Origin of the sequence: Mesorhizobium sp. M4B.F.Ca.ET.203.01.1.1, assembly GCF_004791025.1 — a bacterium.
Classification (GTDB): domain Bacteria; phylum Pseudomonadota; class Alphaproteobacteria; order Rhizobiales; family Rhizobiaceae; genus Mesorhizobium; species Mesorhizobium abyssinicae.
In genome coordinates, this window is the sequence record NZ_SRUO01000004.1 from 326665 (window position 1) to 438119 (window position 111455).

107 protein-coding genes, 1 tRNA gene and 3 pseudogenes (2 of these 111 only partly in view) are annotated in these 111455 nt (G+C 64.8%); 54 read left to right on the plus strand and 57 right to left on the minus strand.

Features of this window, described 5'->3' with window-relative positions:
- The 8 genes from EN846_RS11470 to EN846_RS11510 all read left to right on the plus strand — a co-directional run.
- Window positions 1-233, plus strand: partial view of a small ribosomal subunit Rsm22 family protein gene (locus EN846_RS11470; protein WP_127310953.1) — the final stretch only. 736 nt of this gene lie to the left of the window's left edge; 233 of the gene's 969 nt are visible here — the last part of the coding sequence; the start codon falls outside the window, past its left edge; the stop codon is at window positions 231-233.
- 219 nt (window positions 234-452) lie between these two features.
- On the plus strand, window positions 453-1943 hold the full coding sequence (locus EN846_RS11475) for a replicative DNA helicase (protein ID WP_127285617.1): 1491 nt from the start codon (window positions 453-455) through the stop codon (window positions 1941-1943).
- A 230-nt stretch (window positions 1944-2173) separates the two neighbouring features.
- Window positions 2174-3592: a DNA repair protein RadA gene (radA, locus tag EN846_RS11485; RefSeq protein ID WP_127285618.1), complete on the plus strand. Its 1419-nt coding sequence runs from the start codon at window positions 2174-2176 to the stop codon at window positions 3590-3592.
- 59 nt (window positions 3593-3651) lie between these two features.
- Window positions 3652-4332 (plus strand): CvpA family protein, encoded by a 681-nt coding sequence (locus EN846_RS11490; RefSeq protein WP_127285619.1) that lies wholly within the window; start codon window positions 3652-3654, stop codon window positions 4330-4332.
- Window positions 4333-4465: 133 nt separating this feature from the next.
- Window positions 4466-5947: an amidophosphoribosyltransferase gene (gene purF, locus EN846_RS11495; protein WP_127287302.1), complete on the plus strand. Its 1482-nt coding sequence runs from the start codon at window positions 4466-4468 to the stop codon at window positions 5945-5947.
- Window positions 5948-5974: 27 nt separating this feature from the next.
- On the plus strand, window positions 5975-6730 hold the full coding sequence (locus EN846_RS11500; RefSeq protein WP_127310954.1) for an SDR family NAD(P)-dependent oxidoreductase: 756 nt from the start codon (window positions 5975-5977) through the stop codon (window positions 6728-6730).
- Between the two features lie 76 nt (window positions 6731-6806).
- Entirely contained in the window at window positions 6807-7439 is a 633-nt protein-coding gene (locus tag EN846_RS11505) for a hypothetical protein (protein WP_127392711.1), read from the plus strand.
- Between the two features lie 135 nt (window positions 7440-7574).
- The gene (locus EN846_RS11510; RefSeq protein WP_127286733.1) at window positions 7575-7796 is read left to right on the plus strand and encodes a hypothetical protein; all 222 of its coding nucleotides are present in this window, start codon (window positions 7575-7577) and stop codon (window positions 7794-7796) included.
- Between the two features lie 2 nt (window positions 7797-7798).
- On the opposite strand, the gene EN846_RS11515 is transcribed toward EN846_RS11510, so the two are convergent.
- Window positions 7799-8305, minus strand: a complete 507-nt coding sequence (locus EN846_RS11515; protein ID WP_127286734.1) for an OsmC family protein — start codon at window positions 8303-8305, stop codon at window positions 7799-7801.
- Between the two features lie 163 nt (window positions 8306-8468).
- Here EN846_RS11515 and EN846_RS11520 point away from each other — a divergent pair, with 163 nt between their 5' ends.
- On the plus strand, window positions 8469-9980 hold the full coding sequence (locus EN846_RS11520; RefSeq protein ID WP_127392712.1) for a peptidase S10: 1512 nt from the start codon (window positions 8469-8471) through the stop codon (window positions 9978-9980).
- A gap of 10 nt (window positions 9981-9990) precedes the next feature.
- Here EN846_RS11520 and EN846_RS11525 read toward each other — a convergent pair whose 3' ends face one another.
- Window positions 9991-10422, minus strand: a complete 432-nt coding sequence (locus EN846_RS11525) for a nuclear transport factor 2 family protein (protein ID WP_127286736.1) — start codon at window positions 10420-10422, stop codon at window positions 9991-9993.
- A 303-nt stretch (window positions 10423-10725) separates the two neighbouring features.
- On the opposite strand from EN846_RS11525, the gene EN846_RS11530 reads away from it, so the two are divergent.
- Both EN846_RS11530 and EN846_RS11535 read left to right on the plus strand, forming a co-directional pair.
- Window positions 10726-11613 (plus strand): DMT family transporter, encoded by an 888-nt coding sequence (locus EN846_RS11530; RefSeq protein ID WP_127286737.1) that lies wholly within the window; start codon window positions 10726-10728, stop codon window positions 11611-11613.
- Between the two features lie 48 nt (window positions 11614-11661).
- Window positions 11662-12576 (plus strand): DMT family transporter, encoded by a 915-nt coding sequence (locus EN846_RS11535; protein WP_245509040.1) that lies wholly within the window; start codon window positions 11662-11664, stop codon window positions 12574-12576.
- Between the two features lie 139 nt (window positions 12577-12715).
- Here the strand turns inward: EN846_RS11535 and EN846_RS11540 are convergent, their stop codons facing one another.
- Window positions 12716-13573, minus strand: coding sequence for a LysR substrate-binding domain-containing protein (locus EN846_RS11540; RefSeq protein WP_135858058.1), 858 nt, complete (start codon window positions 13571-13573; stop codon window positions 12716-12718).
- Between the two features lie 114 nt (window positions 13574-13687).
- On the opposite strand from EN846_RS11540, the gene EN846_RS11545 reads away from it, so the two are divergent.
- Entirely contained in the window at window positions 13688-14095 is a 408-nt protein-coding gene (locus tag EN846_RS11545; RefSeq protein WP_127310845.1) for a 4-oxalocrotonate tautomerase family protein, read from the plus strand.
- Between the two features lie 306 nt (window positions 14096-14401).
- The gene (locus EN846_RS11550) at window positions 14402-16624 is read left to right on the plus strand and encodes an AMP-binding protein (protein ID WP_127284287.1); all 2223 of its coding nucleotides are present in this window, start codon (window positions 14402-14404) and stop codon (window positions 16622-16624) included.
- A 106-nt stretch (window positions 16625-16730) separates the two neighbouring features.
- On the opposite strand, the gene EN846_RS11555 is transcribed toward EN846_RS11550, so the two are convergent.
- Together EN846_RS11555 and EN846_RS11560 are read right to left on the minus strand one after the other, a co-directional pair.
- Complete coding sequence (locus EN846_RS11555; protein ID WP_245478351.1) at window positions 16731-17477, minus strand: phosphatidylcholine/phosphatidylserine synthase; 747 nt, start codon at window positions 17475-17477, stop codon at window positions 16731-16733.
- A 75-nt stretch (window positions 17478-17552) separates the two neighbouring features.
- Window positions 17553-18251: a phosphatidylserine decarboxylase gene (locus EN846_RS11560; protein ID WP_127393236.1), complete on the minus strand. Its 699-nt coding sequence runs from the start codon at window positions 18249-18251 to the stop codon at window positions 17553-17555.
- 180 nt (window positions 18252-18431) lie between these two features.
- Between EN846_RS11560 and EN846_RS11565 the strand changes: the two genes are divergently transcribed.
- Window positions 18432-19325, plus strand: a complete 894-nt coding sequence (locus tag EN846_RS11565) for an SMP-30/gluconolactonase/LRE family protein (RefSeq protein WP_128346597.1) — start codon at window positions 18432-18434, stop codon at window positions 19323-19325.
- On the opposite strand, the gene EN846_RS11570 is transcribed toward EN846_RS11565, so the two are convergent.
- From EN846_RS11570 to EN846_RS11585, 4 genes are all read right to left on the minus strand, one after another.
- Window positions 19304-19645, minus strand: coding sequence for an antibiotic biosynthesis monooxygenase (locus EN846_RS11570; RefSeq protein WP_127393238.1), 342 nt, complete (start codon window positions 19643-19645; stop codon window positions 19304-19306). The genes EN846_RS11565 and EN846_RS11570 overlap by 22 nt on opposite strands.
- Before the next feature lie 205 nt (window positions 19646-19850).
- Window positions 19851-21731 (minus strand): ABC transporter ATP-binding protein/permease, encoded by a 1881-nt coding sequence (locus tag EN846_RS11575; protein WP_128346598.1) that lies wholly within the window; start codon window positions 21729-21731, stop codon window positions 19851-19853.
- Between the two features lie 18 nt (window positions 21732-21749).
- On the minus strand, window positions 21750-22097 hold the full coding sequence (locus EN846_RS11580) for a metalloregulator ArsR/SmtB family transcription factor (RefSeq protein ID WP_127394321.1): 348 nt from the start codon (window positions 22095-22097) through the stop codon (window positions 21750-21752).
- A 102-nt stretch (window positions 22098-22199) separates the two neighbouring features.
- Entirely contained in the window at window positions 22200-23753 is a 1554-nt protein-coding gene (locus tag EN846_RS11585; RefSeq protein WP_135898684.1) for a LysM peptidoglycan-binding domain-containing protein, read from the minus strand.
- A gap of 131 nt (window positions 23754-23884) precedes the next feature.
- On the opposite strand from EN846_RS11585, the gene EN846_RS11590 reads away from it, so the two are divergent.
- On the plus strand, window positions 23885-24496 hold the full coding sequence (locus tag EN846_RS11590; RefSeq protein WP_127284295.1) for a TIGR00730 family Rossman fold protein: 612 nt from the start codon (window positions 23885-23887) through the stop codon (window positions 24494-24496).
- A 38-nt stretch (window positions 24497-24534) separates the two neighbouring features.
- Here the strand turns inward: EN846_RS11590 and EN846_RS11595 are convergent, their stop codons facing one another.
- Window positions 24535-25422 carry a LysR substrate-binding domain-containing protein gene (locus tag EN846_RS11595; protein WP_135913838.1) on the minus strand — a complete coding sequence of 296 codons (888 nt, stop codon included), beginning with the start codon at window positions 25420-25422 and terminating at the stop codon, window positions 24535-24537.
- 117 nt (window positions 25423-25539) lie between these two features.
- Here EN846_RS11595 and EN846_RS11600 point away from each other — a divergent pair, with 117 nt between their 5' ends.
- The gene (locus tag EN846_RS11600; protein WP_127392886.1) at window positions 25540-25830 is read left to right on the plus strand and encodes a muconolactone Delta-isomerase family protein; all 291 of its coding nucleotides are present in this window, start codon (window positions 25540-25542) and stop codon (window positions 25828-25830) included.
- Between the two features lie 46 nt (window positions 25831-25876).
- Here the strand turns inward: EN846_RS11600 and EN846_RS11605 are convergent, their stop codons facing one another.
- From EN846_RS11605 to EN846_RS35080, 3 genes are all read right to left on the minus strand, one after another.
- Entirely contained in the window at window positions 25877-26728 is an 852-nt protein-coding gene (locus tag EN846_RS11605; RefSeq protein ID WP_135858066.1) for a hypothetical protein, read from the minus strand.
- An 83-nt stretch (window positions 26729-26811) separates the two neighbouring features.
- Window positions 26812-27186 (minus strand): hypothetical protein, encoded by a 375-nt coding sequence (locus EN846_RS11610; RefSeq protein WP_127392888.1) that lies wholly within the window; start codon window positions 27184-27186, stop codon window positions 26812-26814.
- Window positions 27187-27340: 154 nt separating this feature from the next.
- Window positions 27341-27517 (minus strand): hypothetical protein, encoded by a 177-nt coding sequence (locus tag EN846_RS35080; RefSeq protein ID WP_189521630.1) that lies wholly within the window; start codon window positions 27515-27517, stop codon window positions 27341-27343.
- Window positions 27518-27886: 369 nt separating this feature from the next.
- Here EN846_RS35080 and EN846_RS11615 point away from each other — a divergent pair, with 369 nt between their 5' ends.
- Window positions 27887-28885: a transporter gene (locus EN846_RS11615; RefSeq protein ID WP_127284300.1), complete on the plus strand. Its 999-nt coding sequence runs from the start codon at window positions 27887-27889 to the stop codon at window positions 28883-28885.
- Between the two features lie 7 nt (window positions 28886-28892).
- Here EN846_RS11615 and EN846_RS11620 read toward each other — a convergent pair whose 3' ends face one another.
- From EN846_RS11620 to cysS, 9 genes are all read right to left on the minus strand, one after another.
- Window positions 28893-29579: a glutathione S-transferase family protein gene (locus EN846_RS11620; RefSeq protein ID WP_127284301.1), complete on the minus strand. Its 687-nt coding sequence runs from the start codon at window positions 29577-29579 to the stop codon at window positions 28893-28895.
- 48 nt (window positions 29580-29627) lie between these two features.
- Window positions 29628-30557: an EamA family transporter RarD gene (rarD, locus tag EN846_RS11625; protein ID WP_127392889.1), complete on the minus strand. Its 930-nt coding sequence runs from the start codon at window positions 30555-30557 to the stop codon at window positions 29628-29630.
- Window positions 30558-30639: 82 nt separating this feature from the next.
- The gene (cimA, locus tag EN846_RS11630; RefSeq protein ID WP_128346128.1) at window positions 30640-32256 is read right to left on the minus strand and encodes a citramalate synthase; all 1617 of its coding nucleotides are present in this window, start codon (window positions 32254-32256) and stop codon (window positions 30640-30642) included.
- A 187-nt stretch (window positions 32257-32443) separates the two neighbouring features.
- Window positions 32444-33391: a prolyl aminopeptidase gene (pip, locus tag EN846_RS11640; RefSeq protein WP_245493297.1), complete on the minus strand. Its 948-nt coding sequence runs from the start codon at window positions 33389-33391 to the stop codon at window positions 32444-32446.
- 17 nt (window positions 33392-33408) lie between these two features.
- The gene (locus EN846_RS11645) at window positions 33409-33885 is read right to left on the minus strand and encodes a GFA family protein (protein WP_127393286.1); all 477 of its coding nucleotides are present in this window, start codon (window positions 33883-33885) and stop codon (window positions 33409-33411) included.
- Window positions 33882-34373 (minus strand): GFA family protein, encoded by a 492-nt coding sequence (locus EN846_RS11650; protein ID WP_127393285.1) that lies wholly within the window; start codon window positions 34371-34373, stop codon window positions 33882-33884. The genes EN846_RS11645 and EN846_RS11650 overlap by 4 nt, the downstream gene beginning before the upstream one ends.
- A 23-nt stretch (window positions 34374-34396) precedes the next feature.
- The gene (locus EN846_RS11655; RefSeq protein ID WP_126055690.1) at window positions 34397-34783 is read right to left on the minus strand and encodes a VOC family protein; all 387 of its coding nucleotides are present in this window, start codon (window positions 34781-34783) and stop codon (window positions 34397-34399) included.
- Entirely contained in the window at window positions 34780-35139 is a 360-nt protein-coding gene (locus EN846_RS11660; RefSeq protein WP_245478299.1) for an endonuclease domain-containing protein, read from the minus strand. Before EN846_RS11660 ends, EN846_RS11655 begins: the two co-directional genes overlap by 4 nt.
- Before the next feature lie 256 nt (window positions 35140-35395).
- Window positions 35396-36829 (minus strand): cysteine--tRNA ligase, encoded by a 1434-nt coding sequence (gene cysS, locus EN846_RS11670; RefSeq protein WP_127393284.1) that lies wholly within the window; start codon window positions 36827-36829, stop codon window positions 35396-35398.
- Between the two features lie 390 nt (window positions 36830-37219).
- Between cysS and EN846_RS11675 the strand changes: the two genes are divergently transcribed.
- Window positions 37220-37375, plus strand: coding sequence for a hypothetical protein (locus EN846_RS11675; RefSeq protein ID WP_127286319.1), 156 nt, complete (start codon window positions 37220-37222; stop codon window positions 37373-37375).
- 92 nt (window positions 37376-37467) lie between these two features.
- Here EN846_RS11675 and EN846_RS11680 read toward each other — a convergent pair whose 3' ends face one another.
- Window positions 37468-38244 carry an SOS response-associated peptidase gene (locus tag EN846_RS11680; RefSeq protein WP_127393283.1) on the minus strand — a complete coding sequence of 259 codons (777 nt, stop codon included), beginning with the start codon at window positions 38242-38244 and terminating at the stop codon, window positions 37468-37470.
- Window positions 38245-38360: 116 nt separating this feature from the next.
- Between EN846_RS11680 and EN846_RS11685 the strand changes: the two genes are divergently transcribed.
- From EN846_RS11685 to EN846_RS11700, 4 genes are all read left to right on the plus strand, one after another.
- A complete protein-coding gene (locus tag EN846_RS11685; RefSeq protein ID WP_128346129.1) occupies window positions 38361-38789 on the plus strand; it encodes an NUDIX hydrolase in 429 nt (142 codons plus the stop codon).
- Window positions 38790-38861: 72 nt separating this feature from the next.
- The gene (locus EN846_RS11690) at window positions 38862-39239 is read left to right on the plus strand and encodes a TIGR02301 family protein (RefSeq protein WP_127394383.1); all 378 of its coding nucleotides are present in this window, start codon (window positions 38862-38864) and stop codon (window positions 39237-39239) included.
- Between the two features lie 350 nt (window positions 39240-39589).
- Window positions 39590-39847 carry a hypothetical protein gene (locus EN846_RS11695; RefSeq protein WP_126059159.1) on the plus strand — a complete coding sequence of 86 codons (258 nt, stop codon included), beginning with the start codon at window positions 39590-39592 and terminating at the stop codon, window positions 39845-39847.
- Between the two features lie 103 nt (window positions 39848-39950).
- Window positions 39951-40748 (plus strand): hypothetical protein, encoded by a 798-nt coding sequence (locus tag EN846_RS11700; RefSeq protein WP_187331193.1) that lies wholly within the window; start codon window positions 39951-39953, stop codon window positions 40746-40748.
- Window positions 40749-40835: 87 nt separating this feature from the next.
- Here EN846_RS11700 and EN846_RS11705 read toward each other — a convergent pair whose 3' ends face one another.
- Both EN846_RS11705 and EN846_RS11710 read right to left on the minus strand, forming a co-directional pair.
- On the minus strand, window positions 40836-41201 hold the full coding sequence (locus EN846_RS11705) for a hypothetical protein (RefSeq protein ID WP_127394180.1): 366 nt from the start codon (window positions 41199-41201) through the stop codon (window positions 40836-40838).
- Between the two features lie 245 nt (window positions 41202-41446).
- Window positions 41447-42778 (minus strand): dihydroorotase, encoded by a 1332-nt coding sequence (locus EN846_RS11710; RefSeq protein ID WP_128346130.1) that lies wholly within the window; start codon window positions 42776-42778, stop codon window positions 41447-41449.
- A gap of 84 nt (window positions 42779-42862) precedes the next feature.
- Between EN846_RS11710 and EN846_RS11715 the strand changes: the two genes are divergently transcribed.
- From EN846_RS11715 to EN846_RS11740, 6 genes and pseudogenes are all read left to right on the plus strand, one after another.
- A complete protein-coding gene (locus EN846_RS11715) occupies window positions 42863-43723 on the plus strand; it encodes a folate-binding protein YgfZ (protein ID WP_128346131.1) in 861 nt (286 codons plus the stop codon).
- The gene (locus EN846_RS11720; RefSeq protein WP_127393137.1) at window positions 43723-44361 is read left to right on the plus strand and encodes an HD family hydrolase; all 639 of its coding nucleotides are present in this window, start codon (window positions 43723-43725) and stop codon (window positions 44359-44361) included. Before EN846_RS11715 ends, EN846_RS11720 begins: the two co-directional genes overlap by 1 nt.
- 125 nt (window positions 44362-44486) lie before the next feature.
- Complete coding sequence (locus EN846_RS11725) at window positions 44487-45317, plus strand: oxidoreductase (protein WP_127393138.1); 831 nt, start codon at window positions 44487-44489, stop codon at window positions 45315-45317.
- A 64-nt stretch (window positions 45318-45381) separates the two neighbouring features.
- Window positions 45382-46371 (plus strand): AraC family transcriptional regulator, encoded by a 990-nt coding sequence (locus EN846_RS11730; RefSeq protein ID WP_245493298.1) that lies wholly within the window; start codon window positions 45382-45384, stop codon window positions 46369-46371.
- A gap of 206 nt (window positions 46372-46577) precedes the next feature.
- A pseudogene (locus EN846_RS11735) lies at window positions 46578-47185 on the plus strand (methyltransferase domain-containing protein).
- A 152-nt stretch (window positions 47186-47337) separates the two neighbouring features.
- On the plus strand, window positions 47338-49476 hold the full coding sequence (locus tag EN846_RS11740; RefSeq protein ID WP_128346132.1) for an EAL domain-containing protein: 2139 nt from the start codon (window positions 47338-47340) through the stop codon (window positions 49474-49476).
- 10 nt (window positions 49477-49486) lie between these two features.
- Here the strand turns inward: EN846_RS11740 and EN846_RS11745 are convergent, their stop codons facing one another.
- A complete protein-coding gene (locus EN846_RS11745) occupies window positions 49487-50377 on the minus strand; it encodes a fatty acid desaturase family protein (RefSeq protein WP_127393637.1) in 891 nt (296 codons plus the stop codon).
- Window positions 50378-50487: 110 nt separating this feature from the next.
- Here EN846_RS11745 and EN846_RS11750 point away from each other — a divergent pair, with 110 nt between their 5' ends.
- Window positions 50488-51414 (plus strand): LysR substrate-binding domain-containing protein, encoded by a 927-nt coding sequence (locus EN846_RS11750; RefSeq protein WP_128346133.1) that lies wholly within the window; start codon window positions 50488-50490, stop codon window positions 51412-51414.
- Window positions 51415-51428: 14 nt separating this feature from the next.
- Here the strand turns inward: EN846_RS11750 and EN846_RS11755 are convergent, their stop codons facing one another.
- The 6 genes from EN846_RS11755 to EN846_RS11780 all read right to left on the minus strand — a co-directional run bounded on the left by EN846_RS11755 (window position 51429) and on the right by EN846_RS11780 (window position 58897).
- Window positions 51429-51701, minus strand: a complete 273-nt coding sequence (locus EN846_RS11755; RefSeq protein WP_127393634.1) for a DUF3303 family protein — start codon at window positions 51699-51701, stop codon at window positions 51429-51431.
- Between the two features lie 203 nt (window positions 51702-51904).
- A complete protein-coding gene (locus tag EN846_RS11760; protein ID WP_127393635.1) occupies window positions 51905-53368 on the minus strand; it encodes a RimK family protein in 1464 nt (487 codons plus the stop codon).
- A gap of 5 nt (window positions 53369-53373) precedes the next feature.
- Window positions 53374-54471: a peptidase C39 family protein gene (locus tag EN846_RS11765; RefSeq protein WP_127393636.1), complete on the minus strand. Its 1098-nt coding sequence runs from the start codon at window positions 54469-54471 to the stop codon at window positions 53374-53376.
- A 209-nt stretch (window positions 54472-54680) separates the two neighbouring features.
- Window positions 54681-55472: an anti-sigma factor gene (locus EN846_RS11770; protein ID WP_127284255.1), complete on the minus strand. Its 792-nt coding sequence runs from the start codon at window positions 55470-55472 to the stop codon at window positions 54681-54683.
- Window positions 55469-55987, minus strand: a complete 519-nt coding sequence (locus EN846_RS11775; protein ID WP_127393954.1) for an RNA polymerase sigma factor — start codon at window positions 55985-55987, stop codon at window positions 55469-55471. Before EN846_RS11775 ends, EN846_RS11770 begins: the two co-directional genes overlap by 4 nt.
- A gap of 141 nt (window positions 55988-56128) precedes the next feature.
- Window positions 56129-58897, minus strand: coding sequence for a DUF2339 domain-containing protein (locus tag EN846_RS11780; protein ID WP_128272625.1), 2769 nt, complete (start codon window positions 58895-58897; stop codon window positions 56129-56131).
- A gap of 254 nt (window positions 58898-59151) precedes the next feature.
- Between EN846_RS11780 and EN846_RS11785 the strand changes: the two genes are divergently transcribed.
- Window positions 59152-59616, plus strand: coding sequence for an NUDIX domain-containing protein (locus EN846_RS11785; RefSeq protein WP_127392463.1), 465 nt, complete (start codon window positions 59152-59154; stop codon window positions 59614-59616).
- Between the two features lie 9 nt (window positions 59617-59625).
- Here the strand turns inward: EN846_RS11785 and recO are convergent, their stop codons facing one another.
- Complete coding sequence (gene recO, locus EN846_RS11790) at window positions 59626-60375, minus strand: DNA repair protein RecO (protein WP_127392462.1); 750 nt, start codon at window positions 60373-60375, stop codon at window positions 59626-59628.
- Window positions 60376-60610: 235 nt separating this feature from the next.
- On the opposite strand from recO, the gene EN846_RS11795 reads away from it, so the two are divergent.
- The gene (locus EN846_RS11795) at window positions 60611-61411 is read left to right on the plus strand and encodes a type II CAAX endopeptidase family protein (RefSeq protein WP_127392461.1); all 801 of its coding nucleotides are present in this window, start codon (window positions 60611-60613) and stop codon (window positions 61409-61411) included.
- A gap of 56 nt (window positions 61412-61467) precedes the next feature.
- Here the strand turns inward: EN846_RS11795 and era are convergent, their stop codons facing one another.
- From era to rpoZ, 10 genes are all read right to left on the minus strand, one after another.
- The gene (era, locus tag EN846_RS11800) at window positions 61468-62394 is read right to left on the minus strand and encodes a GTPase Era (protein WP_127392460.1); all 927 of its coding nucleotides are present in this window, start codon (window positions 62392-62394) and stop codon (window positions 61468-61470) included.
- Window positions 62391-63116: a ribonuclease III gene (gene rnc, locus EN846_RS11805; RefSeq protein ID WP_127392459.1), complete on the minus strand. Its 726-nt coding sequence runs from the start codon at window positions 63114-63116 to the stop codon at window positions 62391-62393. Before rnc ends, era begins: the two co-directional genes overlap by 4 nt.
- Window positions 63117-63119: 3 nt before the next feature.
- Entirely contained in the window at window positions 63120-63869 is a 750-nt protein-coding gene (lepB, locus tag EN846_RS11810) for a signal peptidase I (protein ID WP_127286192.1), read from the minus strand.
- A 76-nt stretch (window positions 63870-63945) separates the two neighbouring features.
- The gene (acpS, locus tag EN846_RS11815; protein ID WP_127392458.1) at window positions 63946-64359 is read right to left on the minus strand and encodes a holo-ACP synthase; all 414 of its coding nucleotides are present in this window, start codon (window positions 64357-64359) and stop codon (window positions 63946-63948) included.
- Window positions 64356-64949: a DUF2062 domain-containing protein gene (locus EN846_RS11820; RefSeq protein WP_127286190.1), complete on the minus strand. Its 594-nt coding sequence runs from the start codon at window positions 64947-64949 to the stop codon at window positions 64356-64358. Before EN846_RS11820 ends, acpS begins: the two co-directional genes overlap by 4 nt.
- A gap of 568 nt (window positions 64950-65517) precedes the next feature.
- A complete protein-coding gene (locus EN846_RS11825; protein WP_127392457.1) occupies window positions 65518-66063 on the minus strand; it encodes a DUF417 family protein in 546 nt (181 codons plus the stop codon).
- Window positions 66064-66710: 647 nt separating this feature from the next.
- On the minus strand, window positions 66711-67091 hold the full coding sequence (locus tag EN846_RS11835) for a VOC family protein (protein ID WP_127392456.1): 381 nt from the start codon (window positions 67089-67091) through the stop codon (window positions 66711-66713).
- A gap of 78 nt (window positions 67092-67169) precedes the next feature.
- On the minus strand, window positions 67170-67748 hold the full coding sequence (gene pyrE, locus EN846_RS11840) for an orotate phosphoribosyltransferase (RefSeq protein ID WP_127286186.1): 579 nt from the start codon (window positions 67746-67748) through the stop codon (window positions 67170-67172).
- Window positions 67749-67780: 32 nt separating this feature from the next.
- Entirely contained in the window at window positions 67781-70009 is a 2229-nt protein-coding gene (locus tag EN846_RS11845; protein WP_127286185.1) for a bifunctional (p)ppGpp synthetase/guanosine-3',5'-bis(diphosphate) 3'-pyrophosphohydrolase, read from the minus strand.
- 128 nt (window positions 70010-70137) lie between these two features.
- Window positions 70138-70539 (minus strand): DNA-directed RNA polymerase subunit omega, encoded by a 402-nt coding sequence (gene rpoZ / locus EN846_RS11850; protein WP_127286184.1) that lies wholly within the window; start codon window positions 70537-70539, stop codon window positions 70138-70140.
- A 305-nt stretch (window positions 70540-70844) separates the two neighbouring features.
- Here rpoZ and EN846_RS11855 point away from each other — a divergent pair, with 305 nt between their 5' ends.
- Together EN846_RS11855 and EN846_RS11860 are read left to right on the plus strand one after the other, a co-directional pair.
- The gene (locus EN846_RS11855) at window positions 70845-71426 is read left to right on the plus strand and encodes an NYN domain-containing protein (protein WP_127286183.1); all 582 of its coding nucleotides are present in this window, start codon (window positions 70845-70847) and stop codon (window positions 71424-71426) included.
- Complete coding sequence (locus EN846_RS11860; protein WP_187331194.1) at window positions 71423-72094, plus strand: uracil-DNA glycosylase; 672 nt, start codon at window positions 71423-71425, stop codon at window positions 72092-72094. The genes EN846_RS11855 and EN846_RS11860 overlap by 4 nt, the downstream gene beginning before the upstream one ends.
- Here EN846_RS11860 and EN846_RS11865 read toward each other — a convergent pair.
- From EN846_RS11865 to dapA, 3 genes are all read right to left on the minus strand, one after another.
- Complete coding sequence (locus EN846_RS11865; RefSeq protein ID WP_127392507.1) at window positions 72063-72809, minus strand: GH25 family lysozyme; 747 nt, start codon at window positions 72807-72809, stop codon at window positions 72063-72065. The genes EN846_RS11860 and EN846_RS11865 overlap by 32 nt on opposite strands.
- 82 nt (window positions 72810-72891) lie before the next feature.
- Window positions 72892-73371 (minus strand): SsrA-binding protein SmpB, encoded by a 480-nt coding sequence (smpB, locus tag EN846_RS11870; protein ID WP_127283034.1) that lies wholly within the window; start codon window positions 73369-73371, stop codon window positions 72892-72894.
- Between the two features lie 150 nt (window positions 73372-73521).
- The gene (gene dapA / locus EN846_RS11875) at window positions 73522-74403 is read right to left on the minus strand and encodes a 4-hydroxy-tetrahydrodipicolinate synthase (protein WP_127283033.1); all 882 of its coding nucleotides are present in this window, start codon (window positions 74401-74403) and stop codon (window positions 73522-73524) included.
- A gap of 302 nt (window positions 74404-74705) precedes the next feature.
- Between dapA and EN846_RS11880 the strand changes: the two genes are divergently transcribed.
- Both EN846_RS11880 and EN846_RS11885 read left to right on the plus strand, forming a co-directional pair.
- Window positions 74706-76748: a lytic transglycosylase domain-containing protein gene (locus EN846_RS11880; protein ID WP_128346273.1), complete on the plus strand. Its 2043-nt coding sequence runs from the start codon at window positions 74706-74708 to the stop codon at window positions 76746-76748.
- Window positions 76749-76835: 87 nt separating this feature from the next.
- Entirely contained in the window at window positions 76836-77720 is an 885-nt protein-coding gene (locus EN846_RS11885; protein WP_127392508.1) for an alpha/beta hydrolase, read from the plus strand.
- 158 nt (window positions 77721-77878) lie between these two features.
- Here the strand turns inward: EN846_RS11885 and EN846_RS11890 are convergent, their stop codons facing one another.
- The 3 genes from EN846_RS11890 to EN846_RS11900 form a co-directional block, all read right to left on the minus strand.
- Window positions 77879-78952, minus strand: a complete 1074-nt coding sequence (locus tag EN846_RS11890) for a site-specific integrase (protein ID WP_127283030.1) — start codon at window positions 78950-78952, stop codon at window positions 77879-77881.
- Between the two features lie 241 nt (window positions 78953-79193).
- Window positions 79194-80327: a porin gene (locus EN846_RS11895; protein WP_127392509.1), complete on the minus strand. Its 1134-nt coding sequence runs from the start codon at window positions 80325-80327 to the stop codon at window positions 79194-79196.
- Between the two features lie 244 nt (window positions 80328-80571).
- Window positions 80572-80662 (minus strand) — tRNA-Ser (locus EN846_RS11900).
- A 453-nt stretch (window positions 80663-81115) separates the two neighbouring features.
- Between EN846_RS11900 and EN846_RS11905 the strand changes: the two genes are divergently transcribed.
- A complete protein-coding gene (locus EN846_RS11905) occupies window positions 81116-82288 on the plus strand; it encodes a porin (protein ID WP_127283028.1) in 1173 nt (390 codons plus the stop codon).
- A 665-nt stretch (window positions 82289-82953) separates the two neighbouring features.
- On the opposite strand, the gene EN846_RS11910 is transcribed toward EN846_RS11905, so the two are convergent.
- Window positions 82954-84633, minus strand: a complete 1680-nt coding sequence (locus EN846_RS11910; protein WP_127283027.1) for a sulfotransferase — start codon at window positions 84631-84633, stop codon at window positions 82954-82956.
- A 210-nt stretch (window positions 84634-84843) separates the two neighbouring features.
- Here EN846_RS11910 and EN846_RS11915 point away from each other — a divergent pair, with 210 nt between their 5' ends.
- From EN846_RS11915 to EN846_RS11935, 5 genes and pseudogenes are all read left to right on the plus strand, one after another.
- Window positions 84844-85956 (plus strand): pyridoxal phosphate-dependent aminotransferase, encoded by a 1113-nt coding sequence (locus tag EN846_RS11915; protein ID WP_127283026.1) that lies wholly within the window; start codon window positions 84844-84846, stop codon window positions 85954-85956.
- Window positions 85957-86052: 96 nt separating this feature from the next.
- Entirely contained in the window at window positions 86053-86337 is a 285-nt protein-coding gene (locus EN846_RS11920; protein WP_127283025.1) for an acylphosphatase, read from the plus strand.
- Between the two features lie 119 nt (window positions 86338-86456).
- Window positions 86457-86912: pseudogene (locus EN846_RS11925) on the plus strand (HlyD family efflux transporter periplasmic adaptor subunit); the annotation flags it as partial.
- A gap of 141 nt (window positions 86913-87053) precedes the next feature.
- Window positions 87054-87701, plus strand: coding sequence for a TetR/AcrR family transcriptional regulator (locus tag EN846_RS11930; RefSeq protein WP_135858073.1), 648 nt, complete (start codon window positions 87054-87056; stop codon window positions 87699-87701).
- Window positions 87702-87753: 52 nt separating this feature from the next.
- Window positions 87754-88917, plus strand: coding sequence for an isovaleryl-CoA dehydrogenase (locus EN846_RS11935; RefSeq protein ID WP_127394009.1), 1164 nt, complete (start codon window positions 87754-87756; stop codon window positions 88915-88917).
- 17 nt (window positions 88918-88934) lie between these two features.
- Here the strand turns inward: EN846_RS11935 and EN846_RS11940 are convergent, their stop codons facing one another.
- On the minus strand, window positions 88935-89327 hold the full coding sequence (locus EN846_RS11940; protein ID WP_127394008.1) for a hypothetical protein: 393 nt from the start codon (window positions 89325-89327) through the stop codon (window positions 88935-88937).
- 245 nt (window positions 89328-89572) lie between these two features.
- Between EN846_RS11940 and EN846_RS11945 the strand changes: the two genes are divergently transcribed.
- The 4 genes from EN846_RS11945 to EN846_RS11960 all read left to right on the plus strand — a co-directional run bounded on the left by EN846_RS11945 (window position 89573) and on the right by EN846_RS11960 (window position 94221).
- On the plus strand, window positions 89573-91180 hold the full coding sequence (locus EN846_RS11945) for a carboxyl transferase domain-containing protein (RefSeq protein ID WP_127394007.1): 1608 nt from the start codon (window positions 89573-89575) through the stop codon (window positions 91178-91180).
- Between the two features lies 1 nt (window position 91181).
- Window positions 91182-91712, plus strand: a complete 531-nt coding sequence (locus EN846_RS11950; protein WP_135858075.1) for an O-acetyl-ADP-ribose deacetylase — start codon at window positions 91182-91184, stop codon at window positions 91710-91712.
- Between the two features lie 120 nt (window positions 91713-91832).
- On the plus strand, window positions 91833-92210 hold the full coding sequence (locus EN846_RS11955) for a hypothetical protein (RefSeq protein WP_127394394.1): 378 nt from the start codon (window positions 91833-91835) through the stop codon (window positions 92208-92210).
- 49 nt (window positions 92211-92259) lie between these two features.
- Window positions 92260-94221: an acetyl/propionyl/methylcrotonyl-CoA carboxylase subunit alpha gene (locus EN846_RS11960; protein WP_128274579.1), complete on the plus strand. Its 1962-nt coding sequence runs from the start codon at window positions 92260-92262 to the stop codon at window positions 94219-94221.
- A gap of 61 nt (window positions 94222-94282) precedes the next feature.
- Here the strand turns inward: EN846_RS11960 and EN846_RS11965 are convergent, their stop codons facing one another.
- On the minus strand, window positions 94283-95404 hold the full coding sequence (locus EN846_RS11965) for an ABC transporter substrate-binding protein (protein WP_127309863.1): 1122 nt from the start codon (window positions 95402-95404) through the stop codon (window positions 94283-94285).
- A 367-nt stretch (window positions 95405-95771) separates the two neighbouring features.
- On the minus strand, window positions 95772-96038 hold the full coding sequence (locus tag EN846_RS11970; protein WP_127393724.1) for a sel1 repeat family protein: 267 nt from the start codon (window positions 96036-96038) through the stop codon (window positions 95772-95774).
- Window positions 96039-96472: 434 nt separating this feature from the next.
- Between EN846_RS11970 and EN846_RS11975 the strand changes: the two genes are divergently transcribed.
- From EN846_RS11975 to EN846_RS11990, 5 genes are all read left to right on the plus strand, one after another.
- A complete protein-coding gene (locus EN846_RS11975) occupies window positions 96473-96814 on the plus strand; it encodes a DUF2147 domain-containing protein (RefSeq protein WP_127393723.1) in 342 nt (113 codons plus the stop codon).
- 182 nt (window positions 96815-96996) lie between these two features.
- Window positions 96997-97149, plus strand: a complete 153-nt coding sequence (locus tag EN846_RS35085; RefSeq protein ID WP_187331195.1) for a hypothetical protein — start codon at window positions 96997-96999, stop codon at window positions 97147-97149.
- Window positions 97150-97181: 32 nt separating this feature from the next.
- Entirely contained in the window at window positions 97182-97379 is a 198-nt protein-coding gene (locus EN846_RS11980) for a hypothetical protein (RefSeq protein ID WP_127283014.1), read from the plus strand.
- Window positions 97380-97578: 199 nt separating this feature from the next.
- Window positions 97579-99039, plus strand: coding sequence for an AMP nucleosidase (locus EN846_RS11985; protein WP_245493415.1), 1461 nt, complete (start codon window positions 97579-97581; stop codon window positions 99037-99039).
- Between the two features lie 140 nt (window positions 99040-99179).
- Window positions 99180-100190 carry an endonuclease/exonuclease/phosphatase family protein gene (locus tag EN846_RS11990; protein ID WP_127393908.1) on the plus strand — a complete coding sequence of 337 codons (1011 nt, stop codon included), beginning with the start codon at window positions 99180-99182 and terminating at the stop codon, window positions 100188-100190.
- Window positions 100191-100208: 18 nt separating this feature from the next.
- On the opposite strand, the gene EN846_RS11995 is transcribed toward EN846_RS11990, so the two are convergent.
- A complete protein-coding gene (locus EN846_RS11995; RefSeq protein ID WP_127393907.1) occupies window positions 100209-100808 on the minus strand; it encodes a DUF922 domain-containing protein in 600 nt (199 codons plus the stop codon).
- Window positions 100809-101028: 220 nt separating this feature from the next.
- The gene (locus tag EN846_RS12000; protein WP_128346489.1) at window positions 101029-102708 is read right to left on the minus strand and encodes an electron transfer flavoprotein-ubiquinone oxidoreductase; all 1680 of its coding nucleotides are present in this window, start codon (window positions 102706-102708) and stop codon (window positions 101029-101031) included.
- A gap of 197 nt (window positions 102709-102905) precedes the next feature.
- Here EN846_RS12000 and EN846_RS12005 point away from each other — a divergent pair, with 197 nt between their 5' ends.
- The 3 genes from EN846_RS12005 to EN846_RS12015 all read left to right on the plus strand — a co-directional run bounded on the left by EN846_RS12005 (window position 102906) and on the right by EN846_RS12015 (window position 105421).
- Window positions 102906-103550 (plus strand): hypothetical protein, encoded by a 645-nt coding sequence (locus EN846_RS12005; protein WP_127392797.1) that lies wholly within the window; start codon window positions 102906-102908, stop codon window positions 103548-103550.
- A 46-nt stretch (window positions 103551-103596) separates the two neighbouring features.
- On the plus strand, window positions 103597-104514 hold the full coding sequence (locus EN846_RS12010; RefSeq protein WP_127392798.1) for a uracil-DNA glycosylase: 918 nt from the start codon (window positions 103597-103599) through the stop codon (window positions 104512-104514).
- Between the two features lie 94 nt (window positions 104515-104608).
- Window positions 104609-105421: a helix-turn-helix transcriptional regulator gene (locus EN846_RS12015; protein WP_127392799.1), complete on the plus strand. Its 813-nt coding sequence runs from the start codon at window positions 104609-104611 to the stop codon at window positions 105419-105421.
- Here EN846_RS12015 and EN846_RS12020 read toward each other — a convergent pair whose 3' ends face one another.
- Both EN846_RS12020 and EN846_RS12025 read right to left on the minus strand, forming a co-directional pair.
- The gene (locus EN846_RS12020) at window positions 105422-106390 is read right to left on the minus strand and encodes a DMT family transporter (protein ID WP_127392800.1); all 969 of its coding nucleotides are present in this window, start codon (window positions 106388-106390) and stop codon (window positions 105422-105424) included.
- Window positions 106387-108692 (minus strand): annotated as a pseudogene (locus tag EN846_RS12025) (xanthine dehydrogenase family protein molybdopterin-binding subunit). The gene EN846_RS12020 and the pseudogene EN846_RS12025 overlap by 4 nt, the downstream one beginning before the upstream one ends.
- A gap of 156 nt (window positions 108693-108848) precedes the next feature.
- Between EN846_RS12025 and pepN the strand changes: the two are divergent.
- Window positions 108849-111455: the 5' portion of an aminopeptidase N gene (pepN, locus tag EN846_RS12030; protein WP_128346632.1), read on the plus strand. It continues 39 nt past the right edge of the window; only the first 2607 of its 2646 coding nucleotides appear in the window; it begins with the start codon at window positions 108849-108851; the stop codon falls past the right edge of the window.

A 111455-nucleotide genomic window follows, 5' to 3' on the forward strand; every position in this document is an offset into this window, starting at 1 on the left:
ACGCCGACGTCCCCTGGGAGGACGAGAAATTCATCTACATCGCCGCCTCGCGGCAGCCGGCGCCGGCGCGCCCGGCGCGCGTGATCGCGCCGCCGAAAGCCGGCTCCGGCAAGGTGCTGCTCAAGCTTTGCGTGCCCGACGGCAGTGCCGGCGAGACACTGTTCAGCAAGCGCGACGGCGACGCGTTCAGGATCTCGCGACGGCTGGACTGGGGCGACACGCTGGATATTTGAATGACAATTTGTTCTTTATTTGTTCTACAGCTTCGCGTAGAATCGCGGCCTTGCCGAGTCAACCGGAATCGGGGCACGGGAATTCTGTCCTGTGGACGGTTTGCCGTTCCTGTGAACAGCGGGCATCAAGGCTGATTGGCCTTCGGGTGATGCAGAAAGGTCAGCACCGACTCATCTCGTTCTTGCTATCGAGAGGTCGGGATCGAAATCGGGGATATCATGGCTGAGGCAGCGCGCAAATTCGGCGTGGCGGAGCAACCGCTCTATCGCGAGGCACCGAACAATATCGAGGCCGAGCAGGCGCTGCTCGGCGCCATCCTCGTCAACAACGACGCCTTCTACCGGGTCTCCGACTTCCTCAAGCCGGCGCATTTCCACGAGCCGCTGCATCGCCGGATATTCGAGGTGGCGGCCGAGCTCATCCGCATGGGCAAGATCGCGACCCCGATCACGCTGAAGACCTTCCTGCCGGCGGACGAAAAGGTCGGCGACATGACGGTGGCGCAATATGTCGTGCGGCTCGCCGTCGAGGCCGTCACCGTCGTCAACGCCACCGACTATGGCCGCGCCATCTACGACCTCGCCACGCGCCGCGCGCTGATCACCGTCGGCGAGGACATGGTCAACATCGCCTATGACGCCCCGGTCGACATGTCGCCGTCCGACCAGATCGAGGACGCCGAGCGGCGCCTGTTCGAGCTGGCCGAGACCGGCCGCTACGACGGCGGCTTCGAGAGCTTCACCGACGCGGTCAAAACCGCCGTCGACATGGCCAACGCCGCCTATATGCGCGACGGCGGCCTGTCCGGCATCGCCACCGGCCTGCGCGACCTCGACCGCCGCATGGGCGGCCTGCAGCCTTCCGACCTGATCGTGCTTGCCGGCCGCCCAGGCATGGGCAAGACGTCGCTCGCCACCAACATCGCCTTCAACATCGCCGAGGCCTATGTGCCTGCGCAGCAGGCCGACGGCTCGTTCAAGGCCGCCAATGGCGGCGTCGTCGGCTTCTTCTCGCTCGAAATGTCGTCGGAGCAGCTCGCCACCCGCATCATCTCCGAGCAGACCGAGATCTCGTCGTCGAAGATCCGCCGCGGCGAGATCTCGGAGATGGATTTCGAAAAGCTGGTCGCCTGCTCGCAGACCATGCAGAAGATCCCGCTGTTCATCGACCAGACCGGCGGCATCTCGATCGCCCAGCTTTCCGCCCGCGCGCGCCGCCTGAAGCGCCAGCGCGGCCTCGACCTCATCGTCATCGACTATATCCAGCTGATGCAGGGCTCCAGCGCCAAGGCCTCGCAGAACCGTGTGCAGGAAATCACCGAGATCACCACCGGCCTCAAGGCGCTGGCCAAGGAGCTCGGCGTGCCGATCATCGCGCTGTCGCAGCTGTCGCGTCAGGTCGAAAGCCGCGACGACAAGCGTCCGCAGCTCTCGGACCTGCGCGAATCCGGCTCCATCGAGCAGGACGCCGACGTGGTGCTGTTCGTCTATCGCGAGGAGTACTACCTCAAGAACCGCGAGCCGAAGCTCGGCACCGACGAGTACATCAAGTGGGAAGCCGAGATGAACGAGATGCGCGGCAAGGCCGAGGTGATCGTGGCCAAGCAGCGCCACGGCCCGACCGGCTCGGTCAGCCTCGCCTTCCACGGCGAATTCACCCGCTTCTCCGACCTCGCGGAAGAGCATCATTTGCCGGACAGGTTTGAGTAGTTTTTTGACCCGCAGTCGCGCTCCGTCACACCCCCCTCTGGCCTGCCGGCCATCTCCCCCGCAAGGGGGGAGATCGACAGCTTTGGCGGCGGTCCCTGTCCTGCAACGTCGGCGATTGGCGAAAACGGTGGCGACATCCAATCTCCCCCCTTGCGGGGGAGATGTCCGGCAGGACAGAGGGGGGTGGGCGGGAACGCCAGCCTTCCGCCATCTGCGAACGGCGCAACTGCATGGCTAAATCGCGCGTCCAGTTCATCTGCCAGAATTGCGGATCGGTGCACCAGCGCTGGGCAGGCAAGTGCGATGCCTGCGGCGAGTGGAACACGCTGGTCGAGGAAGGCACCTCCGGCGGCATCGGCTCGGGACCGGCCAACACCCGCAACGCCCGCAAGGGGCGCGCCGTGGTGCTGACCAGCCTGTCGGGCGACATCGAGGACGCGCCGCGCATCGTCTCCGGCATCGGCGAGCTCGACCGCGCCACCGGCGGCGGCTTCGTGCGCGGCTCGGCGCTGCTGGTGGGCGGCGATCCCGGCATCGGCAAGTCGACGCTGCTGACGCAAGCCGCCGCCGCGCTTGCCTCGAGGGGACACCGCATCGTCTATGTCTCCGGCGAGGAAGCCGTTGCCCAGATCCGGCTGCGCGCCCAGCGCCTCGGCGTCGCCTCGACGCCGGTCGAGCTCGCCGCCGAGACCAATGTTGAGGACATCCTGGCAACCATCGCCGACGGCAAGCGGCCCGACCTCGTCATCCTCGATTCCATCCAGACGCTGTGGACCGACCTCGCCGATTCGGCGCCCGGCACCGTCACCCAGGTGCGCGCGGCAGCGCAGGCGATGATCCGCTACGCCAAATCCACCGGTGCTGCGATCGTGCTGGTCGGCCATGTCACCAAGGAAGGCCAGATCGCCGGCCCGCGCGTCGTCGAGCACATGGTCGACGGCGTGCTTTATTTCGAGGGCGAAGGCGGCCACCACTACCGCATCCTGCGCACGGTGAAGAACCGCTTCGGCCCGACCGACGAGATCGGCGTGTTCGAGATGTCGGACAAGGGCCTGCGCGAGGTCGCCAACCCGTCAGAACTCTTTCTCGGCGAGCGTCATGCGAAGTCGCCGGGTGCCGCCGTTTTCGCCGGCATGGAGGGCACGCGCCCGGTGCTGGTCGAAATCCAGGCGCTGGTGGCGCCGTCTTCGCTGGGCACGCCGCGCCGCGCCGTGGTCGGCTGGGACGGCGCGCGGCTGTCGATGGTGCTCGCCGTGCTCGAAGCCCATTGCGGCGTGCGCTTCGGCCAGCATGATGTCTATCTCAACGTCGCCGGCGGCTACCGGATCAGCGAGCCGGCTGCCGATCTGGCGGTCGCCGCCGCCCTGGTTTCCTCGCTCACCGGTCTTGCCCTTCCCGCCGATTGCGTCTATTTCGGCGAGATCAGCCTGTCGGGTGCGGTGAGGCCGGTTGCGCATGCGCAGCAGCGCCTCAAAGAGGCCGAAAAGCTGGGTTTCGGTAGTGCGGTCCTGCCCTTGGGCAGCGAGGAACTTGTCGGTGGCAATGGCGCTGGGGGGATCGGGGCCGGCGCTTTCCAGCCCACCGAGCTTGCCGACCTCGTGGCGCGTATAGCCGGCTCACGGCGCAACCGCGCCGAGGAGCAAGAATGACGCGGCTCGTCGAGCGGTAAAGACATCGAGCGCTGAAGACATGGAGTGGGGCGAAGGACATGCCGATTACGCTGCTTGACGGAATTCTCGTCGGCTTCACCCTGGTCTCGGCGATGCTTGCCATGGTGCGCGGCTTCTCGCGCGAGGTGCTGTCCATCGTCTCCTGGGTGGCGGCGGCCGCGGCGGCCTTCTTCTTCTACAAGCCGGTGCTGCCCTACGTTCAGCCCTATGTCGACAATGACAAGATCGCCATGGCGGCGGCCGCCGGCGTCGTCTTCGTCATCGCGCTGATCGTCGTTTCGGTCATCACCATGAAGCTCGCCGACTGGATCATCGATTCCCGTATCGGCGCCCTCGATCGCACACTCGGCTTCCTCTACGGCGCGGCGCGCGGCGTCCTGGTGGTCGCGGTGGCGCTCTTGTTCTTCAACTGGCTGGCCGGCGCCAAGGCGCCCGGCTGGGTCGCCAACGCCAAGTCGCGGCCGCTGCTGGAGACGATCGGCGCCAAGCTCGAAAGCCTGCTTCCCGAGAACACGGAAGACCTCGTCAACAAATACACGCACAAGGGTGCGCCCGCGACCGAGACGCCGGTGGCACCCGGCGCGACGACCGATCAGCCGGCGGCCGAACCGCCGGCAAACGGCGACGATGCCGATGCGCCGGCCGACGACAGCGAAGGCGAAGCGCCGGCCGACAACGCGCCGGCTCCGGCTCCCGCCAGCCCGGCGCCGGCAAACTGATCCCGGACAAACGGGCGCCCGCGGCAAGGCGGGCGCTTCCCCGGGATTGACGTTGGTGTGAACGCCGCAAGGCATGCGTTGCTTTCGACGAGCGATCGCCTTATATGGCGATTTTAGCGGAGCTTGAGCCCCCATGGCAGTTTCGAAGGCAGACGCAGGCGACGTGCTTTCCGCCGAGGCCGACGACCATTTCCACGACGAGTGCGGCGTGTTCGGCATTTTCGGCCGGCAGGATGCGGCGGCGATCGTCACACTCGGCTTGCACGCGCTGCAGCATCGCGGCCAGGAAGCCGCCGGCATCGTCTCTTATGACGGCAGTCAGTTCCATGTCGAGCGCCATGTCGGCCTGATCGGCGACACCTTCACCAAGCAGCGCGTCATCGACAGCCTGCAGGGCAATCGCGCCATCGGCCACACCCGCTACGCCACCACCGGCGGCGCCGGCCTGCGCAACATCCAGCCCTTCTTCGCCGAGCTCGCCGAGGGCGGCCTCGCCGTCGCCCACAACGGCAACCTCACCAATGCGCTGACCGTGCAGCGCGCGCTGCAGAAGCAGGGCTCGATCTTTTCCTCGACCTCCGACACCGAGACGCTGCTGCACCTGGTCGCCACCAGCAAGGAGCGTGACCTGAATTCGCGCTTCATCGACGCGGTGCGCCAGGTCGAAGGCGCCTTCTCGCTTGTCGCCATGACGGCCAAGAAAATGATCGGCTGCCGCGACCCGCTGGGCATCCGCCCGCTCGTGCTGGGCGACCTCGATGGCGCCTGGATCCTCGCCTCCGAGACCTGCGCGCTCGACATCATCGGCGCCCGCTTCGTGCGCGACCTGAAGCCCGGCGAGATGGTCGTCATCACCTCCAAGGGCATCGAGAGCCTGTTCCCGTTCGAACCGCAGAAGACCCGCTTCTGCATCTTCGAATATGTCTACTTCGCGCGGCCGGATTCCTCGGTCGAAGGCCGCAACGTCTATGAGGTGCGCAAGCGCATCGGCGCCGAACTGGCGCAGGAAAACCCGGTCGAGGCCGACATCGTGGTGCCCGTGCCGGATTCCGGCACGCCGGCCGCGATCGGTTTCTCCCAGGCCGCCGGCATCCCCTTCGAGCTTGGCATCATCCGCAACCACTATGTCGGCCGCACCTTCATCCAGCCCGGCGATTCGATCCGCCATATGGGCGTCAAGCTCAAGCACAACGCCAACCGCCGCATGATCGAGGGCAAGCGCGTGGTTCTGGTCGACGATTCGATAGTGCGCGGCACCACCAGCCAGAAGATCGTGCAGATGGTGCGCGACGCCGGCGCCAAGGAAGTGCATATGCGCATCGCCTCGCCGCCGACCAGCGCGTCGTGCTTCTATGGCGTCGACACGCCGGAGAAGTCGAAGCTGCTCGCCTCGCGCATGTCGGTCGAGGAGATGGCCGAATTCATCCGTGTCGATTCCCTCGGCTTCCTGTCGATCGACGGGCTCTACCGCGCCGTCGGCGAGGCCGGGCGCGACAACGACCAGCCGCAGTTCTGCGACGCCTGCTTCACCGGCCAGTACCCGACGCGCCTGCTCGACTTCGAAGGCCACGACAATGTGCGCACGCTGTCGCTGCTGGCGACAAGCGGAGCGTAGGCCGGACCACCTCACGGAAGCTCTCGCATGACCCTCGACCTCTCCGGCCGCCTGGCGGTCGTCACCGGCGCTTCGCGCGGCATCGGCTATTTCATGGCCAAGGAACTGGCTGCCGCCGGCGCGCATGTGATCGCGGTCGCACGCACAGTCGGCGGGCTCGAGGAGCTCGACGATGCGATCAAGGCCGAGCACGCCAGGACCGGCAAGGGCGAGGCCACGCTGGTGCCGCTCGACCTTGCCGACATGGCCGGCATCGACCGGCTGGGCGGCGCCATCCACGAGCGCTGGGGCAAGCTCGACATCCTCGTGGCGAACGCCGCCGTGCTCGGCGTCATCACGCCGATCGGCCATGTCGAAGCCAAGACCTTCGAGAAGGTGATGACCATCAACGTCACCTCGACCTGGCGGTTGATCCGTTCGGTCGATCCGCTGCTGCGTCTTTCCGACGCCGGCCGCGCCATCATCATGTCCTCCAACGCGGCACACTCGGCGCGCGCCTTCTGGGCGCCTTACGCTGCTTCAAAGGCGGCGGTCGAGACGATGATGCGCTCCTGGGCGCATGAGACGCAGGGCCTGCCGCTCAGGGTCAACGCGGCCGATCCCGGCGCCACCCGCACCGCCATGCGCGCGCAGGTCGCGCCGGGCGAGGATCCGGAGACCTTGCCGCATCCGTCCGAGATCGCCAGGCGCATCGTGCCGCTGGCCAGCCCGGAACTGAAGGAAACCGGCCTGATCTTCCAGGCCAAGCACAACCGCTTCGTCACCTACCGGCAACCGGAATAAACCGAGCTCGAGACGGATTAAATACGCCTGCGGCAACGTTCTTCGAATGTAGAACATTCGAAACCGGAGGACCGCCATGCGTAGACTTATTCTCGTTGCCGCCGCCGCACTTACCGCCGCTACCGCCGGCACGGCGCTGTCGCAAGACGCAAAGATGAGTTTCTTCGTCACCAGTGTCGGCTCCGGCAAGGGCGCCGATCTCGGTGGGCTGAAGGGCGCCGACGCGCACTGCGCGTCGCTGGCGGAGGCAGCCGGCGTCAAGGGCAAGACCTGGCATGCCTACCTGTCGACCGGCGCCGAGGATGCGCGCGACCGCATCGGCAAGGGTCCGTGGGTCAACGCCAAGGGCGTCAAGATCGCCGACGATGTCGCCTCGCTGCATGGCGATGCAAACGCCATCAGCAAGGAGACGGCGCTCAACGAGAAGGGCGAGGTGGTCAACGGCCGCGGCGACAAGCCGAACCGCCATGACGTGCTGACCGGCTCGAAACCCGACGGCACGAAGATCGCCGACCAGACCTGCGGCGACTGGACGATGAGCGGCGCGGAGGGGGTGGCCATGATGGGCCATCACGACCGCACCGGGCTCGACGATTCGGCAGCCGCCAAGTCATGGAATTCCTCGCATGCCTCGCGTGGCGGCTGCAGCCAGGAGGCGCTGAAGGGCACCGGCGGCGACGGCCTGTTCTATTGCTTCGCCGTCGAATGACCGCTGGAGAGCGGGGCTGACATCACGCGGCTGTGATGTCGCGCGCATGCACCGCAGGCCGGGCGAGCTTTCACCGCTCGCCCGGAGTTGCTAGGATCGGCCGACTCTCCCACACCAACATAGTGAGGAATTCCCATGGCTGCTCCCAGCGTAGCATTGGTCTGGTATCTGGTGATCGCCGGCCCACAGGGCGGCATGGTGGTGCTGCCCAGCACCTTCGACACCCGCGAACAGTGCACCAACGCCGTCACCGAATACCAGAAGCAGCCGACCCCTCAGGGATGGGCGGTGCAGTGCGTGCCGAGCGCCTCGCCGTTCACCGACGAAGGGGATGCCGAAGAGCCTTCGGCACAGTAGCTTCAGCGCCGTGCGCTGACCGTCAGTTGCGGCTTGTTGCTGATGGTCTGGAACACCACACAATAGCGTTCGGTGAGTTTGAGCAGCGAATCGATACGCTCCTGCGGCTCGTCGGTGTCGAGATCGAAACTGAGCCGGATTTCGCGGAAGCCGACCGGTGCGTCCCTGGCGACGCCCAGCGTGCCGCGAAAGTCGAGATCCCCCTCCGCCTGCACGGTGGCATTGCCAAGCTTGAACTCCAGCGCCGTCGCCACCGCCTTCAGGGTAACGCCGGCGCAAGCGACCAGCGCCTCCAGCAGCATGTCGCCGGAGCAGAGCTCGAGCCCGGAGCCGCCGGTCGCCGGATGAAGGCCGGCGATGGCCAGCGCCCTGCCCGTCTCGACCTTGCAGGCGATCGACTGGTCGTCGACCGAGCCCCTTGCCCTAAGCGTGATCAGCGCGCGCGAGGCATCCTCTCGATAGGCGTCCTTCAGCGGCGCCTGCATGGCCTTGAGTGCGGTCGCGTCCATTTGCGCTCCTTTCGATATTCTTTGGTGGTTGATAGCACATTATTCCAGCTTGGGTTCCTTTCCCCCGCCCTAGGCGAGGCGAGGAACCCAAGTGTCGAGACGCCCCCTTTGACTTCGACAGGCTCAGCCATACCTATGCGGAAGTCGTTCCCGCGGAGGCGTCATGCGGTTCAAGCTGAAACTCGTTCCCCTCGCCCTGCTGTTGCTTGCCGCGTTCGCGCCGGCTGGTCTCGCCGAAACGCCGGAACGGCCGGCGCCCGCGGGCGGCGTGCTGTCGCTCCTGCCACAGCCGCAGACGACGAACCACTCGATCACCATCGCCGGGCGCAAGCTGGACTATCAGGCTAAGGCCGCCACCCTGTCGCTGCTCTCCGGCAAGGGCGATGTCACAGCCGAGATCTTCTACGTCGCCTACACGCTGCGGCCATCGGAGGGCGAGGCGAAGGCTGCCCCTCGCCCCATCACCTTCGTGTTCAACGGCGGGCCGGGCGCGGCCTCCGCCTATCTGCATCTCGGCGCGCTCGGGCCGCGCGTCGTCATGACCGGTGCAGCTGGAGAATTCCTGCCCTCACCGCAAAAGCTCATCGACAATCCCGACAGCTGGCTCGACATGACCGACCTCGTCTTCGTCGATCCGGTCGGGACCGGCTACAGCCGCGAGGCGCCCGGCCAGGACACGCACGATTTCTGGGGCGTCAGCCAGGACGCCAGCTCGATCGGCGCCTTCATCCGGCTCTATCTCGCCCAGAACGGCCGCACCGGGTCGCCGCTTTTCCTTGCCGGGGAAAGCTATGGCGGGTTCCGTGCGGCGCTGCTTGCCCGCACGCTGCAGGAGGATGTCGGCATCAGCCCGAACGGCATCGTGCTGATCTCTCCGGCGCTGGAGTTCATGCTAGTGCAGCCGGACGAATTCGAGCCGCTGCACTGGGCGCTCGAACTGCCCTCGCTGGCGGCGGTGCGCCTCAGCAGCGAAGGCGTCAGCGGGGATGCGTTGCGGGAAAGGCTCGCCGAGGTCGAGCATTATGCCATGGGCGACTACCTCACCGCTTTGACCAGCGGGCTGGAACAAGGCGGAAAGCTGGCGAGCCAGCGCGTGGCTGATATCACCGGACTGCCGCTCGAGCTCGTCCAGCACAATTTCGCCCGCGTCCCGACCGGCCTGTTCGCGCGAGAATTCGCCCGCGCCAAAGGCAAGGTGCTGAGCCCGTATGACGGCATGATCGGCACGGCCGACATCGCGCCAGAGAGCGGACGCATCGCAGGACCCGATCCCGTGCTCGACCGCAGTGTGCCGGCGCTGACCTCGGCCTTCGTCGGCTATGTCCGCGACGAGCTCAATTTCCACGCCGACATCAGCTACCGGCTGCTCAATGGCGAGGTCACCCACAATTGGGACTACGGCACCTCGCGGCAAGGCTATGCCGGCGTGATGGATGATCTGCAGCGGGCGCGTTCACTCAACCCCGCGCTCGGCGTCGTCATCGTCAACGGCTACACCGACCTCGTCACGCCCTATCTCGCCTCGCGTTATCTGGTGAATCAGGTTCCGCCGCTTTCCGACGCAAAGCCTATCCGCCTCGATGTCGTCGAGGGCGGCCACATGATGTATTTCAGGGCGGACGGAAGGCGAGCGCTGAAGGAGGCGGCCGCGGAGCTTTATCAGGCAACGCAGTGAGGCCTGCGGCTCACGAACAGGTTTCGCTGCCGGCCGTTGACGGACGGCGCCCGGAAAGGGCTTCGACCGCGTCTTCGATGCCGACAGGCTGCCTCTCGACGTCCTCCAGATACAGTCGCCCGCTTACGATCCGATCGTCGACGATCTCGAACAGGGTGACCCCGCGCACCTCGAAGGGTTTTCCGTCGCGGCGAGTGCCGGACCAATGCCATTCGGTCCAGGTCGTGTCGCCGTCCCGGACCGAGCGCATGACCGTCGCATGGAAGTCAGGTATCCCTGCGAACATGGCCTCCCAGTTGGCGCGCATCTGGTCGCGGCCAACGAAGGCTCTGCCCGGGTGCGTCGGCTGTTCGCTTCGATAGTTCTCGTGGATGAGAGCGGCGACAGCGTCGAGCTGATGCGCGTTCATCGCCCTCACCAGTCGATCGATCACGTCAGTCATCGAAGCTTCCGGACCTATGCAGCGCACGCATTGGCGCGCCTCTCCATAGTCCACTGCCGGGGTCAGCCGCGCCGATCAATCCGCGAGTTGCAAAATTACCTGAACGGGCGATGACCGTCCAGCATTGCAAGACGTCGAACATCCGTGTGCCGCAAGCGTCAGGTGAATGCAGGCCGCCAGGCCTGTGCCCCAACGCAAGGCCGGAGCTGGCGTAGCGCCGTGCGGGCCATCGCCCGTATAGGCTGATCCTGTTGGGCCAAGGGGTTTGGCTCAATGCAAGCAACGTCCGCAAAGCGGTGCCGCATGGCCGATGTCGCCATTCTCGATAGCCGCGAAAGGGTGCTGGCCGGCATCCTCCTGACCGGCGGCGCCTATTTCCTGTTTTCGGCGCAGGACGCAGCGATCAAGCTGCTGGTCGTCGGCATCAGCGTCTGGCAGATCATGTTCTTCCGCTCGGTCACCATCCTTGCCGCCTGCGCGGCGATCGGCGGGCGGCGCCTGTTCACCGATACTGCGCGCTCGCCCATCGTGCGGCCGATGCTGGTGCGCAGCGCCTTCACGCTGGCGGCCTGGCTTTGCTACTACAATGCCGCCCGCACCCTGCAGCTCGCCGAGCTCACCACCATCTACTATGCCGCTCCGATCATCGTCACCGTGCTGTCGGTGTTCATGCTTGGCGAGAAGGTGCCGCTGCTGCGCTGGCTGGCGGTGCTGATCGGCTTTGCCGGCGTATTCGTCGCCTGCGATCCGACCCATCTCGGCATCTCGCTGCCGATGGTCCTGGTGCTGGCCGCGGCCCTGCTTTGGGGCATCGCCGTCGTGCTTTTGCGCAAGATAGCGATGCAGGAGCGCACGACGATCCAGCTCGTGCTCAACAATTTCTACTTCCTGCTCTTCTCCGTGGCGCCGGCGCTGATCTGGTGGCGGACGCCCGACGGCGGCCAGTTGCTGCTTCTGGCCAGCGTCGGTGCGCTCGGCGGCATGGCGCAGTATCTTCTGTTCGAAGGCATGAAAAGGGCGCCGGTGTCGATCGTGGCGCCGTTCGAGTACACGTCGCTGGTCTGGGCCTTCGCGCTCGGCTTCGCCATCTGGGGCGACGTGCCGCGCCGCGAGGTGTTCCTTGGGGCGGCGCTGATCGTCGCCGCCGGCCTGCTCGTCATCGGCAACGAGCATTTCCGCAAACGGCTCTAGCATGACAACTGACGGAACCATGCCGGTAGGGCGACGTAGACTGAGGACATGACCGATTCCCTCGAGATGACTGATACATTGGCCGATGGCGCGACGAGCGCCGCCGAGCGAACCTTGGGCATCGTCCTGGTGTCGGCTTCCGCCGTCGTGTTCGGCCTCACCGGCGTGCTGACAAAATCGATCCACGCCGATCCGCTGACGATCACCTGCTGGCGCGGTTTCGTCGGCTCGATCCTGATCACGCTTTATGTGCTGTGGCGGCGGCGCCGCTCCGGCGGGCGCGAAAGCCTGCGGCTCGGCTGGCGCGGCTGGCTGCTGGCGCTGGAAGGCGCAGCCGCCAGCATCGCCTTCATCGCGGCGTTCAAATTCACCTATGTCGCCAATGTCGCCGTCATCTACGCGACCTCGCCTTTCATCGCCGCATTGCTCGCCTTCCTGCTGGTGCGGGAAAAATTCCGGCTGCAGACGATGCTTGCCGCCGCCGTGTCGCTGTGCGGCGTCGGCATCATGGTGTGGTCGGGCTTCGGCACCGGCCATCTCTTCGGCGATGGGCTGGCGCTGCTGATGACAACCGGCAGCGCGCTCTACATGATCATGGTGCGCGCCTTCCGCGACACGCCTGTTGTGTGGGCTGGCGCGGTGTCGGCCTTCCTTCTGTTCGTCCTCGGCTGGTTCGTCACAGATCCGCTGGCGGTCTCGGCACGGGATGCGCTGCTGCTGGCCACGTTCGGCGGCTCCTTCGCGCTGGCGTCGATCCTGTGGACGGAAGGTTCGCGGCTGATCCCGGCGTCCGAATCAGGCCTGCTCGGCTCGGCCGAAGTGCCGTTCGCGATCGCGTTCGCTTTCCTGTTCCTCGGCGAGATCCCGCCGGCCGCCAGCATAATCGGTGGCGCGATCGTGCTTTGCGCGGTGTTTGCCCATGCCGGGCGCGACTGGCTGGCGGCAGGGCGCGCGGCCAACTGAAAAATATTTTTCGGGTCATGGAACCATCATCGGGCCCGCGCATTGTTGCTGTGGCGGATCACCCCCAAGTCCCCCCAAACCCCTCGATCCGCCCTCCTTAGAAGCCGACCGCAAGGTCGGCTTTTTCTTTGCGCGGCGATCAGGCTGCGGACGATGCCAGACCGGCGCTCAAAAGCGTCGCCAGATCGCGCGCCGGCCGCCCGGCGTTCTGACCCAGCCGGATGGCGAACTCGGCGGTCGGAACCGGCGGCAGCGCAAACTCGCGCGGGGCTTCGACGATGCCGGAATGGGCAAAGCGCGCCGTGCGCAAGGTCAGCGCGATGCCGGCATTGACCGCCGTGCGCACTCCGGCAAGGCTGGCGCTGCCGGCGGCGATGCGGTAGCGGCGGCCCGCCGCGTCGAGGGCGGCGAGCGCCGCTTCGCGAAAGCCGCACTGCGGGTCGAGCAGCGCCAGCGGCAAGACGTCTTCGCGCGCGGCGAGCCCCTTCTGCGAGCAGAGCCAGAGCATCGGCTCGCCGATCACGGCAACCTCGTCGGGGCCCGGTGACTGGCGCATGGTGATCGCCAGATCGAGATCGCCGGCCTGCAGCGCCTGTCCGAGCTCGATGGAGCGGCCGACGCGCAATTCGATCCGGACGCGCGGATGGCTGACGGCGAAGGCGCGCAGCAGTTCCGGCAGGCCGCGATCAGCGAAATCCTGCGTCGTGCCGACGGCGAGGCGGCCGTCGGCACGCGCGCCCTTCAGCGCCAGCAAGGCCTCGGTGTGGACGGCGAGGATGCGCCTGGCATGGCCGACCAGATCCTCGCCGGCCGGCGTCAAGCCGCGCCCCCTGCCCTGGGGAGCAAGCAGCGGTTCGCCGACGATCTCCTCCAACCGCTGCATCTGCGCCGTCACCGCCGGAGGCGAGCGGCCGACGGTGGAAGCCGCCTTCGCCAGCGAACCGCCATCGACGAAAGCAAGGAAGGTTTTGAGAAGGTCTGGGTCGAGCGTTTGCATAGTTCGATGATATCGAATCTTTTCTTCAAAACAATTCGATTTTTTTGATTCGAGGCTCGTGACATGGTTTCTTCCAAGGGCGAGGAAGCGCCGCTCACAACGAGGAGAAAGAAAATGCCGATCATCAATGTCAGCGTCACCGGCAAGCCCGACGCCGCACTCTCTGCCGCCATCGCCAGGGAGGTGACCGAGCTCACCGCGACACATCTGCGCAAGGATCCGACCATCACCGCGGTCGCGATCAGCTATTTCGATCCCCAGCACTGGTTCGCCGGCGGCAAGTCGCTCGCAGAGCACGGCACCAACACCTTCTGGCTCGACATCAAGGTGGTCGACGGCACCAACACCAAGCTGGAGCTCGAGGCCTATCTCAAGGCGATCTTCGCCGCCTTCGGCCGCCTGCTGGGTGGCGTCCACGAAGAAAGCTATGCCTTCGTGCACGAAGTGCCGGCAGCCGCCTATGGCTATGGCGGCAAGACGCAGGAGTTCCGCTTCATCAGCGGCAGGTTGAACGCGGCGTAAAGAGCGCTCCCCCTTCTCCCCCTTGCGGGAGAAGGTGGCTCGGCGCGTAGCGCCGAGACGGATGAGGGGTGTTGGAAGAAACTCGACCTCGAAAACTCCAATGTTTTTAGGCACCTACGTCTTCAAAACAGTGATCCGTCCAACACATCTCATCCGACCGACCTTCGCTCGGCCACCTTCTCCCACAAGGAGAGAAGGCCAGAGGGCACTCAGTCCACATTGACGTCGCCCCCACTTCCGCTACCCTCTGGCGCCGAAGCGGCCACTCAAGAGCCGCGACGTGGAGGACGTTGGGAGAGCGCGGCAATGATCCTGACCCTGGCGCTGCTTGCAGGCCTCGTCGCGGCCTGGCTTTTGATCGGCGTGCTGGAATCGGTGCGCCTCGGCCTGCGTTTCACGCAGGCGCTGCTCTATGTGCCGTTCAAGCTCGCCTACCGCATCGCCGACGAGCGCATCCGCATCGCCCGCAATGCCAAGGCGCCGATCATCTACGTGATTTCGCACCAGTCGCGCATCGAGCCGGCGCTGATGCTGTCGCTGCTGCCGGACGACACGCTGCACATCCTCGACGACGCTTCGGCGCGCTCACCCTGGCTGGAGCCATGGCGCGAGCTTGGCCGCACCATCGCCTTCAACGCCGAGCATGTCTTCGTCAGCCGCCGGCTGGTGCGGGTCCTGAAAGGCAAGGGCAAGCTCGCCGTCTACCTGCCCGATGCGGTCGAGCCTGATATCAAGTCGTTCCGCCTGTTTCGCGCCATTACCCGCATCGCCATGCAGGCCGACGCCAGCATCGTGCCGATCTTCGTCGCCCGCGCCCGCGACCTGCCGGCATCGCTGACCCCGGCCGACAGGGCGCCGCGCCACTGGTTTCCGCGCCTTTCGGTGAGCGTGCTGGAGCCGATGACGATTGCCGAGCTGGCGGCGCGCAATCCCGACCAGGCCTCCAACACCAACGCGCTGTTCGACCGCTTCGCGGAAGCCAGGCTCTTCGGCACCAATCTCGACCGCGGCCTGTTCCTCGCCATTCGCGACGCCGCAACCAGGGTCGGCGCCTCGCATCCGATCATCGAGGACGTCATCTCGGGCGCGCTGAGCTACCGCAAGATGTTCATCGGCGCGCGCGTCCTGGGGCGCCGCTTCGAAGCGGTGACGGCGCCGGGCGAGGCGGTCGGCCTGCTGCTGCCCAACGCCAATGGCGTGGTGCTGTCTTTCGTCGGCCTGATCTCGGCCGGCCGGGTGGCGGCGATGATCAACTACACGGCGGGACCGGCGAGCGTCACCGCCGCCGTGCGCACCGCCGTCATCAGAACGGTCGTGTCGTCCCGCGCCTTCATCGAGAAGGCCGGGCTCGCCGACATAGTCGAGGCGGTCGAGGCAGGCGGCGCCAGGATGCTGTGGCTCGAGGATGTGCGCCAGAGCATGACGATGCTGGACAAGCTCGCCGCCGCCCTCTTGTGGCGCTTTCCGCTGCGGCCACAGGATGCGGCGAAGCCGGCGGTGATCCTGTTCACCTCAGGCTCGGAGGGCACGCCCAAGGCGGTCGTCCTGTCGCACAAGAGCCTCTACGCCAACGCCATGCAGGCCGAGGCCCGCATCACCATCTCGCCCGCCGACATCCTGCTCAACGTGCTGCCGGTGTTCCACTCGTTCGGACTGACCGGCGGCACCATCCTGCCGCTGGTCACCGGCGTGAAGCTGTTCCTCTACCCGTCCCCTCTCCACTACAAGATCATCCCCGAGATCGCGCGCAAGGTCAGGCCGACCATCATGTTCGGCACCGACACCTTCCTCGCCAACTATGCGCGCACCGCCAAGGATGGCGATTTCTCCAGCCTGCGCTTCGTCGTCGCCGGCGCCGAGGCGGTGAAGCCGGAGACGCGCCGTGTCTACCGCGAGCGCTTCGACGCATCGATCATCGAGGGCTTCGGCCTGACCGAGGCCGCTCCGGTCGTCGCCGTCAACACCGCCATCCATGGCCGCGACGGCACGGTCGGGCGGGCCCTGCCAGCCATCCGCATGAAGCTCGAGCCGGTCGAAGGCATCGACGACGCCGGCCGGCTGTGGCTCGACGGGCCGAACATGATGATGGGCTACATGACCGCCGACCGGCCGGGCGAGTTGCAGCCGCTCGACGGCTGGCACGATACCGGCGACATCGTCTCGATCGACCGCGACGGCTTCATCACCATTCGCGGGCGCGCCAAGCGCTTCGCCAAGATCGCCGGCGAAATGGTGTCGCTGGGCGCCGTCGAGATGCTGGTGCAGTCGCTGTGGCCGGAAGAGCGCCACGCCGCCGTGGCGGTGCCGGACAAGAGACGCGGCGAGCGCATCGTGCTGGTGACCACGGCCGATGACGCCAGCGCGGAGGAACTGCGTGCCTTCGGCAAGAAGGCGGGCGCGGCCGAACTGATGGTGCCCAACGACATCGTCAAGGTGGAGGAGATCCCGGTGCTGGGCTCGGGCAAGACAGACTATGTCTCGACCCGCAGGCTGGCGATCGACCGGCTGGGGCTGAGCGCGGCGGCGTAGCGTGCTAGAGCGGTTCAGCGTTTCATGGAACCGCCGACCCGCTCTAACTATTTGTTTCTACGCGATTCCGGACGGAAAACCGTTACACACTTTTCCTGGAATTGCTCTAGCCGATGTCCGACGGCGGCACCTTCTCGCCTTCGCGCATGGCGCGCTTGGAATAGGCCCGCACGGAAAACGGCAGGAAGACGAGATAGCCGGCGACCGAGGCGGTCAGCGTGTACCAGGGATAGGTCATCAAAAGCAGGACGTAGAGCACGACGGCAAGGATCACCGGAAGCACCTTGTCGCCCGGCACCTTGATGCTCTTGCCAGAATGGACCGGCAGCCGGCTGACCAGCAGGAAGGCGACGAGTACGGTGAAGCCGGTGGCGACAAAGGCGGCGAGACGGGTCGGCTCGAGTCCCAGCCGCAGGAAATAGAGGTAGAGCGGCAGCATCACCAGCACCGCGCCCGCCGGCGCCGGCACGCCGACGAAATATTCGCTCTGCCACAGCGGCCGGTCGGCCTTCTCATCATCCAGCACATTGAAGCGGGCGAGCCGCAGGCCGCAGGCGATGGTGAACAGAAGTGCCGCGATCCAGCCGAACGAGCCGGCCTGGTCGAGCAGGAAGGCATAGAGCACCAGCGCCGGCGCCACGCCGAAATTGACGATGTCGGCCAGCGAATCCATCTGTGCGCCGAATTTCGAGGTCGCCTTCAGCATTCGCGCCAGGCGGCCGTCGATGCCGTCCAGGAAGGCGGCGAGCAGCACCATCACCACCGCCGGCTCGAAGCGGTCCTGGAAGCCGAAGCGAATGCCGGAGAGGCCGGCGCAGATGGCAAGCACGGTGACCAGGTTGGGCAGCACCATGCGCATCGGGATTTCACGGATGCGCGGACCGCCGCTGGCATGCGCCTCGAATTTCTTGAAGGGCGCGCCCACGGCTCAGGAAATCCTGACCAGCGGCGTCACCGCCGCGCCGCCGAATTCGGCAAGCACCGTCTCGCCGCCGACGGCCGTCTGGCCGACGGCGACGCGCGGCACGGCGTTCAGCGGCAGGAAGACGTCGACGCGCGAGCCGAAGCGGATCAGGCCGAAGCGCTCGCCGATGGCGATCGATCCGCCGGCCTCGGCCCAGCAGACGATGCGCCGCGCCACCAGGCCGGCGATCTGCACGGCGGCGACGGTGCCGTTGGGGCTATCGATGACCAGCCCGTTGCGCTCGTTCTCCGAGCTTGCCTTGTCGAGCTCGGCGTTGAGGAATTTTCCGGGCCGGTGCTCGATCCTGGCGATCCGGCCACGCACCGGGGCGCGGTTCACATGGCAGGAAAAGACGTTCATGAACACCGATATGCGGGTCATCTCGCCGGAGCCGAGACCCAGCTCGCGCGGCGGCACGGCGGGACCGACCGCCGAGATGACGCCATCGGCCGGGCTCACCACCAGCCGGTCGTCGACCGGGGTGACGCGCTCGGGATCGCGGTAGAAATAGATGCACCAGGCGGTGAGGATCAGCCCGGTCCAGAACAGGATCGAGGAGAAATAACCCAGAAAAAGCGTGCCCGCGGCAAAAGCGGCAATAAAGGGATAGCCCTCGCGATGGATCGGAACGAGCGTATTCTTGATCGTATCGACGATGCTCATGGGATGGGGGCAGTCCCTGTTTCAGGTCCGGCCTCAATAGCCGAAAGCCCCCCTGCCCGCAACGCAACAATGGGCGAGGCTGGGCGGGTCACCGGAGACATGCATTTTTTTGCCTATGCTGTCGGAACTCGACCATGCCACTCGTCCTTGGCTAGACAACTCGCCCAGGGAGCCCGCCAAATGCCATCGCCGAAATCGTCTGCAATTGATGCCAATCTCATCATCGAGGGTCTCGCCTTCGGCGAGTCGCCGCGCTGGCATGACGGACGGCTGTGGGTCTGCAACTGGGGCACGGGCGAGATCGTCGCGGTGGATGCGGACGGCAACAGCGAAATCATGCTCGCAATACCGGCCACCCTGCCCTATTCGATCGACTGGCTGCCGGATGGGCGATTGCTCGTCGTCTCCGGCCGGGAAGGCCTTCTGCTGCGGCAGGAGGCTGATGGAACGCTCGCCACCCATGCCGATCTCAGGCCGCTGTCGAAAAGCCCGTGGAACGAGATCGTCGTCGACGGGCGCGGCAACATCTACATCAATGGCGGCGGGCCGGCACCGGCGCCGGGCGAACATTTCGGGCCGGGGACGATCGTGCTGATCCGGCCGGACGGCACGATCCGCCAGGTGGCCGAAAACGTCGCCTTCGCCAACGGCATGGCGGTGACGCCGGACAACAGGACGCTGATCGTTGCGGAGTCGCACGCCAACCGGCTGACCGCCTTCGACATCGCCGAAGACGGCAGCCTTGCCCGCCGCCGCGTCTGGGCGGACCTCGGCGGCGACTATCCCGACGGCATATGCATCGATGCCGAGGGCTGCGTCTGGTACGCCGACGTGCCCAACCGACACTGCATCAGGGTGCGCGAAGGCGGCATGAAGCTCGACAGGGTCGAGGCCGATCGCGGCTGCTTTGCCTGCATGCTGGGCGGGCCTGACGGCAGGACGCTCTATATCGCCGCCGCCGAATGGCGCGGCTTCGAGCACATGATCAGCGATGCCCGTACCGGCCAGGTGCTGAGCGTCGAAGCGCCGGCACCTGGCGCGGGTTGGCCTGCCTACTGTTCCGGCAAACGCTGATAGTTGGCGATATCGGCCCTGACGCCGAGCCGGGCGATCGTCTCCTGCGGGCTGAACGCGATGCGCTCGTGCGCGGCCTTGACGATCGGCACCACCTTGTCGACCGCTGCCTGGCTTTCCCATTCGACGATGGTGACGAGGTTGAACTCGCCCGGCCCGGAGAACTGCTCGAGCAGGAAGTCCTGCACGAAGCCGCTCTGCTGGCGCAGCAGTTCGTGGGTCATCCGGACCTTGCCAATGATCTCCTCGCGAGCCGCCGCCGGAACGACAAACTTGTCGACCCGGAACACGCTGCCATTGCCTTGATTTCTCTCGCTCATTTCAATCTGTCTCCGTTCTGGAAAGGCTCGTTTCGCAGGGGCTCGGAGACGGTTTGCAAGCTCAAGGTAAGTTGAGGTCAAGGGGATTTTTTGCGCCGACTTCCCCTTCTCGGCTGCAGCGATTTCAACATATCGCCAAGCTGGAACACTCCTCATCCGTCGCCTTCGGCGACACCTTCTCCCGCAAGGGGAGAAGGAAGAGGCGCTAACTAACCTCCGACGTCCTTCTCCGCACGATGACACCCAGCTCGTCGCTCTCGCGGGCGACGCGCAGCCTCTCCTCGGCCTCGGTCGCCTCGCGCTGGCGGTCCCACATCGAGGCGTAGAGGCCATCCTTTCGCAGCAGCGCGGCATGGGTGCCGCGTTCGGCGATCTGGCCGTCCTTGAGCACGATGATCTCGTCGGCCGAGATCACCGTCGACAGGCGGTGGGCAATGACGATGGTGGTGCGGCCCTTGCTGACGAGGTCGAGGGCTGCCTGGATCTCCTGCTCGGTCTGGGTGTCCAGCGCCGAGGTCGCCTCGTCGAGCATCAGGATCGGCGGCGCCTTCAAAATCGTGCGGGCGATCGCCACGCGCTGCTTCTCGCCACCGGAGAGCTTCAGCCCGCGCTCGCCGACCATCGAGCGGTAGCCCTCAGGCAGCTTCTGGATGAAGGGGCCGATCTGGGCGAGCTCGGCCGCCTTGCGCACTTCCTCCTCGCTGGCGCCGACGCGGCCATAGCGGATGTTGTAGGCGATGGTGTCGTTGAACAGCACGGTGTCCTGCGGCACCATGCCGAGCACCGCGCGCAGGCTCTCCTGGGTGACGTCCCTGATGTCCTGGCCGTCGATCAGCACCTGCCCGCCCTGCACGTCATAGAAGCGGAACAGCAGCCTGGAGATGGTCGACTTGCCGGCGCCGGATGGGCCGACGATGGCGACCGTCTTACCGGCCGGCACTTCGAAGGAGACGCCCTTCAGAATCTTGCGGTTCGGATCGTAGGAGAAATGCACGTCGCGGAACTCGACCTTGCCCGCGCCGACCAGCAAAGGCCTGGCGTCCGGCTTGTCGACGATTTCCTGCGGCACGTCGAGCAGGTCGAACATGTGCTCGATGTCGGTCAGCCCCTGGCGGATCTCGCGATAGATGAAGCCGATGAAGTTGAGCGGGACGGACAGCTGCATCAGCATGGCGTTGATGAAGACGAAGTCGCCGACACTCTGCGTGCCGGCCTGCACTTCCAGCGCCGACATGCACATGACGATGACGGTGCCGAGGCCGAAGATGACGCCCTGGCCGAAATTCAGCCAGCCGAGCGAGGTCCAGGTGCGGGTGGCGGCGATCTCGTAGCGCGCCATCGAGCGGTCGAAACGCTCCGCTTCCATGGCCTCATTGGTGAAATACTTGACCGTCTCGAAATTGAGCAGCGAGTCGATCGCCTTGGTGTTGGCGTCGGTGTCGCTGTCATTCATGTCGCGACGGATCGAGATGCGCCAGTCACTGGCCTTGACCGTGAACCAGACATAGACCCAGACGGTGACAGCGACCACGGCCACATATTTCCAGCCATAGGTGAAGGCGAAGATGCCGGCGGTCAGCGCGAATTCGAGGATGGTCGGCGCCGTGTTCAGCATGATGAAGCGCACAATCGTCTCGATGCCCTTGGTGCCGCGCTCGATGATGCGCGACAGGCCGCCGGTGCGGCGCTCGAGATGGAAGCGCAGCGACAGCTGATGCATGTGTACGAAGGTGCGGAAGGCGAGCTGGCGCACCGCATACTGGCCGACACGGGCAAACAGCGCGTCGCGCAGCTGGTTGAAGCCGAGCTGCACCAGCCTCAGCACGTTGTAGGCGACGACCAGCATAACCGGCGCAAGCAGGAAGGACGGCAGTGGCGGCGGCGTCTTCGCGGCGCCGGCCAGCGCGTCGGTCGCCCATTTGAAAAAATACGGGCCGGCGACCAGCGTCACCTTGGCGACGACCAGCAGCAGCGTTGCCCAGGTGACGCGCGCCCTCAGATCGGCGCGGTCCGCCGGCCACATATAGGGCCACAGATTGCGTAAGGTCGCGAGGGTCGATGAATCGGAGACGGTTTTTCCGGCCATTCTTTTTGCCTTCTTGTTCTAGCCGACGGAGCAGCAGGATTTGACCAGCGCCGAGAGCGATGCCGAGACATCGGCGAGCGCCGCGTGGTCGACTTCGTAGCGCGAGCGCTGGCGGTCGGGCTCGAAACGGACCAGTCCGGCCTCGACCAGGATCTTCAGATGTTGCGAGACGGTGGACTGGGCGAGGTCGAGATGGTCGACCACCTCGCGACAGCAGCAGGAACGGCTTGCGGCGAGATGCCTGAGGATCTCGATGCGCGCCGGATGCGAAAGCGCCGCGAACCGCGCTGCGACGGCGCGGCTGTCGGGGGCGCAGGCGGGATGAGCGCTGTTCGCAGGAGCGGATTCAACCAGGGATTCTGTCATCGTTCATCGTCGATAGACGATGAACGATGACAGGGCAAGCTAGGCTGGTGGGTAGTAGGGTCATCGCCCCAGCAAGGGGGAGATTGGCCAATCGCCGAACTCCTACTCCGTCTTCGTCGGCGCCGTCGTCATCTGGTCGCCCATCGCCTTCATGTCGGCGGCCTCGCCTTCCTTCGACTTGCCGGGAACCTTGAACACCTGGCCGGGCCAGATGCGATCGGGATCCCTGATCTGGTCCTGGTTGGCGAGATAGATGGTGGAGTAGCGCACGCCGTGGCCATAGACGCGCCGCGAAATGCGCCACAGCGTGTCTTTGCGGCGGATGATGACGGCGCCGTCGGCGTGTTCGAGCTTGGGTGCCACCGTCTCCGGCACGTCCGGCGTCGCCGCCGCGACCTTGGCCGGCGCTTCGGCCGCAGGAGCAGCGGGCGCCTCGGCGGTCGTTGCGGGCGCGGCGGGTTCGGCCGCCGGGGCAGCAGGCGCCTCGGCCGCTGTCGCCGGCGCGGCGGGCTTCGTCTCGGCGGGCTTTGCCTCAGCAGGCTTGGTTTCGGCGGGCGCCACGGCGGCGACCGACTCGCCAGGCTCGCGCTCGAACGGCACGGCGGCGCGGGCCACCACCTTCACGCCGTCGTCGCCCAGGCCATCGACATGGATGGTGTAGCTGCCGACCGGAATGTCGCGGGTGGCCTCGATCAGGAAATGACCGTCGGGCGAGGTCTGGGCGTCGCCGAGCAGGATATCGTTGGCATAGGCGCGCACCTTGAGGCCGGGATCGGCCGTGCCGGCGACGAAGATTTTGTTGCCGTCGATCTCGACCGCTTCGACGACGATCTTGGGTTCGGCCGCCGGCGCTGCGGGCGCCGTTGCCGGAGCAGCGGGTGCAGGTGCCGCTTCCACGGCCGCCGGCGTGGCCGGAGCCGGTGTTGCCGGCGCTGGCGTGGTGGCTGCGGGCGCTTCCGCCGCAGGGGCGGCCGCCTGGTCGCCGGTGGCGGGCGCCGCGGGCTTGGTCTCCGGCGCCGGGACGGTGAGCAGTTCGGATGGCTTGCCCGGCTCCTCGACCATCGCCAGCACCTGGCCGGCCGGATTCTGCGGGATCGAAACGACAGCGGTCTGCACCGAAGCGGTCACGACATCGCCGGCCGTCGAGCGCAGCGTGATGGTGTAATCGCCGGGCTTCAGCGGATCGTCGAGAACGATGGCGAAGGCGCCGTCGGGACCGGCGACGGTCGAGCCAATCACGGTCGCGCCGTTGAGGATTTCGACCTTGGAATTGGGCGCCGCGTTGCCGGCGACGACGATCGAACCATTGCTTTCGACGCGCACGACATCGAAGGTCGGCGCGACCGAACCGGCCGTGGCGGGCGGCGTGGCAGGCGCCGCGGGAGCCTCAGACGCAGGCGCAGCAGGAGCGGATGGCGCGGCCGGAGCCATAGCGTCGGTGGCCGGCGCCGGCGCGGCCGGAAGGCGGCCCTCGGTGCCAGGATCTGACGGCTTGGTTTCCGCCGGCTTGGTCTCGCCCGGCGCCAGCGCCGCGATCTCGGCCGGCGGCGTGCGATTGAGATACGGATCGAGCGCGCCCGACACATAGGCGGTTCCCGCCGCGGCGACGACGCCGCCCGCGGTAAACAACAACGCCTTCAATGGATTAATTGCCATTTTTGACTGCCCCTTAGCCACCTAACGCCGGTCTAGCGTGTTTTAGCGAGTCCCACAAGAAAAACGGCCGGCCAAGAAAAAGCCTGTCCCGGGCTTGACCATGCCTGCCGTCCCTATCACCAATCATCGGCATGAACACGATTCGATCCGTCTGCGTCTATTGCGGTTCGTCTCCGGGCCGCGATGCAACCTACGTCAAGGCCGGCCACCTGCTCGGCCGCTCGCTCGCCAAATCCGGCCTCAGGCTGGTCTATGGTGGCGGCACCAAGGGCATCATGGGCGCCGTCGCCGAGGGCGCGCTCAAGGCCGGCGGCAAGGTGACGGGCATCATTCCCCGCTTCCTCATCAACAGGGAAGCAACCGAGACCGCGCTTGACCGGCTCGACGAGCTCGTGATCACCGACAACATGCACGAGCGCAAGCACAGGATGTTCGAAAAATCCGACGCCTTTGTGGCGCTGCCGGGCGGCATCGGCACGGTCGAGGAGATCGTCGAGATCATGACCTGGGGCCAGCTCGGCCATCATCGCAAGCCGATCGTCTTTGCCAACATCAAAGGCTTCTGGGACCCGATGCTGGCGCTGCTCGACCATATGAGCAGCGAAGGCTTCATCCACACCGCGCACCGGGTGAAGCCGCTGGTGGTCGAGGATCCCGAAGCGATCGTCGCCGCCATCATGGTGGCCGGCTCGTCCGTCGACGCGCCGACGGAAGGTGTGCAATCGGTGATAGACAAGATGTAAGGCGGTAGGGGAAAACAGTGCCTACTGCCTAGTTCCTACTACCCATTGCCTACTGCCTTCCTCAAATCCCCGATCACCGCCCGCCGATCCTGCCGACGCCAGACGAGGTGGATCGACACGCTGCGCTCGAACCAGGGCAGATCGCGGAAGACGATCCCCCGCGGCGCCGCGCTGCGCAGGCTCTCCTGCACCGTCGCCAGGCCGAGGCCGGCGCCGACGAGGCCGAGCGAGGTCAGCGGATCGGCCGTTTCATAGGCGATGTCGGGCACGAATCCGGCCTCGATGCAGGCGGCGAGGAACTGGCCGCGGTTGGTGTCGGCCGGCTGGCGCACCACGGTGATCCAGGTGCGGCCGTCGAGATGATGCGGGCGAATGTCGAGAACGGCGGCAAGCGCGTCGCCCTCGGGAATCGCCAGCACCAGCGGCTCGCGCCGGACGAGCATCGAGGCGATTTCGGGATAGTCGGCCGGCGGCGGCGAATAAACCAGGCCGAGATCGAGCGTGCGCTGGCGCAGCCCCTCCAGTTGCGCGGCCGAGCGCAGGCTCATCAGGCTGAGGTTCAGTTGCGGCCGGTCGCGGCGGAACTGTCTCAGCATGCCGGCGACGATCCCCGCATGCACCGCGCCCTCGACATAGCCGATGGCAAGGCGGCCGGCAGTTCCCGCCGCAAGATCCCGGCCGAACGTCTCCAGCCGCTTTGCACCCGCCAGCAGCGCCCTCGCCTCGACAAGGAAAGCCTGGCCCTCGGCATTGAGATGCACCCGCTGCTTTGCACGCTCGAACAGGGCGACGCCGAGCTGCTCCTCTAGCTGGATGATCTGCCTGCTGAGCGGCGACTGCGAGATGTGCAGCAATTCGGCGGCGCGGCCGACATTGCCCGTCTCGGCAACCGTCACGAAATAGCGGAGCTGGCGCAGATCGAACATTTTCGCTCCTGGTGGCTAGTCCCTCAGGGTCTCAACTTCAGCCTAATCAGTCTTGGACTGTCTGACCAGCGGCGGCGACAATTCCGCCATCCCAATCAGGATCTTTAGGAGACAGCCATGCAGTTCTTTGCCCTTCTCACCCGCAACACCCAGAAGTTCAGCGACGCCGATTTCGCGCCGCTGCTGCCCGGCGAGGCCGAGCAGCGGCGAGCGCTCTATGCAGATGGCGCTGTGCGCCAGGTGTGGAACCGCGGCGACATTCCCGGCAGCGGCATGATGTTCGAGGCGGCCGACGACGCCGAAGTGCGCGGCCATCTCGCTACGCTGCCGCTGGTCAAGGCCGGCATGATGGATATCGCCGCGATCGTACCGCTCAACCCTTATCCGGGCTTCGGCCCGAAGCGCTGAGGCGGCCGAGAGCTGGAGATGAGTGCCGCCGTGAAATCGGCGGCGCTCATGAACCTCCACGACCAAACATGCGACGGAAAATGCTTGCTCGAGGTGCGGTGTATCGCTCGGGCAAAGGGTTGGTGAGCAGGAACTGCTCGTGCCCCTCGACCGTTTCGGTGCCGCGATAGCTGCATTGCAGCGACCGGGCCAGGGGAACAATCTCCTTCAGCACCGACCCGAATCCCTCACCATCGATCGGCACATCCTTGACCATGTGCAATTCGCGCGCGAAAGCCTCGACACCGAGGAAGCGATAGCCGCGCTTTTCGAGTTCGGCGCGGAGCTTTGCCAGGGAAGTCTCCGCACCCCAGAACTCGTAGCGCGTCGGCCGGATGCGGGCGCTCGCGGCGATTTCCAGATTGAGGTCGCCAATCGCCTCGGCAGGAAGAATAAGCGCCGCCACCGCGCCAAGCGAATGCTGTTCGACGGCGAGCGGAAAGGCCGACGCCTCGGCGGTGGCGCGGGCTATCCGCTGGAAGCCGACGACATCCTCGGCCGCAAAGTAGAAGTCCCGGCGCCCATCGCCATGCTGCTCCGCGATGTAGCATGCGGGGCAGCTCGCGGTGATCAGTTCCTCGCACAGTCTTTCGAAAAACGCGTAGTTCCGGCTCGACCCCTTGGGTGTCAGCAGGGCATCACGCGGCGTCAATTCGTTTGCCCGCGGGGTGAGCTTCAGGAGCAGGACAGGCAGCGAAGCAGCAGCCCGCAGAAGCGCCATGTTCACCCTCACTCGGACGAACAACGCACTGCCGCCGGGGCGGTAGCGTATCAGGTCGCGATGCGGCTCCGCCTTGCGGATGACCTCTTCCGTTTCATCGTCCGAGACTTGTTCGCCGGTGACATCGAACTGAAGCAAAGTCATCGCCTGGCCCTCGCCTCCCGGATCGCGTCCGGTAGGAATGGTCCATCTTGCCAGTTCACATCGCCCCAGCCCAGACCTCACGGCCAGGCATTCTTCATTGCGTTTACGGAAAGCCAGGCAATAGAAGGCAGCGCGATGAGCAGCGCCAGCCGCAGCCCGGCCGATCGCGCCGCGTCCGGGTTCTGCTGCTGCAGCCGTCGCCATATCTGGAAGGCCGCGGCAAGGACGAGCAGCCCGTAGAGACCGCCCAGCGCCCACAGAACCGCCGTGCCGCTCACCGGCATGCCGGCCTTTTCCAGTGCCTGGCCGATCAGCATCGTCGGCCCGGCAATGAAGAAGGCAACCGCGACCCCGAAGAAAAAGCCGATCATCGCGCCCGGAAACGGCGTTGCCGAGAGCGCCACAAACAGCGCCAGCAGGATGAGCAAAGTGATGAATGCGCGCTGGCCCATGGCTGCCCCCATTTGTCATGGCCGGTCGGACACAGCCTGGAGTGGCAGGCTGGAATTAATGGCCCGTAACGAGAGAGAGACTGGTCCGCGGCGTTGTGATCGCCCCAACGCGCCCTTGCCGCGACCGGCGACAGGGACAAGGCAGGCTCTGTCATCAGCCCGCCCGCAGCGACAGCACGAACCCCACGATCAGACCAAGGACGAAGCCGAGCGGGCCGGTGACGAAGATGCCGAGCAACGGACCTTGATTGGCTTCGGGCGTGAAGATGACCGGGCCAACGAAGCCGCCAAGAAAGCCGATCACGCCCAGGATTGCGCCCCATTTGAGCATCGGTTCCCCCCGCCTGCCGAGCCACTGCACCAGATTTACGTCTCGGAACCAAGCCGCAGCGTTAGCGTTGGCTCAGACAACAGCAATTCAGGAGATCGTCATGCTGCGAGGCGCATTGCTCTGGCTCATCGGAATACCATTGCCCATCATCCTCATTCTGTGGCTGCTTGGCTATCTGCACTGACTACCGCAGGCGGCATATGCAACGCATGCCAGGCGGGGATGGCTGGCCAACCATCACAGGGATCGCGGTTCCGTGCACAGCTTCCAGCGTCACGGAACCGTCACACGCAACGGCGGCGGCCATGCTAGAAACCTGGCTTGGCCGCCCCAGCGACCTGGACCGTTACAAGATCCGGCAAAGCCGCCATGAACATCGCCCTCGCCTCGGAAGACAAGAGCCTGTCGCCCTATCTGCCCGACGAGCACGGGCTGTTCTTCCTCTATCATTTCACCGCCGAGGGCATGCGCACCAAGGATGCCGCCGACGCGCACTGGACCTGGCGCAGCTATCAGATCTCCGACATACGCGCGCGCCAGGAGATCGCCGGCGAGCAGGCGCTGCCGCCTCCCGTGCGCGAAGCCTTCCTTAGCGCCAGCCACGGCTGCCACATCGACCTCGAGGACGATTGGCTCTATGGCGATCTGCCGGACCTGCGCCACGACTATTCGGCCGAGGCGCGCGGGCTTGGCCATTTCCGCTTCGCGCTCAACGACAGGATGCTGATCGGCGCCCGCAAGCAGCCGCTGCAGTCGGTCGACACCATCCGCAAGGCGGTGGAGAACGGCACGCGAAAATTCCGCTCGCCGGCCGAGCTGATCGAGGCGGTGATGGGCCAGTCTCTGGACGGCATGGCGGCCGAACTCGGCGGCCTTTCCGAGACGCTCGACGGCATCGAGGACCGCATCGTTTGCGACGCATGGCACAGCGAGCGGCAGGCGCTGGTCGACGCGCGCCGGCAGCTCGTGGTGATCCACCGGCAGATGGCGACGCTGACCAGCCTGTTTCGGCATCTCGACCATTCGCACCGCAACGATCTGCCCGATGCGGTCAACGACATGGCCGCAAGACTCTCGCACCGGGCGCACACGCTCTATCACGACGGCGAGCAGCTGCAGGCACGTACAAGGCTGCTGCAGGACGAGCTTATGGCCAAGCTGACGATGCAGTCCAACCAGTTGCTCTACATCTTGTCGGTGATGACGGCGGTGCTTTTGCCGATGACCATTATTTCAGGTCTGTTCGGCATGAATGTCGGCGGCCTGCCGCTGCTGGATTCGCCGATGGGCTTTTGGGTGGTGACGGCGCTGTCGCTGCTGGTCGCCGGCGCCGTCTATCTGTTCGTCAGGCGGCTCGGGCGGGTATAGGCGCGACCTACGCCGTCGCCCGCAGATCCTCGACGATGGCGCCGGCGGCGCGGACTTCCGCTTCGTGCTCGGGCTCGCGCCATGTCTCGGCAAGGCCCGCCGCGTACCATTCGCGCATCGCAGGCAGGTCGAGCAGCCGCTTCGGATAGGCGGCCGCAGCGCCCTCGAATTCGAGCCCATAGGACTGCGCCCGGAACGCCACCGGCGCAAAGAAGGCATCGGCGGCGGTGAAGCGGTCGCCGGCCAGGAACGGGCCGCCGAAGCGGGCGAGGCCGTCATTCCAAAGATCGCTCAGACGGAAGAGATCCTGCTTCAGCGCATCGGACATCGGGAACGGCTCGACGCGCACGCCGCAGCTCATCGGGCAGAGGTTGCGGAGCGCGGTGAAGCTCGAATGCATTTCGGCTGCGGCCGAGCGCGCCCAGGCACGCGCCCTGGCGTCCGCCGGCCACACGTCCTGATGGCGCTCGGCCAGATATTCGACGATGCTGAGCGAATCCCAGACCGCCCAGCCATCATCGACCAGGCACGGCACTCGGCCATTGGGCGAGAACGACCGAAAAAGGCTGAAACTGGATCCGGTCGGAAACGGCGTCAGTCGCTCCTCGAAGGGAATGTCGAGAGTGCGCATCAGCACCCATGGCCGCAGCGACCAGGAGGAATAGTTCTTGTTGCCAATGTGCAGAACGTACATCGGGCGCGCCCCTCCTCGTTTCATGCAGTTCCGGACGGAAAACCGCTTCTATCTTGCCGCCGGCGCCGGTTGGCGAACCTCGCGGCCCCTGAACATCGACCAGCTGTACATCGCCAGTGCCGTCCAGATCAGCCCGAAGGCGACGGCCTGCGTTGTGCCGAACGGCTCGTTGAAGGCCAGCACGGCGATCAGGAAGACCATGGTCGGCGCGATGTACTGCATGATGCCGATGGTCGAGAGGCGCAGCAGCCTGGCGCCGAAGGCGAAGAGCAGAAGCGGCACGGCGGTGACCGGGCCGCAGCCGATCAGCAGCGCGGTATCGGTGCCGTTGCCCGAGACAAAATGGTCCTGTCCGGTGGCGATCAGGTAGGCGATGTAGCAAAGCGCCGGCACCGACAGCAAAAGCACTTCGAGCAAAAAGCCCTGGCTCGGGCCGATCGGCAGCGTCTTGCGGAAGAAGCCGTAGGCGGCGAACGAGAAGGCCAGCGCCAGCGACACCCAGGGCAGCTTGCCGGCCTCGATTGTGAGCACCATCACCGCGATCGCGGCCAGCGCGACCGCCGCGATCTGCAGCCGGTCGAGCCGCTCGCCGAGCAGCACCGCGCCGACGACGACCACCACCAGCGGGTTGATGTAATAGCCAAGCGCGGTCTCGACGGTGCGGTCGACAGCGATCGCCCAGACGTAGATGCCCCAGTTGACCGAGATCAGCGTCGCCGTCAGCGCCGCCATGGCGATGCTTTTCGGCGAACGGATCGCCGCCTTGAAATCGGCTGTGCGGCCGGCCCAGACCAGCACGCATGCCGCGATCGGCACCGACCAGACGATGCGATGCGAGATGACCTCGATCAGCGGCAGATGCGCGACAGCCTTCATGTAGAAGGGCAGCAGCCCCCACAGCAGATAGGCGCCCAGCGCCAGGAGGAAGCCGCGGCGGGCCTTGGCGTCTGCATCGAGCTGATCGGGTTCGGTAGCCATGGCCCAACGCTATGCGCCAGACGCCCGCCCAAGACCATCGCAAATTGCTGATGGATCAATGGACTTCCGCTGATGGGTCAACCTACTCCGCCGCCACCAGCCCGGCCATGTCGCGGTTCTTCATCAGCTTGTAGACGATCGAATCCATCAGCGCCTGGAAGGAGGCGTCGATGATGTTTTCCGAGACGCCGACCGTCCACCAGCGGGCGCCTCTGGAATCGTGCGATTCGATCAGCACGCGCGTGATGGCCTCGGTGCCGCCGTTGAGGATACGCACCTTGAAGTCGGCAAGCTCGAGGTCGCCGATCTCGTTCTGGTATTTGCCGAGATCCTTGCGGAGCGCGATGTCGAGCGCGTTGACCGGGCCGTGGCCTTCGGCCACCGACATCTTCTCCTCGCCATCGACCATCACCTTGACGATCGCCTCCGACACCGTCTTCAGCTGGCCGTTGGCGTCGAAGCGGCGCTCGACCATGCAGCGGAACGAGGTGACGTTGAAGAACTCCGGCAGGCCGTGCAGCATCTTGCGGGCGAGCAGCTCGAAGGAGGCGTCGGCACCCTCATAGGCATAGCCCGAGGCCTCTCGTTCCTTGACCACCGCGATCAGCGCATCGAGCCGATGATCGTCCTTCGGCACGTCGATGCCGCGGCGCTTCAGCTCGGCGAGGAAATTCGCCTTGCCGCCCTGGTCGGAGACCATGACGCGGCGGCGGTTGCCGACGGCTTCCGGCGGCACATGCTCGTAGGTCGCCGGCTCCTTGGCCAGCGCCGAGGCATGGATGCCGGCCTTGGTGGCGAAAGCGGAAGCGCCGACATAGGGCGCCTGGGCTTCCGGCGCGCGGTTCAGCAATTCGTCGAAGGCGCGCGACAGGCGCGAGATGCCGGTCAGCGCCTCGGCCGAAATGCTCGTTTCGAAGCGGTCGGCGAAGGCCGGTTTCAGCGAAAGCGTCGGCACGATCGAGATCAAATTGGCGTTGCCGCAGCGCTCGCCGATGCCGTTCAGCGTGCCCTGGATCTGGCGCACGCCGGCCTCGACGGCGGCCAGCGAATTGGCTACCGCCTGGCCGGTGTCGTCATGGGCGTGGATGCCGAGATGCTCGCCCGGAATGCCTGCGGCGGTCACTGTCTCGACGATGGCGCGCACTTCCGAAGGTTGCGTGCCGCCATTGGTGTCGCACAGCACCACCCAGCGCGCGCCGGCATCGTAGGCGGTCCTGGCGCAGGCAAGCGCGTAGGCGGGATTGGCCTTGAAGCCGTCGAAGAAATGCTCGCAGTCGACCATGGCTTCCTTGCCGGCGGCGACCGCCGTCTCGACCGACACCTTGATCGAGTCGAGGTTTTCCTCGTTGGTGCAACCGAGCGCGACACGCACATGATAGTCCCAGCTCTTGGCGACGAAGCAGATTGCATCCGATGTCGACTGCACGAGCGCCGCCAGCCCCGGATCATTGGAGGCCGACACGCCTGCCCGCTTGGTCATGCCGAAGGCGACGAATTTTGCCCGCACCGTTCGCTTCTGCTGGAAGAAGGCGGTGTCGGTCGGGTTGGCGCCAGGGTAGCCGCCCTCGACATAGTCGATGCCGAACTCGTCCAGCAGCTTGGCGATGGCGATCTTGTCCTCCACGGAAAAGTCGATGCCCGGCGTCTGCTGGCCGTCGCGAAGGGTGGTGTCGAAGAGATAGAGGCGTTGCTTTGTCATCGTTCTGTGGGCGCTTGAACACCCCCCTCTGCCCTGCCGGGCATCTCCCCCTCAAGGGGGGAGATCAGCAGTTCGAATGCCGCGCCACAACCTGCAGCGTTGAAAATTTGCGAAAGCCGCGACGAAAGCCAATCTCCCCCCTTGAGGGGGAGATGTCCGGCAGGACAGAGGGGGGTGCCGCGGGCTGTCATTTCTTCCCCGCAAACCCATCCGTCGCCCGGATCAGGCGATCCAAGATCCCGGGCTCCGAATAGGCATGGCCGGCGCCTTCAATGAGATGGAAATTCGCCTTCGGCCAGGCCTTGTGCAGCGCCCAGGCGTAGCGCGCCGGGCACGGCATGTCGTAGCGGCCGTGGACGATGGTGCCGGGGATGTCCTTCAGCTTCCAGGCGTCGCGCAGCAACTGCCCCTCCTCGAGCCAGCCGGCATGGACGAAGTAATGGTTCTCGATGCGGGCGAAGGCGACGGCATAGTCGTCCTCGCCGAACTTGCCGCTGGTTTCCGGCTCCGGCAAGAGCGTGATCGTCTCGCCTTCCCACAGGCTCCAGGCAAGCGCGGCCTCGACCTGTGCCTTGCGGTCGGAGCCGACCAGCCGCTTGCGATAGGCGGCCATCATGTCGCCGCGCTCGGCTTCCGGGATCGGCGCCAGGAAACGCTCCCATTTGTCGGGGAACATCTCGGAGACGCCGAACTGATAGTACCATTCGAGCTCGGCGCGCGTCAGCGTGTAGATGCCGCGCACGACGAGTTCGCTCACCCGCTCAGGATGCGTCTCGGCATAGGCGAGCGCCAGCGTCGAACCCCAGGAGCCGCCGAACACCAGCCATTTGTCGAAGCCCGCCATTTCGCGCAGGCGCTCGATATCGGCGACGAGATGCCAGGTGGTGTTGGCCTCCAGCGAGGCGTTTGGCGTCGATTTCCCGCAGCCGCGCTGGTCGAAGAGGATGACGTCGTAGAGCTTGGGATCGAACAGCCGCCGATGCTTTGGCGATATGGTGCCGCCCGGGCCGCCGTGCAGGAAGACTGCCGGCTTGGCACCCTTGGTGCCGGAGCGCTCCCAGTAGACGGTGTGGCCATTGCCGACATCGAGCATGCCCGACTCGAACGGTTCGATCTCCGGATAGAGGGTACGCATGGAGCCGCCGGCGATCGTCATAGTTTCAAGCCCTGCTGCGGCCAGTTGGCCGTCTCGTGATCGGGATGCTGGAAGGAGATGATCTGCTCCTGCCGTCGATAGAAGTCGGAGTCCTCATGGATCGGCGCTTCGAAGATCTTTTCCACCCAGGGCAGCCGCACCGCGTAGTTGACCTGGATCTGCGGCGCGAGGTCGGAGCGGTCGTCAAAGGCGCCGATGGCGATCTCCAATTGGCCCTGCTGGCGGTAGGTCATCGGCGTGCCGCAACGGGCGCAGAAGCCGCGATCGATGTTGACGGAGGACTGGAAGTAGCTCGGCTCCTCATGGGTCCATTCGACGCCATCCTTCGGCACCGTCACCAGCGCCCCGAAGAAGGAGCCGAACTGCTTCTGGCACATGCGGCAATGGCAGATGGACGGGCGCCCGAGCGCGCCCTTGATGCGAAAGCGCACGGCGCCGCATTGGCAGCCGCCGGTTCGAACGGTGTCGGTCATGATCTTTCCTCCGGCGGCCATTGGTCGGTGTCGTGGTCGGGGTGCTGATAGGAGACGAGCTCGGCCAGATAAGGCGCCGAGCCGATGTCGGCCATCGTGTCCTCGCCCGGCAATTTCGGGATCGTATCGACGTAAGGCAGCTTCGCTTCGGTGCCCCACTGGATGGTGGGCGCGATGCCGGCCGGATCGTCGAAGGCGGCGATCGCCAGCGCCATGCCGTCGGGCGCCTCGAAGGTCAGCGGCGTGCCGCACTCGGCGCAGAAGCCGCGCCATGCTGCGCTGGAAGAACGAAAGCGCTTGGGCTCGCCGCGCGTCCATTCGACCCTGGCGCCGCGCACCGAGACCAGCGGCAGATAGAAATTGCCGCTCGCCTTCTGGCACATGCGGCAATGGCAGATCGAGGCATCGCCCAGCGCGCCCTCGACGCGGAAGCGCACCGCGCCGCATTGGCAGCCGCCTGTATAGACCGGCCGGTTGTCGAGGCTCATGACTCACTCCAATTCATGGCCGATCACTCCGGATCATGGCAGACCGCCTCGACGTTGTTGCCGTCGGGATCGAAGACGAAGGCGCCATAGTAGTTCGGATGATAGTGCGGGCGGAGCCCCGGGCCGCCATTGTCCCTGCCGCCGGCGGCAAGGGCTGCGGCATGGAAGGCATCGACCTCGGCGCGGCTGCGCGCGGTGAAGGCCACATGCTGGTGATCCTTCGGCTTGTCCTTGCCCGAGCTCAGCCAGAACACCGGCCGGTCGCGGCCATAACCGCCGACCTTGGCGCCGCCGGTGTATTCGGTGGGCACCATGTAAAGCAGCGAAGCGCCGAGCGGCGCCATCGCCTTGTCGTAAAAGGCCTTCGAGGCGTCGAAATCGGAAACGGTGATGCCGAGATGGTCGATCATGGAACTGCCTCCCTTGTCGGTTCGCGCGCCGGCCTATCGGCGCCGGCGAGGCCAGCCTCGATCACGATGTGCTGGCAGACATTGTCGATATCGCGGATGACGTCGTCGTTCCAGAAGCGCAGGATGGTCCAGCCGAGCGCTTCAAGCTTCGCGGTTCGCGCAGCATCGGATGCGGAGACGTCAGGCGACGCATGCTGAGAGCCGTCCAGTTCAACGATCAGCTTCTTGCTGGGGCAGGCAAAATCCACGATGTAGCCAGCTATCGGCATCTGACGTCGGAACGCCATTCCCATCAGCCTATCAGCACGCACCTCATTCCAAAGCTTCAGCTCGGCATCGGTCATCGCCTTGCGCATCTTGCGCGCATTGCCGCGTTTGGCGGGAGATACCCGATGATGGGTCATCGCGAGGCCCCCCTCTCTGCCCTGCCGGGCATCTCCCCCTCAAGGGGGGAGATCGGCAGCTTCGCCGACGGCGCTCCACTTTCCACCTCGGTGATTGGCGAAAGCCAAGCCAACGTCCAATCTCCCCCCTTGAGGGGGAGATGTCCGGCAGGGCAGAGAGGGGGGCCTCGCTCCAACCTCTCCAATCCTGCTATCCGAGCGCCCAACCTCACCTTTTGATCTCCCACGTAGTCACACGCTCGCCGGTGACAGGATCCTTACCGTCCTTCAGCTGCACGCCCTGCGCCAGAAGCTCGTCGCGGATGCGGTCGGCCTCGGCCCAGTTCTTCCCGGCGATCAGCGCCAGGCGTTTGGCGATGGCCTTGGCGATGGCCGCCTCGTCCACCTCGGCCGTGCCGACATCGAAGCCGAGGAAGGCGAGCGCGGCCTTCAGCGACGCGGCGGCATCGTTGCCTTCCGCCGCCTCGCCGGCAAGCTGCGTCAACTGCTGGAAGGCGGCATAGGTCGCGAGATCGTCGGACAGCGCCGCCACGACCTCCGCCGGCAATTGCCCGGCCGCCGGCGCCAAATCCGAGGCGCGCTTCCACTTGCGCAACGTGTTCTCCGCTTCCTCCAGCTTGCGCACGGAGAAGTCGATCGGCTCACGGTAATGCGTCATCAGCATCGCCAACCGCAGCACTTCGCCCGGCCATTTGCGGCCGCCGAAGGTCTCGGTCTCCAGCAGCTCATGGATCGAGTAGAAATTGCCGAGGCTCTTCGACATCTTCTGGCCCTCGACCTGAAGGAAGCCGTTGTGCATCCAGACATTGGCCATCACCTCGGTGCCGTGGGCGCAGCGCGACTGGGCGATCTCGTTTTCATGGTGCGGGAAGATCAGGTCGAGGCCGCCGCCATGGATGTCGAAGACCTCGCCGAGATAGGCGGCCGACATCGCCGAGCACTCGATGTGCCAACCGGGCCGGCCCCTGCCCCACGGGCTTTCCCAGCCGGGTTCCTCCGGCGAGGACAGTTTCCAAAGGACGAAATCGCCGGGGTTCTTCTTGTGCGCGTCGACGGCGATGCGGGCGCCGGCCTGCTGCTCGTCGAGATTGCGCTTCGACAGTTCGCCATAGTCGGGCATCGATGCGGTGTCGAACAGCACCTCACCCTGCGCCTGATAGGCGTGGCCGCGGCCGATCAGGCGCTCGATCAGCGTGATCATGTCGGCCTTGCCGTCCGGCCTCGGCAGGACGAATTCGGTGGCTCGCGGCTCGAAGGTCGGTGGGAGGCAGCCGAGCGTCGCGACATCCTTGTGGTACTGGTCGGCGGTCTTCTCCGTCACACGGCGGATCGCCTCGTTGAGCGACAGCTTTCCCGACGCAATTTCGGCGCCGAAATCGCGCAGTGCGCGGGCGTTGATCTTGTCGTCGACATCCGTGATGTTGCGCACATACGTGACGTGGCTCTCGCCATAGAGTTGGCGCAACAGACGGAACAGCACGTCGAAGACGATTACTGGCCGCGCATTGCCGATATGGGCAAAGTCGTAGACCGTCGGGCCGCACACATACATGCGCACATTTTGCGGATCGATGGGGACGAAATCGTCCTGCGTCCGCGTCAGCGTGTTGTAGAGGCTGAGACCCTTCGATGCGTCAGACATGCGTGCCCTTCCGATCCCTTGGATTTGGACGGAGCCTTCCTTGCGCCAAGGCGCAAACCGGGCTCCAGCCTGCTGGCCGGGGCGTTTGTCCAATCTGGGGAAAGATGAGGCGAAAACGTCCGGACCAGCGCGAGGCTAGTCAATAATGCAAATGCCACAAATGGCGAAAAACGTTTTCATGCGCGGCTTTATCGCCTTGCCGGGTGTTGCCGTCAAGTCGCAACTTTGAGCAAACGAGTCGCCGGGTCACGGCTTATGAGGCACTGAAACATTTTATTAAACATGTCGGCACAGTGATGAAACATTCGCCGGCTAGATCGCCAGGCGTCACGATTTGGTCGGAATCGGCCATCAAACGCGGACACGCAAATGTTACCAGGGAAGAGACCAATGCCACGAAGCAAGCAGGAACCGAGCCGCGCCAAGCAACCGGCGCTCGCCAACCAATATCGGGCGATCGGACCGGCCGCGATCGTCGCCGCCCTTCTGCACACCGCCAAGAAGAAGAAGCCGGCACAGAAGATCATCTCGCCGCGCGCCGCCTGAAACGGCACGACCGGCGCAGCCTCCGATGATGGGGGCGCCGGCGATGAGGGCGCGACCAAGCGCCCTGGAAATGAAGGCCTCGACGGGCTTCGCTAGAATAGCGTCATCTGACTGTCGTCCCCGCCGGACTTCTGGCGCCTGACCTTCTCGGCTTGCGGCCCGACAATGCCCCGCTCCTGAATCTCCGGCCCAGTGTTGGCGACCTTGTTGACAAGGTCGGAAACCGGGACAGCTTCGAAGAAATCGGGTTCGGCCGGCCGCAACAGGTCGGCGACGTCGCGCGGCTCCTGCGTGCGGCAATCCAGCCAGCGGGCAAAGTCGCGCTCCTCGATCACCACCGGCATGCGGTCGTGGATATGGGCGATGCCCGAACTGGCACGGGCGGTGAGGATGGCGCCGGTGTCAATCTCCGAGCCGCCGGGCTCGGCATAGGTCTCGATCAGACCGGCGAAAGCAACGAGCCCGCCATGCCTGGGACGGATCCAGTAGGGCTGGCCCTTCGAACCACCTGCACCCTTGTCCCCGGCTTGCCGCCATTCATAGAAGCCGGAGGCCGGCACCAAGGCGCGGCGATGGCGCATGGCGGTCTTGAACGACGCCTTTTGCGCCGCTCCTTCCGAGCGGGCGTTGAACAGCAGCGGAAACTCCCTGGTGTCCTTGACCCAGGTCGGGATCAGCCCCCAGCGCACCAGCATCGGCTGGCGGTCCGGCAAATTCGAGCCCGGCGCCCTTGATGGACCGGCAAGCACCATCAGCACCGGTTGCGTCGGCGCGATGTTGTAGCGGGCCGGAAACGTCTCCAATTCCGCCAGGCCGAGAAAGGCTGCGGTCTGCTCCGGCGTGGCGGTCAGGGCAAAGCGTCCGCACATGGATTTCGGCTCTTCGATTGGGGATCGTCATGAAAGTGGCGATGGAACCACGGCACTGCAACCGCTAAAGCTGTCCGGTCCACAACCAAGCTGACAGACGAAGCGGCCCCAAGCGCATGAAAGAAGCTCGCAAGATCATACCGGCCGTTTCCGTTGCGATCGTGCGCGGCGACAAGGTCCTTCTGGTCAAGCGGGCGCGGCCGCCGTCGCAAGGGCTGTATGCCTATCCGGGCGGCAAGGTCGAGCCCGGCGAGACGCAGGCGCAAGCGGCGGCGCGCGAGCTCGAGGAGGAAACCGGACTGCGGGCCGATGGCTACCGCCCGCTGCGCGATATCCACATCGATGGCAGCGGTGAGAATCACGCGGTCGACTATCTGCTGACCGTGTTCGGCGCGGCTTACGCCGGCGGCGAGCCGGTGGCCAGCGACGATGCCGAGACGGCCGCCTTCTATACGCTGACCGAGATGGCAACCATGCCGCTGGCGGGAGACGTTTTCGAGGTGGCGGAGGAATTGCTGGGGGCTCGGGGAAATACAGGACCGTAGGGCCGCGAAAATCGCCTTGCAGGCGACAAAATGTTTCGCCACAAAGCCTTATCTCGTCACGACAAGGTCCTGATGACCCGCGCCTCACCCTTCCTTGCCGCATGGCTTGCCGCCAGCATGACGCTGACGGCTTGGCCGGCGCTCGCCGCCGAGGCGCCTTTCGAGCCTGGGCTGATGCGGCTGGCGGAAGTGCTGGGATCGCTTCATTTCCTGCGCAATCTCTGCGGCGAGAAGGGCGACCAGTGGCGGGTCGAAATGGAAGAGCTGCTGGCATCGGAAAACCCCGACCCTGAGCGGCGCGCCCGCTTCATCGCTTCGTTCAACCGCGGCTACCGTTCCTTCGGCGGCACATATACGCAATGCACGGCCTCGGCGACGGAAGCCATCAGCCGCTACATGAAGGAAGGCGAGACGCTGTCGCGCGACATCGCCTCGCGCTACGGCAACTGACGGCGCGTCCGGCCTCCCGCCCCCTCGCCACCCACAGGTTTTCAGAACCAGCGCTTGTCTATGCCGCCATCTTGGTGCAATCCTTATGTTGCACTTCTGCAACAGCGTTAACGAAACGTTACGGCGCGGATGTGAAATTAACTCAAACTGAAGGTTTTGGTGCCGCTCGCCGGCCTAATCGGCTAAGTTTGGAAACTATCGAACGCAGGCTTTTGCAACGCGACGGATTTTGGCGGGTACGACCCCAAAAATGTCGTATTTACAAACGGTTACTCAAGCCTGCGTGTGAAAGGGACAGCCCAGGCCCGATCCGCACAACGGATCGCCGCTTGAACAGGGTGGACATCGCAATGGAACATGCCGTCAACGACATCGACGCGTTGGTCAGGGAGGAGAAGCGCCTGACCGCCGTGGAGAGCCACAGCGAGGCGTGGGCGGAAGGGTTGTCGGCCGGCATCGAGCCGGAAATCATCGCCGAGGCAGCGCTTGAAACCGCGTTTGGCGAGATGCTGCGCGCCAATGGCGAGACCTCGGCTCTTGCCCTGCTCGACCGCATGCGTGAAAAGGTGATCGCCGGCGCCTTCGAACCGGAGCGGCTGAAGCACTGAGCCCGGTTCTTTGACGGCGGCGCGCCGTTTGGGCATCATTGCATCAAAGGCACCCAACCGGCCCGAGCAGCCCGACGGGCTTGGGCACATGGAGAGGCAGGCGGTGAATTTTTCGACCTCAGGCCAGCCGCGCGGCCTGGTTTTCAGCATCTGGCTTGCCGCCTTCTGCGCCGCGATTCCGCTGGCGCTCAGCCTCACGATCAGCCCTGCCCATGCCCTGAGCGAGATCAAGCGCGAAGATCTGCCCTCGCCGGCGACACCATCGGCCGATGACGACATGGCGCCGCCCGGCAGCGCCGTGCCGATGCCCGATCCGCTCGGCACGACCCCGCCCGCCACCAGCCAGCCGGGCAACGCGCCCGAGGAGAGCCAGCCGGAAGGGCCGGCGAACGACGGCGGCACCGCCAGCCCGAACTCCGACCCGGAGGCGCCGCCGCCGGAAGTCGTCTACGACCTCGCCAAGCTGCCGGAACCGGTCAGGCGCATGCATGATCTGATCGTCGAGGCCTGCCGGAGCGGCGACATCGAGAAGCTCAGGCCGCTGATCGGCAAGGGCGATTCCATGACACAGCTGTCGCTGGGCGACATCGAGGGCGATCCGATCACCTTCCTCAAGGGGCTTGCCGGCGACTCGGAGGGTCAGGAAATCCTCGCCATCATGGAAGAGGTGCTGAGCGCCGGCTATGTGCATGTCGATGCCGGCACGCCGCAGGAACTCTATGTCTGGCCGTATTTCTTCGCGCTGCCGCTCGACAAGCTCGACGCCAAGCAGCGGGTCGAGCTGTTCAAGATCGTCACCGCCGGCGACTATAACGACATGAAGCAGTTCGGCGCCTACATCTTCTACCGCGTCGGCATCACGCCGGCGGGCCAGTGGATGTTCTTCGTCGCCGGCGATTGAGCAACTGGCGAAGGCGCGGCGCATGCCTCTCGCAGGCTCGGCGACACCGCTGTCTCTCTTTGGTCGACGACCGCCTTACGCTTGGTTTTATTTGCAGCTGTATTCCCAAGTGAAAATCTGAGGATGCTCGGCGTCCGGATCCTCGTCTTGTTCAGGATCTCTGCTTACGGATATACCCCCCAAAGCGCTGACACCGTTCTGACAGCTACCCTTGATCAATCGTGCGACCATTCCAAACACTTGTAAGTGGCGATCCCGAAATGACATTTCAGCCAGAGGCCCCTCATACTTTTCCTTGTTATGAATGACCTCTATGCGCCTGTTGCTCGCACCTAGATCCACTATCGAGTAATTAAATTCAGACCCACCTAATTCGGAAACCCCCTGCTTCAATGTATCTAGCGCATTTGCTGAAATTACTGTCATTCCCAGAATTGCCAGAATGGCAGGCATGTGTCTGATCATAATTTCCCCCATTTTCGAGAACTCGAGTCTGTCTTTCTCGATTTTCTAGAGCAATTCCAAGGGAAATTGTGAAACGGCTTTTCGCCCGAATTGCGTCCAAACAAAGAGATGAGCGCGGTTCCGTGAAACCAAGAAGCCCTATTGCGATGATGCTGCGGTAAGGCTTGGTCCCGGGTAACAGGCCGGACCGCGATCGGTCGATGGCGACGCGGAAGAGCGGGTCGTTATTGGGCCTATGCCGGCAGCGCCTCGGAGAACTCCACCGCCCTGCCCTGTCCAGGCGTAACGATCTCGCCTTCCCACATAACGCGTCTACCGCGCACGATGGTGCCGACCGGCCAGCCGGTGACCTGTTTGCCGTTATAGGGCGTCCAGCCGGCCTTCGAGCCGGCCTGCGCGTTGGTGATGGTCTGGCGGCGCTTCAGGTCGACGACCGTGAAGTCGGCGTCGTAGCCGGCAGCGATGCGGCCCTTGCGCGCCATCCCGAAAATGCGCTGCGGACCGTGGCTGGCGAGGTCGACGAAGCGCTGCAGCGTCAACCTTCCGGCATTGACGTGGTCGAGCATGATCGGCACCAGCGTCTGCACGCCGGTCATGCCGGATGGCGAGGCCGGATAGGGCTTTGCCTTCTCGGCCAGCGTGTGCGGCGCGTGGTCCGAGCCCAGCACGTCGACGATGCCTTGCGAGATGCCGTGCCAGACGCCGTCGCGGTGGCGCGCGGCGCGCACCGGCGGGTTCATCTGGATCAGCGTGCCCAGCCGTGCGTAGTCGTCGGCGGCGAGCGTCAGATGGTGCGGCGTCGCCTCGCAGGTCGCGACATCCTTGTGCTGTTCGAGGAAGACGATTTCTTCCGCGGTCGAGATATGCAGGACGTGGATGCGCGCGCGCGTCTGCCTGGCAATGCGCACCAGCCGTTCGGTGCAGCGCAATGCGGCGATCTCGTCGCGCCAGACAGGATGCGAGGAAGGGTCACCCTCGATCCTTTCGCCCAGCCGCTCGCGCAGCCGGAACTCGTCCTCGGAATGGAAGGCGGCGCGGCGACGTGTGTTTCTCAAGATGGAGGCGACGCCCTCGTCGTCCTCGACCAGCAGATCGCCGGTGGACGAGCCCATAAAGACTTTTATCCCGGCAGCAGCCGGCAGCCGTTCGAGTTCGGCGACATCGCCGGCATTGTCGCGGGTGCCGCCGACCCAGAAAGCGAAATCGCAATGCATGCGGCCCGTGGCGCGCCGCACCTTGTCGGCAAGGGCAGCTTCGCTGGTGGTCAGCGGGTTGGTGTTGGGCATTTCGAAGACGGCGGTGACGCCGCCCAGCACGGCGGCGCGCGAACCGGTCTCCAGATCCTCCTTGTGCTCCAATCCCGGCTCGCGGAAATGCACCTGGCTGTCGACGACGCCGGGCAGGATATGCAGGCCCTTGCAGTCGATCGTCTCGCCGGCTGACGCCTGGCCGAGATCGCCTATCGCGGCGATGCGCCCGGCTTTCACGCCGACGTCGCGAAAACCCTCGCCGTCATGGTTGACCACCGTGCCGCCTGTCAGGATGAGGTCGTAGGTCGTGGCCATGGGCGTTTCGGTCTCTTGCGGGGGGAGTGTCAGGGGCTTACGTAAAGGCTGACCGTTTTGCAAGATCAGGTTCTTTTTCAATCCATGCCCTTTGCCCTGCTGAAAGACCGCGCCCTCATTTCCGTGTCAGGCCCGGAAGCCGAGCATTTCCTGCAGAACATCCTCACCACCGACCTCGACGCGCTCAGCCCCGGCGAAGCAAAGCCCGGCGCGCTGTTGACCCCGCAAGGCAAGATCCTGTTCGACTTCCTGATCTCGCGCGCCGGCGAGAATGGCTTTTGCCTGGAATGCCGGACTAACGTAGCTGACGATTTCGTGCGCCGGCTGATGCTGTATCGGCTGAGAGCCAAGGCCGAGATTGCCAAGCAGGATCAGGCGCTTGTCACCGTCGCGTGGGGCGGTGATACAACCGCCTCAGATTCCGATTCAACGACGCTCGCCGACACCCGCTTCCGCGACGTCACGGTCAAGCGCAGCTATGGCGCCGCGACGCAGAGTGGCGACGTCGCGGCGTGGCAGGCGCTGCGCATCGCCCATGGCATTGCCGAAAGCGGGACCGACTACCCGCTCGGCGATGCCTTCCCGCATGACGTGCTGCTCGACGAGACCGGCGGCGTCGGCTTCAGGAAAGGCTGCTATGTCGGCCAGGAAGTGGTCTCGCGCATGCAGCATCGCGGCACCGCCAGGCGCCGCGTGCTGATCGTTGGCGCCGAGAGCGCCCTGCCCGGCCCGGGCACCGAACTGATGGTCGCCGGACGACCGGTCGGCACGCTCGGCTCGACCGCCGGCGCGGCAGGCCTTGCCATTGCCCGCATCGACCGCGTCAAGGCTGCGCTCGAAGCCGGCCAGCCGATCACGGCCGGCGATGTTTCCGTCGCGCTCACCATCCCGACCTGGGCGAGATTCGGCTTTCCACAGGAAGCCGCCGGCGCGGAGGAGGCCTGATGGCGGCCGACCGCGCCGGCGCACCGCCGCGCGCCTGGCAGCGCATGCTGTCAGGCCGGCGGCTCGACCTGCTCGACCCCTCGCCGCTCGACATCGAGATCGCCGACATCGCGCATGGCCTTGCGCGTGTCGCCCGCTGGAACGGCCAGACCAGCGGCGAGCACGCCTTTTCGGTCGCGCAGCATTCGCTGCTGGTGGAGGCGCTGTTTTGCGAACTGGTGCCGGCGGCCTCGGCCGACGCGCGGCTGGCGGCGCTGCTGCACGACGCGCCGGAATATGTCATCGGCGACATGATTTCGCCGTTCAAGTCGGTGATGGGCGGCTCCTACAAGGATTGCGAATTGCGCCTGCAGCGCGCCATCCACCAGCGCTTCTCACTGCCGGCGGACCTCGGTGCCGCCTTGCGCAAGGAGATCAAGCGCGCCGACCAGATCGCCGCCTACTACGAGGCGACGCTGCTTGCAGGCTTCTCCGCAGCCGAAGCGACCGAATATTTCGGCCGTCCGCGCGGTTTTTCCGCCGAGCGCTTCGACTTCACCCCGCGCTCGGTGACCTGGGCGCAGGCAGCCTTCCTGAAGCGCTTCGCGGCGCTCGAGGCGAAGCGTCCGTCTTTCGTCGCTGCGAATTCCACGACGTGAAAGAATGCTGCCGCGCGAGAGGCGCGGCAAGTTTGGCGTAATCTGCTACTGTGATGGCGCGCTCTGTCAGTGAATGGCACCTCTGCTCGACCCTAGATTGGGCTCAAGCAAGATGAGAGGCAATCATGTTTGACAGACAGAAAAGGACAGCGCTCGTGACCGGCGCATCCTCCGGCATGGGCAAGGAAATCGCCAAGCGCCTGATTCAGGACGGCTTTCAGGTCTATGTGGCCGCGCGCCAGATCGACAGGATGGAGGACCTCGCGGCGCTCGGGGCACGCCCGTTGCGCATGGACATTTCGAAAGGCGCGGAGATCGACGCGGCTGTCGCCAGCATCCTCGCCGAGGTCGACGGTGTCGACGTGCTCGTGAACAATGCGGGGTTCGGTCTCTACGGGCCGGTCGAGGATATCGGCATCGACGAAGCGCGCTATCAGTTCGAGGTCAACGTGTTTGGCCCGGCCCGCCTGACGCAACTCCTGCTGCCGGCCATGCGCAGGAAGAAGGCCGGCACGATCGTCAACATCACTTCGATGGGCGGCAAGATCTATACTCTGCTCGGCGCCTGGTATCATGCGACCAAGCATGCGCTGGAGGGCTGGTCGGATAGCCTTCGGCTCGAACTCGCACCCTTCGGCATCAAGGTTGTGGTTGTCGAGCCCGGCCTGATCGAAACCGGATTTGGCGATGTCGTAGCGGACGGACTTCTGAAGCGATCCGGTACCAGCGCCTATGCGAAGGTGGCCCAAATGGTGGCGAAGACGACGAAAGCGAGCTACGGCCATGGCCGCGGCAGCGACCCAAGCGTCATCGCCGATGTGGTCTCGACGGCCGTCAGGTCGACCAGACCGCGGACCCGATACGCCGCCGGCAAGTATGCGAGAATGATGATCAGTGTCAGGAAGTGGTTGGGCGATCGCATGTTCGACCGCCTCATCCTAAGCCAGATGCGGTGAGGGAAAGAGCGTGAGCGGAATACCGGCCGACAAATGCAAGGCTCCACGCGCATTCTGGCACGCAGTGGAACGTCTCGGCCTGCCAGCTTCCGCCTTGTTGCGGCAGGCCCGGCTTCCCGCCACCCTTCACCTCAACGAACACGCCTTTGTCACGACCGCTCAATACTTCGAGCTGTGGAGGGCTCTCGAAGACCTCTGTCCCGAACCCGCCCTCGGCATCAGGCTGGTCGAAGCCGCCGATACGGCGATCCATCCGCCATCCACGCTTGCCGCCTTCCACGCGCGCAACTACCGCGACGGAATCGCCCGGATCGCGCGCTTCAAGCGCCTCTGTTCGCCCGAGCAGTTGCATGTTGCCGACGAGAAAGGCGAATGCACGATAAGCTCCGAATGGCTCTACGCCAAGGAGCCGACACCTGCCGTTGCCACGGATGTCGCCTTTGCCTTTGTCGTCGAACTCGGCCGGCGGGGAACGGGACAGCATCTTACCCCCAGCCGTGTCGAATTCAGGCGTCCCGATCCGAAAAGCGATGCGCACCGGACCTATTTCGGGTGTCCGGTGCGTTACGGCGCCCCGCGTGACCTGCTGGTTTTGCGGTCCACCGACCTCGATCGCCCTTTTCCAGGCCACAACCCCGAGCTTCTAGAGATCCTCACGCCCGCGCTTTCTGCCGCGCTCGGCGAACTCAGCGCGCAAAGCTCGATCTGTGAGCAGGTGAAGAGCGTTCTCAAGAGAAGCCTGGCGAGCGGAAGGCCGGAGCTTTCCGACATTGCGCGCGAGCTTGGCATGAGCGAACGCACGCTGCAGCGGCGTATCACCGAGCAGGGAACGAGCTTCCGCGAGCTTCTGGTCGACGCGCGACAGGAACTCGGCAGGCAATTGCTATCGGATCCAACGGCCGACATTGACGAGGTCGCCTGCCTGCTCGGCTACCAGGATGCGAGTTCGTTCTATCGCGCTTTCCGGGAATGGGAGGGCACGACCCCCAACCGCTGGCGGGAACTCAACTTTGACGGCCTGAAACGGGCGGCTTCCGACAGCCTCATGCACTGACTGGAGTTTTCCAGCCGCAACCGGTCGAGAAGACCGAAGGTGTCGCCCGGATGCGCCGCCCCCGTCAGCACCCCGCCACGTTGGGTGCGCTCTTGCCGTTGGCGTTCCCCGCAAGTGCATCGGCGCCTTCCGTCACTGTGCCGTGCACAAGCAGCTGCTATCCAGATCCTCGTCGAATTCTCACTGGCTTTCTTCCGAGGACGTGGATGCAGAACGATTTCTGGATGTTTTTTCGGTCCTGGCTTGCCGCGCCGCTCCGGGTTGCGGCAGTCGCGCCGTCCGGCAGCGCGCTGGCCAGGATCATGACGCAGGACATCACATCCAGCACCGGACCTGTCATCGAGCTTGGGCCTGGCACCGGCGTCTTCACGGCAAAACTGCTTGAGCGAGGCGTGCGGCCGGAAGACCTAACCCTGGTCGAATACGGCGCGAACTTCGCGCGGCATTTGGAAACCCGTTTTCCGCGGGCGCGCGTGCTTCGTATGGACGCCGCCCGCCTGGGGATATCGAATTCCGCAATGACGCATCCGTCGGGGCGGTCATCAGTGGCTTGCCGCTGCTGAGCATGCCCGACCACAAGGTGATAGCAATCCTCGACGGGGCGTTTGCTCACCTGAAGCCCGGCGGGGCGTTCTACCAGTTCACCTATGGTCCGCGATGCCCGGTCGCGCAGCCGATCCTTGAGGGACTGGGCCTCAGCGCAACGCACATTGGACGCACGATGCTGAACGTTCCGCCAGCGGCGGTGTACCGGATTGCGCGCCACCCGGCGAGGGCGCCAAGGGACAGGACCGTTGCAACGATCAGCCCATAATGGGCTGAAACAGCTTCCCTGGACAAGCGCTTCGCGGCGATCGAAGCAAAGCGTCAGGCAACGGTTACGCCGCATTCGGCTAGCTGAACAAACGCTAAATTAACCGGAGACTACCACAGTACTCGCTCAGTTCACGGTCCGCAGGCGCGAGTATGCCCGTCGCTCAGGTCAAGGCTGGTTCGCCCGCGCGCAGGCGCAGAGCGGCAAACATCGGCCCGACAAAGCGCATCGAAGACGAATTGCGCGAGCAGAATGAGCGCTTCTCGGCCGCCGTCGAAAACATGTCGCATGGGCTGTGCATGTTCGACGCCGACGAGCGCATGATCATCTGCAACCGCCACTACCTCGACATCTTCTGCCTGGATCCCGCGATCGTGCGGCCCGGCATCCGCTTCTTCGACATCCTCCAGCACAGCGTCGACATCGGCGTAGCCTCGCACAGCGCGGCGGATCTCTACGCCATCCGCAAGCCCTATATCGACGGGGCGAAGCCCTCGACCTATGAGGAAACGCTGGCGGATGGCCGCATCATCGACATCTCGCACCGGCCGCTGGCTTTGGGCGGCTGGGTGTCGATCTACGAGGACATCACCGTGCAGCGGCGCGCCGAGCTCGAGCTTAAGGAGCAGCATCGCCGCTTCGACGCCGCGCTGGCCAACATGTCGCAAGGCCTGTTGATGTATGACGCCGACGGCAAGATGATCGTTCGCAACGAGCGTTTCCTGGAACTCTACAATGTCACCGCGGCCGACTTCCCGCTGGGAACGACGCATCGCGACGCGCTCGAACGGCTGGTGGAACTCGGCATCTACACGAAGATCGACGTCGACAGCGAAGTCGCCAAGACCGAAGCCTGCCGCAAGGCGGCGAAGATTCACTCGACATACCGCCACCTTGCCGATGGCAGGACGCTTCTGGTGACAAGACGGCCGATGAGCGGCGGATGGGTGGCGACTTTCGACGACATCACCGAGCGCCAGCTCGTCGAAGAGCGCATGACCCATCTGGCGCATCACGACACGCTGACCAGCCTGCCCAACCGCTCGATGTTCCGCGAGCGGCTCGACCAGGCCCTGGGCGAAGCGTCAGTCGCGCCGCTGGCGATCTTCTCGCTCGACCTCGACCGCTTCAAGGCCGTCAATGACACGTTCGGGCACCCGGCAGGCGACTGGCTGCTGAAATGCGTGGCCGAGCGGCTGCAGCGCTGCCTGCGCAACGAGACGGATGTCGTCGCCCGTTTCGGCGGCGACGAATTCGCCATCATCCAGTTCGGCGTCAACGGCGTGGCCGACGCCGAAAGACTGGCGCGGCGCATCGTCGAGGTGATCGGCAAGCCCTATCGCGACAAGAGCCGCGAGATGCATGTCGGCATCAGCTGCGGCATCGCGCTCTATCCCGATGACGGCAAGGATGCCGACACGCTGCTGAAGAACGCCGACATGGCGCTTTACCGGGGCAAGAGCGAGGGCCGCAACGTCTATCGTTTCTTCGAGCCCGGCATGGACGCCATGGTGCGGGCGCGCCAGGCGCTTGAAACCGATCTCGAAGCCGCGCTGCCGCGGAACGAATTCGAGCTGGAATTCCAGCCGATCATGAACATCGCGGCTGGCGACATCGTCGGCGCGGAAGCCTTGATGCGCTGGCATTCGCCCACGCGCGGCCTCGTGTCGCCCGACAACTTCATTCCGGCGGCCGAGGAAACCGGGCTGATCGTGCAATTGGGCGACTGGGCGCTCAGGAAGGCCTGCACGGCGGCGGCGGGCTGGCCGCATGCGATGCGCATCGCGGTCAATGTCTCGGCCGTGCAGATCAAGAGCGGCAGCTTCGCTCGCAGCGTCATCTCGGCACTGGCCTTTTCCGGCGTTCCGGCCCACCGGCTGGAACTCGAAATCACCGAAACGGTGCTGATGGACGAGAGCGACACGGTGCTGAAGACGCTCAGCCAGTTGCGCGATCTCGGTATCCGCATCGCACTCGACGATTTCGGCACCGGCTATTCCTCGCTCGGCTATCTCCGGCGCTTCCCCGTCGACAAGATCAAGATCGACCGCTCCTTCATCCGCGACATCGATAACCGCGACTCGGCGGCGATCGTGCGCACCGTGATCGGGCTCGGCGCCCAGCTCGGCATCACCGTCACCGCCGAGGGCGTCGAGACCGAAGCGCAGCTCGACATGCTGCGCAAGGCCGGCTGCGTCGAGGCGCAGGGCTATCTGATCGGCGTGCCGGCGAAGGCGGCGCAGATCAACCGGCTGCTGCGATCAGGCATGGCGTTGCGCCAGTCCGGATAAGCAATAGCACTCAGCGCAACGCCTCGATGTATTTCTCGTGGAAGCTGACATAGCCGGGCTCGACCACCTTGAGATGGCGCGCGACCAGCCGGTGGAACTCCGGCAATTGATGGAACGGCACGCCGGGATAGGCGTGGTGCTCGGCGTGAAAGGGCATATTCCAGGCAAGCTTACGGACGAGCCAGTTGGTGAGCGTCGTCCTTGTGTTCTCGAGCATGTTGGCAACGAGGGGGCAGCGGCCGTGCTCGGCAAGCAGATAGAGCCGCAGGAACGGCTGGCCGAGCAGCGCCGGCACGATCCAGACATAGAGCAGCGCCGTTGCCCTGAACCATAGCGCGAGCATCAGCACGACGACGTAGAAGGCGACCATCGCCCGCGCCTCGACGCGCACCTTGGGCAGGCCCTTCGGCGGCACATAGCTGCCCCGGCAGCCGCCGATCGCATTGGTGTAGAGCGTCTTGAAATGCCCCCACCATACCGGCAGCCCCGAGACATGGACGATATATTGCCGCAGGGTTTCAGGCTTCGGAAAGGCGAGTTCCGGATCGTTGTCCGGATCCTGGGTGAAGCGGTGATGGGCGAAGTGGAAATAGCGGAACCAGTCCGCGGGGAGCGCGATGGCCAGGCTGCACAGGCGCGCGACGGCATCGTTGAGCCACTGCGTCTCGAAAGCTGTGCGATGCACTGTCTCATGCAGCAGCGTGAACAGGAACACGATCAATATGCCTTGCGGCAGCATCAGCAGCGGCCAGAGCGGCACCCTGGCTGCGATCAGGCCTCCGAGCAGGAGGATCGCTCCGAAATGGAAAGCCAACTGCATGAGGCCCGGCCCATCAGACTTGCCGGTCAGGCGACCGCGCTCCTCATTCGTAAGCGAGGCGATGACGTCGCGATGGTCCATGGTTCGTTCCGGCTGCTTGAGTTTGTCCACGCACATTAGCCACAAAGAAACCTTTCTAAAAATGAGGATTTCTGCAATCTAGATAAGTTCAACTTATCTTTGGATTGCCCGTGGCCACGCTACCCTCACTGAAAGGACTGCAAGCCTTCGAGGCAGCGGCGCGCGCCGGGAGCTTTGTCGCGGCTGCGGAAGAACTGTCGATCTCGGCGGCCGCGGTCAGCCAGCTCATTCGCACCGTCGAGGAGCAGATGGGCCGCAAGCTGTTCCATCGCGTCAACCGGCGCGTCGTGTTGACCGAGGCCGGCGTGGAGATGCTGCCCAGGTTGACCATGGCCTTCCAGGAGATCGGCAGCGTCTCGCGCGAGGTCAGCGGCGGCGCATTCCGCCCCCGGCTCGTCGTGTCAGTGCCGCCGTCCATGGCGATGGGCTGGCTTTCTCAACGTCTCTCTGGCTTTGTCGCCAGCCACGGCGCCGTCGACATCTCGCTCAGGGGCGACGACGACCCGGTGCCGTTCGACCGCGAATTGATCGACATCAGGCTTTCCTACGGCCCGCACTACCGCGAGCACCCGACCGAGGACATCGTCAGGGACGCCGTCTATCCCGTCTGCGCGCCGGCGCTGAGCGGCGCGATCAAGCGTGACGACCTCGTCGGCCTGCCGCTGATCCATACGGACTGGGGACCGACCGGCGCGTCGTTCCCTTCATGGCGCAACTGGTTCGAGGCGGCGGGGATCGATCCGGGCCGATCGGCGCGGCGCGGCCTGTCGGCAAACTCGTCACGGGCAGCGCTCGACCTCGCCATTTCAGGGCTAGGCGTGGCGCTCGCCCAGGGAATCTACTGCGCCCAGGCGCTCGAAGACGGCCGGCTGGTTCGGCCGGTCCTCCGCACGGCGGAGCTGCGCCAGCCCTATTGCCTGACGATCCCGGAGCGCAGCGCCCGGCGCGACGTTGTGGCGGCATTCCGCGATTGGCTGATCGAGGAGTGCCTGCGCTCGGTCGAATCGCCGGCGCTGCGTTCACACGACAGCTCGTGACCGCAGGGCGCGGCTCAGAGATGGCTGGCCAAGGCCGCGGTCATGTCCTTGCTCGTCGCCACGGGAATGATCTCGAACTCCACCAGATCATTCCATTCGATGGCCCAGCGCTGCAGCAGCGTCACGTCATCCGCCTCCACCAAAAGGAAGCAGCGGCTCATATCCGCCGCGATCCAGCTGTGGTGGACGACAAGCTCCTCCGGCTTCAGCCGACCCTGGTCGCGGAAGCGACGGTAGATCTCCTTGCGGTCGCAGCCACGGAAATCCTCGATGACGAAAAACAGCATGCTTTTCCCCCAGTTTGAACGGCTTGGAACTGGGGAACTGGAGAACTGGAGAACTGGAGAATTGGAGAATTGAGTGGCTAGCGCAGCCATCAGTCCTGACTTCCTCGGTTCCTCACTTCCTCAGTTCTTCAATTCCCCAGTTCTCCAGTTCTTCAATTCCCCAGTTCTCCAGTTCCCCAGTTCCTCAATTCCCTCCCCGGCCGCTACCGCCCCGGCCGCTCCAGCCGGTCCAGGAACCATTGCGTCAGCCGTACCCAGACCTCGTCCTTCTCGCCCGAATCCTCCCAGCCGTGGTCGAGATTGGGATTGTCGTTGACCTCGATGACGAAGACGCCGTCCTTGGTCTCCTTGAGGTCGACGCCATAGAGGCCGTCGCCGATGCAGCGCGCCGCCTTGACCGCCGTCTCGACGACATGATGCGGCGTCTCTCTCAGCGTGAAGGTCTTGATGCCGCCCTGGTCGGGCTTGCCATTGGCCTTGTGGTTGACGATCTGCCAGTGCTTCTTGGCCATCAGGTAATGCACGGCAAACAGCGGCTGGCCGCCGAGCACGCCGACGCGCCAGTCATATTCGGTCGGGATGAATTTCTGCGCGATCAGAAGGTCGGAATCCTCCAGCCACTCGGTCGCGAGCCGGGTCAGTTCCTCCAGGGTCCCGCATTTCTTGACGCCGCGCGAGAACGAGGAATCCGGGATCTTCAGCACCAGCGGGAAGCCCAGCGTCTGCGCCGCCACCTCGAGATCGGACGTGCCGGCGATCATCACCGTCGGCGGCACCGGCACCTTGTTGTAGGTCATCAGCTCGTTGAGATAGACCTTGTTGGTGCAGCGGATCATCGACAGCGGGTCGTCGATGACGGGCATGCCTTCCTGCTGGGCGCGGCGGGCGAAGCGGTAGGTGTGGTTGGAGATCGAGGTTGTCTCGCGGATGAACAGCGCGTCGTAATTGGCGAGCTTGGCCAGGTCCTTCCTGGTGATCGGCTCGATTTCAACGCCCATCTTCTCGGCGATCCTCGCCCAGTAGCGCAGCGAGGAAATCTCCGACGGCGGCAATTCCTCATGCGGATCGACCAGGGTCGCGAAAGTGTAGCGCGCCGGCGTGCGGCCCTTGGTGTCGCGCCATTCGCGGTTGGTGTAGGTCTCCAGGCACTGCAGGAAGACCCCCTCCTCCTCCTCGGTCATGCGGGCGAGCGGCAGGAAGCCGATCTTACGGATCGAGGCCCATTCGGCGCTGTCCTTGATGTGGACCTCCAGCGCCGGCGCGCGGAACCAGTCGAACAGGAGCTTGGCGAAACGGTCCCATACCTTGGACGGACCGATGCCGAAGAAGATGGCAACCTTGGCCGGGAAGTTGCCGCCGAGATCCTTGCGGCATTTGTTGAGCGCGAGCTCCAGTTCGGGCAGCGCATGCTCATAGAGCTTGCGCTCCGACAGGTCGATCATCGTCTCGACGGTCGGGATCACCTTGTGGCCGCGCGAGCCGGCAAGCAGCGAGGCGTAATAGCCGCGGCTCTGATAGCCGTAATTGTTCGACAGGTTGATGACCTTCGGCCGCTGGCCGCGAAACAGCGCCGGATGGGCGAGATAATCGCGGTTGGTGATGACCTTGTGCGGCGTCGCCACCTGGTCGAGATCGTTCTGCCTGCCTGTAAGGATGACCCAGGTCATTGTTGTCAGCGCTTCCCCAGAATGATGGCTGCACGCAGCCCGTCGCGACCGAACTGCGCCATGTTCATGAAGATGCCGTAAGGCACGGGAATGTTGGCCGCATCAAGGATCGTCTCCTGCCGCTCGTCCTCGACCCATGGATCGTGGATCAGGATATGGTCGCCGTCGTCGCCAATGGCCAGCACCCAATGCGGAACCTTCTTGCCGAACATCAGGAAGCCGCTGATCAGCACCAGCACCAGCTTGCCCCCGGCGATGGCGTTGCGAACATCGTCGAGGGCGAATGGACGGTAATTCACCGGAATGCCGTAAAGTTCCGCGCGGCGGCGGAAGTCGACCTGGGCAAGCTCCATCACCCGGCGCTTGTCCTCGCTGCGCACCGACTGCAGGAACAGCGCGCCATGGAAGGAAACGAAGATCTCCGCCGCGAGCCCGCTTTCATAGCCGGCGACCGCCAGCCCGAACGGCTCGCAGCCGCCCGGCCCCGACATCATGAAGACGGTGGTGGCCTCGCGCCAGAGGCGGATTTCCATCACCGGGTCGGGCACGAAGCCGTGGTCGAAATTGGCCATCGCCATCATCAGGCAGCACGGGCCGCAGGTGAACTCGCAGGTCTGCGGGTAGAAGGGAACGGTGGTGGCGATCGGCACGTCGCCGCGCAAGGTCTTCTCGTAGCGCAGCGCGGTGGCGCCGTCCTCGTAGTAGTCCGGCTCGCGACCGATCTTGCGATAGCCGGCCTGCTCATAGACGCGGATGGCGCGATGATTGTCCTCGCGCACTTCGAGGCGCAGCATCATCCGGTCGTGCTCGAAGGCCGCCTCCTCCGCCGCCGACAGCAGCTGGCGGCCTATGCCGAGCTGGCCAAAGAAAGGACCGACGGCGATTGAATAGAGCCGGGCGACGCCGCTGCCCTTGCGAAACAGCACCACGGCATAGCCGGCAACGCGGCCATCGCTTTCTGCAACCAGCATCTCGGCGGTCTCGCGCTCGATCAGCTGGCGAAAGGAGCGGCGCGACATGCGATCGCTCGAAAAAACAGCCTTCTCGATGGCGGCCAGGTCATCGACGTCGGACGCGCGGGCCTTGCGGATCTCGGCAGGCATGCGGGCTTCAGAAACCTCGATTGGGTTGTGGGAATGACCCTTGTCTAAAGCATGGATGATACCGGCCCCCAGCACCAGTATTCATCAAGCGCTATCGCTCCTCGATTAGGGCCGAATTGTGACAGGTTGAATAGTGGTCCAATGCTGAAGGAGCTCTGCACTGACTCGCTGTTTTCAGCGCAGCGCCAATGTCGAAAAACCCGCTGTTTTCAACTGGCGAGGCCGGCCAGAAGCTGACCGTAGGCGCTCTTGGCGACCGCCGCCAGCCGCTCGCGCGGCAGCGAGCCGACGACGGCGCAGCCATAGCCCTTGTCCAGCCAGTAGACAGCCTCGGGGCCGTCGGCCTCCGCTGCATAGGTGCCCTTGGATTTGCCGGCCGATTCGGCGGTCACGAACAGCGAGATGCGCTCCCCATTGGCGTCTTCATAGAGCAGCATCGCCGCCTTGCCCTGGCCGGCGGGCAACAACCGGCCACCGACCAGCTGGAAGCCCTCGGCCACCAGATCGGGCGCGACCAGCTTCAGGCCGACGCGGTTGGACAACCAGGTCTGCAAATGATCCTTGTCGCTCGCCGGCACCTCGACCGCATGGCGCTTCTCGGCGGCATAGATGACATGGGCCGCGATCGCCTGCTCGGCGAGCAGATCCTCGCTTTCGCCTCCCCTGCCGATGCCATCGATGCCAGCGACATAACCGGCAAGCCCGCCGATCACCAGCACGGCGGCGGCCGCGGCCGAAAGCCACCAGCGCGAGCGCCGGGCTGTCGTCCTTCCTGGAGCCTCGCCGAACACGGCCTGCTTCAGCCGTGCCGGCACCGGTTCTTCGAGCACGCCGGCAAAGGCGGCGCGAAGGGCAGCCCGATCGGCGACGAAGCGGGCGCTCCTTGCCTTCATTTCGGGATTGGCCTCGAGCCAGGCCTCATAGGCCATGCGCTCCTCGCCGGGCAGCTCGCCGTCGAGGGCCATGTGGATGTCGCGTTCGGAGAAATCGCGCCGGGTCATTTCTCGACGATCCTTATCGAGCGGCGGCGCGCCGTATCATCCAGCAGGCCGCGCAGTTCCTCGCGCCCGCGCGCGATGCGCGACATCAGCGTGCCGGCCGGCACGCCAAGGATGTTGGCCGCCTCGGCATAGGAAAAGCCCTCGATCGCCACCATGACCAGCGCCGCGCGGCGATCGGGGCTGATCGCCTGCAAGGCATCGATGATCTCGCGCGAGGCGATGCTCTCGACCTGATCGGCCGGAGCTGCCTGCGCCTCGCCGGACTCGAGCGGCAGCATCGCCGCCTCGCCGCGCCGGTTCACCTTGCGCATCTGGTCGATGAACAGATGATGCATGATCGTAAACAGCCACCTCCTGGGGCTTTCTCCCGTCTGCCAGTTATCGAGCCTGACCAGGGCCCGTTCGAGGCAGTCCTGGACGAGGTCGTCGGCCGAATCGCGGTCGCGCAGCAGCGAGCGCGCGTAGCGGCGCAAACGCGGTATTTCGCCAAGGATCGCTGCCTTCTTTTCGTCCATGACCGCTGGTTTTCGAGGTCGTTTTCCATCCAGATTGAACGCGCCTTTGGGGCGCGGCGCAAGCAGCCAGCGCGAAGCGGCCCACCGCTCCGGTTACCCAAGCAATGGAATGAACGCTGGCGGATGCCGGTTTATTCCCGGCTAGCCGATTGTTTCTGCTTGTTCCGCCTTCTCCTTCGCTGCTCTTGTCAGCAGCCGCTGGTAGAACAGGCCGATGCCGATCAGCACGGCGCCGAGGCCGATGAAGGACAGCGCCCTGAGCACGCCTTCCAGCTCCGACATGTCGAACAGGAAGACCTTCAGCACGGCGATCGCGATCAGCGCTGCCGAGGCGACGCGCAGCACCTGCGACTTCAGCCACACTCCGGCGGTCAGCAGCGCGACGCCGATGGCCAGCCACAGCGCCGAATAGGTGTAGGTTTCGACCTGGCCGAGCCCGCTCCACAGTCCGATGAACTCGCCTTTGAACAGCCGCCTGACCGACAGCGTCGCATAGGCGAAGGCGAGCAGCGAAGCGACCAGCGCCAGCATCGCCGCGTACCAGCGGGGGCGCTTGTCGCGGACGTAGAGCGCCAGCGCGCCGGCGGCGACCGCCGGCAGGAGATAGGCGAGGAAGAGGAGGTTGAACACCGGGATCGTCCCGGTCGATTCGTCAGTGAACAGCGGGTTCAGCACCACGAAATGCCGGACGGCGACGAAGGCGACGGAGAGCACGCCGACGGCCATCGAGCCGTAGCGCATCACCGAACTCGGCGAGCGCCTGTCGATGGCGACAAGGATGGCGCCGGCGCCAAGCGCGATCAGCGTGTAGATCGCCTGTTCGGCGAGCGTAACCGTGCCGGTGTCCAGCACACCGCCATGCATGGCGTGGCGCACCAGTATGGCGAGCGTGAGCAGCGCGAAGAGCGCCGCCCCCGCTTCCATCGCCAGGCGCGGCCGGCCGTTTGTGGTCCGGGCGAGCTGCCAGGCGGCGAAGCCGAAGGCTAGCGCCGGCACGCCGTAGCCCGGCAGCAGCCAGTTGAAGACAGGCGTCGTCGAAAGCGATGCGGCGCCGACAATGGTCGGGTCGTAGGCGACGCGGCCAAGCGTGGCGACGACGGCGCCAACCGAAATCCAGCCGAGCACCGGATAGGACCGCCAGCGGGTCGCCAGCGCCGGTACGACGGCCGCGGCGCCGACAAGCACGGTGGTCCAGCCGGAGCCGAAGGCCATATGCAGCATCAACAGGGCGGCGATCGCCGCGCCGCCGAGCGCGAAGGAGACGGCGACATCTCCCTTCAGCGGCGGCTCCTCGGCGCGCGCGAGCCATTCACCGCCGGCGGCGAAAGTCACGACCAGAAGAGCCGCGACCGCAGCGTAGAGGAAGTCGCGGTCGAGATTGCCGAAGGTGAACCACAGCGCCGTGAGCACGACCAGCGGCGCGATCACGGCCCAGGCCGCCCAGGACGCGGACCGGATGCGGGCGGTTGCCACCCATTGGCGCGCGGCCCAGAAGCCGGCGGCGATGAACAGCAGGCCGAGCCCGACGCCGATGTTGCGCGTCAACTGATCCGACACCACCACCGGCTGGCCGTCGACGCCGAGACTGCCGCCGACGATATCGGAACCGATCGAGGTCGGCGGGATGATGCCGAGATAGATCATCGCCGTCACCAGGCCGGCGGCATGGAGAAGCGGCAGCGCGCGCGGCCGATAGAGGGCCACGGCCAGCATCGCGGCAAGCAGCGCGGCGCCCGCCAGCGCATCACCGGCGACGGTGAAGGCCGGGTCGACCGAAAGCCCCAGCGCAGAAAGCCCGACGAAGATGGCGGGCGCGATCGACGGCCAGTCGAAACCGCCGGCGGATTCGGCTTCGGCGCCACGGGCGCCCAGCCAGACGAAGGCAAGCACAGCCAACGTCGCGGCATCGATGAATAGGATGGCCGACAGGTTCGCGGCGGGCGTGTTGGCCATGTAGAGGATGGTCCACAGGCCGGTGCCGACGAAGGCCGCCGCCACCAGCGCCTTCCAGTCGCGCAGGCGGGCAATCGCCGCGGTGGCGGCAAGCACGATCGCCAGATAGACGAACAGCGCCCAGGGATTGGGCGCCTGCGAGGAGACGAGCGCCGGCGTCGCCATGGCGCCGATCAGGCCGATGCCGGCTAGCGCCAGGCCATGGACCAGGCTCGCCGCGATCGTCGCCACGCCAATGACGCCGAGCAGCGTGAAGGCCAGCGCCGGACCGATGAAGCCGTAAATGCCATAAGCGGCATAGACGGTGCCGAACAGGATGAAGGCGCCGGCCGCCGTCAGGATCGCCGGGATATAGGCGCCGGCGGCACCCTGCACCGGCACCTTGAAGCCGGTGCGGCGGATGAATTCGCCGCCGCCGACCAGCACCAGGCCAAGGATGCCGGCCATGGTGAGGCGCACGCCGGGGCCGAAAATGCCGGCTTCGATGGTGTAGCGGATCAGGAACAGGCCGCCCAGCGCCAGCGCGATGCCGCCGACCCAGACCGCCCAGCGGGTGCCGAGCGCGGTCTCGACGTCGGTCTGCCGCGCTGCCTTCGCCGGTTGCGCGGCCTCGGCGGGGCCGGCCGCAGGCTCCGCCGCTGGCGGCGGCGCTTCGTCCTTGGCCCACGGTCCGGACACGACCTCGCCCGCAGCAGCGGCGGCCTGCGCCGCCGGCGCTTCGGCGCCAACATCATCCGCTACAGGAGGAGACGCTACCTCGGCCGTGATCGCCTCGGCCGGCTTGCCGTCGGCTTGCGGCTGTTCGGCCGGCCTGGCGGCCGGTAGCACGGCGCCCGAAAGCACGAGGCTGCGCAGCGCGCCAAGTTCGCGCTCGATCAGGCCGATGCGGCTCTGCTGGCGCGAAATGATGACGAACAGGGCGATGATGGCGGCAAGGCCGATCAGGCTTTCAAACATGGCGGTTCCCCCAAACCAGGCCGGTTGTCATTGACAATTGCGGCGGCCAGACGGCCGGTTCCTCCAGGCAAACGCGCCGCCGGATCGGCGACAGCAAAGATCGAGCATGTTTCGCAGCCGAATGCCAGCAGCTTGCAGCCTTTATCCAATGCCGAGGTGTCAAGGCGGCCAGGAATAGTCCTGCTGAGCGAGGTTGCGTGGCACGTGCTGCAAGTAGTCATGCTAGTGTCGGCCGGATTTGATGAGGATGACCAATGCCGCAACGCAGCGCGGGCCTGCTGATCTACAGGCGCACCGGCGGGGTTTTCGAATTTCTGCTTGTCCATCCCGGCGGACCATTCTGGGCAAGAAAGGATGAAGGGGCGTGGTCGATCCCGAAGGGACTTGTCGACGAGAGCGAGGATGAACTCGCAGCCGCGCGACGTGAGGCCGAGGAGGAACTGGGCGTCGCGATCGATGGACATTTCGAGCCGGTCGGCAGCTATCGGCAGCCGGGCGGCAAGATCGTGACGGCATGGAGTGTCGAATCTGACCTCGATGCGGACGCCGTCAGAAGCAACACGTTCACCATGGAGTGGCCACCGAGGTCGGGTTCAGTGAAAGAATTCCCCGAAGTGGACAAAGCCGGCTGGTTTTCCTTGCCGGAGGCCGGGCTCAAAATCCTGAAAGGCCAGCGCCCCATTCTCGGCGATTTCCTGGAGCGGCAAAACGCCGGCTAGCCGCAAGCGCTACTCTCCGGCGATCGCCTTGCCGGCCGCATGATGCCGGCGTAGCGCGGCGAGGAAACCGGCGCGGGCGTCGGGCGGTTCGAGGCCGCGCGGCTCGTAGACATGGCGGCTGAAGAAGAAGCCGGTCAGCCGGAACGCGTCCTCGAGCGCCGCCTGATCGGCACTGGGGCCCGAACGCTGCAGGAAGGCCGGCAGCGCCAGCATCTTGTCGTGCCAGGGGGCGCCGGCGGCGCGGGAGACGGCGCGGCCGGATTTCGGCGAGACATAGGCGAGGTCCTGCCTGGAGCCGGTCGCCGCGCACTGGCTGAGGTCGAGGCCGAAGCCGAGCTCGTCGAGGATCAGCAATTCGAAGCGCGCCACCAGCTCGCCCGCCGCGTCGGCGTCGTCGAGATGGGCGATCATGACGGCAAGCGTCTCATAGAGCGCACCATGGGCGTCGCGCTCGGGCAGCAAGCGCAGATGCGCGGCCATGGTCTGCAGGCCGTAGACGGCGACGGCGCTGTCGATCAGCCGGGCGGCGTTCATCTCGATCGCCTCGGCCTGGAAGGTGCCGAGATGCTCGTCGAGGCGGGCCCGCCACAGGAGATCGACGCGATTGCCCGGCTGCAGGACCGGCTGCTGCTTGCGCGAGCGGCCGCCGCGCACGAGGCCGAGATGGCGGCCATGGGCGCGCGTCATCACCTCGAGGATGGCGCTGGTTTCGCCATGCTTGCGGGTGCCGAGAATGATTCCCTCGTCGCGCCATTCCATGCGAGGGAGCATTTCACCGATCGGGCGGCGAAATCAAGGTTGTAACGGGCCGGGTGCCGGGACAGCCGCCAATCGCAAATATCGGAAATTTCTCAGAAACCGATCGGGATTTTTGTCCCGCGCTGGCGCCATATGCGGGCATGTCGACCGGCGCGGCCGGTCCCTTTGCTGTGGTCGACCCATCGGGCAAGCCGACCTCTCATTTGCCAATCCGCCCGACGAGAGGACCAGACAAATGCCTTCCTTCCTGAGCCTGGTGCGGGGGCACCAGCTGACCGCCTTCTTTTCGCTGGCGCTCGGCCTGACCTGGCTGGCGTTCATCCCCTTCTGGCTCTCCGGCGGCGAGAGCATTCCCTGGTTCACCTTCGGCCCGATGGTCGCCGGCTTCATCGTCGCCGCGCTTGCCGGCGGCTGGGCTTCGGTCAAGCCCATCCTCGCCTCGATGGTGAAGTGGCGGGTTCGCCCATTCTGGTATCTGGTGGCGTTCGGCCTGCCGTTCGGGGCGCAGTTCGCTTCGATCCTGATCAATCCGCTGTTCGGAGCGGCAGCCCCCGCCTGGGACAACATTCCCGCCGTCTACGAAATGCTGCCGATCATCGGCCTCTATGCGATCTTCAGCGGCCCGCTCGGCGAGGAGCCCGGCTGGCGCGGCTTCGCCACGCCACGACTGCTCGCCGGCCATTCCGCGCTTGCCGGCAGCCTGATCCTCGGCGTGATCTGGGCCATCTGGCACTTCCCGCTCGGCCTGGTCGGCGACCTCAGCCTCTACGGCACGATCAATGTCGTCCTGGCCGGCATCGTCTTCACATGGCTTTACCAGAACACCGCCAGCGTGCTTCTCGCCTTCCTGATGCATGTCACGCACCAGAACAGCGTGCGCTTCCTCGGCAAGGTGTTCGTCGACGGCGACTATGTGCAGCAGCAGTGGATCGGCGTGGCGATCTGGGCGGTCATCGCGGTCGCGATCGTCGCCTATTACGGCACGGAGTGCTTTGCGCGCCGGGAAAGGACAAAGCCGGCTGTCGCCACCGCCTGAACCCGCTCCTCAAACAGGCGCGGCGCCCGTCTCCGGGCGCCGCGCCTTTGCTTGCCTTAGTGCGGAAACTCCAACCCCATCTCGCGGTAGCGCTCGGGGTCGTCGCCCCAGTTCTCGCGCACCTTGACGAACAGGAAGAGGTGCACCTTCTGCTCCAGTATGCCCGCGATCTCCATGCGCGCCGCCTGGCCGATGGCGCGGATGGTCTCGCCCTTGTGGCCGAGTACGATCTTCTTCTGGCTGTCGCGCTCGACATAGATGACCTGCTCGATACGCACCGAGCCGTCCTTCTTCTCCTCCCATTTCTCGGTCTCGATATGGGAGGAATAGGGGAGCTCCTGATGCAGTCGCAGGTAGAGCTTTTCGCGGGTGATCTCGGCCGCGAGCTGGCGCATCGGCAGGTCGGAGATCTGGTCCTCCGGATAGTACCAGGGGCCGGCCGGCAAGGTTTGCGCAAGATAGTCGAGCAGGTCCTTGCAGCCGGAGCCGGTCAGTGCCGAGACCATGAAGGTGCGCTTGAACGGCACGCGCTCGTTCGCCGTCGCCGCCAGCGCCAGGAGCACCTCGGGCTTGACCCGGTCGACCTTGTTGAGGACCAGAAGCATCGGCTGCCGGACATCCTTCAGCCGGTCGAGAATGGCATCGGCGTCGCCGCGGATGCCGCGCTCGGCATCGATCAGAAGCACGACGATATCGGCGTCCTTCGCGCCGCCCCAGGCGGTGGTCACCATCGCCGTGTCCAGCCGCCGCTTCGGCTTGAAGATACCGGGCGTGTCGACGAAGACGATCTGGGCGTTCTCATGCGTGGCGATGCCGCGCACGATGGCGCGGGTGGTCTGCACCTTGTGGGTGACGATCGACACCTTGGCGCCGACCAGTTGGTTGACCAGCGTCGACTTGCCGGCATTGGGCGCGCCGATCAGCGCGACGAAGCCGGAGTGCGTCGCGGGGGCCTCGCCCGCCTGTGCCGCGTCTTCGCTCATGCCGCGCTTCCTTCATTCATCCAGACACCCTCGCGCAGCAGCAGCGCCGCCGCCGCCGCCTGCTCGGCCTCGCGCTTGGAGCGACCGCTGCCTATGGCCGGCGCGAACTGGCCGACCTTGACGCTGACGGTGAACAGCGGATCGTGGTCCGGCCCCTCCCTGCCGTCGATCCGGTAGGCGGGCGTCGCGCCCGCCGCCTGATGCGCCCATTCCTGCAATTCGGTCTTGGCGTCGCGACGGGCAGCGCCGATGGCCTGCGAGCGCGGCTGCCAATAGCGGTGGATGAACGCGCGGGCCGCATCCAGGCCGCCGTCGAGATAGAGCACGGCGATCAGCGATTCCAGCGCATCGGCGCGCAGGTTGACACGCTTGCGCCCGTCGAGGCCGCGCACGTCCGAGCCGGCGCGGATCAGTTCCGGCAGGCCGATCTCCTCGGCGATTTCGGACAGCGCCTCGGCATTGACCAGGGCGTTCAGCCGCAGCGACAGCTCGCCCTCGGCCGCGTTCGGGAATGCCGCAAGCAGCATGTCGGCCACGACAAGGCCAAGCACACGGTCGCCGAGGAATTCGAAGCGCTCATAGTCGACGCCGGCATGGCTCGACCGGGCGCTGGCATGGGTCAGCGCCCGCTGCAGCCGCTGGCGGTCGCCAAAGGCATGGCCTGTGCGCTCAATGAGCGCTTCGGCGAGCGCATCGGCGGTGAGCCGCTTCGTTGACGCCATCAGCTAGCTGACGAAATGGAACAGGCGCGCGGCTCGCATCAGCGACGGCCACTTCCAGACTTCGAGCGGGCTCGCGCCATCTGCGATCGAGAAGAAGATGATGTTGGCGCGGCCGACCAGGTTCTCTTCCGGCACGAAGCCGACGGTGAAGCGGCTGTCGGAAGAGTTGTCGCGATTGTCGCCCATCATGAAGTAGTGGCCGGGCGGCACGTCGAACTCGCGCGTGTTGTCGCCGATCGAGTTCGGCGTCAGGTCGAGCGTGTCATAGGTGATGCCGTTGGGCAGCGTCTCGCGATAGACATCGACCGGACGATCGACCTCGGTGATATCAGGGTTGTCGATCTGGCCGACCTTCTCGCGCGGCACGCCGGCGCCGTTGATGAAGAGCTGGCCGTCCTTGACCTGAATCTTGTCGCCGGGCAGGCCGATGACGCGCTTGATGTAGTCGATGGACGGGTCCGGCGGGAACTTGAACACCACCACGTCGCCACGCTTCGGCTCGGAGCCCCAGATACGGCCGGAGAAGATATCGGGACCGAACGGCAGCGAATAGCGCGAATAGCCATAGGACCATTTGGTGACGAAGAGATAGTCGCCTTCGAGCAAGGTCGGGCGCATCGATCCGGACGGGATCGAAAATGGCTGGAACAGGAAGGTGCGGATGACCAGCGCGAGCAGCAGCGCCTGAATGATGACGCTGACGGTTTCGCCAAGCCCGCCGGATTTCTTCTCGGATTTTTCAGCCACGCTCATGTCGTCCTCGATTGTGCGTTGGTTGGTATAGAGTCTCGGCGCGCGCTGGGCAACGTCAGCCGGAGGTCAGAAGCAATCAATGTGGCGCTTCTTCGGCGGGCAACGCCTCGATGATCACAAAGGCTTGAGCAAGCGGGAAATCGTCGGTGATGGTGAGGTGGATCGCCGCCCTATGCCCCCGCGGCAGGATCTTGCCGAGCTGTGCCGCCGCGCCGCCGGTCAGCGCCATGGTCGGCTTGCCGCCGGGCAGGTTGACGACGCCCATGTCGCGCCAGAAGACGCCATGCGCCATGCCCGTGCCCAGCGCCTTGGCGCAGGCCTCCTTGGCGGCGAAGCGCTTGGCGTAGGACGCGACGCGCGCCGCGCGGCCTTCCGAGCGGGCCTGCTCGACCTCGGTATAGATGCGCTGGATGAAGCGCTGGCCGTGCCGTTCCAGCGACTTCTCGATGCGTCTGATATCGATCAGGTCGCTGCCGATGCCGATGATCATTCCGCGGGAACTTCCCGCCCGCCATGACCACCGAGCCTGGCCTTGTGTGCCCTCTCGGCCATGCGCTTCCTGCGCCGCTCGCGAAAGGCGGTCATGCCCCATCGGGTGATGCCGTAGAAGAACAGGCCGAAGACGAGGCCGAGCGGCACCGCGCCGATCAGCATCGGCTCCAGCACCGGGTGCCACAGTTTCGCGAACGAAAGCGTGTGCATCATTTCCCCAAGGTGCTCAGGCGGTCCGTGCTTGGGCAGGCGTTCGTGCAGGATGAGCTTGCCGGTTTCCCAGGATGCACCCCACAGCAGCGGAAAGGTCAGCGGATTGCCGAAGAACACGGCGCCGAGCGCGGCCGCCACCAGATTTCCGGCGATTACCCAGCACAGCACGGCGGCGATCACGAAGTGGAAGCCGAGCGGGAAGAACGAGGCAAACACGCCGGCCGCGACGCCGGCGGCGACGGCATGCGGGGTGGCCTTCAGCCTCAGGATGCGCTTCGAGAAATACTGCACCGAGCGCGAGAACGAGCGGCGCGGCCAAAGATAGGTACGCACCCGCTCAAAAATGCCATCAGGCTCGCGGCGTCGAAAAAGCACTCTGTTCCGGTTCCTAGTACTCAACACAGGCTGTTCCGGCGATCCCGAGCCGGCAGGCGACTGCCATATCTTGCGCTTCGAGGCCGCCCGAAGGCAACAGCGACTTTGATATAGCGACGCGCCGACCGAAGGACAACGTCCGGCCAGCGTCTCGCCGCTCGAGCATATTAGAAACACGGCGGATTTGTGGAGACGGGAGTCAAGTCGCTGACGTGCGGCAGTTCGCCCCGCCAGCTAATGCAGCGCTGCGACGTCGGCCGCAACCTGGCGCTCGGCCGGCGTTGCCGCCCTCGCAAAGCAGCCGTCGCCGGAGTGAAGCAACGGTCCTGCCGATCTCACCGGGGATGATTGCGAGGTTGGCAGTCCGGGGTCCGATGAATCCGCTGAGGGTGCCGGATGTGGTCTTCCAATCTCTGACCAACTGCACCGCACAGTCCAAACGTGCAGGACCCGCTAGAGGTGCACCGCGGCCCCTTCAAGGAGCCTGCCGGGATTAGTCGGACTGAACTGCATGGCATCATGTCCTGGTTCGTCCGTCCTGCGCCAAATGGCGAGTAGGGTCATATTCTCACCCTTTGTTTCGCCGTTCATCGCCGTGTGCGATTTCCCGGTCGTGGCTCGACGCAAGTCGTTGCAGGCTGCCACCCAGTATGACCAGGCTCACGCCCAGCAATGCGACATCCTTGATTAGGAAGGCACCCAGCCCATTGAGAAAGGGAAACCCTTCCGAACCCGCCTCCCAGATTGGCAGAGCGAGCATTGTCGAGGCCGTCAGCGCAAAGGTGATTGAACCGATCGCGCCTCCGACGAGGCCAGCCCAGACACTGCGGAAAGACGCAGCCAGCAGAAGCGCAGCGATCAGTTCGATCACGCCCAGGAAGTAGGAAGCCCCGGCAAATCCGAATGCGGGATAAAGCCATGCCAGCCACGGCGTCTTCTCAACAAATGGCTTAAGCGCCTCGATCTCGATCGAGGTGAATTTCAAAATGCCGATCAACAGCAGCGGAAGCACCACCCCCGATAGGGCTACCGCACGGCCAACAGCAGCAAGGCGGTCGCCAGTTCGATTGATGCGCGCCACGAAGGGCGCGGTTGCGTTTGCCGGGGTGAACATAGCCTGCCTCCTTCTATTTATATGCTCCAAGCATACAATGACTCGATCTTGATGTATATGCTCCAAGCATATATTTTTCACTGATGGCTGATTCCAGGATCGAGAATGTGATTGGTGCTCTGGCGCTGGCCTTTGCGGACACGCTGCAGCGGGACGCTCAGGCACGAGCGCCGGAGCCCGGCCCCGCGGCGGCGGCCATCACCCTCGTTGGCCACGTACCTGGTCTCTCGATCGAGAGGCTGCGGCGCGCTCTTTCATTGTCGCATTCAGGCGCCGTTCGACTGGTCGATCGACTGGTCGCGGACGGATTGGCGGCTCGATCCTCGGCGCCTGACGATCATCGCGCGGTAGCGCTAAGACTCACGCCTCTGGGCGAGACGACCTGTGGTGCTATTCTTTCCGCTCGTCAGGCGGGGCTCGCATCAGCGCTCACAGTTCTAAGTTCGGAGGAGCTGCAGGAGTTCGGCCGACTTGCCGCCAAGCTGCTGCGCGGGCTCGTCAGCAGCGAGGACCATGCATACAGAATTTGCCGGCTATGCAACTATACCGCTTGCCTCGAGTGCCCTGTCGAAGCGGAATTGTCCTCAGCCTTGGCGAGATAGAGCTTCGTCACATCACTATCCGCCAGACAATCTGGCCATTCTGGCTTAGGTGAGGTACTCGCTGACTTCGACCAGATTGTCGTCCGGATCGCGGAAATAGATTGACATCATCGGCCCGCGCGCGCCGGTTCGCTCGACCGGCCCGACCTCGATGGCGACGTTGCTGGCCGCCAGGCTGGCGCAGATCTCGGCAAGCGGACTTGCCGCGACGAGGCAGAAATCGCCGGCGCCGGCCGTCGGCGCCTTGGCCTTCGGCTCGAAGCTGCGGCCGACCTCGTGCAGGTTGATCTTCTGCGATCCGAACAACAGCGCGGTCGGCCGGTTCGGTTCGTCGAGGCGCTGGAGACCGAGCACGCGCTGGTAGAAGGCGCAGCTCGCTCCCACCGAGCGCACCGTCAGCACGAAATGGTCGATGCCGGCGATCATAGCTGCGCCGCGGCCGACGGACGCTGCCGAAGAGATTCAAGCAACGCGCTCAAGCGCTTGTTTTCACGCATGGCCGCATCAGATGTTGCGGCTGCCGGGCTTGACGGCCGGGATGGCGGCCAGCTCCGGCGGCAAGCGGTCGGCCGGATAGGCCGGAACCTCGTATTCGGCGAGCGCGACCAGCGGCACGCCGACATCGGTCTTGCCGGCCGAACGGTCGATGATGCAGGCGGCCGCCGCCACCTCGGCGCCAAGCTCGCGCAGGCAGTCGATGGTCTCGCGGATCGACAGGCCGGTGGTGACGATGTCCTCGACGATGACGACGCGCGCGCCCCTGGCGATCTCGAAGCGGCGCAGCCTGAACTCGCCCCCTTCCCGCTCGACCCAGATCGCCGGGACGGCGAGATGGCGCGAGGTCTCATAGGCCGGAATCAGCCCGCCGATCGCCGGGCCGACGACATAGTCGATGCGGCCGGGAACGGCCTTGCGGATCTTCTCGGCCAGCGCCTTGCACAGGCGCTCGGTCTTGTCGGCATGCATGAAGACCCTCGCCTTCTGCAGGAACACCGGGCTGCGCAGGCCCGACGTCAGGATGAAATGTCCCTCCAGGACGGCGCCAGCCTCGCGGAAAATGCCCAGCACTTCGTCGGTGTTCATTTCATTCCCCCATTATTCTTCTAACCATGATGTCAGCCGTTGACGCGCCTTGCATCGCTGACGCTCGAATTGTCCTTGAGCTGCGAGAGCAGCCGGTTCAGGTGCTTGAGGTCCCAGACCTCGAGATCGATCAGCATTTCGGTGAAGTCGGGCGCTGTGCGCACCATCGACAGCGTGTGGATGTTGGCATCGTTGGCGGCAACGACCTGGGCGATGTCGGCCAGCGATCCCGGCGCGTTGATGGCGGTGACCGAGACGCGTGCCGGGAAGCGCTCCTTTGTGCGCTCGTCGATGTCCCAGCGCACGTCGATCCAGCGCTCGGGCTGATCGTCGAAGGCCTGCAGCGCCGGCGACTGGATCGGATAGATGGTGATGCCGGTGCCCGGCTGGATGATGCCGACGATCCGGTCTCCGGGCACCGCCCCTTCCGGTGCGAAGCGCACCGGCAGGTCGCCGCGCACGCCGCGGATCGGAACCGCCCCGTCGCGCGGCTGGTCCTTGTCCTTGCGCGCGGCGCGGCCCGGCATCTGGAACAGCATGCCGGCGGCGTTGCGGATCTTCGACCAGCCCTCCTCGCGCTGCTTGGGGGCGGCGACGGTGACGCGCTCGTCCTTGTAATCGGGGAACACCGCCTTCATGACGTCCGTCGAGGCCAGTTCGCCGCGGCCGACCGAGGCCAGCACGTCGTCAATGTCCTTGCGCGCCAACCGGTGCAGCACCGGCTTCAGGCTCTCCTTGGTGAAGGTCCTGCCGGCACGCTCGAAAGCGCGCTCGAGGATGCGGGCGCCGAGGCCGGAATATTGCTTGCGGATGGCGTTCTTGGTGGCGCGGCGGATGGCGGCGCGCGCCTTGCCGGTGACGACGACCGATTCCCAGGCGGCCGGTGGCACCTGCGCCTTGGAGCGGATGATCTCGACCTCGTCGCCGTTCTTCAATTCCGTCATCAGCGGCATGATGCGGCCGTTGACCTTGGCGCCGACGCAGGTGTCGCCGACATCGGTGTGGACGGCATAGGCGAAGTCGATGGGGGTGGCGCCGCGCGGCAGCGCGATCAGCATGCCCTTCGGCGTGAAGCAGAACACCTGGTCCTGGAACAGTTCCAGCTTCGTGTTCTCGAGGAAATCTTCCGGATTGTCGCCCTCGGCCAGTTGCTCGATGGTGCGCCGCAGCCAGGCATAGGCGTTGGTCTCCTTCGAGATGGCGTGGCCGGCGCCGTTCGTCTTGCCGCCTGTATCCTTGTAGATCGAATGCGCGGCGACGCCATATTCGGCGATCTTGTTCATCTCGCGGGTGCGGATCTGCAACTCGACGCGCTGGCGCGACGGGCCGACGATGGTGGTGTGGATCGAGCGGTAGTCGTTCTGCTTCGGCGTCGAGATGTAGTCCTTGAAGCGACCGGGCACCATCGACCATGTCGTGTGGATGGCGCCGAGCGCCCTGTAGCAATCCTCGAGCGTATCGACGACGACACGGAAGCCGAAGATGTCGGAGAGCTGCTCGAAGGACAGCGCCTTGGCTTCCATCTTGCGGAACACCGACCAAGGCTTCTTCTGTCGGCTCTTCACGCTGGCCTTGATGGCATGTTTCTCGAACAAGGCCGACAGCGCCTTTTCGATCTCGGTCAGCACGTCCTTGTTGCGCTCGAATATCTCGGCAAGCCTGGCCGTGACGGCGCGGTAGGCTTCCGGATTGATGTAGCGGAAGGCGATCTCCTCCAGCTCCTCGCGCATACCCTGCATGCCCATGCGGCCGGCGAGCGGCGCATAGATATCCATCGTCTCCTCGGCGATGCGCAGGCGCTTGGCTTCCGGAACATGGTCGAGGGTGCGCATGTTGTGCAAGCGGTCGGCGAGCTTGACCAGCAGCACGCGCACGTCCTCGGAGATCGCCAGCAAGAGCTTGCGCAGGTTCTCCGCCTGCTCGGCCTTCTTGGAGACGAGATCGAGCTTCTTGAGCTTGGTCAGGCCCTCGACCAGCTTGCCCATTTCGGGGCCGAACAACTCGTCGATCTCGGCCCTGGTGGCGGTGGTGTCCTCGATCGTGTCATGCAGCAGGGCGACCGCGATCGTCGCCTCGTCCATGTGCATTTCGGTGAGGATGGCGGCGACTTCGAGCGGATGCGAGAAATAGGGATCGCCGGAAGCGCGCTTCTGGTGGCCATGCTTCTGCATGGCGTAGACATAGGCCTTGTTGAGCAGCGCCTCGTTGACGTCAGGCTTGTAGCGCTGGACGCGCTCGACAAGCTCATACTGACGCATCATGGGCAGGATCTCGCGGTGCTGAAATGAATCATGCGCCGCAATGGGATGCGGCGCATGTCATAGATAGCCACGAAACTGCCTGGACGGAAGTGCCGGAAAAATGTTCCGGGCAGGTCCAGGAAACTCTCTCAGTAGTCGTCGCTCTTCTCAGGCGGCACAAGGCCTTCGATGCCGGCCAGCAGGTCTTCCTCGGTCATGCGGTCGAAGGCGATGTTGTCCTCGGCGTCGTCGGTATCGGTCGCAGCGACGGCAGCGCCCGTCTGGTCGGCGATCGCCTCGCCATCGGCCTCCGGCTCGTCGACTTCGACATGCTTCTGCAGCGAGTGGATCAGGTCTTCCTTGAGGTCGTCGGGCGACAGCGTCTCGTCGGCGATCTCGCGCAGCGCGATCACAGGGTTCTTGTCGTTGTCGCGCGGCACGGTGATCTGCGCGCCCTGGCTGATCTGACGGGCGCGGTGGCCGGCCAGGAGCACCAGCTCGAAGCGGTTGTCGACCTTGTCGATGCAATCTTCAACGGTTACGCGGGCCATGAATTGCCCCTTTCATGCGATGGATTTGACGGAAAACAGGCGCGGTCCATAACCTGAACGCCGCCAAAATACAAGCTTCTTGGCAATGCCGATCCGCCTCCCGGGGGATTATCCGGCTCGGCATGGGCAAGGCCCGCGGCGATCCGGCGCCGATCACAATTGCTTGCGAGGGGCCGACACAGCTTGGATTGCCGTAAAACTGGCGCTATCTCGGATAAGAAAGGCCGTGTGGTCCATTGACGGGCCGCGGGCATAGTCGCCGACGCTTTTAGACGACCGCCTATTTTGAAAAAAGGACATTTTCCATGTTCGACCCTCGGGAAAAAATCGCGCTTTTCATCGACGGTGCCAATCTCTATGCCACCTCGCGGGCGCTCGGCTTCGACATCGACTACCGCAAGCTTCTGTCCAGCTTCCAGAAACGCGGCTATCTGCTGCGCGCCTACTACTACACCGCGCTGGTCGAGGATCAGGAATATTCCTCGATCCGGCCGCTGATCGACTGGCTCGACTATAACGGCTTCAAGGTGGTGACCAAGCCGGCCAAGGAATTCACCGACTCGACCGGCCGCCGCAAGATCAAGGGCAATATGGACATCGAGCTCACCGTCGACGCGCTCGAGCTCGCCGACGTCGTCGACCACTATGTCATCTTCTCCGGCGACGGCGATTTCCGCACATTGGTCGAGGCGCTGCAGCGCCGCGGCCGCAAGGTTTCGATCGTCTCGACCATGGCCTCGCAGCCGCCGATGATCTCGGACGACCTGCGCCGCCAGGCCGACCATTTCATGGACCTGATGAGCCTGAAGAACGAAGTCGGCCGCGATCCCTCCGAACGGCCGGTGCGCAGGCCCGAACCGGCCGAAGTCGACGAGGACGACTATTGACGGCGGCGGCCTTGGTGGCCGCGCCCTCCCCCGAACCCGGTCGCGACTGCCCACTCTGCCCGCGGCTGCATGATTTCATCGCAGACTGGCGGCGGCGCGAGCCGTCCTGGTTCAACGCGCCGGTGCCTACTTTCCTGCCGCCGGAGGGTGAGGACGCCGTGCGGCTGCTCATCGTTGGGCTGGCGCCCGGACTGCGCGGCGCCAACCGCACGGGGCGGCCCTTCACCGGCGACTATGCCGGCGACCTGCTCTACGGCACGCTGATCGCGCACGGCCTGGCGCGCGGCGAGTTCAAGGCAAGGCCCGACGACGGACTAGAACTGGTGCAGACGGCGATCACGAATGCGGTGCGTTGCGTGCCGCCGGAGAACAAGCCGGTCGGCGGCGAGATTGCCACCTGCCGGAGTTTTCTGGTGCCGACGATCGGACGCTTTCCCAATCTGCGCGCTGTCCTGGCGCTCGGCTCGATCGCGCATCAGTCGACGGTGCGGGCGCTGGGCGGGCGCGTCGCCGCCCATCCGTTCCGGCACGGCGGACGGCACGAGGCCGGCGGCATCGCGCTGTTCTCCAGCTACCATTGCTCGCGCTACAACACCAACACGGGCGTGCTGACGGAATCAATGTTCGTCAATGTGTTCAAGGAGATCGCGGCGTTTCTGGAGGAGTAGATTCGGAAACCCGCGTGGCGAATAGCTCAGCCAGTTTGTCCGCCCCACCCTGCAGCACGTTCAGGTCGACGTCGCCTTCGATGCCGTCGACGCGACCCCGGTTGTGGTACTGCCAGTAGATCCAGTCGTCCTCGCCCGGCCGCATGGCCAACGAGCGCAGCCAGCGCGGGCGAACTGCGATATGCGCCGAATAGGCCTGCGCCGCCTCATCGGTGAGATAGACGATCGCCGGCTTGCCGAAGGTGGCCTCGACCGGGCCGAGAAAGGCCTGTAGCTCGGCCCTCAACTGTTCGGGCGACGGCCGCTGCGGGCAGTTGCCGCCGAATTCGATGTCGACCACCGGCGGCAGCAGCGGCTCGCCGCGCGGCACCACCGAGATGAAATTCTTCGCCTGGTCGGCGCCCGGCCGGCAGAAAGTGAAAAAGTGGTAGGCGCCGACCGCCAGACCGGCGGCGCGCGCCTCGCGCAGGTTGGCGGCGAAAGCATCGTCGACATGATCGCCACCTTCGGTCGCCTTGATGACGGCGAAGGCGACGTCGTCGGCGGCGACACGCCGCCAGTCGATCCGGCCTTGGTGATGGGAGACGTCGATGCCCCTGACGGGGAACCGGTCGCGATCGGGAGAGAAGGTGTGGAAGTAGATGAACCCGCCCGCTGCGACGACGCACGCCAGGACAAGGCTGGCCAGGACCCAGAGGACGATCCGCTTCTTCAAGACTATCCCCCGATGTCGGCTCTTCATGTCCGGAAGCTGAAGGCCGACTGTTGGCTTTTTTCAGGCCAGCGCCGGAGATTTTTCAGCCGCGTTGCTTGAGAAGGCGGCCCTTCTCGCGCGACCAGTCGCGCTGCTTTTCCGTCTCTCGCTTGTCGTGCAGCTTCTTGCCACGGGCGATCGCAAGCAGCAGCTTGGCGCGGCCGCGATCGTTGAAATAGATCTTGAGCGGCACCAGCGTCATGCCTTCGCGATCGACGCTCTGCGACAGCTTCGCCATCTCGCGCTTGGAGAGCAGAAGCTTGCGGCGCCGGCGCGGCTCGTGGTTGAAGCGATTGGCCTGCAGATATTCCGGCAGATAGGAATTGATCAGCCAGATCTCGCCGCCCTCGGCAGAGGCATAGGATTCCTGGATGTTGGCCTGGCCCTGGCGCAGCGATTTGACCTCGGTGCCGGTCAGCACGAGGCCGGCCTCGAGCGTGTCGAGCACCTCGTAGGAGAACCGTGCCTTGCGGTTCTCCGCAACGGTCCTGTTGTTGGGATCGGCTTTTTTGACTTGATTCATGACGTCCAGGTCCGTTTCGAAACCCGCTCCTGCGAGTCAGATGACGGTGTCACCGAGAACCGGAGCGGAGCGTACATATAGTACGTGAGCACCGGAAGCGCAGGTGGCGCCTTCAGATGGCCGCAGGAGTGGAGTTTCCAAACGGGCTCGTTAGTTTATCAAGCCGGCATGCTTCATCGCCTGGTCGATCTTCTCGGCCGTCGAGGCCTCGATCGTGACCAGCGGCGAGCGCACGACGTTCTCGACCTTGCCCAGCTTCGACAGCGCGTATTTGGCGCCGCACAGGCCGGGCTCGATGAAGATCGCCTTGTGCAGCGGCAGGAGCCGATCCTGCAGGTCGAGGGCCTTGGCGCTGTCGCCGGAAAGCGTCGCTTCCTGGAATTCGGCGCAGAGCCGCGGCGCGACGTTCGACGTCACCGAGATGCAGCCGACGCCGCCATGGGCGTTGAAGCCCAGCGCCGAGGCGTCCTCGCCCGAGAGCTGGACGAAATCCTTGCCGCAGGTGGCGCGCTGCTCGGAGACGCGCTCGACCTTGCCGGTGGCATCCTTGACGCCGACGATGTTCTTGAAGTCGTGCGCCAGCCGCCCCATCGTCTCCGGCGTCATGTCGATCACCGAGCGCGGCGGGATGTTGTAGATGATGATCGGCAGCTTGGTCGCGCGGGCGACAGCGGCGAAGTGCTCATAGAGGCCGCGCTGCGTCGGCTTGTTGTAATAGGGCGTGACGACCAGCGCGGCATCGGCGCCGGCCTGCTCGGCAAATTGCACCAGGCCTACAGCTTCCTCGGTGTTGTTGGAGCCGGCGCCGGCGACGACCGGAGCGCGGCCCTTGGCGACCTCGATGCAGACCTTGACCACCTGGCGGTGCTCGTCATGCGACAGCGTCGGCGACTCGCCGGTGGTGCCGACCGGGACGAGGCCCGTGGTGCCTTCGGCGAGCTGCCATTCGATGAAGGCGCGAAAGGCTTTCTCGTCGAAACGCCCGCTCTTTTCGAACGGTGTAACGAGCGCGGTAAGCGAGCCTCTCAGCATGTCGTCCAACTCCTTGGGACTTCGTTGGTTATGCATGTCGTTGCCCCAAAACCGGTATCCACTTTGGGGCGGCATGCATTGGTGTTTTGTCGGTCGGTCTATCGTGCGCGCCTTCTAGCCGAAAGCGAAGCCGCGCACCATAGTCTCGACATGGTTCACCGGCAAGCATTGCCATGGTGCCAGCAAGCGCAAATCGAACGACCTCGATAACCTTTTGTTTACGGGCTCTTCACGACCTATGTTTAGGCTTCGATGCGTCTTGGCCTGCTGGTAATGTGCTCGAACAGGAAATGACGAACCCCATGTCAGGCCGGCGGCCCCGTCTTTTCGCGTTTCTTGGCGCGACGCTTGCGCTGATGCCGGCCGCGGCGATCGGCGGCGGCGTCGACGTTGCGGTGACGTCGGCCCTCCCGGTAGCGCCCTTGGCCTATCAGGGCCGCCCGGACGCGCCGACATCGCCTTTCGCCGACGTCGCGATTTTGAAGGGCGGTCTCGACAGGCTGGCGGCCAACGACGTTGCCGGCGCGCGCCCGGTGCGCGAGGTCTTGCCGGCCAATTCGCTCGACCGCCACATCCTGGCCTGGGCGATCGCGCTCTATGGCGGCGACCGGGTGCCAAGCGGCGATATCGCCGACGCCGCGCAGATGCTGCCGAACTGGCCGGGCACGATCGCGCTGCGCAAGAACAGCGAACGCGCGCTCTATCGCGAGAATCCCTCCCCGCAAGTCGTGGTGAAGGCGTTCAAGGGCAGCCAGCCGTTGACCCCCGAAGGCGTGATCATCCTTGCCCGATCCTATGTCGCGCTGGGCAACCTCAATGCAGCGCGCTCGGTGCTGTCGCCGTTCTGGCGCACGGAAAGGCTGGAAGCCAGGGACGAGGCGACCATCATCAAGGAGTTCGGCGCGCTTATCCCCGCCGCCGATCATCGCTTCCGCATGGAGCGCATGTTCTATGCCGACCGGGTGAGTTCGGCGCTGCGCGTCGCCGCGCTTGCCGGCGCCGAGCCGCTCGCCGAGGCCTGGGCGGCCGCCGGCCGCGGCGACAGGAACACGGCCAAACTGCTCAACGCCGTGCCGGCCGCGCAGCGCTCGGCCGGCTATTTCTTTGCCGAGGCCGAATATCTGCGCAAGCAGCAGAAGTTCGCCGACGCGGCCGCGATCGTGATGAAGGCGCCGACCGACCGCGAGTCGCTGGTCGATCCCGACGCCTGGTGGGTGGAGCGCCGGGTGCTGTCGCGCGAGTTGGTCGACCAGGGCGACATGAAGACCGCCTACAAGATCGTCTCCATGCACGCTGCCGAAAGCCCGGCCAGCGCCGCCGAGGCCGAGTTCCATGCCGGCTGGTACGCGTTGCGCGGCCTCAACGATCCGGCCACCGCCGCCGCCCATTTCACTCGCATCGCCGACCTCGCGCAGGGACCGATGTCGCTGTCGCGCGCGTATTATTGGCTTGGCCGCACGGCCGAAGTGGGCGGGCCCGGCGACGCGAAGACGTATTTCACCCGCGCGGCTGCCTATGGCACCACATTCTACGGCCAGCTCGCCGGCGAGCGCGTGGGCTTGAGGACCCTCAACATCGCCTATCCGCAGCCAAGTGCCGCCGACCGACAGAATTTTGCCGGCCGCGAGGCCGTCAGCGCCATCAAGCGTCTGCAGGAGGCCGGCTATGACCGCTATGCCGAGACGCTTTACCGCGATCTCGCCGGGCAGTTGACCAGCCCCGGCGAACTCGCGCTGCTCGCAGTGCTCGCCGAAAAGCAGGGCAACCATTTCATGGCACTGAAGGTCGGCAAGATCGCCGCCCAGCGCGGCATCGACGTCGGCGCGCTGTCGCACCCGCTGGGCGTCATCCCCGACACTGCCGATATTTCCGGCTCCGGCAAGGCGCTGGCCTATGCGATTGCCCGCCAGGAGAGCGAATTCAATATCGGCGCGGTCTCCAGCGCCGGTGCGCGCGGACTGCTGCAATTGATGCCGGGCACCGCCAGGCAATTGGCGAAGAAGGCCGGACTGACGTTCTCGCAGACGCGCCTGACCAGCGATGCCGGCTACAATGCGACGCTTGGCGCTGCCTTCCTCGGCGAGCAGCTCGACCGTTTCAGCGGATCCTATGTGCTGACCTTCGCCGGCTACAATGCCGGCCCCAACCGCGCTGCCCAGTGGGTGGCCAAATATGGCGACCCGCGCGGCAAGGACGTGGACGCCGTCGTCGACTGGATCGAGCGTATTCCCTACACTGAAACAAGAAGCTACGTGCAGCGCGTGATGGAGAATTACGAGGTCTACAAGATGCGTATTTCCGGCAAGTACGACATCGTCGGAGACCTGGTGAACGGGCGCAGTTGAGCCCTTCCTTCCCTCAGCCATTTGACCGCCCCTGCCCTCGCCTGTAGCACTCGCGCACGAATCGGCAATGGCGAGGGACGTGTCCGCATGCCAGGCGAAGCTTTCTCCGACTTTTTCTATGACGCGCCGGATGGGCTCCGGCTTCACGCCCGCATCTATGGCGAAGTCAATTCGGGTCGTTGGCCGGTCGTCTGCCTGCCCGGCCTCACCCGCAACGCGCGCGACTTCCACGAGTTGGCGCTCCACCTGTCGAGACGGGCCGGGCGCAAGGTCGTGGCCTTCGACTATCGCGGGCGCGGGCAATCGGCCTATGACCCCGACATCGGCCACTACAATGTGGGCATCGAAGCCGGCGATATCCTGGCCGGGCTGGCCGCGCTCGGCATCGAGGAAGCGGGCTTCATCGGCACGTCGCGCGGCGGGCTGATCATCCATGTGCTCGGTGCGATCGCGCCGGCCGTGCTGAAGGCCGTGGTGCTCAACGACATCGGCCCGGTGATCGAGACGCAAGGCCTCGCCCATATCCGTTCCTATCTCGATGGCGCGCCGAAGCCGAAGACATTCGCCGAGGCGCTCAACGCGCAGCGCGAGGTGCACGGCGGTGACTTTCCGGCGCTCGCCGAAGCGGACTGGGAACGGATGGTGTCGGCGCTCTTTCGCGAGACCGACGTGGGGCTGATGCCGGATTTCGACCCAAGGCTGGTCGACATGCTGGCCGGTCTCGACTTCGGCAAGCCGCTGCCCGATCTGTGGCCGCAATTCGAGGCGCTGGCCGCCGTGCCGCTGCTTGCCATACGCGGCGCAAACTCCAAGCTGCTGTCATCAGCAACGCTTGAGGAGATGCGAGAACGACATCCCGGCATGGAAGCAATCACGGTCGAGGGCCAGGGTCATGCGCCGTTCCTCGAAACGGGCACCTTGCCTATCGCCATCGCCGCGTTCCTGGATCGGGCGGAAATTCAAAAGAAGTAATCCCAAGCTCAAAATCGGCTACCGAGCTATTTTTGCAGTATAGAAACGCTTAAAAAGACAATCGCTTCCGGAAAATGGCGGCGACCGATTCTGACCATCGGCGCCGCCCTCATCCGCCTTCGGCACCTTCTCCCCGTGAACGGGGAGAAGGACTCAAGCTAGTTGGCCCTGAAGCTTTTCCTGGAGACCTTCACGGCGGCCGCTTCGCTCTTCGGCTTGCGCGCCGGCTTTGAGGATGTGGGCGTGGTCACGGGCGAGGAAAACATGGAGTTTTCCGCGCCCTTCGTCGCCCCGTCGCAGCGCGGCGTTTCCAGCACGAAGACGCAGCCGTCGAGGTCGTTGGTGGCTAGATGCGCGTAGCGCATGGTCATCGACAGCGTCTGGTGGCCGAGCCACATCTGCACGCGCCTGATGTCGATGCCGCCCTGGACGAGTCGAGAGGCGCAGGTGTGGCGCAAAATATGCGGCACCACTTGCTCGTCGGCAGCAAGGCCGACCTCGGCCTTCGCCTCGTTCCAGATGGCGCGGAATTGCGCCTGGCTGAATCTGGTGAAGGGGCCCTTGGGACGGCGTCCCTCGGTGACCGGCAGCTTGATCACTTCCTTGACGCGGGCGGTCATCGGAATGGTACGGCTGCGGCCGGACTTGGTGATCCAGAAGGAGACGCGGTGCTCCTGGATGTCGTTCCAGATCAGGCCGAGCGCCTCGCCCAAGCGGCAGCCGGTATCGACAAGGAAGACGGAGAGCCGGTAAGCGTCCTCGCTGCGGCTCCTGATTGCGGCGAACAGCCTCGCCTCTTCGTCCTTTTCGAGGAAACGAATCCGTCCCGCCCGCTCCTTCTGGCGGCGGAACTCGGGCAGGCTGTGAATATCCCCCATCTTGTGAGCCTTGCGCAGCAGTTTGCTGAGAGCAGCCATCTTGCGATTGATGGTTGCGTTGCTGTTGCCGCGCTGGCGCAGGGTTCCGATAAGGTTGTCCAGGGTGCTTTGGTCAAAAGCGCTGAAACGCTCCCCGAGGAGAATCTCATCGATTTCGCCGATGAAAGAGCTGACATTGTATTTATGTCGCCCATCATCCCAGAGTATATCCCGATATGCTGAAAACAGCTCTCCGACCCGGTACGACTTTACTTCTCTTATCTTGTTATAGCTGTATTTTATTTTTGCAGTTTGAGAAGAAAAGATCGCGAAATGGTCAGAGGGCACCCCCTCTTGAATCGCTTCGTTCGTCATTTTTTTGACCACACCCCCGAGTGGAAAGGCGACACCTATCCGCTTGGAAGCGTCCTTTCAAGAGTTAAGTCTGACAAATCCGATTTCACCCGCCAGAGGGCGGGTCCCACGAAACCGTTCCGCAGACTTCCGTTCAGCTATCGAACCCCCTCTTCCTTCTGTTCACCCTGCCCGTCACGAAAACAAAACAGCCCGGGCGTTGAAGCGCCCGGGCTGGATTTTACCTGTGGACAACCAGCCCTTAGAACGAGCGCTGGAAGCGGAGGATACCGCCGACGCCGTCGCTGCTGCCGTGCCAGTCGCTGTCGGCCTTGTTGAAGTAGTCAACTTCGGCCGTGACAGTGAAGCCGGGAACCACATCGTAAGCGACGTTGGCAGCGAGACCGAAGGTCTTGCCATCGTCATACGACGCCTGCACGTTGAACGAGGCCTTCTCGTTGAACTTGTAGCTGGCGCCGCCCCAGACCGCCCAGCTGCCGTCCCAAAGCTTGAAGAAGCTGTGGCCGGTGTTCGGATCGGTAACGTCGGAGTCGCTTCCGTAGCCGGCCATCACGAACGCCGAGATTGCGTCGTTGACGGTGACGTCCAAGCGAGCCTTGCCAGCCCAGGATTCGTAGTTGCTGTCGTAACCAACGACGCCGCTGATGGAACCCCAGCCCTGCGTGTACTTCACGCCGCCGACGACATGCGGAACGTAGCTGTCGATCGTGTCGGCGCCAGCGCCCTCTTCGAGCGAGACCACGGCCGAGAAGCCGTTGCCGGCGTCGAAGTAGTACTGGACGACGTTGGTGTCGAACGAGCCGTAGGGGACGAGGGTATCGTCGATGACGTTGCCGGCATAGCCGTTGAACGTGTTGAAGGCCGATTCGTCCTTACCGACGCGCAGGCCACCGAGCTGGATCCAGGCGAAGTTCAGCGAGGGCGTCTTGTTGTGCGCCTGCCAGCCGGCCGGATCGTAGCCGGCGGGGAACGGGGCCGCCTGGTCATCATAGTCGCCCGAGCCGTTGCCGAAGTTGAAGCGGGTCTCGGTGAAGGTCTTCAAGGTGCCGAGCTCGGTTTCCTGGTTGGTCCAGGTCTTCAGCGTGAAGCGGGCATTCTTGTAGTAGGTGTCGTTGCGATCGGTCGGATCCAGGTGATCCGGAACATTCTGCACACCTTCGCGATCACCCACGCCGATGTCGTAACGGACAAAGCCGCCGATGCGCAGGCAGGTTTCGGTACCGGGGATGTAGAAGTAGCCCGAGCCGTACACGTCGCAGATCTTGACGTATTCAGCCGGTTCCGGCTCGGCGACGACAACGGCGTCGGCGGCGCGCGCACCGGAAACTGCGATCAGGGCCGCAGCTGAGCCGAGAAGAAGGCTCTTGATGTTCATTTTCTGACCTCCAGTCAGAATCGAACGAGCTGGCGGAACCGGGCGCAAGCATTTCGACATTAACACATTGATATTGCTATGCTTTAAAAGGACATTACGAGATTCTGCATCAGCCGCAGGAGGTCGACTCCGCTGTCGTCGTAGTCATCACATGCGAAGGCGAATCGCAAACGGGCATCGTCGATTCTGCTTTATGAGGGATTCGCGGAGTTGGTCCTGCGCAGCTGCGCGGCGCGAAACAGGATGGCGGAGAGGATGGGATTCGAACCCACGAGAAGCTTTTGACCTCTACTCCCTTAGCAGGGGAGCGCCTTCGACCACTCGGCCACCTCTCCGTTGCGCCGCTGGATAAAGAAAAGCTTCGGCACAATCAACAAGCCGGCGTCATTATCGCGGAAAAATCGGTTCCTGGCAGTGATGCCGCCTCGCCATGCGGCGATTCTGCGGCAATTCCCTGGCTGGCGACTCGGGCATGTGCGCCGCAATTCGGTCTGCACGGCGCCGGATTCGGGCCGTTTGCAAGGGGTGCGAGCGCCTCGATAGTTAACGAGAGCTTTCTGAGTGAGGCCAAATCGTGTCATTTGTGCAACAACGCTCGGGGATAGCGTCCGGACAGCCCGTCCGTCGGCACGATCGTGGTTGAACCCCGCCGCCTCATGGGTAAAGTCGAATTTGAAGGAGCGGCGCGGTGCGCATCTTTTTCGGTTAGTGGGGATGGGGCAGGGAACGCTGTCCTTCAGCAAAGAATACCCAGACCCGTTTTTTAACTTTTGACTGGAGGTCAGAAAATGAACATCAAGAGCCTTCTTCTCGGCTCAGCTGCGGCCCTGATCGCAGTTTCCGGTGCGCGCGCCGCCGACGCCGTCGTCGTCGCCGAGCCGGAACCGGCTGAATACGTCAAGATCTGCGACGTGTACGGCTCGGGCTACTTCTACATCCCCGGCACCGAAACCTGCCTGCGCATCGGCGGCTATGTCCGCTACGACATCGGCTTCGGCGACGTCGGCGCGTTCACAGGCGCTGAGTCCGTCGACCACCAGGATGGTGACGTGCAGGATACCTGGTACAAGAATGCCCGCTTCACGCTGAAGACCTGGACCGGCCAGGAAACCGAGCTCGGCACCTTGAAGACCTACACCGAGACCCGCTTCAACTTCGGCAACAACAATCGGCACGCCACCCCTGATGATCCGGCCACCACGACCATCGATGAAACCGATAGCAATCCCGCCGGCGGCAAAGGCATCTCGCTGAACTTCGCCTGGATCCAGCTCGGTGGCCTGCGCGTCGGTAAGGACGAATCGGCCTTCAACACGTTCATCGGCTACGCCGGCAACGTCATCAACGATACGCTGGTTCCGTACGGCGGTTTCGACACCAACGTCATCCAGTACTACTTCGACGCTGGCAACGGCTTCTCCGCCGTCCTCTCGCTCGAAGAAGGCTCGGGCGTCGTCGGCACGATCGACAGCTACGTTCCGCATGTCGTCGGCGGTCTGAAGTACACGCAGGGCTGGGGCGCCATCGCCGGCGTCGTCTCCTATGACAGCAACTACGAGGAAGTGGCCGGCAAGGTCCGCTTGGACGTCAACGCCACCGACGCGATCTCGCTGTGGGTCATGGGCGGCTACGGCACCGACGACAACCTCAACGATGACGCCGGCAATGCGATCGACGCTGGCGGCCGCGGCTTCTACAAGCAGTGGAGCGGCAACTGGGCTGTGTGGGGCGGCGGCACCTACAAGTTCAACGAGAAGACCTCGTTCAACGCTCAGCTCTCCTATGACGAAGGCAAGAACTTCGGCGTTGCGGCGAATATCGCCTACGACGTCGTTCCCGGCTTCACCGTCACGGCCGAGGTCGACTACATCAACGTTGGCGAGGATACCGTCTCCGATTGGACCGATGCCCGGCAAGAAGACGCCATCGGCGGTATGCTCCGCTTCCAGCGCTCGTTCTAATCAGCAGCGTCTGACCGAAATCGAACCCGGCGGGCAACCGCCGGGTTTTTTCGTCTTCGGGCGACAGCGCGCCAGACTCTTTCTGGAACCGCGCCCCGTCCCGTCGCGCAGCTTGCACCGGTCAATCCGGCACGCTGGCAAGAAGGCCCTTTTTCTTAACGAGCCTCTGCCATGCGCCTGCGCCCTCCCCTTACGTTGGCGGTCTCCTCCGCTTCCAGCGCTCGTTCTAACAGGCACGGCCTGACTGAAATTAGAACCCGGCGGGCAACCGCCGGGTTTTTTGAATTAGGAGATCCGACTATCAAGGTCGTGCTATCCGCGAGGAGCGAAGCGCGCGCGGAATCCGAGGGTGGCCTCTAAGTGCCACCGCGGAACTGGGTTCGCGGCGCCAGAGGACAGCGCCCGCGCCTCTTGCCGGCCATGTTCCCCGCAAGGCCCCGCAAGGTTAGATTGGATGTCGCGAAGTGCCTTTGCCAGTCTTCGGCTTCGAAGAAGGCGTGCCGAGGCAGACGGCTACCGATCTCGCCCTTGCCGGGTGAGGTGGTTGGCAGGCCAGAGAGGGTGAAACTCGACGGCGGGGCACCAGGTTCTGAACCGCGGCGCCCGCTTCGCATTCGCTCCGCTCCAGGAGGTCATGATGGCTGCGCGTTGACCGCGAATGTTTCTTAAAGTTCAGCCAGATCTCCCAAGGCTTCAATCAATGGCTGGATTCTGCCTTCATAGTTCTTCCAGTGCTTGACTGACGACTTGTAGATCGGCTGGCGAACTTGCCAGCGACTGATTGTCCTGACCGAGCCCGCCTTGTCGAAAAAGCGAAGGCAGGCATCATTCCAAGGCAGGCCAAGATGGTCTATAAGACGGCGCGATTGCCTCTCCTGATCCGAAATGAGATCTTCATAGCCGTTCTCAAAAATTCGCCCGGGCAGAACCGTGTTCCAATGGCGCATAAGGCGATCATACTCGCGGTAGTACAGACCCAGGGTTTCCAGATCGCAACTGAAATTATGGCCTTCCTGAAGGTTTGAAAAGAAGCAAGAAAGACAATTGTCGATTGCGTCACGCCTGCAGTGAATAATCCGAGCATTTGGAAACAGAATCGCAATCAGCCCGACCAGCTCGAAATTGTGGGGCAGCTTGTCGACAATGTACGGAGCGTTTGCCGAATAATGACGCAGGTAGGACAGATATTCTTCTGCCAGCGCTTGAGATTGCGGGATCGTCATCGACCTTACCCACTGGCCGAAAGACTCCCCCGACCTGAGACTTAAGCCGATAGAGGCCGCCATTCGCCCCAGTTTCGTAAGCTCTCCGGCCCCGTGAACTTCCGGGTGGCTCGAGCAGATTTGCTCAGTCAAAGTTGTACCCGAGCGCGGCATACCCAAGATGAAGACGGGCACCTCGGACGGATTTCCATAAGCTGCTTTGTCTGCCAACAGCTGCGCATCGAACACGCCGATGAGCGAATCAACCCGCTTGCGATAGAAATCAATGTCGAACTCACGGGCCTTGAGCGCCTTGCCCTTCAAGAAATGATCCATCGCCTGGTCATAACGCCCCAGGTCGTTCAGGATCTTCCCCGCCGCCAGGTGAAGCAGACTCGACTCACCCGAGGAAATCGCGCTGTCGCCGAGTTCATTCAGGATTTGGCCGAGTTCGGGAGTCTCGGCAGAAAATTTTCGAGTGTTTGCAAAGGCAATGTAGCCTGCAGACACATTCACGCGCCCGGCAATGGCTTCGTTCAAATAGGTTGTTGCCTCGTCCATCCGTCCGAGGCCTATGAGTGCACTCGCAAGGCCCAAACCGGCGAGCGGATGATTGCGATCGATCTTCAGCGCTTTTTCATAGAGAGGCAAAGCCATTTCAGCCTTGTCAAACCTGCCGTATGCCTCGCCCAGCCGGCAAAGCGCCTCAACCAGATCCGGTTTCAGTTCACAGGCGCGCTGCAAGTGCTGAATCGCCAACGGGTGATCATTAACTTTCAGATAGGCTTCTCCAAGACTAAGCCGATAATAAGGGTTCCTCGGTTCCCGTGCCGCTGCACGCGCCAAAAACTTGATGGCCAACTCATCATCGACGCCAAGCCCGAGCGTGCCGAGAATGTACAGCGCAAGCGGATGGTTGCGCGTGCGCGCCAGGACGCGATGACAGAGCTCCTCGGCCTCCGCCAGCCGCTCAGCCTTTTGCAGTTCGAGCGCCTGTCGCAGCATCAGGTCGTCGGCCTGCGCACGCGACGGCGTTGGCTGCAACGGCCTTGCCTGCGGCGGCTTTGGCTGCGGCTGTTTGGCCGGTGGCGTGGACAGGCCCTTGAGATGCTTGGACCAGGCGGGAGGCAGCCGATTATTCATCTTGCCTCGCTAGCAAAATCGACCTGCGAAATCCAGCATTAGACTAGAGAAGGAACTCGCGGTGGGAGCTGAGCACTGGACATTTCCAGCCAGAGGCGTGCTGCTCCCCTCATCCACAAGCTAGCGCCGCCATTTCCCCCTGCCGGCAACTTGCGCGGCCTACCCGTCCACGCTAGCAAGAAGGCCCCTTTTCTCGACGAGCCTCTTGCCATGCGCCTGCGCCCTCCCCTTACGCCGCTTATCGCCGCGCTTCCCTCGACGGTGCCGTTTGTCGGCCCGGAGGCGCAGGAGCGTGACCGCGGCCGTCCGTTCCGCGCCCGTATCGGCGCCAATGAGAGCAGCTTCGGGCCCTCTCCGCGCGTCATCGCCCGCATGGAAAGCGTCGCGCGCGACCAGTGGATGTATTGCGACCCCGACAATTTCGACCTCAAGCAGGCCGCGGCCGCCCATCTCGGCGTCGGCGCCGAGAATGTGGTTGTCGGCGAAGGCATAGACGGGCTGCTCAGCCTGGTGGCGCGCATGTATGTGGCGCCTGGCGACGCGGTGGTGACCTCGCTCGGCGCCTATCCGACCTTCAACTTCCATGTCGCCGGCGTCGGCGGAAGGCTGGTCGCGGTGCCCTACGAGAACGACCGGGAAAGCCTGGACGATCTGCTCGCGGCGGTGGTCCGCGAAAAGGCGCCGCTGGTCTATCTCTCCAATCCCGACAATCCGATGGGCAGCTGGTGGGAGGCCGCCGAGATCATCCGCTTCATCGAGGCGCTGCCGGAAACCACCATGCTGGTGCTGGACGAAGCCTATGGCGAGCTCGGGCCTGCCTCGGCGCTGCCGCCGATCGACGTGTCCCGGCCCAACGTCGTCCGCATGCGCACCTTCTCCAAGGCCTATGGGCTGGCCGGCATACGCTGCGGTTACGCGGTCGCCGAGCCCCAGGTGATCCGTGATTTCGAGAAGATCCGCAACCATTACGGCGTCAGCCGCATGGCGCAGATCGCCGGCGTCGAGGCTCTGGCCGACCAGGCCTTTCTGGAAAGCGTGGTGACGCGCGTCGCCGCCGGCCGCCGGCGCATCGCCGCAATCGCCGAGGCGAACGGGCTGAAGCCGCTGCCTTCGGCGACCAACTTCGTCACCATCGACTGCGGCAGCGACGGCGCCTTCGCCCTGAAGGTGCTGCAGGGCCTCCTGTCGCGCGACGTGTTCATCCGCAAGCCGATGGCGCCCGGGCTAGACCGCTGCATAAGGGTCAGCGTTGGCCTCGACCACGAGCTCGACATCTTCGCCGAAGAATTGCCGGGCGCGCTCGCGGCCGCCCGGGGTAACTAGCAGCAGCCGCTCGGCGGCTCGACCGCGTCGATACCGGGTTGCCTTTGGCCGGCCACATGCCCAGATTCTGCAAGGCGAAGGCGGAAGGTTGGTAGGATGCAGGGCAGGCAGCGCGCCGTGCGGGCACGCATTTCCGGCAAGGTGCAGGGCGTCAGCTATCGTGTCTGGACGCGCGGCGAGGCGATGCGTCTCGGCCTGACCGGCTGGGTGCGCAACGAACGCGACGGCTCGGTGACGGCGCTGATCGCCGGCGCCGATGGCGCGGTCACGGCCATGATCGAGCGGCTTTGGCAAGGGCCGCGCGGGGCCTCGGTCGCGAAGGTCGAGATCGCGGAAAGCGCCGGCGACGACGCGCCAGGCGACTTCCGAATCGTCACCTGACCGAATGCTGCAGCAAGCTCGGCAGCGGCCTCGAACCCAGGCTCGACATCCTCACGAGGACTGCCCAACAATGCGGCGCACGACATATGTGTGTATGTTCTGATTTGTTTCCTTTAGCGCTGAAGCAGATCGACATCCGCGCGCCGCAGTCGGGGCGCGTGCACCAATTGGCGGTACACACGATCGGCGGGGTCATCGCGCCCGGCGAGGCGATCATGCAGATCGTGCCGACCGCCGACGCCCTGGTGGTCGAGGCGCGTGTCGCTCCGCAGGACATCGACCAGGTCCGCGTCGGGCAGCCGGCCGCGCTTCGCCTCTCGGCGTTCAGCCAGCAGACCACGCCGGAGGTCGAGGGCCAGGTGGACCGGATTTCGCCCGACCTTATCGAAGACCAGAAGGCTGGCGTGGCCTATTACGCCGTGCGTATCGCGCTGACACAGAGCAGTCTGAAACAAGCCGGACAGCTCGAGCTGAAACCCGGCATGCCGGCCGAGGTTTTTCTGAGGACAGGCGAGCGCACGGTTCTCTCCTACCTGCTGAAGCCTTTGACCGACCAGGCGAGCCGCGCCTTCCGCGGCGACTGCGGCTCCGGCCCGATCGACCTCGCCGCTGTTGCGGTCGATCCTGCCTTTTACCGCACTGTTCGAGGCGCCCTTTCCTTCTCCCTTGAATTAATTGAACGTTCGTTTTATTATTGACGCAAAAAGGGAAGCGGAATGGCGCGCACGACGGGTTCCGATGGCGAAAAGACCGAGGCTGCCGTCCGCGAAGCGGCGGTCGGCCTGATCGCGCGCCTCGGCTACGAGGCGATGTCGATGCGACTGCTGGCTGCGGAAGTCGGCGTGCAGGCCGCCGCGCTCTATCGCTACTTCCCGACCAAGGAAGACCTGCTGTTCACGCTGATGCGCGAACACATGGAAGGGCTGCTACACGCCTGGGACGCGGCGCGCCCAGCCGGCGCCGACCCGGTCGCCCGGCTTGCCGCCTATGTCGAGAACCACATCGCCTTCCACATCGCGTGCCGCTCCGCCACGCATGTCTCCAACATGGAGCTGCGCAGCCTTTCGCATGACAGGCTGACGCTGATCCTCAAGCAGCGCACGGCCTATGAGAAGGAACTCCGCGCCATCCTGCGCGACGGCGCCGAGGACGGCGTCTTTGCGATCGACGACATCGGGCTCACCGCCATGGCGCTGATCCAGATGATGACCGGCGTCATCGTCTGGTTCCGGCCGGGCGAGCGGCTGTCGATCGCCGAAGTCACCACATCATATCTTTCGATGACAATGCGCCTGGTCGGCGCGACAATCAGCCAAGGCACCGCGCGTCCCTCCGGGCGCGCCAGGGACGTCGTGGCGCTCTGAGTTTCACGCATGATCCCCCGCGAGGATCGGGGCATGCGCAGGGAGGAACGGCATGTACACGAACACGCTGAGCTTCGGGCTCGATCAGGACATCGAGGCGCTGCGCGACCTTGTGCGGCGCTTCGCGCAGGAGAAGATCGCGCCGATCGCGGCCGAGATCGACCGCGCCAACGAATTCCCGGCGCATCTGTGGGCCGAGCTTGGCGCGCTCGGCCTCCTCGGCATCACCGCCGATCCGGATTTCGGCGGCACTGGCATGGGCTATCTCGCCCATGTCGTGGCGGTGGAGGAGATTTCGCGCGCCTCGGCCTCGGTCGGCTTGTCCTATGGGGCGCATTCCAATCTCTGCGTCAACCAGATCAATCGTTGGGCAACGCCGGCGCAGAAGGAGAAATACCTCCCTGCCCTCTGCTCGGGCGAGAAGGTCGGCGCGCTGGCGATGTCGGAATCGGGTGCCGGATCGGACGTGGTGTCGCTCCGGCTGCGCGCCGAAAAGCGCAACGATCGCTATGTGCTCAACGGCTCCAAGATGTGGATCACCAACGGGCCCGACGCAGAGACGCTGGTGGTATATGCCAAGACCGATCCGGATCGCCATTCGCGCGGCATCACCGCCTTCATCATCGAAAAGGATTTCGCCGGTTTCTCGGTTGCGCAGAAGCTCGACAAGCTCGGCATGCGCGGCTCCAACACCGGCGAACTGGTGTTCGAGAATGTCGAGGTGCCGTTCGAGAACGTGCTGCATGAGGAAGGACGCGGCGTCGAGGTTCTGATGTCGGGCCTCGACTACGAGCGCGCGGTGCTGGCCGGCGGGCCGATCGGGCTGATGGCGGCCTGCCTCGACGTGGCGGTGCCTTATGTGCACGAACGCAAGCAGTTCGGTCAGCCGATCGGCACCTTCCAGCTGGTGCAGGGCAAGCTCGCCGACATGTACGCGACGATGAACGCCGCGCGCGCCTATGTCTATGCGGTGGCCGCAGCCTGCGACCGCGGCGAGACCACGCGCAAGGACGCCGCCGGCTGCGTTTTGTTCGCCGCCGAGAAGGCAACGCAGATGGCCCTCGATGCGATCCAGCTGCTCGGCGGCAATGGCTACATCAACGATTATCCGACCGGCAGGCTCCTGCGCGACGCCAAGCTCTACGAGATCGGCGCCGGCACCAGCGAAATCCGCCGCTGGCTGATCGGGCGCGAGATCATGGCGGAGGGGGTGTGATGGTCCCCTTCGCCATCTCAGCCGAAGGCCTTGGGCAGGTCGTCGGTCGGCTTGGCGACGATCTGATGCGCATCGCGCCACAGAATCTCGCGCTGGCGCGCCGACGTTATCGACCGCACTGGCAAGCCGCCCTCCTCGATCAGCCAGGCGCAATAACGCGCGCGGCTGATCGCCTCCCTGGCGTCCGGATGGAACCAGCAGACGCCCCAGATCGAATTCCGGCGCTTGAAATGCCGGCCAACCCTGCCAGGAATGGGCAAATGCCGATTGAACCAGCCGAACTGATCCTCCAGTTCGTCATGGATCCAGTCCGGGCAGCCGTTCCGGTACAGATACCAGGACGCATGGAAAAAGCCGGTCTCCACCCGGCTCTTCGGATGGATCAGCGGCGTTACAAACCGCAAATACATTGTGACACCCACAGCGCTTGCGGGCGCCGTGTTCCTCTTGCTCAAATTCGGGACGTGGAAAGCCGCCCTTCGGCGGCGTCAGGCCATGGCCGAAGGGAGACATCTGGTGAAACGCATATCCATGCCTTTCATCGTCGCCTCCTGAGGGTGTCACTACAAAAAAGGATGCCATGCTTGGCGCGAGGCATCCGGGCGCGGGCTGTTACACTGGTTCCGTCGCGGCATCAAGAGGTGTGAGGAACAACGTGGCCACATTGCAATCCCAGATCTCCCCCGTCTCCGACACCTTCCGCGCCAATGCCGAGCGCATGCGGGCGCTGGTCGCCGACATTTCCGAGAAGGCTGCAAGCATCGAACGCGGCGGCTCGCACGAGGCGCGCGAGCGCCATCTCGGGCGCGGCAAGCTGTTGCCGCGCCAGCGCCTGGCGCAGTTGCTCGACATCGGCTCGCCCTTCCTCGAGATCGGCCAGTTCGCGGCATGGTCGATGTATGGCGAGGACATTCCGGCCGCCGGCCTCATCGCCGGCATCGGCCGCGTCGAGGGCACGGAGGTGATGGTCGTCGTCAACGACGCCACGGTGAAGGGTGGCACCTACTATCCGCTGACGGTGAAGAAGCACCTGCGCGCGCAGGAGATCGCGCTGCAGAACAACCTGCCTTGCGTTTATCTGGTCGATAGCGGCGGCGCCAATCTGCCCAACCAGGACGAGGTGTTTCCCGACCGCGAGCATTTCGGCCGCATCTTCTACAACCAGGCCAACATGTCGGCGGCGGGCATCCCGCAGATCGCCTGCGTCATGGGCTCCTGCACTGCGGGCGGCGCCTATGTGCCGGCAATGTCGGACGAGACGATCATGGTGCGCAACCAGGCGACCATCTTCCTCGGCGGCCCGCCGCTGGTGAAGGCGGCGACAGGCGAGGATGTCAGCGCCGAGGAGCTCGGCGGCGCCGATGTCCACACAAGGCTTTCCGGCGTCGCCGACCACTACGCAATGGACGACGAACACGCGCTGGCCATTTGCCGGCGCATTGTGAAGAACCTCAATCGGAACAAGGCGGTAAGCCTGAACTTACAGAAACCGATTCCGCCGCTTCACGATCCGCATGAGCTCTACGGCATCGTGCCGACGGACCTGCGCCAGCCCTATGACGTGCGCGAGGTGATCGCGCGCACCGTCGACGGCTCGGAGTTCGACGAGTTCAAGCAGAATTATGGCACCACCTTGGTTACCGGCTTTGCCCATCTGCACGGCATGCCGGTCGGTATCATCGCCAACAATGGCGTGTTGTTTTCGGAGAGCGCGCTGAAGGGCGCGCATTTCATCGAGCTCTGCTGCCAGCGCGGCATTCCGCTGGTCTTCCTGCAGAACATCACCGGCTTCATGGTCGGCAGGAAATACGAGGCCGGCGGCATCGCCAAGGACGGCGCCAAGCTGGTGATGGCGGTCGCCACCGCCAGGGTGCCGAAGGTGACGATGATCATCGGCGGTTCGTTCGGCGCCGGCAATTACGGCATGTGCGGGCGGGCCTACTCGCCGCGTTTCCTGTGGATGTGGCCGAATGCGCGCATCTCGGTGATGGGCGGCGAGCAGGCGGCGACGGTGCTTGCCATGGTCAAGCGCGAGGGTATCGAGCGCAAGGGCGGCGAGTGGAGCGCCGAAGAGGAAGCGAAATTCAGGAAGCCCATCCTGATGAAATACGAGCATGAGGGTCATCCGCTCTATTCCTCGGCGAGGCTGTGGGACGACGGCATCATCGACCCGGCGAGGACGCGCGAGGTCCTGGCGCTCAGCCTGTCGGCCGCGCTCAATGCCGACATCGAGGAGACGCGCTTCGGCGTGTTCAGGATGTGAGATGAGCGCTCCCGGCGACAGGCTCCGCATCCATACCGGCGACATCACCAGGCTCGCGGTCGACGCCATCGTCAACGCCGCCAATTCGTCGCTGCTCGGCGGCGGCGGGGTCGACGGCGCCATCCATCGCGCGGCGGGGCCTGAACTCCTGGCGGAGTGCCGCACGCTCAACGGCTGCAAGACCGGCGATGCAAAGCTGACCAAGGGCTACCGGCTGCCGGCGCGCTACGTCATTCACACCGTCGGGCCGGTCTGGCAGGGCGGTGGCAAGGGCGAGGCCGAACTGCTCGCCTCCTGCTACCGGCGCTCGCTGGAGATTGCCAGCGCCCATGATTGCGGCACGCTTGCCTTTCCGGCGATCTCAACCGGCATCTACGGCTATCCGAAGGACAAGGCGACGGGGATTGCTGTCGGCAGCGTGAGCGATTTCCTCAGCCGGAACGCGATACCGGAAGCCGTCATCTTCTGTTGCTTCGACGAGCAAACAGCGGAACTATACCGAGAGGCCGTTGCTGCGGTCGGTGGAGTCTGAACTTCATGGACCAATCATATAATTTTCGAACTCAAATAGGATTTTTCGATACCGGGCTGGTCGCCCCGGAGAATACACGCTACTGCTCACCGCGCAATTTGCAGTGGGCATGGGGTGAAAATGAAACTGAACTATTTTCGGCGTATAGCTTCTTCGATACTTGCGGGATTGCTTATATTCGCCTTGCCCGGCGCGGGCGCGGCGGAGTCGCTTGCCGGCAAGGTGGGCGACAAGCGGTTCTCTCCGTATTTACCTGGGAATCCGAAGGACGAGTGCACCAAAACCTACCACGACTATGTGGCGGCCGGCGGCCATTCGGCCTATGCAACGACCTTCTATTCGCGCGTCGTCGACCTCTACATCATCTGCGGCTCGGGGCTGAACGCGCCGTCGCAAAAGGCCGCGGAAGAGCGGGCGCTACGATCCTGCCAGGCGGGCCTGAAGAGGTGGAAAGTCAGGACCGCGAGCGGCGGCTGCGAAATCGCGGCGTCGAAATAGGCCGAAGCTCGCCCGACTGGCGCCGACCGAGGCAAAACCGGGAGGCTCCATGTTCGGCAAGATCCTGATCGCCAATCGCGGCGAGATCGCCTGCCGCGTCATCCGCACGGCACGAAGGTTGGGCGTGCGCACCGTCGCTGTCTATTCCGATGCGGATGCGAGGGCCTGGCATGTCGAGATGGCGGACGAGGCAGTCCACATCGGCCCCTCGCCTGTCGGAGAAAGCTATTTGCGCGGCGACAGAATAGTCGCGGCGGCGCTTGCCACCGGCGCGGAGGCGATCCATCCGGGCTACGGCTTCCTGTCGGAGAACCCGGATTTCGTCGACCAGGTGACGGCGGCAGGGCTGGTCTTCATCGGCCCGTCGGCGGCCTCGATCCGCGCCATGGGATTGAAGGACGCGGCCAAGCGCCTGATGGAGACGGCGGGCGTTCCTGTGGTGCCCGGCTATCACGGCGAGGCGCAGGAGATCGTGCTCCTCGCCTCCAAGGCGCGCGAGATCGGCTATCCGGTGCTGATCAAGGCGCGCGCCGGCGGCGGCGGCAAGGGCATGCGGCGCGTCGACCACCCGGACGATTTCTCCGAGGCGCTGTCCGGCGCCCGGCGCGAGGCCAAAGCGGCCTTCGGCGACGATCGCGTGCTGGTGGAAAAATATGTCGACAAGCCGCGCCATATCGAAGTGCAGGTGTTCGGCGACAATTTCGGCAATGCCGTGCATCTTTTCGAGCGCGACTGCTCGGCGCAGCGCCGCCACCAGAAGGTGATCGAGGAAGCGCCCGCTCCCGGCATGACGCCGGCGCTGCGCAAGGCGATGACCGAGGCCGCGGTGAAGGCTGCCAAGGCCATCAGCTATTCAGGCGCCGGCACGATCGAGTTCATCGTCGACGCCTCGCAGGGGCTGAAGGCCGACCGCTTCTGGTTCATGGAGATGAACACCCGCCTGCAGGTCGAGCACCCCGTCACCGAAATGGTCACCGGCATCGATCTGGTCGAATGGCAGCTACGGGTCGCGTCCGGCGAGAAGCTGCCGAGCGCGCAAGCCGAGATCCAGCTTGCCGGCCACGCCTTCGAGGCGCGTATCTATGCCGAGGACGCCACCAGGGGATTCCTGCCGGCGACGGGCACGCTGCATCATCTGAAATTCCCGGATGCGGCGCCGGCGCATGCCGCCATGCGCATCGAGACGGGCGTGCGCGCCGGCGATGCGATCTCGCCCTTCTACGATCCGATGATCGCCAAGCTGGTGGTGCACGGCAAGGACCGGGCCGCCGCGCTTGCGGCGCTGCGCAAGGCGCTGGCTGAGACGGAAGTGGCCGGCTCGACGGTCAACACCGCCTTTCTCGCCGCGCTCGCCGCCGATGCCGATTTCGCGGCCGGCGACGTCGACACCGGGCTGATCGGCCGGCATCAGGACGAACTGGTGGCGATCGCCCCGCCGAATGGCGAGATCATTGCCGCCGCGGCGCTCGCGGCATCGGGCGCCGGCGCGCAAGAGCCGACCAGCGACCCCTGGTCGGCGCTTGCCGGCTATGCGCATTTCCACACGGTGGAGCGACGCACCAGGCTGCGCTACGGCGAAGAAGCCATACTGGCGCGCATCTCGATGCGGCCGGACGGCCGCTTCCAGGTGGCGCTGGAAGCGCCGTACGAAGAGGTCAATTCCCACGACCTCAGGACCACGCCTCGCCTCGCCCGCTGGCCGGGCCACGTCACCGTGTTCGAAGGTGCGGCCGGCTACAATTTCGCGGTTCCCGACCCGCTGGCGAAGGCCGACGAAGCCGCCGCGGCATCCGGGAGCCTGCGCGCGCCGATGCCCGGCCTGGTCAAGCTGGTGCGCGCGGGGTCGGGCGATGCCGTCGTCAAGGGCCAGCCGCTGCTGATCCTCGAGGCGATGAAGATGGAGCATACGATCGCCGCCCCGCATGACGGGGTGGTCGCCGAAATCGTGGCAGAAGGCGCGCAGGTCAGCGACGGCACCGTGCTGGTGCGCTTCGAGGAACCGCAGACCTGACTGTCCAAAATGAAAATGGCCGGAGCAGATCCGGCCATTTCCGACTGTCAGGCAGCGACGATCAAGGCTGGATCGGCGCGTATTTGCCGTCGTGCCACTGGTTGATGTCGTAGCTGGCGTTCTTCAGGTCGCCCTTCTCGTCGAAGACGACGTCGCCGACCACGGTGCTGATCGGCTGGCCGTTCTTCAGCGCTTCGGCGACCTTGGCCGGATCGTCGCTGCCGGCGCGCTTGATGCCCTCGGCGAAGGCCTGGACCACGGCGTAGGAGAACAGCGTGAAGCCTTCCGGCACGAAGCCGCCGGCTTTGATCTTGGCGATGGCGTCCTTGGCTTCGGGCTTGGCCTGCGGATCCGAGGGGAAGACGAACATCGTGCCTTCGCCGGCCGGCCCGGCGACCTGCCAGAATTCCGGAGTGGCGATCGAGTCCGGCATGATCAGCTGGAACTTGACGTTCTGCTCGGCCGCCTGGCGCAGGATGAGACCGCCCTCGGGGTGATAGCCGCCGAAATAGACGACGTCGGCCTTGAGCTCCTTCAACTTGGTGACGAGGGCCGAATAGTCCTTCTCGCCGGCATTGATGCCTTCGTAATCCACTTCCTTGAGGCCGCCGGCATTCATCGTCGCCTTGACGGCATCGGCCACGCCCTGGCCGTAGGCGCTCTTGTCATGCAGGATGACGACATTCTTGCCGGCATATTTCTTGGCGATCCACGGACCGATGAAGGCGCCCTGCGCATCGTCGCGCGTATAGAGGCGCATGATCGTCGGCCAGCCGGCCTTGGCCGCGGCATCGGTCAGCTCCGGATTGGAGGAGGCCGGGCTCATCATCAGCGTGCCGGCCTCGGCATAGACGGCGGATGCCGGAATGCTGGAGCCCGAGCAGGCATGGCCATCGACGAATTTGGTGCCGTCGGCGACGATGCGGTTGGCGACGGAAACCGCCTGCTTCGGATCGCACTGGTCGTCCTGGACGTCGAGCTTGATCTGGTTGCCGTTGACACCGCCAGCGGCGTTGATGGCGTCGGCGGCGGCCTGCGCGCCCTGCTTGAACTGGTCGCCGATGGTGGCGAGCTGTCCGGTCATCGGACCGACCACCGAGATGGTGATGTCATCGGCAAATGCCAGCGGCGCGCTCATCATCAGGCCCAATGCGGCTGCGCTCAAAATACCTAATTTTTTCATGGTGATATAACTCCTCCACTCGCGCGCGGCCGCTCCGGCCGCGCTTCTTTTAGAGAGGCCGGACCATTTCATCCTTCGCCTGGCATGTCTTGGCGCATCGCCGGCACTCGATTGGGCCTGTATTGTATCGCGGACCGCGTGAAAGCCAAAAGCCGCGCCGGCCTTGTTCCGGCCGGTCGCGGCTTTTTGCCAAACGAGCTTTCCCGAACGCCCCCGCGCCCGAAACCCCACTCGCTTCCCTGTCTTTCTTTTCGTCCGGCCGTCTTGCGCGGCCTTGTCCCTGATGCCGGCCGTCTTGCGCGGCCTTGTCCCTGTGCCGGCCGTCTTGCGCGGCCTGAGCCCGAAGCGTTTCCGCCCTTGTTGTCTGTCAGTGCATCGTCATCCATTCGCGAGCTTCGCGCAGCGCCCTAGCGATCTCGGCCTTGGACATCGCCGCCGACAGTTCCGAGCGCAATTCGGCGGCGCGCACCGAACCCTTGATGGCGGCGATGTTGAACCATTTGTGGGCGGCGACGACGTCGGTCTCGCAATCGCGGCCGGTCGCATACATCATGCCCAATTCGAAAAGAATGTCGGCCTGGGCAGTTGCCCCCATGGCGCCGAAGCCGGCTTCAAGCATTTCAAAACGTGCCATTTCAATCCCCTGTCTGGCTCCCGAGAGCTGCCTCCTTCTGTCCCTTGGTATCCCTCGGGGGGCTGCTCTTTCGATGCTTTCGAGGATGAAGCCGAGCCTTGAATCCGTCGTTAAATGGCGTGCTTAATTTGAAGAAAACAAAGCTAAAACAAGAGGTAAACACTGAAATTCGTTAAGCATACAAAGCCCGCAAATCAGCCTGTTTGCGGCAAATTTGACGAAAACTTCAAACGGTCCGGTCAAGACTCCGCTAACCACGGGAACCAATGGCGATGAAGCTATCCGTGCATTTCGCGTTGAAAGGTGGCGGCAAAATCCTGCAACCTTCCCCGGCGGCACCGCTTTTGTTTTGCCGGAAGCTGAACTAGCTTACGTTTGCGTAAGGGTTAGGAAGGCGGGACGGCGCCCCACCGGAACCTATAGGGAGGACAGAGATGTTTCGAAAAGTAAGCCTGGCCGTGGCGGCCACCTTGATCATGGCCAGCGCGGCCTTTGCCGATCCGATCGAGGGCAATTGGAAAACGCAGTCCGGCGAGACGGCGGCGATCGGCGGCGGCGGCGCCTTTGCCATCACGCTGAAGACCGGCAAGTTTGCCGGCAAGACGATCGGCTCGCTCAAGGCGGCCGGCGACAACAAATATGCCGGCAGCATAACCGACCCGGAGACGGACAAGACCTATGCCGGCAAGGCGACGCTTTCGGGCACCTCGCTCAAGATGAGCGGCTGCGTGTTCGGCGGCCTGATCTGCAAGAGCCAGACCTGGCACAAGCTCTGATCTGCGCCTCGCCGCAATCACCTGACGACGGGGCCCTCGTGGCCCCGTTTTCATTTTCTACCCGGCCGATGCGCCGCCTCAAAACCCGTCAACGAACTTGAACCGCAGATGAATGCCGGCATCAGAGCCGGTTCAGCGGCGCTCGGGCATTCTCCTTGGCATTGAAGGAGAGGACCAACGCAATGCTCGCCCGCCGCTTCACCATCGTCTGCCTGCTGATGAGCCTGTTTGGCATGCTTTTCGCCGTCCTGGTGGCCGAGACAGGCCGCCCGGCCCGGGCCTGGGACGCTGCCAATTCCTGCCGGCCGAACTGCATGAACCATTTCAACCGCTGAACCGACAAACCCTCAAAAGAGAAGCTACGATCATGGACCGCATCATCACCACCAGCGCCCTGAAGGCCCTTCGGCTCCTGCCGCGGGCGGCGCTCATCCTGGTGCTGCTCGCCGCCCCGGTGCTGGCGGTGCCGATGATGCGCGCCGATACAAGCGCGACGATCGAAGCGCCGTCGCCGAAGAAGTCCGGTGTCGGCTTTGTCCTGCTGGTCGCCCTGCAGCGCGGGTGAGGTGCGTCGATATTCAGGGGATGCCGGCCTGCAACTCGGCGCGGCCTGACCTGAATCTCAACACACCTTGAACCTTGGACGAACAAAATCGGCGCTCACGCTGTGTTCCGGCTTGGCTCCCCCTCCCAACCGCTCTTCCAAGTCTCTATATTGAGCCATGGAAAAGCGAATCTACCCCCAAGCCATCGAATCTGTCGTCATGCCTGAGCCTTTCGGCAGGCAGAGTTTCAACGACGCCAGAAAAGCGGTCGCCGCGCTTCAGGTGCTCTACGACCGCAACACCAAGTTCCTGCGCGATTCCTTCGCGGCACTGGCCGCCGGCGGCGACAACAACAAGCGCTACCGGGCCTTCTATCCCGAGATCGGCGTCACCACGACGTCGTTCAGCCAGGTCGACTCGCGCCAGGCCTACGGCCACATGCCGACGCCCGGCCATTTCTCGACCACGGTCACCCAGCCGATGCTGTTCGAAAACTATCTCGTCGAGCAGCTTCGGCTGATCATGCGCAATCACGGCGTCCAGGTGACGGTGTCGGAATCGACCACGCCCATCCCGCTGCATTTCGCCTTCCTGGAGGGCACCTATGTCGACGGCACAGCCGCCGAGCGCATCAAGCGGCCGATCCGCGACCTGTTCGACGTGCCCGATCTCGACGGCACCGATGACCAGATCGCCAACGGCACGTTCGAAGTTGCCTTCGGCGAGCCGCGGCCGCTGGCGCCGTTCACGGCGCAGCGCATCGACTATTCGCTGCACCGCATGACGCACTACACGGCGACCAGCCCGCAGCATTTCCAGAATTTCGTGCTGTTCACCAACTACCAGTTCTACATCGACGAATTCGTCGCCCGCGCCCGCGAGCTGATGGAGAGCGGCGGCGGCGGATACGCCGAATTCATCGAGCCTGGCAATGTCATCACCCATGCCGGATCGAGCGTGCCCTCCGAAGGCGCGCCGCCGCAGCGCCTGCCGCAAATGCCGGCCTATCATTTGAAGAAGCCGAACCATGGCGGTATCACCATGGTCAATATCGGCGTCGGCCCGTCCAACGCCAAGACGATCACCGACCATATCGCGGTGCTGCGACCGCATGCCTGGGTGATGCTCGGCCATTGCGCGGGCCTGCGCAACACGCAGGCGCTGGGCGACTATGTGCTGGCGCATGCCTATGTGCGCGAGGACCATGTGCTGGACGACGATCTGCCAGTCTGGGTGCCGATCCCGCCGCTGGCCGAGATACAGGTGGCGCTGCAGGAAGCGGTCGCCGAGGTCACCGGGCTTTCGGGCTACGACCTCAAGCGCATCATGCGCACCGGCACCGTCGCCACCATCGACAACCGCAACTGGGAGCTGCGCGACCAGCGCGGGCCGGTGCAGCGGCTGTCGCAGTCGCGCGCGATCGCGCTCGACATGGAATCGGCGACCATTGCCGCCAACGGCTTCCGCTTCCGCGTGCCCTACGGGACGCTGCTTTGCGTTTCCGACAAGCCGCTGCATGGCGAATTGAAGCTGCCGGGCATGGCGACCGAGTTCTACAAGCGGCAAGTGGCGCAGCACCTGACCATCGGCATCAAGGCGATGGAGAAGCTGGCCGGGATGCCGATGGAGCGGCTGCATTCGCGCAAGCTCAGGAGCTTTTCGGAGACGGCCTTCCAATAGCCGGCCAGCCCTGAAACCCTCGGCGAGGCAATGCTTCGTCTTGATCGCGCCGCAATTTAGCGGATAAGCAGGCCGGACGGATCGCCGGCGGTATTCAGCAGACCACGACTTCGATGAGAACAAGCGGCGCGCGCCCGAACATGGTGGCTGGGGTGACATTCCTGGCAATGATGGCGTTCTCAGCCGCTCTGGTGGCCGGGTTTTTCGGCACGCTGCATCCGGCCTTCGATTCCTTCTCGCATTTCCGCGTCCATCTCGCCGTGCTGGTCGCGCTCCTGGCATTGCCGCTGCTTGCCTCGTCGTTTCGCCTGCAGGCGGCCGCGGCGTTATTGTTTGCCGTCGCCAGCTTCGCCACCACGCTCAGCACGCTGCCCAGGCTGTGGCCGGTGCAGGCGGTCGCCAAGCCCGCCGACCAGATCGTCTACAGCCTGCTGCAGATGAATCTGCGCTACGACAATCCGACGCCGAAGAAGGTGCTGTCGCTGATCGGCCGGACCAATCCCGACGTGATCACCCTCGACGAGGTGTCGGAGATGTGGACGACCGAGCTCGGCTACATCACCAGCGCCTATCCCTACCGGATCCTTTGCCCCTATCCCAACGGCGTGTTCGGCGTGGCGCTGCTCTCCAGGCGTCCATTCGCCGCCGGCACCGAGCCGCGCTGCGAGCGGCGCGGGGCGATGGCGATCGCGAGCGTCGACTTCGGCGGTGTCAGCGCCGATGTCGCCGCGATCCATCTCAGCTGGCCATGGCCGCGCGAGCAGTCCTGGCAGATCGGTGAACTCTCGGAGCAGCTCGTCTCGCTTGGCGAGACGGCGATCATGGCCGGTGACTGCAACGCCGTGCCGTGGAGCGCGGCGGTGCGGCGTGTCGCGGCGCTCGGCAAGCTCACCGTCATGCCGTCGGCCGGACCGACCTGGATGTACATCAAGCTGCCCGACGTCCTGCGGCGCTTCGCCGGCCTGCCGATCGATCAGGTGTTCAGCAAGGGCGGGGTGACGATCCACTCGGCGACGCGGCTCGAGGAAACTGGCTCCGATCACCTTCCGGTGCTGGTGGAGTTTTCGCTGCGGGCGGAAGAGAAAAAGCCCGACGACGAGCATGAGACCGCACTTGCAGCCATGGCTCGGTTCGGCAAGACGCGTGGTTAGCGCGACGTTCCCGTCCGCTCAGGGCTTGGTCAAACCATCCACCAGATGCTCGACATGGCCGCCGTCGCGATGCTCGCGGGCGTCGAAAGCGTTCTGCTTGGCCTCGTATTCGGCATAGATGGCGTTGATGCGGCGCCTTGCCTCCTGGCGGGTGCCGGTGCAGAACCAGTTGTCAGCACGCTTGAGCCCATGGACCGCCTTCGCGGTGGCTTGCATCATGCGCCTGGCGATGCGGCCATGCGTCTCCTCATGCGCGCGGACGCCGGCGAAGAACCGCTTCCAGCGGCGTTCGAGCGCGGCACTGGTCGGCTGCGCCAGACGCGGATAGGTGTAGGTGAGGTCGAGCACGCCGTCGGCCTGCCGCAGGTGGCAGACCCCGTCGGTGCGGCTCATGGCGAGATCCCAATTCACCGTGTAGGCAGTGTCCGCGATGGCGCGGGCCATGAAGCCGTGCTTTGGGCCCTTGCGGTCCATTGCCTCGACCAGGGCAGCACCCGTCGTACCCGCGATGTCGTATGTCCGCGTCTTGATCAGCAGCTTGGTGCCGGCCGATGCCGCCGGGGTTAAGCTGCACAGGCTACCGACCGCTGCAAGGCATGCCAGGACCGCGAGGCGCATGGCCGTCCCTCCACTTTCAGGAAAGGGAACCACAAGCGCGCCGCGGTTTCAACAGGCCCGTCACATGCCCTGATAGACCGGGCCTTCGCCGGCTCTTCGGTTGGGCGGCGGGCGAGACGGCCCGGTCGGGCCGCCGCTCTCAGATGCCCTGATAGAACCCGGGCCTTCGCCGGCTCTTCGTTTGGGCGGCGGTCGAGACGGCCCGGTCGGGCCGCCGCTCTCACATGCCCTGATAGACCGGGCCTTCGCCGCCTTGTGGCGGCACCCAGTTGATGTTCTGGTTGGGGTCCTTGATGTCGCAAGTCTTGCAGTGGACGCAGTTCTGCGCGTTGATGACGAAGCGCACGTCCTTGGCCGACGGATCGGCCGCCGCATTGCCATCCTTGTCGACCCACTCATAGACGCCGGCCGGGCAGTAACGCGTCGAGGGTCCGGCAAAGACATCGTGCTCGGAGCGCTGCTGCAGTGCCGCGTCGCCGACGATGAGGTGGACCGGCTCGTTCTCCTCGTGATTGGTGTTGGACAGGAACACCGAGGAGAGCCGATCGAAGGTCAGTACGCCATCCGCCTTCGGATAGGCGATCTTTTCATATTTTGCCGCCGGCTCCAGCGTCGCGTAGTCCGCCTTGCCGTGCTTCAGCGTGCCGAAGGGCGAGAAGCCAAACAGCGTGTTCAGCCACATGTCGAGGCCGCCGAGGCCGACGCCGATGATGGTGCCGAAGCGCGACCACAGCGGCTTGACGTTGCGCACCTTCTTCAAATCCTTGCCGATGTCGGTCGCTCGCCACGCGGCCTCGTAAGACGCAAGCTCGTCATTGGCGCGGCCGTCGGCGATCGCTTGCGCGACATGTTCGGCCGCCAGCATTCCCGACAGCACCGCATTGTGCGAGCCCTTGATGCGCGGCACGTTGACGAAGCCGGCCGCGCAGCCCATCAGCACGCCGCCCGGGAAGGACAACTTCGGCACCGACTGCCAGCCGCCTTCGGTGATGGCGCGCGCGCCATAACCGATCCGCTTGGCGCCCTCGAAAGTGCCCTTGATCGCCGGATGCGTCTTGAAGCGCTGGAACTCCTCGAAGGGCGAGAGCCAGGGGTTCTTGTAGTTGAGATGGACGACGAAGCCGACGGCCACCTGGTTGTCTTCCAGATGATAGAGGAAGGAGCCGCCGCCGGTCTTCATGTCGAGCGGCCAGCCGAAGGAATGCTGGACGAGGCCAGGCTTGTGGTGCTCCGGCTTGACCTGCCAGAGTTCCTTCAGGCCGATGCCGAACTTGGCCGGCTCGCGGCCATCGGAAAGCTTGTATTTGGCGATCAACTGCTTGGCGAGCGAGCCGCGCGCGCCCTCGCCGATCAGCACATATTTGCCCATCAGCGCCATGCCTGGCGCGTAACCAGGACCCTGCGTACCATCCTTCTCGACGCCCATGTCGCCGGTGATGACGCCGGTGACGGCGCCGGCATCGTTGTAGACGAGGCTTGCGGCGGCAAAGCCCGGATAGATCTCGACGCCCAGCGCCTCTGCCTTGGTCGCCAGCCACCGGCAGACATTGCCGAGCGAGACGATGTAGTTGCCGTGATTGTTCATCAGCGGCGGCATCAGGATGTTGGGCAGGCGGAACGAGCCGGCGGGGCCAAGGACCAGGAAATGATCATCGGTCACCGGCGTCTTGAACGGGTGCCCTTCCTCCTCGCGCCAGCCCGGCAGAAGGCGGTCGACGCCGATCGGATCGACGACGGCGCCCGACAGGATGTGGGCGCCGACCTCGCCGCCCTTTTCCAGCACGACGACGGAAAGCTCGGGATTGACCTGCTTCAGGCGGATCGCCGCGGCGAGGCCGGCCGGACCCGCGCCGACGATCACTACGTCGAATTCCATGCTCTCGCGTTCGATATCGCTCATCGACCCCTCACTGGCTTGCCGCGCTTTCCCGCATTGTGCTGGCTCATGCGCTGCATAGCGCATCAATTCGCGACGGGAAACCGGCGCTTAACGGACAAAGCCGATTTCGACAAAAAGTCGCGCCCGGCAGGCAAGAACCATTTCCCTCAACGTTTTTCAATTGTTCCACGGCTTGCTTATCGGCAATACTTCGCGCCATGCGCACGCCTGAGCCATCCGGCTTCTCATTGACGCGCTTCTTCTCCACGCCCGGCCAGCTTTGCCGCGCGGTTCTTCCGCTCCTCTCGCTGCTGGTCCCGACCGCGGCCGATGCCGATCCGCAAAAGGTGTGGGCGACCGGCGCCTATTCCTTTTCCGACGAGCTCGGCGGCTTCCACGTCACCGGCGCTTCCGGCATCGGCACCAAGGAGGATCCGATCGTCATCACCGAAGAGCTGAATTCGGCAACGCCGGTGACGCTGACCATCCGCACCACCAAGCCGATCGAGGCGTTCGGCAAGGCCGGCGAGGTCGCCAACGGCATCATGTACATGCGCATCAAGGCCCTCAACAATAGCGGCCAGGCCTGGGTGGAATTCCAGTTCGAGCTGCAGGAGATCCTCGACCAGCCGAGCGTGTTCGGCGACGGCCTGTCCTTCGACCAGCGCAACAAGTCGCCCGACAACATCGTGTCGAGCAACTTCGCCGACTTCGACCGCGACTTCGAACCCTATGACCGGCTCCTGTTCAAGAACGGCAAGATCGACCCGCTGAAGACGGGCAGCTTCGAATTCCTGATCACCGACTACACGCCGCGCTGGACGTTCTACTTGGTGCAAGACCCGCGCATACCGACCGGCTGACGCAGCCAACCTTGCAAATCGCCGCCGCCGGGACGATGGTGGCGCCATGATTGCCGCCTCCCCCAACACCCCCGCCGAGATCGCCGAGCTGCTCGCCTTCTATGCCAGCGCCGGCGTCGACGAGGCGCTGGAGGATGCGCCGATCAACCGCTTCGCGGAGGTTCGGCCGAAGCAAGCCGAGCGCGCGTCGGCACCGGCCGCGCGCGAAAGCACGGCTCCGGAACGGCCAGCATCGGAGCCAGGCCCCGACGCCAACAGAGCGCCGCAGCGGCCTGCGGCAGCGCCCGGGCTCGACGCAAGCAAGGTGCCGGACGCGCCGGCGCGCTCGATGCCGGCAACCGCAGCGGTGCCCGACGAAGCGCAGGCCCTGCTGGCGCGGCAGATGGCGGCGAGCGCCTCGACGCTTGACGAGCTTCGCCAGCACATGGCGGGTTTCGACGGCTGCAACCTCAAATTCACCGCCAAGAACCTGGTCTTCGCCGATGGCAACCCGAACGCGGAGCTGATGCTGGTCGGCGAGGCGCCGGGCCGCGACGAAGACCTCGAAGGCCTGCCCTTCGTCGGCCGCTCCGGCCGGCTGCTCGACCGCATGCTGGCGGCAATTGGCCTCGACAGGAATTCGGCCTACATCGCCAACGTCATCCCCTGGCGGCCGCCGGGCAACCGGACGCCGACGCCGCACGAAACCGAGATTTGCCGGCCGTTCATCGAAAGGCAGATCGAGCTGGTCAATCCGAAAGTGCTGGTCAATCTCGGCGGCCCCTCGGCCAAGACCCTGCTCAACACCACCGAGGGAATCTTGAGGCTGCGCGGCAACTGGCGCACGCATTCGACGGCGTCCGGCACCGTCATTCCGGCGATGCCGACGCTGCATCCGGCCTATCTCTTGCGGACGCCGGCGCACAAGAAGCTCGCCTGGCGGGATTTTCTCGAGGTGAAGGCGAAGCTGCGGGAGTTGGGGTGAAGCGCTCCCTTCTCCCATAGGGGAAGACGGGAAAGCAGCGCCATAACCTCCCAGGTAATTGAATTACTCCCCTCCCCGCCTTAGTCCTTCCCCTATGACCACATCCGAAATTTCCGCAGGCAGCCTCATCCGCGAGTGGCGCGCGCGCCGGCGCATGAGCCAGCTCGACCTCGCCATGGAGGCCGAGATCTCGCAGCGGCATCTCTCCTTCGTCGAAAGCGGCCGCGCCCAGCCCTCGCGCGAAATGGTGCTGCACCTTGCCGAGCAACTTTCAATCCCGCTCCGGCAGCGCAACCAACTGCTCTTGGCGGCGGGCTTCGCGCCGAGCTTCAGCGAGAAGCAGCTCTCCGATGCCGCGCTGGCGCCGGCAATGGCGGCAGTGGAGACGGTGCTCCGGGGCCACGAGCCGTTCCCGGCGCTGGCCGTGGACCGCCACTGGAACCTCGTCTCGGCCAATGCGGCAATCGCCCCATTCCTCGCCGATGTTTCCGAGCCGTCGCTGCTTGCGCCGCCGGTCAATGTGCTGCGGCTCAGCCTGCATCCGGGCGGCGTTGCGCCGCGCATCGTCAACCTCGCCGAATGGCGGGCACATCTGCTCGAACGGCTGAAGCATCAGAACGACGCCATCGGCGACCCGGTGCTGATCGAGCTGGAACGGGAATTGCGGGCCTATCCGTCCGGGCTGAAGAGGGCGCGGCCGGCCCCGGTCGAGCCGAGCGGTATCGTGCATCCGCTCCGGCTCGCGCATGGCGATCAGGTGCTGTCCTTCATCAGCACGATCACCGTCTTCGGCACGCCGCTCGATGTCACGCTGTCGGAATTGGCGATCGAAACCTTTTTCCCGGCGGACGAGCAGACGCGGGCGGTGCTGGTGCGGCTGGCGAAGGAGCGGGCCGAGCGGTCTTGATCACCCCTGCGGCGGCGTCGCCCTTCTTGTTCGGGTGCGTTCAAGCCCAAGCTGGCGTTCGCGCCAGATGATGAAGATGCCGGCCGCCACCACGATTAGACCGCCGGCCAGCGTGTTGAGCGATGCCACATCGCCGAACACAAGATAGCCGACGACGACGCCGAGGATCATCGAGGTGTATTCGAAGGGCGCGACGACCGAGGCCTCGGCGTGACGGTAGGCCGAAGTCATCAGGATCTGGCCGAGCCCGCCGCAAAAGCCGGCGACAACCAGAAGGGCGGCCTGCGTCGGCGTCAACGCCTGCCAGCCGAAGGGCACCGAAAACAGCGCCATGACGCTCGCCGTCACCGAGAACCAAAGCACGATCGTCGCCGTCTTCTCGGTCTGGACGAGGTTGCGCACCAGAAGCATGGCGACGGCCGAGATCGCGGCGGCGGCGAAGGCGGCGATGACGCCCAGCAACTCCTGGTCATCGAGCGCCGCGCCCGAGCGCAGCAGCGTCAGCTCCGGCCAGGAGATGATCAGGACGCCGACGAGGCCGACAGCGACCGCGCTCCAGCGGTAGACGCGGATCGCCTCGCCGAGGAAGATCGAGGAGAACACCACCACCAGCAGCGGCTGCGCGTAGTTCAACGTGATCGCTTCGGGCAGCGGCAGCCTGGTCAGCGCGAAGAAGCCGAGCCCCATGGCGCCGACGCCGACAAGGCCGCGCGCGACGTGGTTGAACCGCCGTTTCGTGGCGAATGCCGTGGCCAGATGCCCCCTGGACGCCAGGAAGGCGATGATCGGGAAGATGGCGAAGAAGGAGCGGAAGAAAACGATCTGCCCGGCGGGCACATCGCCGGCGGCCTTGATGCAGGTCTGCATACCGACAAAGACCGCCACCGAGACGATCTTCAGCGCGATGCCCCGCAGCGTGCTGTGGTGTCTGCCGTCGCCTTGCGGCTCCGCTCCCGCCCCGCCGCTCACCTTGGCGATGCGTCCCGGATCGCTGTCCAGATGCGCGCCGGCGTGGCCGGCATCTCGATATGCCTGATGCCGTGGGCGCGCCAGAGCGCGTCGGTCACCGCATTGAGCGCCGCCGGCGTGGCGCCGATCGTGCCGGCCTCTCCTGCCCCCTTGATGCCCAGCGCATTGGTGGTCGAAGGCACGTTGCGGGTCTCGAAATGGAAGAACGGAAAACTATCGGCGCGCGGCATGGCATAATCCATGAAGCTTGCCGTCAGGAGCTGGCCGTCCTCGCTATAGACGGTGTTCTCGGTCAGGGCCTGGCCGATGCCTGGACGACGCCGCCATGCACCTGGCCGGCAAGCAGGATCGGATTCACCGTGACGCCGAAATCGTCGACGATGGTGTAGCGCAGGATCTCGGTGGCGCCGGTGTCGGGATCGATCTCGACCTCGCAGATGTGGGTGCCGTTGGGATAGGTGCATTCGTCCTGGACGAATTCGCCGAAGCCCTTGAGGTCGTCCGCGGTTTTCGCCGCCCTGGCGACGCTGGCGAAATCGATTGTGCGATCGGTACCGACGATGCGGGCCACGCCGTCGGACAGTTCGATGTCACCGGCCGAGGCTTCGAGCTCGTCGGCCGCGATGCGCTTGATCTTGTTCGCCAGATCCTCGCCAGCGCGGGACGCCGAAACACCGCCGAGCGGGATCGAGCGCGAGCCGCCGGTGCCGCCGCCATCCTTCAGATCGTCGGTGTCGCCCTGGCGGACCTGAATGCGGTCAATCGGCAGGTCGAGCTTGTCCGACAGGAACTGCGCATAGGCGGTGGCATGGCCCTGGCCGTTGGTCTGCGTGCCGATCTTCAGCGTCACCGTGCCATCGCCGTTGAGCTCGACAAAAGTCGGCTCGGAGCCCGGGAAGGCGCAGGCCTCTATGTAAGTCGCCATGCCGATGCCGCGGATCCTTCCCGCCGCCTTCGACTGTTCGAGCCGCTGCGGAAACGCCTTCCACTCCGCCCGCTCGATGGCGCGGTCCATGTGGCCGGCGAACTCGCCGGTGTCGTAGAGGCGGCCGGTCTGGGTGCGATATGGGAACTGCTCGGGGCGGATGAAATTGCGGCGGCGGATATCCTCGACCGGCAGGCCCAGATCATGCGCGCAGGCATCGACCAGCTTCTCCAGCAGCAGCGCCGCTTCCGGGCGGCCGGCGCCGCGATAGGCATCGACCGGACAGGTGTTGGTGTAGAGGCCGGTCACCGAGACGTCGATCGCCCCTATGTCGTAGACGCCTGTCGACATGGTGACTCCGACATAGGGGATGAACGGACCATATTGCGAAACATATGCGCCGATATTGGCCAGCAGCTCGACCTTCATGCCGAGGAAGCGGCCGCCCTTGTCGAGCGCCATCTCTGCCTTGACGACATTGTCGCGCCCCTGGGCGTCGGTGAGGAAATGCTCGGTGCGATCGCCGGCCCATTTGACCGGCCGTCCGAGCCGTTTGGCGGCCTCCAGCACCAGCGGATACTCGCGATAGACGAAGGCCTTCGGGCCGAAGCCGCCGCCGACGTCCGGCGTGATGATGCGCAGCTCGCTCTTCTTGATCTTGAACAGCTCGGCGATGATGTACTGCATCGAATGCACGCCCTGCGACCCGGTGGTCAGCACGAAGCGGCTTTCGGCCACGTTCCATTCGCCGATGGCCGAACGCGGCTCCATGTAGTTGCAGACCAGCCGGTTGTTGATGAATTCGATGCGGGTGATGTGGGCGGCCCTGGCGAAGGCAGCCGCGGTCTTCTGCTTGTCGCCAATATGGTAGGTGAAGGCGCGGTTGGAGCCGAGTTCCGGCCAGACCAGCGGCGTGCCTTCATCCAGCGCCGTGGCGGTGCCGGAAGCGGCATCCTCGCTGTCATAGTCGACCTCGATCAGCTCGGCCGCGTCCTGCGCCAGCGCGCGGCTGTCGGCGACGACGAAAGCCACCGCATCGCCGACATAGTTGACCCTGTCGCCGCACAGGATCGGGATGTCGCGGGTCGGCGCCCTGGTGCCGTCGGGCTGGCGCTGCATGACGCCAGATTTGAGCTTGCCGAGATGGGCGATGTCCTTGCCGGTGAGCACAAGATGCACGCCCGGCGCCGCTGACGCCGCTTCGGTGGATGTGATGGTGAAGCCCGCCTTGGCGACAGGCGAGCGCAGCACATAGCCATGCAGCAGGCCGGCCGGCTTGATGTCATCGGTATAGCGGCCCTCGCCCTTGAGGAAGGCCTGGTCTTCGCGACGCAACACGGAGGCGCCCATGCCGAATTTCGGTGTGACGACGGTCATGGATGCCTCGCGATGACGGTGGGGGGATGGATGCCTGAAATAGGCATAGGCGCAGTTTTGTCGAGTGACCGTTTCGTGTAAAGAGCGCGAACCTCGATTTTTTTGGACCAGCGGGCCCGTTTGCCGCGCCGGGAACAGACAGGAAAACCCTTGGGAATGCGCACCGATACCGGCCATGTCTTCAAGCTCGAAGACTATCGCCCCAGCGACTATCTCATTTTGCAGACCAGCCTTGTTTTCCGCCTTTCCCCCGAGGCCACCCGCGTCATCGCCACGCTCACCATCGAGCGCCGCGAAGGCGTTGCCGCATCGGCGCCGCTGGTGCTCGACGGCGACGGGCTGACGCTGCTCGGTATTGCCATTGACGGCCGTGACCTCCAGCCGGTGGACTACGCGGCGACGCCGGACGAACTCGCCGTCCTGAAGCCGCCGGCCGCCTCCCGCTTCGAGCTGGTGCTGGAAACCGAAATCGCGCCGGCGCGCAATGAAGCGCTGATGGGGCTCTATCGCTCCAGCAATGTCTATTGCACGCAGTGCGAAGCCGAGGGTTTCCGGCGCATCACCTATTTCCTCGACCGGCCGGATATCCTCTCGATCTACACGGTGCGCATCGAGGCGCCGCACAACGAAGCGCCGCTGCTTTTGTCGAACGGCAATCCTGTCGAAAGCGGCGTGCTTGCGGATGGCTGGCACTATAAGGTCTGGCACGACCCCTTCCCCAAGCCGTCCTACCTGTTCGCGCTGGTGGCAGGCGCGCTCGGCAAGGTCGCCGACAGTTTCACCACGCTGTCCGGCCGCACGGTCGAGCTCGGCATCTATGTCGAGCCGGGCAAGGAGCGGCTCGCCGGCTATGCGATGGATGCGCTGAAGCGCTCGATGAAATGGGACGAGGAAGCCTTCGGCCGCGAATACGACCTCGACGTCTTCAACATCGTCGCCGTCTCCGACTTCAACATGGGCGCGATGGAGAACAAGGGCCTCAACATCTTCAACGACAAGTATGTGCTGGCCGACGAGGAGACCGCGACCGATGCCGACTTCGCCAATATCGAGGCGATCATCGCGCATGAGTATTTCCACAATTGGACTGGCAACAGAATCACTTGCCGCGACTGGTTCCAGCTCTGCCTGAAGGAAGGGCTGACCGTTTACCGCGACCACGAATTCTCCGCCGACCAGCGCTCGCGGGCGGTCAAGCGCATCGCCGAGGTGCGCACGCTGCGCGCGCACCAGTTCCCCGAGGACCAGGGGCCGCTGGCGCATCCGGTCAGGCCGCGCCGCTACCGCGAAATCAACAACTTCTACACGGCGACCGTCTACGAGAAGGGTTCGGAAGTGGTGCGCATGATCCGCACCATCCTCGGCGCCGAAGCGTTCCGCGCCGGCATGGACCTCTATTTCGAGCGGCATGACGGAGAGGCGGCGACCATCGAGGATTTCCTGAAAGTGTTCGAGGACGCCTCGGGGCGCGACCTGTCGCAATTCGCGCTTTGGTACCATCAGGCGGGCACGCCGAACCTGACCGTCAGTTCCTCGCACAACGCACGGGCAAAGGAGTTCACGCTGGAGATCGAGCAGTCGGTGCCGCCGACGCCGTCGGAGAGCCGCAAGCGGCTGATGCACATTCCGCTCGGCTTCGGTCTGGTCGGTGCCGGCGGCAAGCCCGTCTCTTACGGTGACGTCGAGGGCGCCACCGTCGAGGACGGAGTCATCCACATCCGCAAGCGCCGGCATGTCGTGCGCTTCACCGGCGTCGCCGAGCGCCCGGCGGTGTCGCTCAACCGCGGCTTCTCGGCACCGGTCACGCTGTCGGTCGAGCAGAAGACCGACGACCAGTTCTTCCTTGCCGGCCATGACAGCGACAGTTTCTCGCGCTGGCAGGCCTTCAACACGCTGCTCACCGATGCGCTGATCGCAGCCTTCCGCCAGGTGCTCGGCGGCAAGCCGCCGGCCTTTGCCCAGCGGCTCACCGAACTTGCCGGCAGGATCGCCGCCGACGAGACGCTGGAGCCGGCCTACCGGGCGCTGGCGCTTTCGCTTCCGGGCGAAGCCGACATCGCCCGCGACATCGGCAAGGGCATCGATCCCGACGCCATCTTGGCCGCCCGCGAGGCGCTGGCACTGGCCATTGCCAGGGCGAACCGGGAAAACTTCACCGGCCTCTACGAGCGGCTTGCCGACAAGGGGCCATTCAGCCCCGATGCGGCGAGTGCGGGCCGGCGGGCGCTGCGCAACATCCTGCTCGACTATTTGGCGCTGCTGCCGGAAGGCGCCGCGCTTGCGGCAACTCACTTCCGCTCCGCCAGCAACATGACCGACCGCGCGGCCGCGCTGACCGTGCTGGCGCACCGCCATGCCGGGTCGGCCGAAGCGCAACAGGCGCTGGCCGATTTCGAGGCCAAGTACCGCAACGATGCGCTGGTGATGGACAAATGGTTCCAGATCCAGGCCGGCGTGCCCGGCCCCAAGACCGTCGAGACGGTGCGCGCGCTGACCGGGCATCCGGCCTTCTCGATGGCCAACCCGAACCGTGTGCGCTCGCTCATCGGCACCTTCTCTAGCGCCAACCAGACCGGCTTCCACCGCGCCGACGGCGAAGGCTACCGCTTCTTCACCGAGACCGTGCTCGAGGTCGAGAAACGCAATCCGCAGGTGGCGGCCAGGCTGGCGACCGCGTTGCGCTCCTGGCGATCGCTGGAGCCGGGGCGCCAAGCCAAGGCCAGGGAGGCGCTGCTTGCGATCGCAGGCACGGAAAAGCTGTCG

Excerpts from the sequence above, each read along its gene's own strand:
- EN846_RS11475 (WP_127285617.1), top strand. The coding sequence starts at position 453 with ATGGCTGAGGCAGCGCGCAAATTCGGCGTGGCGGAGCAACCGCTCTAT.
- radA (WP_127285618.1), top strand. The coding sequence starts at position 2,174 with ATGGCTAAATCGCGCGTCCAGTTCATCTGCCAGAATTGCGGATCGGTG.
- EN846_RS11490 (WP_127285619.1), top strand. The coding sequence starts at position 3,652 with ATGCCGATTACGCTGCTTGACGGAATTCTCGTCGGCTTCACCCTGGTC.
- purF (WP_127287302.1), top strand. The coding sequence starts at position 4,466 with ATGGCAGTTTCGAAGGCAGACGCAGGCGACGTGCTTTCCGCCGAGGCC.
- EN846_RS11500 (WP_127310954.1), top strand. The coding sequence starts at position 5,975 with ATGACCCTCGACCTCTCCGGCCGCCTGGCGGTCGTCACCGGCGCTTCG.
- EN846_RS11505 (WP_127392711.1), top strand. The coding sequence starts at position 6,807 with ATGCGTAGACTTATTCTCGTTGCCGCCGCCGCACTTACCGCCGCTACC.
- EN846_RS11510 (WP_127286733.1), top strand. The coding sequence starts at position 7,575 with ATGGCTGCTCCCAGCGTAGCATTGGTCTGGTATCTGGTGATCGCCGGC.
- EN846_RS11515 (WP_127286734.1), bottom strand. The coding sequence starts at position 8,305 with ATGGACGCGACCGCACTCAAGGCCATGCAGGCGCCGCTGAAGGACGCC.
- EN846_RS11520 (WP_127392712.1), top strand. The coding sequence starts at position 8,469 with ATGCGGTTCAAGCTGAAACTCGTTCCCCTCGCCCTGCTGTTGCTTGCC.
- EN846_RS11525 (WP_127286736.1), bottom strand. The coding sequence starts at position 10,422 with ATGACTGACGTGATCGATCGACTGGTGAGGGCGATGAACGCGCATCAG.
- EN846_RS11530 (WP_127286737.1), top strand. The coding sequence starts at position 10,726 with ATGGCCGATGTCGCCATTCTCGATAGCCGCGAAAGGGTGCTGGCCGGC.
- EN846_RS11535 (WP_245509040.1), top strand. The coding sequence starts at position 11,662 with ATGACCGATTCCCTCGAGATGACTGATACATTGGCCGATGGCGCGACG.
- EN846_RS11540 (WP_135858058.1), bottom strand. The coding sequence starts at position 13,573 with ATGCAAACGCTCGACCCAGACCTTCTCAAAACCTTCCTTGCTTTCGTC.
- EN846_RS11545 (WP_127310845.1), top strand. The coding sequence starts at position 13,688 with ATGCCGATCATCAATGTCAGCGTCACCGGCAAGCCCGACGCCGCACTC.
- EN846_RS11550 (WP_127284287.1), top strand. The coding sequence starts at position 14,402 with ATGATCCTGACCCTGGCGCTGCTTGCAGGCCTCGTCGCGGCCTGGCTT.
- EN846_RS11555 (WP_245478351.1), bottom strand. The coding sequence starts at position 17,477 with ATGGTGCTGCCCAACCTGGTCACCGTGCTTGCCATCTGCGCCGGCCTC.
- EN846_RS11560 (WP_127393236.1), bottom strand. The coding sequence starts at position 18,251 with ATGAGCATCGTCGATACGATCAAGAATACGCTCGTTCCGATCCATCGC.
- EN846_RS11565 (WP_128346597.1), top strand. The coding sequence starts at position 18,432 with ATGCCATCGCCGAAATCGTCTGCAATTGATGCCAATCTCATCATCGAG.
- EN846_RS11570 (WP_127393238.1), bottom strand. The coding sequence starts at position 19,645 with ATGAGCGAGAGAAATCAAGGCAATGGCAGCGTGTTCCGGGTCGACAAG.
- EN846_RS11575 (WP_128346598.1), bottom strand. The coding sequence starts at position 21,731 with ATGGCCGGAAAAACCGTCTCCGATTCATCGACCCTCGCGACCTTACGC.
- EN846_RS11580 (WP_127394321.1), bottom strand. The coding sequence starts at position 22,097 with ATGACAGAATCCCTGGTTGAATCCGCTCCTGCGAACAGCGCTCATCCC.
- EN846_RS11585 (WP_135898684.1), bottom strand. The coding sequence starts at position 23,753 with ATGGCAATTAATCCATTGAAGGCGTTGTTGTTTACCGCGGGCGGCGTC.
- EN846_RS11590 (WP_127284295.1), top strand. The coding sequence starts at position 23,885 with ATGAACACGATTCGATCCGTCTGCGTCTATTGCGGTTCGTCTCCGGGC.
- EN846_RS11595 (WP_135913838.1), bottom strand. The coding sequence starts at position 25,422 with ATGTTCGATCTGCGCCAGCTCCGCTATTTCGTGACGGTTGCCGAGACG.
- EN846_RS11600 (WP_127392886.1), top strand. The coding sequence starts at position 25,540 with ATGCAGTTCTTTGCCCTTCTCACCCGCAACACCCAGAAGTTCAGCGAC.
- EN846_RS11610 (WP_127392888.1), bottom strand. The coding sequence starts at position 27,186 with ATGGGCCAGCGCGCATTCATCACTTTGCTCATCCTGCTGGCGCTGTTT.
- EN846_RS35080 (WP_189521630.1), bottom strand. The coding sequence starts at position 27,517 with ATGCTCAAATGGGGCGCAATCCTGGGCGTGATCGGCTTTCTTGGCGGC.
- EN846_RS11615 (WP_127284300.1), top strand. The coding sequence starts at position 27,887 with ATGAACATCGCCCTCGCCTCGGAAGACAAGAGCCTGTCGCCCTATCTG.
- EN846_RS11620 (WP_127284301.1), bottom strand. The coding sequence starts at position 29,579 with ATGTACGTTCTGCACATTGGCAACAAGAACTATTCCTCCTGGTCGCTG.
- rarD (WP_127392889.1), bottom strand. The coding sequence starts at position 30,557 with ATGGCTACCGAACCCGATCAGCTCGATGCAGACGCCAAGGCCCGCCGC.
- cimA (WP_128346128.1), bottom strand. The coding sequence starts at position 32,256 with ATGACAAAGCAACGCCTCTATCTCTTCGACACCACCCTTCGCGACGGC.
- pip (WP_245493297.1), bottom strand. The coding sequence starts at position 33,391 with ATGCGTACCCTCTATCCGGAGATCGAACCGTTCGAGTCGGGCATGCTC.
- EN846_RS11645 (WP_127393286.1), bottom strand. The coding sequence starts at position 33,885 with ATGACCGACACCGTTCGAACCGGCGGCTGCCAATGCGGCGCCGTGCGC.
- EN846_RS11650 (WP_127393285.1), bottom strand. The coding sequence starts at position 34,373 with ATGAGCCTCGACAACCGGCCGGTCTATACAGGCGGCTGCCAATGCGGC.
- EN846_RS11655 (WP_126055690.1), bottom strand. The coding sequence starts at position 34,783 with ATGATCGACCATCTCGGCATCACCGTTTCCGATTTCGACGCCTCGAAG.
- EN846_RS11660 (WP_245478299.1), bottom strand. The coding sequence starts at position 35,139 with ATGCGCAAGGCGATGACCGATGCCGAGCTGAAGCTTTGGAATGAGGTG.
- cysS (WP_127393284.1), bottom strand. The coding sequence starts at position 36,829 with ATGTCTGACGCATCGAAGGGTCTCAGCCTCTACAACACGCTGACGCGG.
- EN846_RS11675 (WP_127286319.1), top strand. The coding sequence starts at position 37,220 with ATGCCACGAAGCAAGCAGGAACCGAGCCGCGCCAAGCAACCGGCGCTC.
- EN846_RS11680 (WP_127393283.1), bottom strand. The coding sequence starts at position 38,244 with ATGTGCGGACGCTTTGCCCTGACCGCCACGCCGGAGCAGACCGCAGCC.
- EN846_RS11685 (WP_128346129.1), top strand. The coding sequence starts at position 38,361 with ATGAAAGAAGCTCGCAAGATCATACCGGCCGTTTCCGTTGCGATCGTG.
- EN846_RS11690 (WP_127394383.1), top strand. The coding sequence starts at position 38,862 with ATGACCCGCGCCTCACCCTTCCTTGCCGCATGGCTTGCCGCCAGCATG.
- EN846_RS11695 (WP_126059159.1), top strand. The coding sequence starts at position 39,590 with ATGGAACATGCCGTCAACGACATCGACGCGTTGGTCAGGGAGGAGAAG.
- EN846_RS11705 (WP_127394180.1), bottom strand. The coding sequence starts at position 41,201 with ATGCCTGCCATTCTGGCAATTCTGGGAATGACAGTAATTTCAGCAAAT.
- EN846_RS11710 (WP_128346130.1), bottom strand. The coding sequence starts at position 42,778 with ATGGCCACGACCTACGACCTCATCCTGACAGGCGGCACGGTGGTCAAC.
- EN846_RS11715 (WP_128346131.1), top strand. The coding sequence starts at position 42,863 with ATGCCCTTTGCCCTGCTGAAAGACCGCGCCCTCATTTCCGTGTCAGGC.
- EN846_RS11720 (WP_127393137.1), top strand. The coding sequence starts at position 43,723 with ATGGCGGCCGACCGCGCCGGCGCACCGCCGCGCGCCTGGCAGCGCATG.
- EN846_RS11725 (WP_127393138.1), top strand. The coding sequence starts at position 44,487 with ATGTTTGACAGACAGAAAAGGACAGCGCTCGTGACCGGCGCATCCTCC.
- EN846_RS11740 (WP_128346132.1), top strand. The coding sequence starts at position 47,338 with ATGCCCGTCGCTCAGGTCAAGGCTGGTTCGCCCGCGCGCAGGCGCAGA.
- EN846_RS11745 (WP_127393637.1), bottom strand. The coding sequence starts at position 50,377 with ATGGACCATCGCGACGTCATCGCCTCGCTTACGAATGAGGAGCGCGGT.
- EN846_RS11755 (WP_127393634.1), bottom strand. The coding sequence starts at position 51,701 with ATGCTGTTTTTCGTCATCGAGGATTTCCGTGGCTGCGACCGCAAGGAG.
- EN846_RS11760 (WP_127393635.1), bottom strand. The coding sequence starts at position 53,368 with ATGACCTGGGTCATCCTTACAGGCAGGCAGAACGATCTCGACCAGGTG.
- EN846_RS11765 (WP_127393636.1), bottom strand. The coding sequence starts at position 54,471 with ATGCCTGCCGAGATCCGCAAGGCCCGCGCGTCCGACGTCGATGACCTG.
- EN846_RS11770 (WP_127284255.1), bottom strand. The coding sequence starts at position 55,472 with ATGACCCGGCGCGATTTCTCCGAACGCGACATCCACATGGCCCTCGAC.
- EN846_RS11775 (WP_127393954.1), bottom strand. The coding sequence starts at position 55,987 with ATGGACGAAAAGAAGGCAGCGATCCTTGGCGAAATACCGCGTTTGCGC.
- EN846_RS11780 (WP_128272625.1), bottom strand. The coding sequence starts at position 58,897 with ATGTTTGAAAGCCTGATCGGCCTTGCCGCCATCATCGCCCTGTTCGTC.
- EN846_RS11785 (WP_127392463.1), top strand. The coding sequence starts at position 59,152 with ATGCCGCAACGCAGCGCGGGCCTGCTGATCTACAGGCGCACCGGCGGG.
- recO (WP_127392462.1), bottom strand. The coding sequence starts at position 60,375 with ATGGAATGGCGCGACGAGGGAATCATTCTCGGCACCCGCAAGCATGGC.
- EN846_RS11795 (WP_127392461.1), top strand. The coding sequence starts at position 60,611 with ATGCCTTCCTTCCTGAGCCTGGTGCGGGGGCACCAGCTGACCGCCTTC.
- era (WP_127392460.1), bottom strand. The coding sequence starts at position 62,394 with ATGAGCGAAGACGCGGCACAGGCGGGCGAGGCCCCCGCGACGCACTCC.
- rnc (WP_127392459.1), bottom strand. The coding sequence starts at position 63,116 with ATGGCGTCAACGAAGCGGCTCACCGCCGATGCGCTCGCCGAAGCGCTC.
- lepB (WP_127286192.1), bottom strand. The coding sequence starts at position 63,869 with ATGAGCGTGGCTGAAAAATCCGAGAAGAAATCCGGCGGGCTTGGCGAA.
- acpS (WP_127392458.1), bottom strand. The coding sequence starts at position 64,359 with ATGATCATCGGCATCGGCAGCGACCTGATCGATATCAGACGCATCGAG.
- EN846_RS11825 (WP_127392457.1), bottom strand. The coding sequence starts at position 66,063 with ATGTTCACCCCGGCAAACGCAACCGCGCCCTTCGTGGCGCGCATCAAT.
- EN846_RS11835 (WP_127392456.1), bottom strand. The coding sequence starts at position 67,091 with ATGATCGCCGGCATCGACCATTTCGTGCTGACGGTGCGCTCGGTGGGA.
- pyrE (WP_127286186.1), bottom strand. The coding sequence starts at position 67,748 with ATGAACACCGACGAAGTGCTGGGCATTTTCCGCGAGGCTGGCGCCGTC.
- EN846_RS11845 (WP_127286185.1), bottom strand. The coding sequence starts at position 70,009 with ATGATGCGTCAGTATGAGCTTGTCGAGCGCGTCCAGCGCTACAAGCCT.
- rpoZ (WP_127286184.1), bottom strand. The coding sequence starts at position 70,539 with ATGGCCCGCGTAACCGTTGAAGATTGCATCGACAAGGTCGACAACCGC.
- EN846_RS11855 (WP_127286183.1), top strand. The coding sequence starts at position 70,845 with ATGTTCGACCCTCGGGAAAAAATCGCGCTTTTCATCGACGGTGCCAAT.
- smpB (WP_127283034.1), bottom strand. The coding sequence starts at position 73,371 with ATGAATCAAGTCAAAAAAGCCGATCCCAACAACAGGACCGTTGCGGAG.
- dapA (WP_127283033.1), bottom strand. The coding sequence starts at position 74,403 with ATGCTGAGAGGCTCGCTTACCGCGCTCGTTACACCGTTCGAAAAGAGC.
- EN846_RS11880 (WP_128346273.1), top strand. The coding sequence starts at position 74,706 with ATGTCAGGCCGGCGGCCCCGTCTTTTCGCGTTTCTTGGCGCGACGCTT.
- EN846_RS11885 (WP_127392508.1), top strand. The coding sequence starts at position 76,836 with ATGCCAGGCGAAGCTTTCTCCGACTTTTTCTATGACGCGCCGGATGGG.
- EN846_RS11890 (WP_127283030.1), bottom strand. The coding sequence starts at position 78,952 with ATGACGAACGAAGCGATTCAAGAGGGGGTGCCCTCTGACCATTTCGCG.
- EN846_RS11895 (WP_127392509.1), bottom strand. The coding sequence starts at position 80,327 with ATGAACATCAAGAGCCTTCTTCTCGGCTCAGCTGCGGCCCTGATCGCA.
- EN846_RS11905 (WP_127283028.1), top strand. The coding sequence starts at position 81,116 with ATGAACATCAAGAGCCTTCTTCTCGGCTCAGCTGCGGCCCTGATCGCA.
- EN846_RS11910 (WP_127283027.1), bottom strand. The coding sequence starts at position 84,633 with ATGAATAATCGGCTGCCTCCCGCCTGGTCCAAGCATCTCAAGGGCCTG.
- EN846_RS11915 (WP_127283026.1), top strand. The coding sequence starts at position 84,844 with ATGCGCCTGCGCCCTCCCCTTACGCCGCTTATCGCCGCGCTTCCCTCG.
- EN846_RS11920 (WP_127283025.1), top strand. The coding sequence starts at position 86,053 with ATGCAGGGCAGGCAGCGCGCCGTGCGGGCACGCATTTCCGGCAAGGTG.
- EN846_RS11930 (WP_135858073.1), top strand. The coding sequence starts at position 87,054 with ATGGCGCGCACGACGGGTTCCGATGGCGAAAAGACCGAGGCTGCCGTC.
- EN846_RS11935 (WP_127394009.1), top strand. The coding sequence starts at position 87,754 with ATGTACACGAACACGCTGAGCTTCGGGCTCGATCAGGACATCGAGGCG.
- EN846_RS11940 (WP_127394008.1), bottom strand. The coding sequence starts at position 89,327 with ATGTATTTGCGGTTTGTAACGCCGCTGATCCATCCGAAGAGCCGGGTG.
- EN846_RS11950 (WP_135858075.1), top strand. The coding sequence starts at position 91,182 with ATGAGCGCTCCCGGCGACAGGCTCCGCATCCATACCGGCGACATCACC.
- EN846_RS11955 (WP_127394394.1), top strand. The coding sequence starts at position 91,833 with ATGAAACTGAACTATTTTCGGCGTATAGCTTCTTCGATACTTGCGGGA.
- EN846_RS11960 (WP_128274579.1), top strand. The coding sequence starts at position 92,260 with ATGTTCGGCAAGATCCTGATCGCCAATCGCGGCGAGATCGCCTGCCGC.
- EN846_RS11965 (WP_127309863.1), bottom strand. The coding sequence starts at position 95,404 with ATGAAAAAATTAGGTATTTTGAGCGCAGCCGCATTGGGCCTGATGATG.
- EN846_RS11970 (WP_127393724.1), bottom strand. The coding sequence starts at position 96,038 with ATGGCACGTTTTGAAATGCTTGAAGCCGGCTTCGGCGCCATGGGGGCA.
- EN846_RS11975 (WP_127393723.1), top strand. The coding sequence starts at position 96,473 with ATGTTTCGAAAAGTAAGCCTGGCCGTGGCGGCCACCTTGATCATGGCC.
- EN846_RS35085 (WP_187331195.1), top strand. The coding sequence starts at position 96,997 with ATGCTCGCCCGCCGCTTCACCATCGTCTGCCTGCTGATGAGCCTGTTT.
- EN846_RS11980 (WP_127283014.1), top strand. The coding sequence starts at position 97,182 with ATGGACCGCATCATCACCACCAGCGCCCTGAAGGCCCTTCGGCTCCTG.
- EN846_RS11985 (WP_245493415.1), top strand. The coding sequence starts at position 97,579 with ATGCCTGAGCCTTTCGGCAGGCAGAGTTTCAACGACGCCAGAAAAGCG.
- EN846_RS11990 (WP_127393908.1), top strand. The coding sequence starts at position 99,180 with ATGGTGGCTGGGGTGACATTCCTGGCAATGATGGCGTTCTCAGCCGCT.
- EN846_RS11995 (WP_127393907.1), bottom strand. The coding sequence starts at position 100,808 with ATGCGCCTCGCGGTCCTGGCATGCCTTGCAGCGGTCGGTAGCCTGTGC.
- EN846_RS12000 (WP_128346489.1), bottom strand. The coding sequence starts at position 102,708 with ATGAGCGATATCGAACGCGAGAGCATGGAATTCGACGTAGTGATCGTC.
- EN846_RS12005 (WP_127392797.1), top strand. The coding sequence starts at position 102,906 with ATGCGCACGCCTGAGCCATCCGGCTTCTCATTGACGCGCTTCTTCTCC.
- EN846_RS12010 (WP_127392798.1), top strand. The coding sequence starts at position 103,597 with ATGATTGCCGCCTCCCCCAACACCCCCGCCGAGATCGCCGAGCTGCTC.
- EN846_RS12015 (WP_127392799.1), top strand. The coding sequence starts at position 104,609 with ATGACCACATCCGAAATTTCCGCAGGCAGCCTCATCCGCGAGTGGCGC.